The organism is Ureibacillus sp. MALMAid1270, assembly GCF_049202975.1.
Classification (GTDB): Bacteria; Bacillota; Bacilli; order Bacillales_A; family Planococcaceae; genus Ureibacillus.
In genome coordinates this window covers 1-115,343 of the sequence record NZ_JBMIRP010000093.1, presented here as the reverse complement: position 1 = coordinate 115,343, position 115,343 = coordinate 1, and the positions used below count along the sequence as shown (strand labels likewise).

The following is a 115,343-nucleotide window of genomic DNA, read 5'->3' as shown; positions in this document are numbered from 1 at the left end:
TAATATGTTGGGTTATCTCGGTTGGCTAATTCCACACAATAAAAAAGAGACAATCCCCTTTGAATAAGATTGTCTCTTTTTGAACTGTCAACGCAGTCCACAATTCATATTAAATTAATTTGAGTTCCACATTTCCTCATTTGAAAACGCACGCGATCTCGTTAAAAATCGTTTACCTAATACTCCTTCTAAGGAAAACATTCCTCCACGACCGTCAACTACATCAATAATGAGTTGTGTATGCTTCCAATACTCAAATTGGTTTTTGTGCATATAAAATTTAGCACCGCCAATTTCTCCAAGCAGAACGTCTTGGTCTCCAATGATTAAATCCCCGTCTGGATAGCACATTGGACTGGAACCATCACAGCAGCCTCCTGATTGATGGAACATGACTGGTCCGTGTTTCTCTTTTAATTGTTCAATTAAAGCAAGTGCCTCTTCCGTTGCTAGTACACGTTCTACCACTTGCTAGCCCCCTCTTTTTATATTAGAAGAATCCTAATTTATTTGGGCTGTAGCTAATTAATAAGTTTTTCGTTTGTTGATAATGCTCAAGCATCATTTTGTGATTTTCACGACCAACACCTGACATTTTGTATCCACCAAATGCAGCGTGAGCAGGGTATGCATGGTAGCAGTTTGTCCATACGCGACCAGCTTGAATACCACGACCGAAATGATATGCTGTGTTAATATCGCGAGTCCAAACACCTGCACCTAAGCCATATAAAGTATCATTTGCAATTTCAAGCGCTTCTTCTTTCGTTTTGAACGTAGTCACAGAAACAACTGGTCCAAAGATCTCTTCTTGGAAAATGCGCATTTTATTGTCGCCTTTAAATACAGTTGGCTTAACGTAGAAACCATCTTTAAGCTCACCTTCTAAAACATTACGTTCTCCACCAGTTAGGCAATCTGCTCCTTCTTGTTTACCGATATCTAAGTAAGATAAAATTTTCTCCAATTGCTCTGAAGATGCTTGGGCACCCATCATTACAGTTGGATCAAGTGGATTTCCTGTTTTAATTGCTTCTACACGTTTAAGAGCACGCTCCATAAACTTCTCATAGATAGACTCTTGGATTAATGCACGTGATGGACATGTACATACTTCCCCTTGGTTTAGAGCAAATAATACAAATCCTTCGATTGCTTTATCTAAGAATTCATCGTCTGCATCCATTACATCTTCAAAGAAGATGTTTGGTGATTTACCACCAAGTTCTAGGGTTACAGGGATGATATTTTGAGATGCATATTGCATAATTAAACGGCCAGTAGTTGTTTCACCAGTAAATGCGATTTTTCCAATACGAGGGTTTGAAGCTAGTGGTTTACCCGCCTCTAAACCAAAACCATTTACAACGTTTAAAACACCTGGTGGTAATAAATCTTCAATTAATTCTACTAATACTAAAATAGATGTTGGTGTTTGCTCAGCTGGTTTTAATACTACACAGTTACCAGCAGCTAATGCAGGTGCTAGTTTCCAAACAGCCATTAATATTGGGAAATTCCATGGAATGATTTGTCCAACTACCCCAATTGGCTCATGGAAATGATATGCAACTGTATCATTATCAATTTGGCTAACTCCGCCTTCTTGTGCACGAATTGCTCCAGCAAAATAGCGGAAGTGGTCGATCGCAAGTGGTAAGTCAGCATTCAACGTTTCACGAATAGCTTTACCATTCTCCCAAGTCTCTGCAACTGCAAGCATTTCAAGATTTTCTTCAATGCGGTCAGCAATTTTGTTTAAAATTATTGCTCTTTCAGCTGGAGTTGTTTTACCCCAAGCTTCTTTAGCTGCATGTGCTGCATCTAATGCTAATTCAATATCTTCAGCAGTCGAGCGAGCTACTTTTGTATAAACCTTACCTGTAACAGGTGTTACATTATCGAAGTACTCTCCATTGATAGGAGGTGTCCACTGTCCACCAATATAGTTATCATACTTTTCTTTGAAGTTAATTAATGCGCCTTCTGTGTTTGGAAATGCATAAGCCATAGTTAATACAGACATCCTCTAACTCTCCCCTTATTCTTTTATTCTTCCAACACCTTTTAGCACTTACTACCCCAAGCTATGAAAGGTATTTATTAATATATATTTGTAAAGATTGCGGAATATAACTAAAAAATATTTTTTTCATAGAAAACTTTTCGACAAAAAGAGGAGGAAATTTATAGGATTAATTTGTAAAATAGGTTTATATTCAATGGAAACTTATGAATGGTAGGTTGTTTCCATGTTAACAATAGTAGTGACAAAAGTATGCCATCATATAAACAAGTAAATTCAATAGGAGAATATATGAGAATTAATAAATATTTAAGTGAAACAGGGATCGTCTCAAGAAGAGGCGCTGATAAGTTAATTGAAGAAGGTAAAGTAACGATTAATGGGCAACTTGCAACAGTTGGCAGCCAAGTTGAAGAAGGGGATACCGTTTGTGTTGATGGTAAACCCGTAAAGAAAGAAGAACAACTTGTTTACATTGCTCTAAACAAACCCGTCGGCATTACAAGCACAACTGAAAGACACATTAAAGGGAATGTAGTGGACTTTGTTGGTCACGAGAAGCGAATTTTTCATATCGGTCGACTCGATAAAGATTCAGAAGGGCTTTTATTACTTACAAATGATGGGGATATCGTAAATGAAATTTTACGTGCTGAGAATCATCATGAAAAAGAATATGTTGTTCAAGTAGATAAACCGATCACGGATTCATTTATTAAAAGAATGTCTTCTGGGGTTAACATTCTAGATACGACAACATTACCATGTAAGGTAGAAAAAATTTCATCCCACGTATTTAAAATTATTTTAGAGCAAGGGCTAAATCGTCAAATTCGTCGTATGTGCTCTGCATTAGGTTATTCAGTGAAAAGACTCCAAAGAATTCGAATTATGAATATTCACCTGGGTAATCTGAAAGTTGGTCAGTGGCGAGATTTAACAGAGAAAGAACGTACTGAGTTGTTTAGGTTGTTGAATTATCAACCGAAGAGTGGGTTGTAGGGATAAGGGTTTTTTAGGTTCTTAGGAAAGATATCTTGTAAACGTGGTTTACTGGACAGAATTCTGGGTTTCTCCGATAAAGTGTCCAGTAAACTCAATTTACTAGACAAAATATACTAATTCTCAGAAAAACTGTCTAGTAAAAACCACTTATAGGGATCCCACTTAATACCGTTTTCCAAAAGTTCATCCCACACAAAAAGAGCGATTCTTAAATCAACGCAGATTTAAGAATCGCCATCCCTATTTTATACTCCTCCAAGATAAGCCTCTTTTACTTTATCACTTTCTTGAAGTTCTTTTGCAGTACCGCTAAGTACGATTTTTCCAGTTTCAATTACATAGGCACGATTTGCAATCGATAATGCCATGTTTGCATTTTGCTCAACAAGTAAGACAGTTGTCCCTTGAGAGTTTACCATTTTAATAATCTCAAAGATCTGTTTTACGATTAAAGGTGCCAACCCCATGGAAGGTTCATCTAGCAAAAGTAGTTTTGGTTTTGCCATTAGAGCTCTTCCCATAGCTAACATTTGTTGTTCCCCACCTGAAAGGGTACCTGATAGTTGTTTACGGCGTTCATTTAAACGTGGAAATAGTTCAAATACATTCGCCATATCCTTCTTAATGCCGTCGCGGTCTTTTCTTAAAAACGCACCTAACTCCAAATTTTCCTCAACAGTCATGTTGGCAAATACACGGCGTCCTTCAGGAACGTGGGATATCCCGTTTTTTACAATGAGCTGTGCCGGCTTTCCAGCAATTTGGTCAGAACCATACGAAATCGTTCCTTTTTTAGGTTTTAATAACCCTGACAATGTTTTTAAAAGTGTAGACTTCCCAGCACCATTTGCACCGATTAATGTAACAATTTCTCCTTCATTTACCTCTAAGGAGACGTCTTTTAAGGCATGGATATTGCCATAAAATACATCGATGTTATTAACTTTTAACATCTTCAACAACCTCCTCACCAAGGTACGCTTCGATTACTTTTGGATTGTTTCTTATTTCCTCAGGTGTTCCATCTGCAATTAACTGACCATGGTCAAGTACATAGATCCTTTCACAGATTCCCATTACTAAATGCATGTCATGTTCGATTAATAAAATCGTTAAATCGAATTCTTTTCGAATAAATGCAATTAGCTCCATTAAATCATGTGTTTCTTGAGGATTCATCCCTGCAGCAGGCTCGTCTAGTAATAATAGTTTTGGTTTTGCTGCAAGAGCCCTTGCAATTTCAAGACGACGTTGCATCCCATAAGGAAGATTTTTAGCTAATTCATCTTTATATTTATCTAAGCCAAAAATACTTAAAAATTCGATTGATTGTTTCTCCATCTCCGCTTCACCTTTAAAATGGCTTGGTAAACGAAGAATCGAAGAAATAATTGAATGTTTTGCTACTTGATGATTTGCTACTTTTACATTATCTAATACCGTCATATCTCTAAATAGACGGATATTTTGGAAAGTACGGCTAATTCCAAGCTTCGTTACTTTGTAAGGTTGTAATCCTTTTAAATCCTTACCATCGAAAGTAATGGACCCCTCAGTCGGTTGATAAACTCCCGTTAACATATTGAAAGTTGTTGTTTTACCTGCACCGTTTGGGCCAATTAAACCTACTAATTCACCCTTATTTAAATACAAATTGAAATTCTGTACAGCTTTTAGTCCACCAAATTGGATTCCGACGCTGTCTGCTTTAATTAGAAGTTCAGTCATGCTCTTGAACCTCCTTTATTTCCAAACTTTAATAATTGCGTTACCTCTTTTGTACCCAATAAACCTGTTGGACGATAAAGCATGATAATAATCAACACAGCTGAATATATAATCATACGAGTTTCAGGGAAATTCTGCAGATAGAATGATACGACTGTCAATAGAATTGCAGCAATTACCGAACCAGAAAGACTTCCTAATCCCCCTAAAACAACAAAAATTAAAATATCAAATGATTTTAAGAAGTTGAAAGCTGTTGGTTGAATAAAGAAAAATTGATGTGAGTAAATTGCGCCAGCAACCCCTGCAAATGCTGATCCTATAACAAACGCTACTACTTTATAATAAGTTGTATTAATACCCATTGAATCTGCTGCTATTTCATCCTCACGAATTGAAATACAGCCTCTTCCATGACGTGAATTTGTGAAGTTAGAAATAACTAGAATTGTAATGACAACGCCGAAGAATGCATAGGTCCAGTTTGTCATCTGGTTAATAACCATTCCTGCTGCACCGCCAACATAATCTAAGTTAATGAATACAATTCTAATAATTTCTGCAAATCCTAACGTTGCAATTGCTAAATAGTCTCCTTTAAGTCGAAGTGTTGGAATACCTACTAGTAATCCAGCTAAGCCAGCTACGATTGCACCTAAAAGAATTGCTACCGGAAATGGTAATCCTAAATTCATTGTTGCGATTGCACTAATATATGCACCTACTGCCATAAATCCTGCATGACCAATTGAGAACTGACCTGTGATCCCGATTACAAGATGTAAACTTACAGCAAGCATAATATGAATACACATTGTAACTAAAATGTTTTCGAAGTACGCGTCAAGCATTCCTGTAGAAATGAAAATTTGTACTACTGCATAGATTACTAGCGCTAGAATACTATAGCCAAAGAAAGCTTTAGATTTTTTCATTTCCGCCTCACCTACACTTTCTCACGGGCATTTTTACCGAATATTCCCGCTGGTTTCAAAATTAAAATTAAGATTAAGATGACAAATGCTGCTGCATCTCGCCATAACGAGAAACCAATAGCACTTACAATCGTTTCAACGACTCCAAGTACATATCCACCAACTGCAGCTCCAGGTATGCTTCCAATACCACCAAGTACCGCGGCGATAAATGCTTTTAACCCTGGTAATACCCCCATTAATGGATCAATTCTTGTATAGTAAACACCAAAGATTACACCAGCAGCACCTGCTAATGCTGATCCAATAGCGAATGTTGCTGAAATTGTATTATCTACATTGATTCCCATTAATTTTGCAGCATCTGCGTCATGGGATACCGCACGCATGGCTTTCCCCGTTTTCGTTTTATGAACGATAAATTGAAGAATTAGCATTAAAACAATTGTTACAGCAATAATTAACACGGACTTAGAGCTTATACTTGCTCCAAAAAAATCAATATAACTTTCAGTTAATAGATTTGGATATGCTTCTGGAGTAGCACCACGGAAGAATATCATTGTATATTCGATTAACAAAGAAACACCAATAGCGGTAATTAGAGCTGCAATACGAGTTGAACTACGTAATCGTTTATAAGCTACACGTTCTATAATCACTCCGATAATTGCACAGATAATCATTGAGATAATTAACGCTGGGATAAACCCTATATCCAAACGGACAGCCGCATAGAAACCAATAAACGCACCTAACATAAATACGTCACCATGGGCAAAGTTGATTAATTTAATAATTCCGTAAACCATTGTATAACCCAAGGCGATTAATGCATAAATACTCCCAAGTGAAACCCCATTCACTAGTTGTTGTAGCCATTCCATAATTTTCTCACTCCTTTTGACTTTAATATTTGAGATAGACTCATAGATTTATAGGTTTTGTAAAAGGAAAAAAGGAGGCTCGGCACGCCCCCCTTTTGGTTAAAAATTAAGGATTAACTTTAGAGTTGAATACTTGTTCGCCGTCCACATATTCGATGATTGTTGCTGATTTAATTGGGTTGTGTTTTTCGTCAACAGAGAAAGTACCAGTTACTACTTTGAAATCTTTAGTTGAAGCTAAAGCATTTTTAATTGCTTCGCCATCTGTAGAGCCAGCTCTTTCAATTGCGTCTGCGATAAATTTAACTGTGTCATAACCAAGTGCATTGAATCCGTTTGGTTTTTCACCATGTTTAGCTTCATATGCTTTGATAAAGTTTTGAATCATTTCATCTGGATCTTGAAGTGAGAATGCGTCAGTATAATACGTGTTGTTTAATGGCTCAGCACCAGCTAATTCTAATAATGTTGGAGCTCCCCAACCATCTGCACCCATAAGTGGAACATCAATTCCTAATTCACGAGCTTGTTTTACGATTAACCCAACTTCTTCGTAATATCCTGGAATATAGATGAAATCAGGATTTTTAGATTTAATATTTGTTAAAGTTGATTTGAAGTCTACGTCTTTAGCAACATATGCTTCTTCAGAAACAATTGTTGCACCGTTTTTCTCTACTTGTTCTTTAAATGATTTTGCTAAACCTTTTGCATAGTCAGATGAATTATCCGCATAAATTGCGATATTTTTAGCTCCTAATTCATTTACAGCAAAGTTTGCAGCAGAAACCCCTTGGAATGGGTCAATAAAGCATGTACGGAAAATGTACTCGTTAATAGAGCCGTCTTCATTTACTGTTAAGTTTTCAGCAGTACCTGAACCTGTTACAACAGGAACTTTATATTTGTTAGCAGTTTGAACTGTTGCAAGCATGTTACCTGAAGTTGCAGGTCCCACCATTGCCACTACTTTATCTTGTGTGATTAATTTAATAGCAGATGAAGCTGCTTCAGCATTATCTGATTTGTTATCTGCTTTGATTAATTCAATTTTCTTACCATCAATTCCACCATTTGCATTAATCTCTTCAACTGCAAGTTCAGCTCCTGCTAAAATCGATGAACCATAAGAAGCTACTTGACCAGTAAGCTCTAGGTTTGCACCAATTTTAATAACATCAGAATCAGAGTTTGAAGATCCTTCAGAACCAGAACTACATCCTGCTAATGCACCAACTACTAAAGATGTTGCTAAGAAAATCGAAGCAAATCTTTTTAGTCTGTTTTTTTTCATGAAACGTTCCCCTTTACTTTCTTTTGAAGATAAAAATAGTAATCTATTTTTGAACTGAACATCCATCTAATTGATGCAATTAATTAAATATTCAGAAAATACATTACGAATTATTATCTTCTTTCTTTAATTATTTGGCTTCCCCAATTTTAGTACACAAACAATATTTAGTAAAGTCCGATTTTTCTGTATATTTAGAGAATTAAAGTATTAAAGACATTTAAAATAGTATACTTTTGATATTATTCTCTTGTTGGTCATAGAAAAAATCAATTAATTTTTAAAAAAAAATACTTTTTCATTATTTATGAGTAAGATAAACGTCTATAGGCACATGCCTCTAACACGATAGTTCATTCGCATACATTAAAAAGAAAAACGGAGGCTTATGGGCTAATGTACATGAATCATGGAAATGGTTATCCATATTATTATGTTCAAAACGTTCCTGGCTACTATCCAGTGAACCAAGTTCCACCGAATTACTATACACAAGTGAATCAAGTTCCGGCGGATTATTATGAGCAACCAAATCAAGTGCCTGTGAATTATTATGCACAACCGAATCAACCAATGTATGTTCAACAAACTAAACCAACTGTTCAACAAGTTTTACAAACGATTCGTTCACAACATAGCGATTTATATACGCAAATGGAACGTGCAGGTGTTAGCAGACAATTAACAGATGCACTTTTCTTCTTTGTCGTTAACTATACAATCAATCAGGCAAATTCAAACCAATCGGCTAGTCAAGTTTATCGATTGTTCCAAAGAGAGACACCTTGGGTTAATACGCTGATTGAATCATTGAATCTTCCATTAGCTACAATTGACCGTATATTAACTAGAGTAATTGAAATCACACTAAATGAAATTCGAAGAGGGCAACCTGGTCCTGGTCCAGATCGCCCGGATAGACCAGGTCGTGGCTGGTCGGAATGGGAAAACCTTGGTGGAGTGTTAACAAGTGCTCCTGCAGTTTCTTCTTGGCAAGCAAATCGTTTAGACGTATTTGCTAGAGGAACAGATAATGCGCTTTATCACAAATGGTGGGATGGTAGTAGATGGAGTGATTGGGAAAACCTTGGTGGTGTATTAACTAGTCCTCCGGGTGCTGTTTCTTGGGGTCCAAATCGTATTGACGTATTTGTAAGAGGGACAGATGATGCGCTTTACCATAAATGGTGGGACGGTAGTCGATGGAGTGATTGGGAAAGCCTTGGTGGTGTATTAACAAGTGGTCCTGCAGCTTCATCACGTCGTTCTAATCATTTAGATGTATTTGTTCGTGGTAACAATAATCGACTTTACCAAAAAACTTGGGACGGTTCCCGTTGGTTAGATTGGGTTGACCTAGGTGGTAACTTAAACTCAGAACCTGCAGCTGTTTCTTGGGGTCCAAATCGTATCGATGTGTTTGCTAGAGGACAAAACAATAACCTCATCCATAAATGGTGGGATGGACGCAATTGGAGCGATTGGGAAAACCTCGGCGGAAACCTAACTAGTGCTCCTGCAGTTTCATCAACTCGAGCAAACCAACTTGATGTATTTATTAGAGGCACTGGAAATCGTTTATACAAAAAAAGTTGGAATGGATCCCGTTGGAGTGATTGGGAAAACCTTGGTGGAAATTTAACAAGTGCACCTGCAGCAGTTTCTTGGGGACCAAATCGTACGGATGTATTTGCTAGAGGGCAAAATAACAACCTATATCATATTTGGCAAGGACGTTAAAAAGAAAAACGTTATGGAGAATTCGTTTCTCTATAACGTTTTTTATAGTTTACAAGTTCATATATTGTAAAATAATTCCACCAACGACTCCTGTTACTACTATTACCCAAGGAGGGCATTTCCAAAATTGAAGCATACTAAAGAGAATAGCAGCCAAAACAAAATCAATCGGCAAGAACACAGATGTTATGAAAATTGGTTGATAAAACGCAGCAATTAAAATTCCAACAACAGCAGCATTTACACCAATAAATGCCCCTTTAATTTTACTGTTTTGTCGTAATTCATTCCAAAAAGGAAGTGCACCAAATACAAGTAAAAATGCTGGTAAGAAAATTGCTAATGTGGCAAGTATTCCACCAATCCATCCATTCATATCTGCCCCTAAGTAAGCAGCAAAAGTAAAGAGTGGTCCGGGTACAGCTTGCGTGACACCATATCCAGCAAGGAAAGCTTCCTCACTCACCCAACCAGTTGGGACAAACTCACTTTCAAGTAAAGGTAGTACAACATGTCCTCCACCGAATACTAATGAACCTGCTCGATATACACTATCGAACACAGCTACCCACTCTAGTTTTGTTACTTCTCTTAAAATAGGTAAAGCAATTAAAAGCACAAAGAACAATGTTAGACAGATAGCACCAAATCTTTTTGAGATTGGGAATTTCGTAGTTGGTTCTTCATTTTCAGTATTGGATCGATAAATGAAGGATCCTAGTACAGCTGCAAATAAAATAATACCGATTTGTGCATAGGCTGTTTCCCACAATAAAGCTACTGCTATTCCAAAAAGAACGATTGCTTTTCTTGTTAAATCCGGAGCAAGGTTTTTGGCCATTCCAAGTATTGCATGTGCCACTACTGCAACAGCAACTAGTTTTAATCCATGAATCCATCCTGCTTCACCTAAATTCAGTCCATCAACAGTAAGCGCAAATAGGATTAATGCAAGTACGGAAGGCATTGTAAATCCTAAAAAGGAAATAATACCACCGATTACTCCTCCACGAACAACACCTATTCCAATCCCCACTTGGCTACTAGAGGGACCAGGTAAGAACTGACATAATGCCACTAATTCCGCATAACTTTTTTCATCAATCCATTTCCTTCTACGTACGTATTCCTCATGAAAATAACCAAGATGTGCAGTTGGTCCACCAAATGATGTTAAACCTAGTCTAGTAGATATAAATAGTATTTCGAATAGAGTTCTTAACGATAATTTCTTAGATTCTTTAATGTTCACACTCATGCTATTCTCCAATTTATATGAATAATATTTCCTTGATAATAGCAGAATGACTGCATATACAATAGACCATTTACGAAAACTTAACAATGATTTAGGGACGCTGGGGACAGGTAAACTGTCCCAACATCCCAACGTCCCATTATCCGATATTTAATTGATCGTTGTTGTTTTTTCCTTTTTCACTTCTTTTGCTTCATTTTCTATCACTACTTTAAGTAAATAGAATCATTCAACTTTCCAAAAAAGGAGAGATATTATACTCCATTAAATGAATGTAAGCGTTTATCTATTCATACATTCGTTTTAAATTTCAAAAATTATTTATGGGATTTTGGTCATATATTTCAGACCACGTTAGGTGGCTTATTAGTTCAAACGAGGAAAGATAGAACATTAGTGTAATATGAGAAATAGTGCTTGAGTGATTAGAACGCTCGAGCACCATTTTTATTTTCTTAGAATATGCACAGACTAAATAGATAAAGATGAAGACATTAATAATTATGAGTTACCATCTACACTTTTTAAAATTTCTTTATTATCAGAATTTTACAATTTATAATCCTAATTCTGAACAAAAAGGACTGAAAAATTCGCTAAATATTCATTGAATTAAAGAAAGTAAAAATATTATTATAATAAATATTTGACCTTTAGCACTTTAAAGTATAAAATCGTTTCGTTATATATTTCAAAAGAATAGGTGTTTTAGTTGAGTAATATATTTAGAAAAAAGGATGTTTCACAATTATTAGGCAATACTAAAAGACTACCACAAACATTAGGTGGGTTTGACTTAGTAATGCTTGGTGTAGGTGCAATTGTTGGTACAGGGATTTTTATTCTCCCTGGTACAGTTGCTGCTACTCATTCAGGACCTGCAATTGTCATTTCATTTGTCATTGCTGCCATTGTTTGTTCTCTTGCAGCAATGTGCTATTCAGAGTTCTCATCTACCATCCCTGTTACTGGTAGTGCTTACACATACGGTTATATTGTTTTTGGAGAAGTCATTGCATGGCTAGTTGGTTGGGCACTAGTTCTCGAATATGGACTAGCATCTGCATCTGTTGCAACGGGTTGGTCAGCGTATTTTACTAATTTACTCGAAGGACTTAACATTCACTTACCTGAAATGTTTACTGGTCCATTTGATCCTGCAAACGGTACTTTCATTAATTTACCTGCCGTAATTATTGTACTTGCCATTGCTTTTTTATTAAGTCGTGGTGTTCAAGAATCCACAAAAATCAATAGAATCATGGTCTTTGTAAAAGTTGGAGTAATCCTTCTATTTGTTTTTGTTGGAATGTTTTATGTAAAACCAGAGAATTGGCAACCTTTTATGCCGTTTGGAATTGAAGGTATTTTAAGTGGAGCAGCCTTAGTGTTCTTTGCTTTTCTTGGCTTTGATGCTGTATCATCCGCCGCTGAAGAAGTAAAAAATCCTCAACGAAATATGCCAATTGGAATTATCGGTTCATTATTTATCTGTACACTACTTTATGTAGCTGTATCACTCGTATTAACAGGCATTGTTTCTTATACACAATTAAACGTAACTGACTCAGTAAGCTTTGCATTACAATTGGTGAACCAAGACTGGATTTCCGGTATCATTTCTGTAGGAGCAGTAACAGGTATGATGACCGTTATCCTAGTTATGATTTTCGGTGGGACAAGACTTCTTTATGCACTTGGTCGAGATGGACTTTTACCTAAAATCATGTCTGAATTAAATCGAAAACATCAGACACCTGTTAAGAATACTTGGATATTTGCTATACTGATCGCTTTCTGTGCAGGGTTCATTCCATTAGGTACATTAGCTGAGCTTGTAAATATGGGAACATTAATTGCATTTATTATCGTATCGATTGGTGTAATTTTCTTAAGAAAAAATAAGAATATGCCTACTGGTGGTTTTAAGGTACCTCTATTTCCTATCATTCCAATTCTTTCGTTTGTGGCATGTGTTTTCTTAATTTTACAATTAGCTATTAGTACATGGATTGCATGTGGAATCTGGTTTGTAATTGGACTTATACTGTACTTTACGTATGGTAAGAACCATAGCACGATGAATAATTAAATTTTGATAAAGCTTCCATAGTTTTTTATACTGTGGGAGCTTTTATATTTTTGAAATTATTTCTCTCACGTAGATTTGATAGTGATACAATACTAATTGCAGAAACATTCAGAATACAAATACAGGAGCGATTTCATTGGAAAAGAAAAATTTAGAACTAGCCATTCAATTACGCCATGAACTGCATGCCCATCCTGAACTTTCTTACCAGGAAGTTTGGACGAAGCAACATTTAATGGATTTTATAAAAGATCATACGACAAATTTAGAAATCATCGATAAGGGTAAATACTTTTATGCTGTATACCGCGCAGGTGATGGAAAACGAAATATTGCCTTCCGCGCAGATTTTGACGCACTTCCAATTCCAGAAACAATTGATTTACCATATGGCTCACAAAATCCCGGTGTTTCCCATAAATGCGGTCATGATGGGCACTCTGCATCTTTAGCTGGGTTTGCATTAGAAGTAGATCAAAAAGGTGCTGAACACAATATTTTCTTCCTATTCCAACATGCAGAGGAAACGGGTCAAGGTGCAATTGAAGCCCAAGAAATGATTGAAAATGAAAAAATTGATGAAATATTTGGCTATCACAACATGTCTGGTTTTCCAGCAGGGATGGTTGGTGTCATTAATGGCACTGCTCATTGTGCTTCAAAAGGGATGTCAATCGAAATGGTAGGTTCACCATCCCACGCAAGTGAACCTGAAAACGGGAAAAACCCTTCTTTTGCAATTGCTAAAATAATTGATGCCATTCCTCAATTTACGTCAACAGAACACAATGAAGGTTTAGTTCTCTGCACAATTATTCAAATTGATGTTGGCTCTGAAAATTACGGAATTCAAGCTCATACTGGTGCCCTTAGAATGACTATTCGCGCTGAAAAAGAAGTGGAGTTAGATCGACTTCAACAAAATATCGAAAAACTTGCTACTAGTCTATGTGAAGAGCAAGGGATTAAGGTCGATTTTAAATACAATGATATATTCCCTGAAACGGCAAATCATAAAGAAAGCTCCGATAAAATTCGTCAAGTTTGCCAAGAAATTGGTCTACCTATTTTTGAATTACCGAAAGCTTACCGCGCATCTGAAGACTATGGATACTATTTAAAGAAAACGAAGGGTTCATTTTGTTTTATTGGCAACGGAGAAGATTATGCACCAATACACACATATGAGTATGACTTCCGTGATGAGAATATTGAAATAGCTGTAGAGTTATTTAAAGGTTTAATTGGAATAAAATGATAAATAAAGATTGATGCTTATATAATAGGAGCATCTTTTTTAATTAGAAAATAAATTTGGTATTATTTAACTGCAACGAAATAGAATCATGTCCGTCTAATTGATTACATAAGACATTGGGGGCTTATTATATTGAAAAAATTATTATTTCTGTTACCAATTCTCGGAGTGATCGTTGCCTGTTTTTATACCTATTCGCAATTTAATTTACCTAATGATAAAAAAGAGGAAAATCAACAATCTGAAGGAAACAATGAGGATGTTGGAAGTACCATAACGCCTGAAGATCTTATATCTGAGATTCTATCATTAGCTTCTGAGGGGAAAATAACAGAAGTGCCTTACCGAGTAGGAATAACTGAACTAAACTTAGTTAACCAAGATTTTGGGGAACCAAAGTCAAACGATGAAACTACTCTTCGTACGTATGCAACTTACTCAAATGGTATTACAATTGGCTATCAAAAATCACTAATTTTTGACTTACGCTCATATGATGAAAATCTTCAACAAATCCATTTATCAGATATAAAACAAGTGCAAGGTGAACCTGATGAAACACGATATTACAAAGATGACAACGTAGATCAAATAATCCTAATTTACAAATTAAACTCAAAATATCAGCTGAAGTGGATTCTTTCTAATCCAACAGAACAGGAACCCGATCCAGTAGTTCATCACATTTCGGTATATACTGAACCACCGATCAGTGCTGATGTACTTATTAAACTAATAAACATGACACTTGACCAAAAAATTGGCCAAATGATTTTCGCAGGTGTAGATGGTACATCCTACAATCAAAATGCTGATAGTTTAATTCATGAATTTCATGTTGGTGGAATCATCTTTAACAAGAAGAACTTCACTTCTCCAATCCAAACAGTACAATATATAAATCAAATAAGAGCTGAAAATGCTAAAAACCAAATCCCTCTATTTCTCGGTGTTGACCAAGAAGGTGGAATTGTGGCGAAATTACCAGGCAATCTTACACCAATACCGACTAATTTAGAGATTGGGAAAAAGAATAACGAACAATTTTCTCATGCAATTGGTCAAATACTTGGAAAAGAAGTAAAAGCTTATGGATTTAATATGAACTTTGCTCCAGTTCTTGATATTAACAGTAATCCTAATAATCCAGTCATCGGAAATCGATCTTTCGGAAACAATGCAGACTTAGTAAGTAGACTAGGTATTTCAACCATGAACGGCTTACAATCTGAAAACGTTATTGCAGTGGTCAAACACTTCCCTGGTCACGGAGATACTGCAACGGATTCTCATCTAGAACTACCTCGTGTAAATAAAACTCTTCCTGAGTTGGAGCAGCTAGAACTATTACCGTTCCAACAAGCAATACATGATGGAGCAGATGTTGTGATGATTGCACATATTTTATTGCCCGAAATTGATGTGAATAATCCTTCATCTATGTCAGAAGCAATTATTACAGACCTTTTACGTGGTCAACTCGGATACGATGGTGTAGTTATTACGGATGATATGACGATGGAAGCTATCACGGATCATTATGATATTAGTGGTGCGGCTGTCCAATCTGTCAAAGCAGGCAGCGATATTATTATGATTGCCCACGATTTTCATAAAGTAACTTCTGCAATTGAGGCGCTACGTAGAGCTGTTGTAAATGGAGAGATTACTGAAGATCGAATTGATGAAAGTGTCATTCGAATCCTTCAGCTAAAAGAAAAATATCAACTAAATAATAACCAAGTTCAAGATGTCGACGTAAACGCAATGAATCAGCAAGTTCAAAATGTATTAAATGATTATTATTATTAATTTACCTTATTTAAGGACATCTTCCCCGTTCTTGTATATAGTAAAGTTAGGTGATAATCATGAATACAAAAATGTATATTAACGACGAAAATCTAGTAGCTGGAATAACGTTAAAAAATGCTTCAGAATTAGAATTAAATAATATGGCACTTCATGTTTGTGAAAACGAAGATGATGTCCTTTCAAATCGAGTCAAGCTAGCAAATTTCCTTCAATGCAATGTTAATGATTTTGTATGTGCAAACCAGACGCATAGTGCAAATGTTCATAAAGTAACCTTAGATGATAAAGGTAGAGGTGCTTCGGAATTATCATCGGCTATTCCGGATACAGATGCACTATATACTTATGAGCCCAACATACTCCTATGTACTTTTACAGCAGACTGTGTTCCGGTTATTTTTCATCATGAAGAAAAAGGTCTAGTAGGTGTAATTCACTCCGGTTGGCAAGGCACAGTTAAAGAAATCACATTAAAAATGTTTAACCAATTAGTTCATGAAGAAGGCTGCGATCCTAAAGGTTTTAAAGTCATTTTAGGACCTGCATTAAGCCAAGATAAATTCGAAGTCGATGACGATGTTTATATTCGATTTAGAAATTTAGGTTATGCAGAGGATTTCATGTATTACAAAGAGGAAACTCATAAGTACCACATTGATAATCAAAAAACAGTAAAAAAACAATTGGAACTAGCAGGGGTTCCTTCTGAAAATATAACGATTGATGCTACTTGCACATTTATAAGTGATGAAGGATTCTCTTATAGACAAGATAGAAAAAGCGGAAGACACTTGAGCTTCATTATGAGAAAATCATAATTAAAATTAAAACACATCCAGGAACGAATCATTAGTCCTAGATGTGTTTTTTCATATCTCTATAACTTTTCAACATTTACACCACTAGTTGAAAGCAAATCTATGTAAAACGGATCTTTCCCAATAGCATACACTCGATCACAAAACGTAGTTATTTCATTCATATCATGGGAGGTATATAAAATCATTTTCCCTTGTTCTCTTGCCAGTTTTACTAAGTACTTGCCGATCTCATTTTTCGATTTTAAATCAATCCCAACAGTCGGTTCGTCCAATAATATTAACATTGGGTCATGAAGCAAACTTACAGCCATGTTTAACTTACGCTTCATTCCACCAGATAATGATTTCACCGGTTCTTTCCATTGTTCCAATTGCATATCTAAACAAAGTTGCCTGCATTCATCTTTTGTTCTTCTTTTCCATGATAGCTTTTCAAAAAATAGCATGTTTTGCTCTACTGTGAACTCTTCCCACAGAGATATTTCCTGGGGAACGAAACCAACCATTTTGCGAATATCTTCTGTCTTCTTTCCATAAACAAACTCACCTAATTGGATTGTACCCTTTGTAGCTCTTGTAATTGTCGCCAATGTATTTAGTAAGGTGGACTTCCCTGCACCATTCTCACCCACTAGTCCAACAACTTCTCCTCTGCTTAGTTGAAAGGAGACTTTGTCCAAAATTTTCCTCTTACCATAACTTTTCTCCAATTCTATTACTCTAAGCATGCAACTTGTCTCCTTTCCAATACCAAATACAGAACAACACCATTAATACAAGTAGCCACCCATATGGTATTTCCTCATGGAGTAAACTTGTAATTGGGCTTAAATTCTCTACCCAGCTCCATTCTTTCAATAATCCGTCGATCGGAATAATTGCTCCACCTAGAAGGGTAAGTGCTAGCGTAACTCCAATTGAACTAACGTAATACATTAACGATTGTTTAAATAAGTTTACAAATAAAAATGCAAATAAATGAATAGCTAATTTATAAAAGAGAATCGATATCCATAGATCAATAGTAAATGGTTGTTGAAGCAGCTTGCTTAATAAATAGACTGTTACTCCGTCTACAATAAACATGATGACTGTATAGAAAACAAAGCTGATACTAGCAAACTTTTTAAAATTGGTAGATGTGAAGAACCATCGAATATGTAATTCGGGTCGATTTTCTTTTATCATCCAATCAAAGATAAAGAAAGTTGAAATTAAACTAAAGAATGCCCAGATTCCCCATGTATTGAAGACTGGAAGTAGTTCATCATCCGTTACTTCGACGGATTGATTTTGGTATGAAAAATTGGTTTGTAATAGCTCTTGAGAACTTTGCATTTCCATACTTGCTTCCACAATTTCTTCCCAGTTCCATTCTTCATTGGTACCATATTCAAAATAGAGATCCCTTACTTCATATGCAGCTCTCATTCGAGAAACGTCACCTTGAACAAAAGATGTTATAAGCTCTTTTACTGCAAAATGCGCATATGATCGATTTGATGAGTACGATTCGACTAACCCATTTCTCTTTCCATCTATAATCATTTCTTCATAACGATTATTAAGAACAAACACACTATCTAATTCATGCTTTTCTAATTCATTCAATGCTTCACGTTCGTTTAATAACTTCACATCAAGATATGAAACACCTTTCAGCGTTTCTATTAACTGATTGGACAACTCGGACTCTTCTTCTACAACAATCCCAATAGGAATTTTTGAATCCTCGCTCCAAATTCCCACTAATATAGTAGTTAAAAATGTTAAAAGAAAAGGTAGTATCAACCAAAGTATGAGACTTTTCCAGTCTTTTTTCACCCTTAACCATCTTGTATATAAGATTCCGCTCATCTCACCCACCTCTCTTTTACAGCAGTTGATAGCCACAGCAAGACAAATCCTATAATCGCCATGATTGTTAACCGGGTATATTCTGCATAGTTTCTACCTTCAAGGGCTATATCTGTCATCCAATTAAAGACTTCATTTGAGAATATTTTGGGTAAATAATCCTGTATGGATAACGGTAAATATATGGATGGGATTATTGAGCCACTCAACAAAATAATAAAGAACAAATAGATAACTTGAACGAAAATAGCGGTTTTCATTGATTTTATCCATACATCAATGATTGAAAGGCCAATCAATATAAGTAACCCATATAAAGCTGTGTAATGGAGCAGTCTTAAATAATCAATTACGTATAGCTCAAGTGTGAAGTAATGTGATAATGCAAAAAATGAAACAGAAGCTAATAACATACTACCAATGAATGCTACCATCATTCTAGATAAAACATTCTGCCACATAGTTACTCCAAAAAGTTTAAGTCGAATACTTAACGAAGGAGTTTCATCTTTTTTTAATACAACATAGAAACCAAATAACCAAATAGTGAATGTTAGGTACCAGCCAGAAAGTGTAAAGAAATGAAGAGGTGATGAAGTTGCAATATTAGTAATGGTTTCTTCTTTCAATATTTGATCTTTCGCTAATGTAAATAGGGTAAATTCAATAAATAGGGCATAACGATAGGATTGAAATTCTGAATCGGACATGTCCGTTTTACTTGCATAGTCGTAAACTGTTAAAATATTTGCCTGTGCAGATTCTATGTATCTCGTAAAACTTTCGACCAACTCTTTCACAATAAAGCTATCAGTCTTTTGTTGTGAATTTCCTACGATAGGAATTGTTAATGATTGTCCAGCGTACATACTTTCAGTAAATTGTTTAGGTAAAACAATATAGGCACTGATTTGATTCTCTTCAATTTGTTCTATAGCTTCATCTTGACTCATCATTTTTAAATTAATCGTTCCGTCTTCGTTAAAGCTAGTTTGAAGAAAGCTACTAATCATTTTTGTTTCACTTGTTTGGTCTTCATCTACTAAAGCGACAGCAATTTTCGAATCTACTGGAGAATCTACTAATGAAACAATCATAAGTGCACTAATTGAAACGATGAAGATTGGAAATACAAAAAGCAGAAGAAGTGATTTCCACTTCTTCTGTAGTTGTTTTACATATTGATGAATAAAGAATGCTATATTTTTTATATTTCTCAAGGTGTGTTCACCCATTCATTAGAAAAGTCCGAGTTGGAAGTATAGTTCCATAAACCAGCTTTGTGCTTCCATAAGGAATTCTTCTTCAAAGTAAGATTGGATTTCATCTGCACTCATTGATCCAATATCGACTACATTATCTTTTGGAATATCCACATTTTTGATAAATTTCCCTACTTCATCCCATGTGATATCGATAGCGAATTCTGATGTTCCAATTCCAATTGTATGAGATGCTTCCATTGAGTCATTGCCGTAAGAAGAATCACCATTCCAGTAAACCTCAAATGCTTCATCTTCTTCTTCGAAGGACAATGAACGATTGAAATTACGTTCTCCACCATTTAGCTCTTCTGAACCTTTATAAATAAACCCTGTATTATCACTAGCTAATAATGTTACTTCGTCTTCGATTTGACCATTATTAGATGATAAATCACCTACAAAGCTTAATTGTTCACCTTCAAAATCAAAAGTATAATCCCATTTTAGTTTATCAGTAGTAAATGAACGAGTTCCTTCTACCTTAAACTCACCAATTACTAGTTCACTTTGAACAACAGTATCAGCATTGATCCAAGCAGTATAATTAATACTTACTGGAATATCAGTGCTTTTTAGTTCCTCAATTGCAGAGTCTAGTCCTTCATTGATATCAAGGTCAAAGTCATCTTCAAATGTACCAGCTGCCCCTGTAGCATTTTTCACTGTTTCTAATATGATATCTTCAAATTTAGGATCGTTTTTAGCTTTTTCAAGTACTTTCACTAAACTATCTCTAATTTGGTCACCGCTAAGCTCCATTGAGATTTTGTTAGCTTGCAATTTTTCCCCAAATACCGTTACTTCTTCATTGGACTCTTTAAATGCTTCTGCTGGTAAAGAGTCATAGAAGTATAGTAAATACTCTTTCACTAAATAATCTTTATTTTCTTCAGAGAACATATTTTTGCCCATCCAATCAGATAGACCAAGTGTTTCTGAACCTTCATAGTAAGGGTCAAGAGTTCTCATAAAGTTGCCGAAGTCTTCATCTTTAATTTGAAGAATATCGTCAGTGAATGGGAAACCAAGCATGAATTCTTTACTTGTAATATAAGCTGAAATTTTATCTATTTGAGTACCATTTATGTCTGCGCCTAAATCAGCTTTCATCAGTTGATTGTTTGGATCTAATTGAACGTCTAAAGAAATTGAAGAGTTATTAATAATTTCTGCAATCATCTCTTCTTCGTAACTATAGAAATCTCCATCTACAGAAGCTTCAATGTCATATGTATATTCTGTTGGTGTAGTTTCTGCTTTTTTTGCCCATTCGAATTCAGGTTTGTAGCGACTTTCAAATGCCTCTCCTACTTTACCCCAGGAATTTGCTTCTGCTAGTAATAATCGATCTTTCGGCGTTTTTTGCATGTTGAATAAGGCAAAAACACCACCACCCACTAATAATAATGCAAATATAGCACTAATAATTGTTACTGCTAGTTTTTTAGATTTTGGCTTTTTCGGTGGATTTTGACCGACATACTGATTTGTGTTTCCAAATTGGTTTTGTTGTGCGTATTGATTTTGTTGGTTACCATATTGGTTTTGGTTGCCGTACTGATTTTGGTTATGATATTGGTTTTGATTTTGGAACTGGTTTTGGTTTTGGTTTTGATTTTGATTATTTTGTTGGTACTGGTTTTGGTATTGATTTTGATTTGGATTCCAATATTTGTCCTGATCTGTAAATTGACCTTGGTTTTGATTTACATATTGATTTGTATTTTGGTACTGGTTCGGGTCAACATATTGATTGGGATTTGGGAATTGGTTTGGGTCAACATATTGATTTGGGTTCACAGACTGATTGGGATTTGGAATTTGATTTGGATTTCCGTATTGATTGTTAGGAAACTGGTTTGCATCGCCAAACTGATTTGGATTGGGTCCTTCATTCGAGTTTCCATTTTGGTTTGGATACTGATTATCCTCGTTCATGTAAATCCTCCTTCATTTTTACTACCTTATTACTCTATTAATCTAAATGCCCTTTCATTATAATGTAAATTACAAAATATTGGAATACGACATGGTTAAACAGAAATTTACATTTCAGTGAAAATTTTAATATATTCAACCTTAAGTTTATATAGGCTTTTTTTAGGATAATAGAAAAGGGTACTTTTTCCCTTCTTTTAATTTTCTCACCACTCATCACATATATTGCAATGTTAAACATACGTTAGAGGAGGTTACGTATTGTTAATTCATGTTGTAAGAAGGGGCGAGACGCTTTGGCAGCTTGCCGCACTCTACAATGTTTCTATTGATGCGATTCAATCTGTCAATCAATTACCTAACCCTAATCGCTTACTTTTAGGTCAATCTCTTGTCATTCCGGTCCCCGGTTCTATTCACACCATTCAACCGGGTGAAACTTTATGGTCAATTGCAAGGCAGTACAATGTAACAGTGAATGCAATTTTGCAAGCAAATCAAATCACAAACCCTAATTTACTCCGACCAGGAAATAAACTTTACATTCCACCTTTACTCCACTACGTTCAACCAGGGCAAAACTTAGCCCAAATTGCCCGGCTTTACGGAACAACTGTTGAAGCAATTTTAAGAGAAAACCAAATTCAAAACTCCAATCTTATTTATGCTGGTAGACAAATAATCATTCCAAGGATTAAACCGCAAATTGAAGTGAACGCATACTCATATCAGAAAGATCAGGATGCTGCCAATTCAGTAAATGCAGTCGGTCATTTACTAACATATTTCAGTCCATTTGCCTATATGATTAAAGAAGATGGGACTTTAGAACCTTTTGATGATGATTTGATGTTAAAAGCAGCAGTTTCAAAAAATGTAGTTCCTATGTTAGCTGTTACAAATCTTTCTGCAACGAGTACTGGAACAAATTTAGCTCATGCAGTTTTATCTAATCCAGAAACGAGAGAGAAGCTGATTACAAATATACTTCAAGTCATGGATGCGAAGGGATATAAAGGAGTTAATATAGATTTCGAATATGTACCACCCGAAGATCGTGAGAATTACAACCAGTTTTTACAACTTACAGTCGACAGACTCCATGAACGGGGTTACTTTGTATCCACTGCAGTAGCACCTAAAACGAGCGGAAGTCAAGAAGGGCTTTTATATACCGCACATGATTATGAAGCTCATGGTCGTATCGCGGATTTTGTTATTTTAATGACTTACGAATGGGGCTGGAGGGGTGCTTCACCACAAGCAATTTCACCATTAAATCAAATGCGAAGAGTTGTTGAATACGCACTCTCCGTTATGCCTGCCAATAAAATATATTTAGGGTTTCAAATTTACGCTAGAGATTGGAAGATTCCTCATGTTGAAGGGGCTACAGCTGAGACGTTTAGTCCGCAAGAAGCAGTTCGTAGGGCTACACAATATAATGCCGTAATCCAATATGATGAAGTTGCTCAATCTCCATTCTTCCGCTACACAGATGGAAATGGTCAAGGTCATGAAGTTTGGTTTGAAGATGCTCGTAGTGCTCAAGCAAAGTTTGATCTAGCCAAAGAATTTAATCTAAGAGGAATTAGCTACTGGGCTTTGGGATATCCGTATCCTCAAAATTGGGCTTTACTTAACGATAACTTTTCTATTAAGAAAATATGAAAGTTCTAAGGGAGGAACGATGTGGACATTTATGTAAGAAGAGGGGACTCCTTTTGGTATTACAGTCAAGTTTTCAACCTACCTCTTCAGCTTATCATTGATTCAAACCGAAACATTAATCCTCAAGCTGTTGTTATTGGCCAAAGGATCCGTATACCGGGATTCGTAGCTGTAAATTATCAAATTCAACCTGGAGATTCTTTGTGGGTCATTTCACGAAAACGTAATATCCCACTTGATTCACTATTTCTTTTAAATCCAACATTAAACCCTAATCGACTACAGGTTGGCCAAACAATTCTTGTACCTCAAAGAGTAACCTGGAGAGTAGTAAACGGGAAGCAAAATTATGAATATGATGTGATGTTAAATGATTTAAGAAATTTAATGACTATTTACCCATTCATACAATCCTCTTCTATTGGAAATTCAGTTCTAGGTCGTAATATTCCAGAAGTGTTACTCGGAAATGGTTCCAAACGCGTTCATTATAATGGGTCATTTCATGCAAATGAATGGATTACAACACCTGTCATCATGACTTTTTTAAATGATTATTTACTATCCTTAACCAATCAAACCCCTATTCGTGGATTAAATACATTCCCACTTTATCAACAATCTATGCTTTCAATTGTACCAATGGTGAACCCTGATGGCGTGAACCTCGTTATTAATGGTCCAACTGAAGCTGAACCATACCGTAGTAGAGTCATTGAATGGAATAACGATAGTATGGATTTCTCAGGTTGGAAAGCAAACATTAATGGTGTTGATTTAAATGATCAGTTCCCTGCAAATTGGGAAGCTGAAAGAGAACGCAATCCAAAAACACCTGGACCAAGGGATTATGGTGGTGAAGCACCGCTAACAGAACCGGAAGCAATTGCGATGGCAGACTTAACAAGAAGAAGAGATTTTGCTTGGATTCTTGCTTTCCACACTCAAGGAAGGGTAATTTATTGGGGTTACGAAAACCTTGAACCACCTGAGTCAGAAATTATGGTTAACGAATTCGCTAAGGTTAGTGGCTTTACTCCAGAACAAACCATCGAAAGTTATGCAGGCTTTAAAGATTGGTTTATTCAAGACTGGAGGCGCCCTGGCTTTACAGTAGAATTGGGTTCAGGAGTAAATCCACTCCCACTTAGTCAATTTGATGAGATTTATGAAGAAACATTGGGGATTTTCCTTGCAGGGTTATATATGTAAATTTGTATAACATTTTTCCACATCTCATTTTTTATGGGATGTTTTTTTATTGCCATTTTACAATATAAGTCATTTTTCGACATACTCCTGAATATTATATTCGTATGTGTTTATCAAAATATCCCGAATAAATCGGGGGAAATGGAGTCATATGAAAAAACTACTTTCCTTTCTTTTAGTTTTCACGTTAGCTAGTGTCCTGTCTGCTTGTAATATCTTGCCTCAATTAAACGGTCCAGCCAATAATGATGGACCGCAAGTAAATAACAATTCAGATAACAACAATACAAATAGTAATAATGACAACAATAATAACAATAACAATCAAAATAATAACAACAACACAAACAATAATAACCAAAATAACAATAACAACAATGCAAACAATAATAACCAAAATAACAATAACAACTTCAACAATAATAACAATCAGAACAACAACACCAATACAAATTCAGGTAATGATGATTTAGCAATTGCCTTCCAAGCTTATATCGATGAAATCAGTGCACTTGCCCCTGAAGAGGGTAGAATCATCGCAGCATATTCGAATGTATCTGGGGTCAATTATGTAGATGATGCTACTATGTATGAAGCTTTATATTATGATGTAGTTCCATCCTATACAGAATTTGTTCGCGCATTATCTGAAATTAGATCAGATAACCAAATTATTAATGATCTACATGCACTTTATGTAGAGGGTGCAACGATTCAATTAGGAGCATTTGCAGTAATGATTGCCGCTTTAGAAGATCAAAGTAGAGAGTTAGTAGAAACTGCAAACCAAGGACTAAATGAGGCTAGTGCTCTAATTAAAGAATGGCAAGCGCAACTTCAAGTTCTATCTGTACAAACTGGAGTAAGTTTTTAATAACTATAAGCAGACGTCGATTAGGCGTCTGCTTATTTTAATTGAACAATCTCTCTTTGGCCGTCTTGATGAATTAATTTTTTCTTACTGTGATAAAAAACGTCGTATTAGCCATATTAAGATTGATTCCAATTGAAAGGAGACTTTTCATGGGCCGAGATGATAGCCAAGGTAAAAGTAATAATACAAACTCATTGCCACAAACACCTAAAAATTTAAAAATTTCACCTAACAAAGTGCATGAAGAATTTGCCCAGGAGTTAGATGAACTTGAGGAATTAGTAAAAAAGGCAAAACAACTCAAAAAAAAGTAAATATGGAGGAAATTTCATGGACTTTAACCGCGCAAAAGAAATTGTTTCATCACCAAAAGAATATGAAGTTAGTTACAATGGTGTATCAGTTTGGATAGATAAACTTCATGATGATGGTAAAACTGCTACTGTCCATTTACGTCGTTCATTAGAAGAACGTTTTGAGGTAGATGTTTCCGAATTAAAAGAAGAATACTTAATCCATTAATTTCTCCCACGGGATTATTCTCGTGGTTTTTTATTTTTACATAATAATCAGGAGTTCAATTTACTTATCATACAATTTTATACTTATTGAATATCCAATAGTATTATTATTTCACATTTATTACCATTAAACAGTTTAACATCGTTTCGTTAGGTACATACTGGTACTATTTCTATTTCCTATTAGGAAAGGATGGTAATATGGGGAATAAAATTTTAATCCTTGCTTTTGGAATACTCATTTCGTTATTAAATTTGTTCGATGCTTTTGCAACAAATTATGGTTACAATTACAATTTAATTGAGGAGCTAAATCCGTTAATGGATTATTTATTAAAGTTAAGTCCTGAACTTTTTCTTTTATTTAAATTCTTCATTTCAATACTAATCGTCACTATTTCCTTCGCTGTTTATTATAGATGTAGTGAACGATTTCAAAAGTCATTTTTGATTTCATTAGTTGGGGTAAGTGTTCTATATACAGGTATTTCTTTCATGCATTTAACCTGGTTATCTTTCGTTTAATAACGTAAGTGGACTAAGGAGGCATAGATATATTCCTTAGTCCTTTTGTTCTCAATGTGGTTTCATCAAACTGCCAAAATCATTTTGACCTCAAAGTAACTATTTTTTATGATTCGTTTTTGGTTTAAATGTTTTACAACAAGTGTCACGTGAACTACTTGCTTCTTCAGTTATCTTATCGAAGTCAAAATCAGAAGCAAACTCTGGCTGACGATTTTTCGAATGGTAATTCATATCTACTTGTATTTTCTCCGCTCCACACAAGTTTCCTTCCTTGTGGAAAAAACAATTTGCAACAGAACAGCGTACTTCTACATTTGGCATTTAGATATCCTCCTCAATGAGATTTAATGAAAAATATAGAAAAACCATTTCCTATATCCCTCACTCACTATTTTGCTCATATTGAGTGGTATTCATGAGGTTTATTTATTTTCATGTAAAAACCCTCCAAAAGTTACTTGGAGGGCTTTTAATGTTTTAAACTATTGTATCGTCATCGATGTCTTCATTACGTCTTCTTCTTCTTTCTGCTTCGGTAAATTCGAACTCTTCACCGGCCTCCATTTGAGGTCTTGGCTCAGCAAAAATTTCTGTATCATCCATACGATCTTCTTCAAATCGTTTCGCAAGAATCGGTAAAGATAGAAGACCTGCTAATCCAACAAGTGCATAAACTACATTGGATGCGAATGTATCTTCGCCAAAAATAGCAGCTACTAGGTTAAAGTCAAATAATCCTATAAGTCCCCAGTTTATGGCACCTATGATCACTAATGTTAGAGCAATTCTATAAATAGTATTCAATTTCCTACACCTCCTTTTTACTCACAAATTAAACTTGTGATATGCTTATTTTTTTCTAAATTGAGGCATTAATACGAAGCAAAATATTCAATTAAATTTCTATATATCCAACACAGGCTTATTTTTATTTCATTAAAATAAATATGGGACTAAAAGAGGATTACTCTTCTAGTCCCAACTCAATGATTTGAAAGGCTGTCAAAATACTCCTAATTCCATGCGGTACGTTCGCTTGGTGTTCTTTCCTTATTAGGTTCGAACTCATTACCAGTAAAAGATGATTGATTATTGCGGCCTTCTGATTGAAAATTCGGATTAAACTCCGACGCAAACTCAACATCATTTTGTTTAGAATTGTTTTGTTCTAACTTACATGAAGCTCCATTATTAGAATTTGTACAATTCACACCAGTATTGTTCATATTTTCTTTTGACATAGCCATCCTCCTCATTGGTTTTCTTGAAAGAAATTGAAATCGAAAAATGATTTCAATTTCTTTCAAGATTAGTTTGTCCAAATGAGGAGATTTTTTTCGTTTATCAAATATACATAATAGAACCTATTAGCGGTAAAACTAGATAGAGACTACTCGTCGTCAATCTCTCCATCGCCGATTTCATCTTCTTCTTCAATTTCCTCTATATCTTCACCTTCTTCCAATTCATTATCTCCACAACCAAATAGTGCAAGTGAGGAAAAAGTTAGAAATAGGATTAACAGAAATTTTTTCATGTACATAACCTCCTTTTGCTATAGTTTTCCCAACCGTTGTCCAATTCAATCCTGATGAGATTTATTATTCCTTTTTATAAAAGTGTTATTATTAAGGATTTATAAAACTGACCACTAAAAATTTCACTATTGTGGTACTTTTTTTAGTATCAGACCTTTGATAATGTTATGACAAATAACATTACATCAGGGGGGAAAATCATATGCAAAAAGTACAAAGCTATTCAAATACTCGAGCAAAAACTTTTGATTTAATTATTTCTGCACTTTTAATAGCACTGGTATTCGTTTCAACAGTATTCATAAATATAAAACTTCCGTTCGGTAATGGTGGTTTAGTACATTTAGGTACAGCAATGCTATTTATTGCTTCCATCCTATTCGGACCTAAGAAAGGTGCAATTGCTGGGGCTGCAGGAATGGGACTGTTTGATATTCTTGGCGGATGGGCAATATGGGCACCAATTACAATTGTTGCTCGTGGTTTGCAAGGTTATGTTGTAGGGAAAATTGCATGGTCAAATAACCGAAACGGTGACAGTATCGGCTTTAATATACTAGCGACAATTGCATCCGTACCATTTATGCTTGGCGTTTATTACATTGGTGAGGTAATCCTTTATGCAAATTGGGTTGCTCCATTATTATCAATACCTGGTGACCTAATTCAAAATGCAATCGGAATTCTAATTGCTATTCCAGTTTGTTTAGTTCTAAAAAAATTACCGATATTTAAATAATTTTTTACAAAGAAAAAGACACAACTCTGATAAAGTCAGGTTGTGTCTATTTTTAATTTATTGTAATGCTTTATAAGCGTTTAAGAAACCATTCCCGAAGTATGCTTTATCTTTCCCTTTTACAGGATCAACTGCATTTTTCAAAGTTAGGTTGGTGACATTTTGCCGTACTTATCAACTAATAAAGCTGCAACAGCTGATACATTTGGAGTTGCCATTGAAGTACAAAAAAGTACAATCCCAGGGAATGATCCTTAGGATTGTACTATTTAAGTAGTATATATTAACTATTTAGTTCACAACTTATTTTACGTCTTCTAATTGTTTTGATCCATCTTGTGATTTATTTAAACCAAGGACTTCAGCTGTTTCTTCATGAAGTTTTTTAAATAAGTCAGGGCGTTCTGCAAGAGAAATACCGTAAGAAGGAATCATTTCTTTAATTTTTGCTTCCCAATTTTTATGTTCTTGAGGGAAACATTTTTTAATAACTTCTAACATAACTTGAACAGCTGTAGATGCACCTGGTGATGCACCAAGTAAAGCTGCAACTGAACCATCTTCAGCAGTGATTACTTCTGTACCAAATTGAAGTGTGCCTTTTCCTGCTTCAGTATCTTTAATTACTTGAACGCGTTGGCCAGCGATTACGATATCCCAATCTTCACTATTCGCATTTGGAATAAATTCACGTAATTCTTCCATACGTTGTTCTTTTGATAACATTAACTGTTGAATTAAGTATTTTGTTAATGGAATTTCTTTTACTCCAGCAGATAATAACGTAAGAATGTTATTTGGTCTAATTGAAGCGAATAAATCCATATATGATCCAGTTTTTAAGAACTTAGGTGAGAAGCCTGCAAATGGACCAAATAGTAATGATTTTTTACCCTCAATATATCGTGTATCAAGGTGTGGTACTGACATTGGTGGAGCACCAACTTTAGCTTTACCATACACTTTTGCATTGTGTTGTTCTACAATCTCAGGATTTTTACAAACCATGAATAATCCACTTACTGGGAAACCACCAATATGTTTAGATTCAGGAATTCCTGTATCTTGTAATAGATGTAAGCTCGCGCCACCTGCACCAATAAACACAAATTTCGCATGGATATAGTGCATTTTACAGCCATCAAGGTCATGTACTTTTACTTCCCAACGGCCATCTTTTGTACGTTTAATACCTTCAACTCTATGTTTGTAGTTAACTTCAACATTTTGATTGTTTAAGTGTCCCATTAACATACGTGTTAATGCACCGAAGTTCACGTCCGTACCTGAATCAATTTTTGTTGCTGCAATTGGTTCATTGAACTTACGATCATTCATCATTAATGGAAGCCATTTTTTTAATGTCTCTGGGTCTTCTGAATATTCCATACCTTCGAACAATGGACTTTTTGATAGCGCTTCAAAACGTTTTTTCAAGAAGTTTACATCTTTTTCACCAAATACATAACTCATATGAGGTAATGGCATGATGAATTCTTCTGGATTTGTAATCAAATTGTTTTTTACAAGATAAGACCAGAACTGTCTTGATACTTGGAATTGTTGATTAATGTTAATTGCTTTTTTAATATCAATAGAACCGTCTTTTTGTTCAGGTGTGTAGTTTAACTCACATAGTGCAGAGTGTCCTGTTCCTGCATTGTTCCACTCATTCGAACTCTCTTCACCCGGTTTATCAAGTGCTTCATAGACTTTAATATCCCATTCAGGTGCTAGTTCTTTTAGAAGTGTTCCTAAAGTTGCACTCATGATTCCAGCACCAATTAAAACAACATCTGTTTTTTCAACTCTGTTACTCATAATAACCTTCCTTATCTCCCCTATATTTGCAAAAAAGATGTAGGTCTCCACTTAGGTGTAACATGCCAGGTACTCCTTTGATCACACCTTTTCTGTATATCATTAAAAACCATATTATAGTATAACACTTTTTGATGAAGAATTAAATCTACTATTATAATATAGTAAAAAGCATTTTTAAAAGTAAGGTTTTGAATTGTATTATAAAAAAGTATTAGAAGTTCTTCATTTTTTCACAAATGACTTCTAATACACATTACAATTCTACATCTTACTGTATTTTTATTATAACACTTAATAATTGCGAAAGAAATCATACAAAATTACACATATAACCAGATTTATGTAAAAGATTTTGTTTTTGGTACATCTATTTTCTTATTTAAGGTTAAAGGAGAAAATTATACATACTAATAAATTTAAGACTGCCCAATGATATTTTCCAAAAATCCAAAGGACAGCCTTAATCTATCATTATTGAACTTTTGGCTCTGGATAATCAAAGCCCTTCGTATCAACCTCTACTTTTTTCATCACTTGATCTTCTAAAGGTTTATCTGACTGATTTCGTTCTACAGAAACGATTTTATCAACTGTTTCCATTCCCTCGATAACTTTACCAAAGGCTGCATATTCTCCATCAAGATGAGGTGCTGCCTCTACCATGATAAAAAATTGAGATCCTGCAGAGTTATAATCTTGTGATCGCGCCATTGATATCACACCACGTTCATGCTTTAAATTATTTTCAAAGCCATTTGAAGTAAACTCTCCTTCGATGGAATAATCAGGTCCACCTGTTCCATTACCAGCTGGATCTCCACCTTGAATCATAAATCCTGGAATCACTCTGTGAAAAGTAAGTCCATCATAAAATCCATCTTCAGCTAAGAAGATGAAGTTCGCAACCGTATTTGGAGCAACCTTAGGCTCTAATTCAATCACTATCTTTTCATCATTATTCATCGTAATTGTCACAATCGGATTTTCAGTTACTTCTGATGGATAATTTTCTGTATTTGATGGTTTTTCCTCATTGTTTTCTGCACCCTGGGTTTGTTTATTATCAGTTGCAGTTCCACAGCCCGATAAAACAAAAATAGCTGCAAAAACACTGATAACCAAATATATTATTTTCTTATTTGTTCCCATTATTTCAACTCCTATTTAGTCAGATGATTCCATAAAAAAATATAGCATAATTCTAAGAGTATGTTGATGAATAAGGGTCTTATTATCTTAGTATTTGAGTTTTAATTTTAACCATATGAAGTATTTTTTTATACACACTAAAATTATCTAGTAAAATACATTACTTCCATTTATTATAAAATAGTGACTTAGTAATCATAATAGGGGCCTTATAACAAGATTAAATTCGCTGGTAATGCCTCATTTATAAGTTTCTAAAATAATGTGTATTTAAGGGGATTAGGAATAGAAATGTTACATCTAAAAACAATAACGAAAGATAATTGGGTTGATGCGATTTCACTTCGTGTGAAAGAAGATCAAGTAAATTTTGTTGCATCGAATGCAGTATCACTAGCTCAGTTAAATTTCCTAGATAACTTCCATGCAAAAGGAATTTATTACGGAGATGAAATGGTCGGTTTTACGCTTTATGGTATTGATGAAGATGACCATGAATTTTGGATTTACCGTATGATGATTGATGCTAAACATCAAGGAAAAGGTTATGGAAAAGAATCAGTAAAACTAGTTATTGATGACATTAAAGCTATTAAAGAAGAGCGCCATCAAACAATCACACTCTCATATGAACCAACAAATGTTCATGCAAAACGCATTTATGAAAAAATGGGGTTCAAGGAAGTCGAAGGACTCATAATTGGCGGCGAGCAAGTGTCTCGCTATACATTCTAAAGCTTTAATCCTGAAATTGTATTTCCGCGCATACTAAAAGAGCATGTGAACTTGTTGTCACATGCTCTTCATATTTTGTATGGATTTAACCATTGATAAGACTTAACTTCCAATCCTCGATCAATTGATCGTTCTGATTTAACCAGTTAGAGGAATTCACACCAGACAATTGTGACTGTGCGTAGATTTTATGCAACAAGTCTTTTATATCTCGATGGTTAATACGTATACCTTTGTTATTCAATTCCTTCACATTTTCGAGCACTTGAACAAACTCTTGAATCGTCATTGGTACGATCTTTTGAGGAGCACCTTCATATTCATACCTTACACTCATCCAGAAAGTATTAATTGTATCTCGGTGCATAATAGGTGCAATGAAAAGACAATAACAATCCTCATTAGCATTCTCTTCTTCGAAGCTTCTTAAATGTCTCATAACCGGTTGGCCTTCGTTCTCCCATTGATCTCTACTCTTTAATAAAGTTACTTCACAAATCATATTAAACGAATCGTAGTAACACTCAATATCCGGAGTATTCCCTGGTGCAGTAAATAATGGCATATGATCATCCCCAACGGAATAGTTCGGGTTAATTTCTTTCGCATCATCTAATGCCATTAATGCCATTGTTACGTAGTATTCTAAATTTAATGGATCCTGACCACTATTACTTCTTTTTCTAGTAGCCAATTTAGTTAATTCTTCTATATATACATCAAGATTGCTGAGATTTCTCTCTTGTATGATTAATAAATCATTCTTTAAAGTTTTAATCACGTCACGTATCTCAGAAATTTTCTTTTGATATTCATGAACGGAATTAAAAGTTTCAATAGTCTCTGCATTTTCAAAATGAAAAGTATGCAATATATGTTGCGGGTGTTCTTTCAGCAGTTTTGTTTGTAGCTCTTTTGCTTGTTCTACAAGATTTCCATACACTTCTTTAAGATCTGATACATTTTCCCAAGGTAATGCCGGTTTATTGATATCCGACATATAGAGTAAGTAATCATCAACGGATTTAAAATCAAGTGCTTGTCCAGAGAATGAATCTAAAATTCTTTGGATTTCAACTGCTCTCGTTGGTGCTAAATCGATGTAACGGCCATCGCCTCGATAGTAAAGTAAACCAGTCATACGGAAATAACGAGTAGCAGAATCTCCGTAATCGAATAGATTATTTACTTTCTTTTGAATTGCTTTTTCATCTTTAGAATCTAGACTATATATCTCAACTACTGTTTGTTTAAATCGTCTGTCCACATATTCATGTGCAGCATTTTTATCTAGACTTCTTTTTTCTTCTCTAAACTGAATAATACTAGATACACATTGATCAATATCTCGATAGTCAATTAACGTCGTAACAAATAAGGAGAATTCTTCTTTCGAAATCCCTACAGGTTTATTTCCCATCTTACTCCACTGATCATTTACCTTTTTCACTACGTGCAATGTAGCAATAAAGGGTACAATGTCAAAATCGTTATAACCTGAATCAGATGGGTTTGGTAACTGCCACTTTAGAAAATATCTAAAAAAGACTACACTTAAGTCCACTTTTTCATTTACAAGTTGTTTACCTAACTCCGTAATTTGAACTGCACCCATTGACTCTTTTGCAATGGCTAAACCCATTTTTGTAACATTACTTACAGCTGTTCTCCCACGTAATGCATAACATAGTTCTTGATCATCATTGTAGGATTTATTTGTGTAATGAACCTGACTTAAAATGTCTTCTAATTCTTCTTGCGTAAACTCCTCTGGTTCTTCATACATCTCTTTGTACTTCTGAGAGATTGTAGTCGGTTGATAATATTTTTTTCTAATCATTTCTTTAAAAAATTCAGATTGAGTCTTCGTATTAAAATTTTTTCCTTCAAAAACTGCTAAAGCATGTAATGCATCTGCAATTCTTTCTGGATTTCTCATCGTTGTACTAATACTCCATGTTCCAGGCAAAACCTTCACCCCTATTAATCTGATTTAGTTAAACTAACATCTTACATTGGATATTATTCATAATTACTTTCATTCTACTAGAACCCACAATTAATACATACTAGTTAAAAAAAGATAAATGCCTATATAAAGGGCATTTATCCTTGATTTATAAAGTTCGTAATTAATACTTCTACTGTTTTTGAATTTTTATCTTTAATTTGATAGTTGGAATTTTGATAATGTTTATTTAAATAGTGTACATGATACTTTTGTGACCAATCGATTAAATAATTGTTGGATTCACCTTTATGTTCAAGTACATTGGACAATGCAAATTTGACACCTTTTGAATGTAACGTATCTAAAAATAGTAATAAAGCTCGATCGTCCTCTGCAGTCCAACCATTGCTCTCGTTATAAGTAGCAGTAGAGATTAGATAAGGGGGATCTGCATATAGAAAATCCCCTTCGACTAATTCAATATCGATTTCTCTAAAATCTTGGCAGATGAATTGAATGTCTTTTTCTTTAATTGCTTCAATGAACCCTTTTAAGTTTGCTCGAATTTTTTCGTTAAAATCTCTTTTACCAACCGGGATATTATAATGTCCTGATTTATTAAATCGGATCTGGTTATTAAAACCAAATACTGTTAAGACGTAAAACAGCAGATTTTTGTAATCACTTTTTTCTGTTATGGCGTTATAGTGTTCTCGCAATTTCAAATAGGGTTCCTTATTATACTCTCCTAAACCTGAACTTGAATCACAATTATATTTGCTATAGCCATATTTAAAAGTGTTACTTAGTTGAAATTGTTCAATAATCTCTTCTATTCGTTGAACGATTTCCTCAAAATCTAGACGTTTTAACGTATTATAAAGATCGATAATATGCTCCTGGTAATCTATACAGATGATATCTTTCTGAGAAGAGGCATTTATAGCGACGTTGCTACCACCACAAAATAGATCTACAAAGCGATTACAGTCATTAGGAAAAAGGGGCATGATTTGTTTAAGTAATTTAAACTTGCCACCAGTATAATTGAAACAAGATTTTAGGTATTCCTTTTTTTCTTCCACTACGATCCCTCTTCTACGGTGCATAAATATAATATTTCTTTATGATCTTCAATGTTTGTTTTACCCGTTGTATAAGCTTGATAGTCCATTTCAAATGTTTGAACAGTACCTCTCGTCTTCAATGTTTCAATAATATCTTCATCAGAAATTTTGGCATTTGAGCGACCTACACCTTTTTCGGCCATATTGTTATAAGAAACTAAAATATATTTACTATCAATGTGCTTAACTAAATCTGCAAATGCTTGAGGAGCTTTCATCGTACAATAATCACTTTTAATATGCCTGCGATTAATCATCTTTTTAGCTACACCCGTTACTTCAGGTTTTTTCCATTCAGCTATATTTTCAAGTAAATGATAGGCATCCCCATACTGACGTGAATTATATGGTGTATCAATATATACTAAGTCCGCTTTAATATCTCTAACTAATAGATTTGCATCCATTCGGAATATTTCATTGTTTTTATTGTTTTCATCATTCACATCTGGTACTAACAATCTTAATGGCTTAACGGAATCTAGTTTTCTTCGATACGCATCATAATGACCGACTGTGTTCGCAACCTTATCCATTGCATATAGCAATGAAGTAATTAGGATTGCCTTTTCACGGAAAGTGAGAGAACCTGATAATTGCTCAATTTCTTCTCTTATAAAACCAATTCTTTTTGCGTTTTCTTTAGTGAAATAAGAATCTCCGAAGTTGATAGAAACATAGTTTTCATCTAACGAATCTATGTCCACTTCATTAAACTGATTAATAATAGTATGTACCTTTTCCCAATCTACTTCTTCATCACTAAACCAAGTAAAATAGGAAATATAATTAGAATATAAAATATCATTTACTATAATTTTTGTTTCACGATTATTAAAACAATCTGCTACTACTCCAGTTCCACCAAAAATGTCTGCAACCGATTTGACTGATTTGCAATTGTCTTCTACAACTTTTTTAATGAACTCTAACAATTTATATTTACTTCCTAAGTAACGTCTGTTATTAATATGGAAAGTTGGATTCTCTTCTTCTAGAAATGATAACTGTTCTGTTTTATTCGTTATGATTTCTTCGATTGCTTTCTTATGTTTTTCCGTCCACACTCTCCATCCCCTCCAATCTCTTATGGGCTCTGATAGTTTCCCTTCTTTGATCCAGTTATATAATGTCTGTCTTGAAATATCATACATGGATAGTAATTCTTTTGTCCGAATCATAGAATATACATTCTCCGTTCTTAAGGCATCAAGGCATCTTACTAGTTTTACTATTATAGCATGATTCATTCTTGAAATCTTTCAAATTATATTCCATATTAATAGACCAAATTGAATAGTCTTTTCCAACCTATTTATTGGCGATTCACACACTTCTATCCACTTTTTATGTTTAAATACAAATTATGGGGATTTTTAAATCCAAATTCTCTTGAGCTCCGTTTTATAGGTAGAGGGGGATGAAAATGAAGTTCGTAGATGCCGTTGAACAATATACAACGTATTTATTGAAAATGAGTTATTTATATGTAAAAGATCGGCAAATTGCTGAAGATACCGTACAAGAAGTTTTTGTGAAGTTATATCAAAAATATGGTGAGGAGTTACCTTTAGAGAATCCTAAAGGCTATCTCGTACAAATGACTGTGAACCGCTGTCGGGACTATTTCCGAAGTTGGCACTATCGAAAAGTGCAGGTAATAGATTTATTCACTACTAACGAAAAAGCACATAATGCTACTTCCGAGTCCTCCGACGTATTAAAACATGTAGTAAACCTGCCGTTAAAATACCGAGAAGTCGTAATTTTACATTACTTTGATGAGCAAGGAACTGCTGAAATTTCTACCATTCTTAATATACCAATCGGCACTGTGAAAACGAGGTTACAAAAAGCACGCCAATTATTAAAGGGCATTTTGCTCGAGGAAGGAGAAACTGGCTATGAAAGACAAGCTTAATAATTCGTTAGGTAGTTGGGAAAAAGAAGCGGCTCAGGTTAAGCATCGAATTTATCAGGAGACGATTTATAAACAACAGAAAAATCCTAAAAGACCTTTCTTTAAACCTTTAATTTCAGTTGCAACATTGTTTCTCTTTATTATTGGGGCAGTATTCTTAACAGCTTTACTTTTGTCTGAAGATTCTAGTGAATTAGCAAAAAAGGCGGACTTTCGAATGTATGATCAGCGAACAGTCGAAATTACTAAATACGAGATGTTTTACCGGAAACAAACTTTTTTTTCGAAAGAAGCTGTAGAGTTTCATGCCTTATATGAAACTCTAGAAAAATTTGCACTATTTCACTATCTTGAACAGCATGATTATCAATGGGATGAAGAGCGAAGAAATACCTTTAGAGAACGCGTTAAAATGGCCCTTGATTACGATATGAAGATTCCTGAATTGAAGTCGTATTACGAGAAGATGTTTACAGAATTACAAATTACAGCAGATGAGTATATTGACTATTATTTATTAGTGAATAAAGAATATGAAATGCTTAAGCAAGATCTGTTTGATAAGAATATTGGCACAGAGGACGGTTCCTACTCTTCTGGAGAGGCATTTAATGAATATTTAAAACTAGTGAACATTACAGAAAAAGATTTAGATGAATTAGCGGAGCGTATACCTGAACGACTTGAACCAATGGACCCTCAACCCGATTTACCATTTAATAATAGAGAGTTTGAGTTCTATGTAACAACGAATGAGAAAGGTGAATATATTTTCGTTCATGTTAGCGATTTTAATTTAATTACTCCTACCTATTATAGTTTAATATTCGAGATTGAACGGGATATTGTTAAGGAACCATTAACTCGCCATTCCTTCAAACGTTATCAAGAAGTTTTCAGAACTTATCAAAGTGATGATGCTGAAAAAGTAAAACTATCAAAAGAATTGGAAGCCATATTAGAAATTCTGGAACGTTCCATTGAGATGGAATATGTGCCCAGTTAACAAATAGAACACGTAAAAAGAGGGGCTACGCTGCTATTACAGCATAGTCCCTTTATTCATACTACAAATGACGAAGTATTTCCTTTAGTCCTCGGTCAATATACGGTATACCTTCCTCATAGCCCTCTAATAAAATGGAGAAGATATATGATTTCCCACTATCTCCAATTGCGTAGCCTGATAAGCAATGAACTTCCCATATATAGCCTGTTTTTGCAAAGATTCGATTGTCATACTCACTTTCTGTAAATCGTTCTCTTAGTGTCCCACCAATCCAACGTTCTGACTGACCTGCTACAGGTAATGAGTCAAAGAACGTTGTAAAGTAAGGTTCGTTTTGTAGTTTGTAAAGCAATTCTGAAATTCCTTCAGAAGTTAAGCGGTCAGAATGGGATAAGCCTGACCCATCAATGAACTGCCAAGTGTCTGCAGGGATTTGAAGCTTTTGTAAATAAGTACGTACACTTTTTAGACCTGACTCATAATCTCCTACACCATGTTCCTCGAGTCCAATCATTTTCACAAAAATATCTGCAATACTATTATTACTAAACTTCATGAATGCTGGGAACATTTCCGCAACAGTTGGTGAATCATGTGTATAGATTAGCTCTGCAGATGAAGGTACTGCACCTTGTTTTATCGAACTCGAAGTTTGAAATTCTATGCCTTGTTGTTCGAAAATATATTTCATAAATTGTAATGTATTAATTGTAGGGTTTTGCAAAGATACCCATGCTTTTGCAACTTCCCCTTGAGGTAAATTACCTGAAATGACTATTTGATTTATCCCAAGAGTCCGGAGAACTTCTAATGTGTTTTCCTCGCCAGCTGCAACCGTAATCGCTTCATTTGTTATTTCATGACCACATAAATGTGGAATCACTTGAAAGCTTGGTTTCTCTCCAACTTCGTTTGGATTTGCTGTTACGATAATCGAACTCGCATCATAATCCCCATCAGGTGACATAGAAATAGCCGAGATTCTTGCACCCCAACAAAAGGTTTCCCCTTCATCATCTACACCTGGTGGTAATGTTTCTCCAGGGAATAGTGTATCGTCTCCTACTAAATCACCTTGGATGGCATTAATCCCGTATGTTTTTAACTGGGAAGCAAACTGTTTAAAAGATTCTTCGTTTAGTGTTGGGTCTCCCCCACCCTTGATATATAAGTCACCATGTAATACACCATTCTCTATATGTCCATCTATATAAATCTCTGTTTTAAACTTATATGATTCTCCTAATATTGAAAGCGCAGCAGCACCGGAAACTAACTTCATATTCGATGCAGGTCGCATTAAATGTTTCCCTCTAAAACTATATAGCTCAGTTCCATTCTCACGATCACGAATCGTCACAGTTACATGATCTTTCCCCAATATTTCATCTACAGCCCACTGTATCCCATTTATGTTTTTCTCACTAAGCACCATATACGTATTTGATACTCCCTCCATGCGACACACACCTCTATTATTAGAATATACTGATAATTTATTGTAACAAAATTCCTCTACCTTTTATAGTTAAATCTAGTAAAGCATTATATCTTCATTTCAGTAAAATTCATAATAATCATCAATTTCTTGATTTTTACAAAAGAGTAAAAGAAAATGAAACATAATGAATGTAAATGATAAGGGAGAATCTAATATGACAATGACAAATGAAGTGTCAAGCGCAAAAGTAGAAATGCTAATTAGAAAACCTGTCGATGAAGTATTCGAGGCATTTGTTGACCCTACTATTACTACAAAATTCTGGTTTACAAAAAGTAGTGGTAGATTAGAAGAAGGAAAACGGATCCGCTGGGACTGGGAAATGTACGGTGCTTCAGCTGAGCTAGAAGTAAAACAATTGAATCAAAACGAACAAATTGTAATCCTATTTGAGGATGACACGACCGTTGAATGGATTTTTACGTCTCGAACAGAAGGAACCCTCGTTTCAATTACGAACAAAGGATTTAAAGGTAGTCCAACCGAAATTGTTAATCAAGTAATCGACGCAACAGGTGGGTATACGATTGTGTTATGCGGGTTAAAGGCACTTCTTGAGCATAATATCATACTAAATCTTGTTTCAGATCGTTTCCCTGATGCGAATGTTAAACATTAAAAATAAAGACTAGTCTCTCCATCTCCGTGAAAGAAACTAGTCTTTATTTTTAATCTATGGGTCATTAGGAACGAGTCCACTATGACTATTTAGAAATTAAGCCCTCACTTATAGCCTTTTCCATAAAGTAGCTTGGATTCCCTACACTATAAAGCTGTAGTTCATGCATTGCTCTTGTACATGCAGTGTAAAAAATTCTACGTAAACTTTCATCTCCATAAACTTCATCCGAGGCATTGTAAATAATAACTGCTTCAAACTCAATACCTTTTGCTAAATATGAAGGGATGACAACAACCCCTTGTTCATATTCAGCTGAACCATTTTTCATAAGCTTAATACCTTCAATATCTTTTAATGCTTCAAATGCGCTTCTACTTTCCTCTGCTGATTTACAGATAATCGCTATACTTTTATAGCCTTGACTTTTCAATCTTGCTGCTTTTGTCGTTATCGAGCGATGCAATTCCGAATGATTGTTCACTTGCTTAAGCATTGGTAGCTCCCCGTCACGTTCAAATGGGATGATTTGATCTCCATTTGGTATGAGACTACGAGTAAATTCAATAATCGGTTTCGTCGAACGGTAACTACGTGTCATCGTAATAACCTCTGTTTCGTTAGCACCGTATAACTCATTCAGAATACGAAAATCGACAACTTCACTTGCATGAGTAAAAATAGCTTGATTAAAATCCCCTAGTACTGTCATTTTTGCAGATGGAAATAAACGCTTCAAAAACTCGAATTGGAATGGCGAATAATCTTGCGCCTCATCAATGAGAATATGCTTAATCGAACGATTCGTTTGAAACCCTTGGATTAATTCCTGCAATAATAAAAATGGGGTTGCATCTTCATAAAATAATTTACCCTGTTCTAGCATTTGACGAGTGGCTTCGCAAATTCCTTCCCATTCTTCAGGTACTTCTCCATCTAACAACTGTTGAATCAACAATGGTTCCTCAAATAGTTGTTTATAGATTCCTTCGATATCAATAAAATTAAACGCTTTTATTTGTTTAAGTAGTGGCTTTAACTTTTGGCGAACGATTACTTGAATAAGTGTACGGTGGTCTATCTCATAATCTGCCTGATTCTCTCTCTTAAAACCTTTTTTCTTAGCCACGTATTTGTGAATTTTATAATAAGCTTCATTGCTCAAAAGCTCTATTTCCTCTTCTACCCAAGACTTGTGACGTTCCTTTTTTTCAATTTCCTTAAGTTCATTCAACAACCAATCCCTTAACTTTTCTAGTCTACTTTGGAAGTTTAATGAAAGGTCGCCACTATAAAATTGCTCTTTAATTTGTTGGGAGGAAACAATAATTTCTCCTCTAAACATCACATCTTTGAAATGCATATATGATTTTTCTAATGTTGCTCTATATTTTTTAATCGCTTCAAAAAAGCGAAGAGATGCTTTAAATTGGATTCCTTTGACTCTCGCTACATAATCCGATGTTTTTTCTGCCGTTAACAAGTATTCCAATTGATCATATGGATTATCTACTTGAAAGTCCTTGCTTAAACGGTGATTCAAATATTCTTGGAATGTCACCTGTTGCATGTTTTCTTCACCGAGCTCCGGTAACACATTAGAAACATAGCTATTAAACATCGCATTAGGTGAAAATAAGATGATTTGATCTGCTTTTATACGATCTCGATATTTGTATAATAAATAGGCTATTCTCTGAAGGGCGGCAGATGTTTTACCACTTCCTGCAGCACCATGGACAATTAGTAAACGTCCTTGATCATGGCGAATAATCCGATTTTGATCCTTCTGAATAGTTGCTACGATACTTTGCATATATTTATCAGTGCCTTTACCTAACACTTGCTGTAAAATATCATCCCCGATTGTAAGACTCGTATCGAACATCGATTGTAATTTCCCGTCACGAATAACATACTGAAATTTTTTCTCTAGCTCTCCGGAAATCATACCTCCAGGAGTAACATACTGTGCAGGGCCTGGCTCGTAATCATAGTAAACACTTGAAATAGGTGCTCTCCAGTCATAAATAAGGAAATCCTCTCCACTTGAATCCATAAGAGATGCAATTCCAATGTAAACTTGTTCCTGATTTGAACTTCCCTCTTCCATAAAATCAATTCGTCCGAAATACGGCACGGACTTCATGCGTCGTAATGTATCTAGTCTTTTTGAGGCGTGTCTATGTGTACTTTGGGTAACAGATAGCGCCTGTGCTTCTTGTCTTAAACTAATGATGGTTTCTAAATAATCATCAAATGTATCGGTATTAACTTTGACTTCATCCCAAAAATGTTTGCGAATATTCACGACATCATTTCGGAGATTCGATGTATCTGATTCGAGCTTCAGTATTTGCTCTGATATAACATCCAAAACACCATTCAATCGTTTTTGTTCTTGCTGGAACGCTGCATTCATACGATTCACTCCTCAAAATATTTTAGAGTTGACAAACGGAAAAATAATAAGTATAATATATAATAGGGATGATGTACTCTAATTATTTAAAATGTGCACATCTATATAAATTTACCACGAGTCTGCATTTTTTTCAATGTATTTTGCAGGTTAATTTTTTTGCCACAAAAAAATTAATTAACGATAATCTCAACAAGATCAATAAACTTTAACACCACCTATCAATAGGTGGTGTTTTTTATTTATATTAGCTTTACTTCGCTTTTAGAGGAAAACTGTTCTTTTCGTTGAATTTAACATATATGAATTATTTTAAAGGAGACTTCTATTATGGAAAACATCACGATTCAAAGTATTGGACAAATTGGTGTACCTGTTAAAGATTTAGATAGAGCAGTAGAATTTTATACAGAAAAGCTTGGCCTTCCACTTTTATTTCAAGCTGGAAATTTAGCGTTTTTTGATTGTAATGGAGTACGACTCTTATTGTCACTTCCTGAGTCAGAGGAATTCGCCAACTCCAGTTCAGTTCTATATTTCAAAGTTAATGAAGTTAAAGCTACTTATGAAGATTTTGTAGGTAAAGGTGTTCATTTTATTGATGAGCCGCATTTAGTTGCAAAGATGGGACAAACCGAAACTTGGATGGCATTCTTTAAGGATACAGAAGATAATATCCATGCGTTGATGAGTGAAGTTCAGGTATAAAATATCAATATCAAAAGGTGTGTCTAGTACAGACACACCTTTGACTTATTAAAAGAACTATTTTTTACTAAATTCATAGATCGTTGTTCTATTTCTACCTTCATGTTTTGATTGATAAGGGGCTGTATCTGCTCTCTTAATAACCTCCTGTGGATTTTGGTCATCTTTAAAAGTAGTAATCCCTAAAGAAATCGTAATCGGTTCACCTGTAGGACTCGGTGTTTCAGCTATTTTTCTTCGCAATCGCTCAGCTAATGTCTAAAATATTTTTAGTATCTTTGTATCAATTGTCACAAAAAATAATACACACGGATCAATATCCATGTGTTCATTCATTTTTTCATCAAGGTGCATTCCACGACCTACTGAGTAATTTTACTGTAATTAATTACACAAACTGACCACTCGAATTTATGGCAACTTGATACTTTTAAACATATCAATCGTTTGCTAATGTTACCTTAAATACACAATTGAAAAGGAAAGATTACAATGAGATTTAAACCAAGCTATGCACCTGGACCAACAGACGTACGTGAAAATGTTCGCTTGGCATTAGCGAAAAAAACAAATAACACGGATTTTGATAAAGAATTTATCCGTTATTACCAGGAAGTTAGCCAAAAGATGGGCCAAGTGATGGGTACAAAAAATGAAGTACTGTTGCTTGCTGGAGAGGGAATTCTCGCTTTAGAAGCTGCCTGTGCGAGCTTAACAGAACCTGGAGACCGTGTCCTTGTACTTGATAATGGTATTTATGGAGAAGGTTTTAAAGATTTCGTCAGAATGTATGGCGGAGAGCCTGTTGTGTTAAGTTTTGATTACCAAAAAGCAATACCAGTAGGAGCAGTGCGTGCCTTTTTAGAAAAAGATCATGATTTCAAATATGCAACATTTGTTCATTGTGATACACCGACATCCATCTTAAACGATGTTAGCCAACTCTCTCCGTTATTAAAAGAATACGGCATTCTAACTGTCGTTGATTCAGTAGCTGGAATGGTTGGAGAACCAATAGATGTAGACGCAAATCGAATCGATATTTGCTGTGGTGGTACTCAAAAGGCGATTTCAGCACCTGTTGGCTTAGCGATTGTTTCCATTAGTGATGATGCTAAAAAAGCGATGGATGAACGTAAAACACCAATTGCTTCTTACTATGCAAACTTACAAATTTTTAAAGGTTATATGGAAAAAGGTACTTTACCTTATACAATGCCTGCTAGCACTATTGAAGCTTTAGATGTTGCATTAGACAATATTTTAAATGAAGGTCAAGCGGCGGTTTATGAGCGACATGCAAAAATAGCAAACGCTGTAAGAAAATCTGTACAACAATATGGTTTATCACTATTCGTTGAATCAGGAAGCTCCAATACAGTAACTGCTGTCGTCATCCCGGCTGAAATTGGCGCATTACGATTACAGCAACATATACAAGAAACATACAATCTTTACATTGCTACATCTTTGGCTCAATATCAAGATGTGATCTTACGTATCGGACATATGGGTGAAAATGCATTCACTGATAAAGTATTATCTGTATTAAATGTAATTGATCACGGTCTACGAGATTTAGGTTTCAAAGGTAATGGGAATCTTGGTCAACTATTCCTAGAAGCTTATAGAGCAGAAAATTAAAAGCCACAAGCAAAATACAATAAAGGGATGTCTCTTCAATTGAGACATCCCTTTTTTATTTTTGGTAACAGAGTTAGAATCTACTTAGAAATTCCATCTAAAGAAAACACCCTATCGAATAGGATTATCAAAGTTCCAGTTAGTCCATATTGCTGCTGCAGTTACTGGATTTGCCGATGTGTCTTCACTATAACCGGCTATTTGATTGCCCACTCTAAATGTAGGCTCGAATAACTGTTCTTCCTTAGGAGGTGCTGTAGGGCCACTTATTCCCATTCTAGTTTCATCTGTGATAACTACTTTCATCCCGTTATCTAACGTAAAGCTTAACCCATCTTCTCCTACTTCTGTTATAACTCCTTCGATATTAACCATTACTCTTGCAGCAGGTGCTGAGTCATCTACAATAATTCTTTCTGTCAAATCTAACTCAGTGTTATTGTTTATATTTAATAAAACAACTAATGCGATGACCGCGCAAGCTACTATAACGCCAACCATTAGGCTAATTTTTTTCATAAAGATCCCCTTTTCTTCTTAATACGATTCAGTACCGTTAATTCGTGCAACAATCATTTTTTTCATTAAATTATTTTTATTAATATAAATCTACTAAATTGCTAACGAAATTTTTTATTTTTTAAAGGTTTAAGAATATTCATACCGAATTCTTAATACTGTATAAAGTTAATTTGATACAGAGGGGTTGCGACAATTTGGAAACACTTCAAACATTCTTAAATGATTTCAATAACAAAATGAAAGAATTATACACGGGCGTTACAGAGGCATCATGGATGGCTCAAACAACGGGGGATCCTGAATGGGCTGGAAAATTAGCGGAAGCTGGTACAAAGATGAGTCTTTTATTTTCCTCCAAAGAAACATTCGAAAAAGCGAAACATTTTCTAACAACAGAAAATGTAACGGAAATTGAAAAACGCCAGCTTCAACTTTTACTAAATAATATGGAAGCTAACCAACTCCCTGAAGACGTAATTGCAGATCTGGCAAAACGCTCTTCTGAACTGAATTTATTATTTAATACTTACTCACCTGAAGTAGATGGGAAAAAGTACTCTGCTAATGACATTCGAGATGTATTGTTAAATAGTGATGATCAGGAATTACGCAAAAAAGTATGGTTTGCTAGTAAGGAAGTAGGAAAAGTCGTAGAAAAAGACCTGCTTGAGCTTGTTAAAAAGCGTAATGAAGCTGCAAAACTACTTGGCTATGATAACCATCATCAAATGGGCTTTGCACTTCAAGAACTAGATCGTGATGAAGTATTTGCTATTTTTAATGACCTAATTGAGCAATCAGATGAAGCTTATCGCACGATGAAATCTGAACTTGATCAGCGTTTAGCAAATAAATTCGGAATTAGTCCAGAGGATATTCGCCCTTGGCATTATGTTGATCCATTCTTCCAAGAAGCACCGCCATCAGATTCAACAAATCTTGATCGTTTTTACAAAGGAAAAGATGTTCTTCAAATTACAACAGATACATTTAATTCTTTAGGTATTAACATAGATGATCTTTATGAAAAAAGCGATTTATTTCCAAGAGAGAAGAAAAATCCAACAGCCTTTTGTATGGATATGAATCGTGAAGGCGACGTACGTGTTCTTTGTAATCTTGTTGAGGATGCGTATTGGATGGAAACAAATCTACACGAATTCGGTCATGCTGCTTATTTTAAATATGCAGATGCTAGTCTTCCATTTGTATTGCGTACCGCAAGTCACACTCAAACAACAGAATCCATTGCGATGTTATTTGGAAAAATGGGTAAAGACCCACGTTGGTTAAAACGCTTCTTACAGGTTGATGAAGCAACTGTAGATGCAATTACTCCTGAATTGGAGAAATTCCAACAATTACAAATGCTTATTCAAGCAAGATGGATTATTACCTTTGTCTTTTTTGAAAAAGAACTGTATGAAAATCCAGATCAGGACTTAAACGCATTATGGTGGAAAACGGTGAATGAAATTCAGCTTGTTACTCCTCCGGATACAACTGATAACCCTGATTGGGCAGCAAAAATTCACTTTACCCTTGCACCAGTATACTACCAAAATTATCTTTTAGGAGAATTAATGGCAGCTCAAGTTCTTCGCCATGTAGAAACAAAGATATCTCCAGAGTTCTTCACAAAAGAAACAGGTGAAATGCTCATCAATGAATTCTTTAAACCAGCTGCTCTTTATAACTGGAATGAAAAAATTAGCCGAATAACAGGTGAACAATTAAACCCTGCTCACTTTGTTGAGGTTTATTGTAAAACACAAGTGAAAAACTAAGAAAAGGATAGCTTGGCCAATATGGTCAATGCTATCCTTTTCCTTATGCTGCAGGTTATTTTTAATTGGTTGCCTCGGTATTTCTTTTGATAAAGGAAATGATATCAATATACAATCTAGTCATTTCTTCAGGAGTTTTATCTAAACCATTTTGAATCCATTGTTCAATTAATCCTAAAAAAGCTGATGTTATAAAAGATAAAAAATACTCCATAGGTACTGTTAAATTAGCAGTGAAGCTTTCATTTTTCTCTAAATTTACACGTACTTTTTCCATAAATGCGGCTCTAAATCGAAGGTGAAAACCTGCTCTACCATGAGCACTAAAAAATATCTTTAATATAGGTGCCTGCATTTCAATAAAGCTGAATAATGTAGCTGCCAGTTGCTCTTGTTCTTTTTCAAATGTTTGAATAGATAAATAATGTGATTGAAGTTCATCAATATGATTTCCTAAATCAGCAAATAACTGCTGTTCAATTTTTTCTAGTAAATCAAATTTATCCACATAGTGTAAGTAAAATGTCCCGCGATTTATTGCTGCATGTTTCGTAATGTCCGAAAGCGCGTCGCATTCGTGAATGATTTATTAAAAAAAAGCATTTGATTTACAGCAGGTTGCAGATCATATTGGTATTAACTACTCTACGTTTACAAAAATTATGCAAGAAGACGATTTCGTTTATATCAAACGTGAAAATCAATACTACAAATTTGTCCGCAACGAGAAGGCTATTCCAACGATTGATAATTCTGCTGACGACTTAACAGCATTTCTCTATGAAAATATAGACGTCCTTAAACAAATTATCGAAAAGCACAAAGCCAACAATGACTTCACAATTGATAAGAAAATATTCGCTTCTAAACTTTCCACTAAGACGTTCCGTATGCCAGAGGAGTTATATCAGCAGTTCGTCCTTACTTGTGAAAGAGAATTCCCGCACTTGAAAATACAGGACATTATTGCGCAATTACTCTTAGACTTTAGTGATAAACACAAATAACCGCCGTTATTCCTTTTGGGATAACCGCGGTTATTTCCGTTGTTAAATATAACTAATTAACCAATCTGGATTCTCTACAACTTCAAATTGTACTTCCTCCATATTTTTAGAGTTTGAACTTAGCCTATATACTTTAATTTGCGATGAATCAAAATGGTTTACTATCACTGAAATCATTAAATTTTTATAGGCTTTTGGGACATAATTGTTTAAACTTTTCAAAGCCCTAAAATCTGTGCTACTTGGGCGTAAATCACTGGAAAGATGGGTATGCCAATCACCTATAAAATATAATTTTTTGTCATAGATTTCATTCAAACTATTGGCGAACTTAGTAGTATGAATATTATCAATTACAATTGAGTATCGTTGCATTTTCGCACGTTTACCTGGATCCGATGCATGGGTTACTAATAATTCTTCACCATATTGACATCCAACTATACAACCGCCCACCTCTTTAAAATCGCCATATCTTCTAATCACATCTCGAATATTCCTCAAAGAATTCTCTGTAAAATAAACCTTTTTAATAGCCATTGCATGCTTCACAATCCCTTGACTTCGGATTTCCTAAATAGTCAATATTATAATGACGGTTTCCTTTTGAATCCCGTTCGCTCCATCTTATATATTGAGTATCTTTTGTATCAATATTTAATAAAGTATCTATGCTTGCTTGAACAATCAGCCCACTTGCGATATTAACGCTCGAAATCCCCCCTATAAAAGTTGGTTGATCACATCCAGGTGCAAATTGAATTTCGGATACTGGTGCGCTGGGTGGAATTTCAGTTCCATAATTTATATTCCAACATCCCCAACAACCTGTATCGCCAGGAATAATTCTTACTACTTCACAACTCCAAGCTCCATTAGTAACAGAACCTATGATTAGAGGAATATTTTCACTTAAACAATACCTATTTAAATAATGAGATACTTTATGAGATCCAGTAGTTTCTATAATTAGATCTGAGCGATTAAGTATTTGATTTAATTTAGTTAATTGTTCGGTACTTCTATGCCCACCAATTCCTATATACTCAACATTGACGTGTGTAGTTGGCATTAATGATAATATTCTTTCCTTAACAACATCTACTTTGGGATAACTAAACATATGTTGTTCCCCCTGATGCCGAATTGAGTTGGCTGGTTCGAAAATATCATAATCAATCAAAGTAATTTTTCTTACACCTTCTTGTGCAATTGATGTTGCAACAAGTGAACCTAATGAGCCCACACCAACCAAAGTAACTTCCTTATGAGCTAAATCCTTGCCGTACGGAGTTCTTATCAAAGAATCATCATCATTTATTATATAACATCTAACCCATTCCGCTTTATCATCGATTATTTTCAAAGCAACCCAACTAATCCGTTTGTTACCTACAAATCCCCAGTCGTCTTCAAAAACAAAAAATAAAAAATGCTTTTTCTTATTTTTTATTTGAATGCGCATATTCGTTAACCACTCAAATATTTTCTCAGTTGTAAATGGAGGTTGTTCTGTAACCTTAAAAATTTGCGCGTTAAAAGTAGGCTTATTATTGAACCATTCATCATAGTTTTTTTCTCTTAAAAAAATTTTTTCATCTACCCATACTTTATCCATGATTCCTCTATGCTTGTCATACCTAACAGTACAATTATTTCTATCATAAAAATTATCTAAAATTAAATCTCCAAAAGGTTTTGGTATTAAAATACCCCCCATTCTGTAGTCATACTGATTAATAAGAGGCTCTGGAACAATATCTTCAACAGTTTCTTCAGCATCATGCGTTTCTGGTGAATATCTTAGTATTAGTTCTTCAATTTCTTCAATTAATTCTATTGCAGAATAAGAAGCTTTCCATCGTTCGCTTGCAAAACCAAACAAACAGAGGCTTTTAGTAAGCTTATTTTGATGTCTTACTAAGATTAAATCTTCACTTACCTCACACTTTACAGTAGGTGGAAATGAAGGGAAGCCGTCAGAATAAATAATCTTTATTGGATATTTAGAATTAACCGAAGAAACACCTTCACACTCCATAGTCCCATCTTTTATATAAATCTCATATCCGTATGACTGTAATATTCTTTTTTCTTTTAAATATAGTTCTCTATTTTTTTCATACCAACGCATATGATTAACCATGCCTTCTTGGAGGTTGCGCTCCCCAATCTGCCGTATCTCTCTTAGACGCGCCACTAAAGCTGAATTTTGACTCATTAGTAGAATCTTCTGTTGTATCATCGTTATATACTTTTTTCCATGCAGATAGCTCTGTTTCATCTCCATTTTCAATACCATCTATATACCCTAAACAGCTTGTTGCCTTTAATCGTAATAGCGTTTTATTGATACTCTTAATAGAATCTGAAACATTATTACTTGAATTAGCAGGATCAATTAATTCAACAGTTTCAACATTTTCTTCAATATATTCTAAAACTTTTTTGGTTTTATCTTTCAAACTCGTTCCTTCAAAACCATCTAAGGCTTTTATTACTAACAACTCCAATGCAAAAGACTTAAACTTTAGGTCGTTTTTATATTTCCAAATTTTCATGAGCCTAATTACTTTGCGACAACCGCTTTCCTTAATATGGTTCTTATGCGTTTCAAGATTAGTTTTTAGTGATGTTCCTGTATCTCTTCTATAAAGCTTTACATCATTATTTGAAGTATCTTCATCTAAGCGTCTGCCAGGAACTACATCGACATTTTCATCCTCTAATCCAATTGAAACATTTTGTTTTCTTGGATTGTCATACTCGCCTTCAAGAAACTCATAGACTGAATCATACATCTTTTCTAACGTATCAAATGCATCCTTTTTAAAATGAACGGCAATGTCGATGTCTTTACTTGAACTAATAGCAGTTTTTTTAGAAATAGAACCCGAATACTTTATTGTTATAATTTTAGATCCATAGTGGTTTTCTAATTTCCCTTTAACTTCATCCCTTTTCGCCTTAATTTCCTCTTTTTCTTCATCGCTTAACTTATAATCCTCTAATAATTGATTCAAATATTCATTAGCAGTCATCTTCATCTTTCCTTTCGTAAGAAATTATATTTGAGAGTGAAATAATACTTGTTGTTAAAGTAGTTTGCATATTAGCAAAAGTAGAATATGGATATTTGTTAGCTAAATTCAAATTATCTCCTTTAAGTTGTTTAAAACCTGTATAAACAATAAGCGGAATTCTTGAATCTTTTTCGATTAATAACTCAAGATATTTTTCAAGAACGTGATTTTCATCTTCATAATTTTCTTCATACATATAAATAATCATGTCCATCTTTTTATCAACAATGAACTCTTGAAATTTATCAAATAAATCCACAGGATGAATTTCAGCTTTTTTTACAATAGCTTTGGCGCGCGTCTGTAATTCTATTGCTAAGTTATCTATCTGATTTTCATTACTAATTATTAATATTTCGCTATTTTTTAATTTGTAATTATTATTAAGCATCCGAGTAAATTCTTTTAATTTGTCTTCATATTCAGTAATTTTCGGATTAATCAATTCTTGAAGCTTTTGTTCAGCATTTACTTTTAAACCTGCTAAAGAATTTTCAATTTCTCGATCAGCATTCTTCCTTACTTCCTCTCTTGACTGTCCAAATAACCAATAAACAACAACAATCGCCCCAGTTACTAATACACCTAAAGCAACAAAGAAGAGATTTACTAAATCAAAAAAGCTCGCTCTATCTTTATCTGCAAACTCAAAATATTTATCATATTGGCTTTCTAAAAAATCTATTGTTTCATCTTTACTATTTGATTGGATACTATTCTTTTCTTCATCAGTAACAACTTTTTCTAACTGAATTACATGCTCATTTAAATTATGTATTTCATTTAAGAGCATTTTTTCCTTTGTCTGGCTCGAGTTACTAATATAGATTAAAAAGAATAAATTGAAAGCTAATAAAGTAATTACCAAATATGGTGCAATTAAACTTACCTTATCAGAGAATCTTTTCGTTCCATCTTTTTTATTATCATTTGACAATCCTTCATTCACCTCTAATTCTATTTTCAATACCATAAAAAAAAGACAGCTCTAATAAACTTAGAAACTGTCTTTCGTACTTATTCTGGATGTCTGTTCATGATGTTATAGTTCGCGCACAATTTCTTCATCTAATATCTTTTTGCGCTTCTCCCAGTCTGGCATTAGCGCAAATAACATATTGTAAAAGCTTTCACTGTGGTTGTTGTATTTAAAGTGTATTAATTCATGCAGTATTACATAATCAATGCAGTATTTTGGTGCTTTGATAAGCTCTGTATTAATAAGAATCGTTTTGTTATCAATATGCGCAGAACCCCAGCGCGCTTTCATAACGCGGATGTCGAGGGCAGGCTTATCAACGCCATACTTTTTCATTACGACAACCATCTTATTTAATGATTCACCGAATACTTTATATGCCTTTTCATTATACCATGCTTCCATCAGCTGTTCCTTTTTACAATAGTCGGTTGGATCTGATACGAGTAAATGAATAAAGCCTCGAAAATACTTGACCTTTTCCTCCGTAGAAGGTTCAACGCGCAGGCGATATTGCTTGCCTAAATATTTGAACGACTCACCGCTAACATATTCGCGTTCGCTTTGCTTAAGCGGAAGTACATCTTCAAACTGCTTTACGTTCTTTAAAATCCATGAACCTTTGCTTTTCACAAAGTCATATATAAAACTTAATGGTACTTTTTCATTTGCTGACACTGCGATGCTCATGTCAGGCTTAATGTTTAAATTGACGTTTTTAACGTCCTTTCGTTCGATCCAAAAATCAATGGGCTGAGTGCCATAATGAATTTGGTGTTTTTCCATATTGCTCACTACCTTAATAGCGCTTAAGAGCTACTACCTTAATTTGTTCAATTATTTTGAGGATTACATCATCCTCTAAAACTACATTTTTTTCTTTAGAAAAATCATATAATAAATCGTCAATATCTTGTTCGATACGATTGTGCACTTGCGCATTATTATGCCAATCTACCTTTTTATGGCGCTTAATAATAGTATCCATTTCTATTGATAGTTTAGCAAAGTCTTCCTCGCCATACGACACTTGTTCATCTTTCATCGTTAAAAGGTCCTTTGTCACGCCATAAAACGCTTGTGCATGACCGTTATCTTTAATGATGGCTGGATAATCTTCTTTTGGCTCACCTTGACGGAATTCGTTTAACAATTCATTCATTGAGTTTAAATAGTCCGCCTCAGAAATGCGCTTCTCTTTATACTGATCGATTACTTCTTGAATACGCTCTGAGAACTTCTTATAGTAAGAAGGATTTTCGTCCCATTTAGCGCTCACACTTTTCGTTAAACGTGTACGAATTGCGTCCGCCTTTGCGCGCTTCGAGCCAAGACGATCAAGCTCCTCCTTGAAACCTTTTTCATCCAAAATATTCACTAACTTTGTGACTTGTAATGCTGGTCCCGCTGAAATATAATTATCCAGTAATTTTTGCATCTTCGCTTCGTATTCTTTATGGTCAATCGAATCAGAATAGCGTAATTTCACAGCTTTACGTAGCTCTTGGAAGAACTTTAAGTCTTTCTTGTACTTAGACAGCTCTTCTTCCTGCAAGGCATTATATATACGCTCTGATTCTAAAGCAATTGCAAGGTTGCGCGCAAATTTGCTCAAGATATTATAAAAGTAGTTGCGCAGTTCTTCATCCTCTAATAGTACCTCATATTTTTCTACGTCCGATTTATTTCGAACTGTTGCAAAAATATCCCATAGTTGTGAATGATACTGACGAAGGTCACCAATAATTGTGATGACGTCATAAATCGCACCTTGAATGTCCTCAGGATCGAAGTTTTCAAGCCCGCCACCAGAATACATTTGTAATGCTTCGTCTAACTTTTCAAGTAATCCACGGTAATCAATAATTAAACCGTAATCTTTCCCCTCATACAGTCGGTTAACACGTGCAATCGCTTGTAAAAGTGTATGCTCCTTCATCGGTTTATCAATATAAAGAATGGATGCTCTCGGTGCGTCAAATCCTGTTAATAGCTTATCTACAACGATTAATAAATCGATGTCATCCCCGTTAATGAATTCATCTTTAATAGCGTCTTCATAAGCTTCTGGAGAGCCATATCGCTCCATCATCTTCTTCCAAAAACGTTGTATTAAATCTTGAGAATCTTCATCAATCGAATCATGCCCTTCACGCTGGTCTGGCGGTGAAATAACGACAGCACAATTTAATTCCTCATATTCTTCAAATGCTTCTAAATACCGTATAGCCTCTAATTTACTATTTGTAGCAAGCATCGCTTTGAATTGAGAACCCTGAACTTTATAGTTTCGTACAAAATGTTCATTAATATCGAGTGCAATCATACATATACGTTGATTAGAGGAAGCAATTCTTTCAAAATGCGCCCACTTTTTCATAACTTCTTCTTTTTGCTTTTCACTTAAATGTCGCGTAATCATTTCTAACCTAAGGTCTATAACCTCTTTATTTACACTTTGATCAATCATTTTTCCTTCATATAATAAAGGTACAATCGCTTTATCATTCACCGCGTCTGCAATTGTATATTTATGAATTAGCTTACCGAATTTAATCATCGTACTCTTTTCTTTTTTCATTAAAGGTGTACCAGTAAAGCCGAGATACGACGCGTTCGGGAATACTTTCTTCATTTTGTTATGAAGCTCCCCATACTGTGTGCGGTGCGATTCATCGACAAGTACGAAAATATCACGCGAATCATTTACTTGTTGCTTCGCCTGCGCTGTGTCAAACTTATGCACTAAAGTTGTGACGATGTCAGTGTTACCGTCATTAAGCAATGCAATTAAATGATTACCTGAATTCGCACGGCTTGCTTTTAAGCGCGTATGATTAAACGTCTTATGAATTTGTTTGTCTAATTCTACACGGTCCGTTACAACGACTACTTTCGGATTTACATTTGATAGCTCTGTTAAAATGTAGCGCGCGAGCATCACCATTGTTAAACTTTTCCCCGAACCTTGCGTGTGCCATATAACACCTGATTGGCGGTTGCCGTTTTCATCACGCTGTTCAATCGTTTGCAATATTTGTTTGATTGCAAAGTATTGCTGGTATCGAGTTACTTTCTTAACATCTTTGTCAAATAGCGTGAAAAATGCCGTTAGTTCTAATAAACGCGCTGGGTGGAATAACGAAATAATGTTTTTATCCTGCGTCGTTGGTAAGCGATCTGTTACAGCGTTTTGTAGCAATTGCTCTAACCAATCCTGCTCTTCTTCTTTCCAAACAGACCAGAATTTCTTCGGCGTACCGCACGTTGCGTACTGCGTTTCATTTTTATTTGTCGCCATGACAATTTGAACAAACTTAAACAACTGCGGGATATATTCTTTCTTTTGGTTACGAATCATTTGGCTAATGCCTTGATTCATAGAGATGGATGCTTTTTTACATTCAATAACTGCCAAAGGAATACCATTTATAAAAAGTACAATGTCAGGACGCACAAGCTTGCCATCCGCGCGCTCAACAGAAAACTCTTCAACGACATGAAAAACATTATTTTCGATATTATCCCAGTCAATAAATTGTAGTGTAAAAGATTGCTTTGAGCCGTCTGGAAGGAACTCCGTATAGCTTCTTCCTAACATAATTGTTTCATAAATCGCTTCATTCGCCTTTACAAGTCCATTCGTTAATGGCTCGTCTAAATCGCGAATTGCTTGCTGAATATTATTTTCGCTGAAGGCGTAATATTCATTTTTGTATTCATAGCGATTGATTTTGCGTAACTGCTCGTCCAGCACATCACGAAGTAATACGTTATAAAGATTCCCGCGCATTTGTTCTGCTTGTTCAGCAGGGATATATGTATATCCAAGACGTTGCAATACTGCCAGCGCAGGCTTTTGGCTTATCGTCATTTCATCATAAAGTTGCTCAGTGGACACATCGCCACCTCCAATCTATAAATGAAGGAAAAGAGCGAGGGCGTTAAACCTTCACTCGGATTTTTCCTGTTAAGAGTTGTTGCATAAGTGCTTGTCTTTGCTGTTTTAATAATTTAAGCTCTTGCTTGAGTAAATTCACTTCATTATCCATTCCACTTAATACTTTTACAATCGCTTTTTGCTCATTTAAATTAGGCATTTTCAATTCAAATTCTTTTAACCAACCAGTATTTAAATTTTTTTGCGATGAACCCGCAACTTGTGATTCAATTTGTTTTTTAAATAAGTTCGATTGCATCCAATACTTTACAAAATAGTTCAGACTACTTTCATTTTTCATTCTTAAAAAACCTAAACTTACAAAAATACAAAACGCCATATCTTCATTTAAGACGATAGGATTACCCAATGTACCTACACGTCCAAACAAAATATCTCCTTTTAAAGGCTTTGCATTACTTGTAGAGCTTTCAAATTCTTCACGACTTATATATTTAGTATTACTAAAATCAAGCTTATCACCATCCAAATCTTTTACAGATAAAAATGGAACTCCTTCTGAAACATATTTTGGCGTATACGTCAAACCTAAGTATATTTCTGCTATATCTTTAACTTTTTTTAATTCCCACTCTTCTTCAAATCCTTTTAATCGCTGTTTACTTGTCAAAAGTCTTTCCATTAACCCTTTTTTCTGCTCTTTTTTATGCTCGATTAACTTTTCTTTTAGTTCAATTGCTTTGTCCCAAGTAGATAATATAGACACTATTCTCTGTTGTTCATCTTTTGAGGGTAGTTTTATTGATAAGTTTGCCAATTCTTTTGAATAAATATGGACTACCGAATGCCCTTGACCTAATTTTGCTCTCTCTATTGCTAACTTCCCATGATTTAGGGTATATGCGAGATACTGATTATTGATACCTTTTGTTCTCAAAATTATAATATCCCCACCTGCATATGCAACTGAATCATCCAAATACGCAACAGATTTCCCTATCTCTTCTTTTGTTTCTCCAGACCCAGCAAACAATATATCATCTTTTTTAATTTCGATACTTTTTTTAGCTGTTTCTTCATCTATAAAAGAATAAAATTGTTTTATATAATTATGATGGCGTGTATAGATTTCCCCATATAAAACACACGGATAACCTGTTTCCTTGGTATCGCCTTTAGAGATACCTTTGCCTTTTAAAAAGGCTCCTAACTCTCCCAGCTTTTTTTCTTCCCAATCATTTGGGTAAACCATACTTGAATTTATTCGATCCATATTACTCGCTTCCTTTTATTTTTCTGTTTTGTTCCAGATACTCTTCAAAATCATCCTTCTTCGGCTCCGCTAATCGATTTTGATGGAAGACTTCATATTGCTCCTTAGCAAATTGTTCCGCCAGCTTTGCACTAATTTTTCCTGCGTTCGTTAAAATATCATGTTCATTAAATTCTAAAAACGCATCCAACTTTTGTGCCCAGTCCTTCATATACATCGGCTTCTTCTTTTTCGCCTGCGACTCAGCATAATCTAAATACATCGTAACAATACGATTTAAATCACTTAGTTCTTCTTGAGTTAAGTAATTTTTCGCAACAGTCACATCATGTTTGCGGACTTTATCGCCTTTCCAGCTTGTTAAACCCATATTAGGTTTCGTTGCGTCCGCGCGCTCTACAATTAATTCAGAAGTTGTATGCCCATGAATGGCAAAATGTAGCTTGTTTTGAACTGTTGCAAAGAAATCTCTTGCAATAGTTGAATTCGGATCATAATCAATTGATGTTGCGTAAATGTCCGTAATTTTTTGATAGAATCGTCTTTCCGAAGCTCGAATATCGCGAATACGTTCAAGTAATTCATCAAAGTAATCTGAACCAATATTACGCATATCTTTTAGGCGTTCATCGTCCATAGTGAAGCCTTTGACCATATATTCATTTAAACGCTCTGTTACCCATTGGCGAAATTGCGTACCGCGGTGTGAGCGAACGCGGTAACCAACTGCTATAATCATTTCAAGATTATAAAAAGTTACTTCTCTCTCTACCTCTCGACTACCTTCAATTTGAACTATTCGGTTTTTCCGAATAGTTGCTTCTTCGGCAAGTTCGCCTTCAGTATAAATATTTTTTATATGTTCATTAATTGTTGGAACACCTTTTTGAAACAGCTCAGCCATTGCTTTTTGCGTCATCCAAACCGTTTCACCTTCTAAGCGCACTTGGATTTTTGTATCACCATTTTCAGTCTGGTACATTAAAAAGCTTGTTTCATTTGACATTAAATCACCTCTATTTATAACGCTGGAGCCATTGAAAACTCGCTCAATCTTTTACTAAAGTTTTTTGTAATTTTTTGCGCATCGACTTTTAGTTCGAGCCCTGTTCCGTATAACAAATAATTCCATGATCCTTTCTCAGATTTAACAGATACTCTACGATTTTCAGTCTTGAAATCTATTCCTATGCATCGGTTAAATTGCTCTCTATTCAAAATAGCTATTTCACTATTTACTAAATCTTCAACTCCGCATATAAACGCAAACATATTAATAGATTCGTCTTGCAAAATATTATTCAGTTCATCTGTATTAAAGGGAAAATGCCACAGCTTGTCTTGACCTTTATTTGCTTGCTTTGATACGTATTTTGTATAAACTTTAAAATCCCCATAATTTGTTGCTAATTTATAAATACGCCTTTTGTCGCTATTTTCAATAATAGCTGGAGCAAATCCGCTATTCACTAATTGTGACAAGAATGCTCCATAATAAAAATCTGCTTTTGCTAACATCCCTAACTCCCCTTTGTGATTATTAGTTATATCGTTACAACCCTAACTCCTTCAAATACTTCTCCATTTCGGCTTCTACTACTGCTAATTCCTTCTTGATGTCCGCGATATTTTGCTTCACTGCTTCCATATCAACTGGCTCTTCCTCTTCGAATGTGTCAACGTAACGAGGAATGTTAAGATTAAAGTCGTTTTCTTTAATTTCCTCAATAGTAGCTACATATGAGTATTTATCAATTGTTTCGCGCTTTTCATAAGTCGCTACAATCTTTTGTAGGTCTTGTTCGCGCAATTTGTTTTGGTTTTTCCCTTTTTCGTAGTTGCCTTCACCTGATGCGTCTATAAATAATACATCTTTGCGCGTGCGACCTTTCTTGAACACAAGAACACATGCTGGAATACTTGTACCGTAGAACAGCCCTTCTGGTAAACCAATTACTGCATCCAATAAATTCATTTCAATGATTTGTTGACGAATTTTCCCTTCACTTGCGCCACGGAATAACACACCATGTGGCAAAATCGTTGCCATTGTTCCATTTTCAGCTAATGAATAAAGCATGTGTTGTACGAAAGCATAATCGCCTTTAGATGTGGGTGGTACGCCCCATTCAAAACGGCGGTGTGGGTCTAAACTTGCTTCCATTTTAAATTTACTATCTGAATTACTTTCACCTGCAAAGCCCATCGCCCATTTGTCTAATGAGAAAGGTGGGTTCGCAACAATCTTTTGGAACTTCATTAGCTTGCCATCTTCTAAGTGAAGCGGATTGGCTAACGTATCGCCCCATTCAATATTTGCATCATCAATTCCGTGAAGATACATGTTCATTAATGCCAATGAATGTGTTGCGCCGTTACGCTCTTGACCATAAATTGCCACTTTATTATTTGGTACTTGCTTTGCAACGCGAATTAATAATGAGCCTGAACCACATGTTGGGTCATAAATACGGTCATTTTCTTCTGGCTTTACTAAACGAGCTAACAACTCAGATGCCATAGTTGGCGTGTAAAATTCACCGCCCTTTTTCCCTGCATCCGAAGCGAATTGCTCAATCATATATTGATAAGCGTTTCCGATAATATCTTCATCACCAATAACAGATGGTTTTAAATTAAGCTTGTTAATGTCTTCTAACAATGTGCGTAGCATCGCATTACGTTCTTTTGCTTTTCCTAAAATCGCTTCACTATTGAAGTCGATATTGCGGAAAACGCCACGAAGCTTACCAGTATTTTCATTTTCAATACGCTCTAAAACTTTATTGATGATTTCACCGATTTCAGAATCATTACGTTTGCTATACAGATAATCAAAAGTTGACTCATTATCTAACACAAAACGCTCACGTGTTAATGCGCGCTGAATACGTTGTTCATCACCGTTATAACGCTCTGTGTATTCTTCTAAATGCTCTTTATATGAATCACTTAAATATTTAATGAACATCATCGTTAAAATGTAGTCCTTATAAATACTTGAATCGATTTTTCCGCGGAATGTATCCGCGGCCTGCCATAATATACTATTGATTTGATCTTGTGAAACTTTTTCTGCCATGTGAATTCCTCCTGTTACATTCCTTGAAGTACTTTATTTGTTTGTGCTTGGAATAGCTTTTCTTTTTCTTCTATTAAGCTTGTTAGCAACTGTTTTTCTTGTAAATGAAGTTTGTACAATTGCACGATATTTCGTTGCTTTTCTATGTCGATTTGTTCAATTGGAATCGCATTTAAAGTTGCCTTATTCGTACTCGGGATTTTCGTTCCTGATTGACCTTTTTCCAGCTCTTTCTTTACAAACCCTGTATTCAAATACCATGCCACATACTCAGGTAAAAAGAGATCGACCTGTACTTTGATTACTGCAAAAGTAGATGGGATTAGTAACTGCTTTTTCGATGCATCAATATACGTCGCCGAATACGGATAGTTTAGCCGAAACAGTATATCGCCTTCTTCTGTAAAGTGTTGCGGACTTAATACATCATTACTTTGAAATTGCTCGAACGGTTCATTTAGTGAATCTACGTTTTTCAAAGTAAACATATCGTAAATTGCTTTAACTTCGTTCTTATTCATCGCTTTTTTGCGCGTAATGACCATACCTGAGCGTATATCCGCAATATCTCCTATTAGCAAAACTCACACCTCCATTTCGTTAAATTAATCATTTAACAATTAAGTTAAATGCATCATATAACGAAATGGTTGTGTTTGTAAAATGTTTTTTGAATTTTTTAAAATCGTTACAAAGGCAACGATTTCAATTGCGGGGAATGAATATATGTCGAGTTCTAATCGAATAGCTATTATAATCACTAATCTAATTTGAAATAGACGCACAAACATATTGCGATTAATAATACAATTGCAATATAACTCGATGTTGAATATACGTCTAATGATAATTACGCTTAGAACTTCAATTATACTCGGCATTTAGTTGCAAATAGATTCGTCAACATAATTCATTCATATTTTTCGTACAGCGCGTTTAATGGGTTTTCTAATTTACTCGGAGTTTTTCGGTATGAGGATTGAATTGATATTCAAATCATTTAGAAGTTGTAATACTTTATTATATTTATATGGGGTTAACTGTTTTTTCAATGTACTTAATCCATACGTTGAACATTCTCCTTCTTTAAACTTCCATGATGAGATGGAAAAACAATTACTCATTGGTGTTGAACTGGAAAAGTACCATGCCCGCCATTTAATGGTGGCTTTTAAAGATGTTCAAGTACTTATACTAAAGTATATTTATTAATGAGGTAATTATTTAAAATTAACTTTATATTTTGTTTGCCATTCACTTGTGGTAAGGTTCACCGGAACTGATGTAAAGGCGGTTTTTTCTCCACAAATAAACTTCTTATTTTACATTTATACGAATAAAATGTATTATATAATTAACATAAATTGAGGTGGAGTGTATTTTATGTCTTTTATTACGCAAGAACAAATACTAAAAGTATTAGTTGGCTTCAATCCATGGTGGAATACAGAAAAAATTCCTGATAATTTAACTCGTCCTGTTAAGAGACTCGCCTTTTATGAAGCTAAAAAGATTTTTTATCATCCTCAAATACGTCGTGAAATCATACTTTCTGGTCCAAGACGAGTTGGCAAAACTACAATTATGTATCAAATGATGGAGGAATTAATTGAAACTGTTTCATCAAAACAGATTCTTTATGTATCTTTTGACCATCCAATGTTAAAATTTTCTAATATCGGAGAAATAATCGATGTTTTTGAAAATAATATTTCATCCAACACGGACGAATTGTATCTATTCTTCGATGAAATTCAATATGCACCCGATTGGGACACCTGGTTAAAAACACTTTATGATCAACATCCGCAATATAAAATCTTAGCTACAGGGTCAGCTAGTCCAATTATTTCATCTAAAATGGCTGAAAGTGGTGTTGGTAGATGGACTCAAATAAAAATACCAACACTCTCCTTTTATGAATATATTGAACTTTTAGATATTAAACGACCAAAACTACCTTTAGGAATTAAACCTACATCTCTTGCTCAATTAACTCCAAAAGAATTAGCTGATTTAATGGTTTCATTAAAGCCTTTACAGAAACATTTTCATAATTATTTACTAATTGGAGGATTTCCTGAAATTGCTCTAACCGATGACATTAGTTTCGCCCAAAAAATTATCAGAGAAGATGTTGTAGATAAAGTCATAAAAAGAGATATCGTTTCCCTATTCAACGTCCGTAATGTTGCTGAATTTGAAAAGATTTTTTTATATTTGTGTATGACAAGTAGTAACATATTGGTACAAGATACAATTGCTAAAGAAGTAGGCGTAACTCGACAAACTATTAGTAACTATATTGAGTTACTTGAACAAGCAAATTTAATCTACTCAAGCCGCCCATTAGATTTAAGTGGGAAGAAAATTTTAAAATCAAAACCTAAGATCTATTTAGCTGACCCTGCAATCAGGAATGCTGTTTTAATGTTGGGAGAAGAAGTATTAACAGATCCTTTAGAAATGGGCATTATAATTGAAACTGCTGTTTATAAACATATTCATACATTCTTTTATAAACAACAATTAGAGATTTGTTACTTTAGAGATGCAAAAACTCAAAAAGAAATTGATGTTATAGTATCATTCCCAATAGGAAGAATTTTAATTGAAGTAAAATACAGACAAAACTCTACAATTTCTGAAAATGAAGCTATCGTTCAATGGGCAAATGACCCTAATACTAAAGGTGCTATTATCGTTACTAAAAATGACGACGATTATGGTATTACTAAACATACCACTACAACCTCTGTTATACGAATTCCTGCATTCGCATTTTTATACTTACTTGGAAATGCCGAAAAGGAGGGGTATGCAAATCAAAATTAAAACTGACCATTTAGAACATTATCATTTCAATGTTCTAAATGGTCTTTCTCATAACCGCACTTACTTATGATACGGTTCACCGTATCAATCTAAAGGCAATGGTTAAGATACAAAGCCAGTCGAAGTTTCACTTTCCCCACAAGCAATTATCGAGTTTGTTTGATAACTGCTTGTGCAACTCCGTAGAAAATGAATGATCCAGTTTTAGAAAGCACCTCTTAATAAAAGATTAATGTATGTGTCTTGATCTAAAAGTCTACTATTACTCAATGTTTCAATTGTAGTATCAACACTATCTCTTACTTGTGCAAAAATCTGCTCCAAACTTGCAGATGAATCTTCTTCTAAGCGATGCATGACAACAGACATAGCATACTCTATATACTCATATAAATGTTTTGAGAATAAATTTGTATTATTGTATTGCATTTGACCAGAGTGTACGATTGAGTTTCTTATTCGATACAACCTATGAACATGTTGCTGAACATTCTTTTTATGCTCTTCAAGAAGGGTTGCACATTTTTTACCATCTTTTAATATATTGCAAAGCTCTCTAAGCCTGTAAGATAGCAAGATATTATGATCTTCAAACTCTGCTGTCATATTATTGAGAAACTCTTCATTCCAAAAAAGAGATAGTGCTTCTTGTGGAGTCAGTTTTCCTATTCTATAGTTTCGTTCTCTATAGATTATTTCCACATCGCAACGATTACAATCTTCAAGAAAATTCTTAATTAGGCTATAAATATAGTTATGAGTTGAAAAGGAGGAAACAAACATTTTTACATTCTCTATACCACCTTCAAATTCTCTTGAATGAACAAAAGATTCAATACCTATCCACAGGTTAATGAATGTAGATTGAGGAGATAAAGATTCATCACTTATTCTTGTAAATTCAAATAAGCTTTTTAACTTTCTATTAACCTCTTTATCCCCAGTCTCAAGTTGATTCAGAACTCTATTCATCATAGAATCTGGAGCCCTGAATTTTCTTTTCTTAGTTGACAAATCTACTTCAACATTTCGCAAGTATTTAGGGGAATCGGGCAACAGTATGATAGGTGACGTATCAAAAACTGGAATAGGAAACCCATAGAAGTTTAATATATCTAATTTTCCGACAATTTTTTGCCAAGCATTATTTACACCAGAATAGGCATCTAAGGAATCATATACTACCCTCACATACTCTTTATTCTTAGAAATATGATTTTCTAATTCATAGTCAGAATAAGTATTCAATACTTCTTGACCAGATAAAATTTCTAATTTCAATTCAACTAATCTTGATTTTGTACCTTTTGCTAAATCCTTTTTTACTGAGAATAAAAATACAAACGGCAGTGGTTCACTACTCAACTTACTAAAAAACTTTTCAAACTTTTTACTAACACTATCCTCAGCTGTCAATAATAATTCGAAGGCAGACAAATATAATTCATCTACGGACCATCCCCTTCCCATCAGTTCACTCGCTAAGGTTTGCATAGCATTTTCTATTTCTGCGAACCGCTCTTCACTATTTGACAGCAAACTGTCTATTTCAGTGATCACCCATGTCAAGTAATGCTTTTCTATATATCGAATAACATATTCAACTTGATAAATAATTGAATAAAGCTTTGTGATGTTTTCTGCTTTTGGGGCTCTCTGAAGAGAGTTTTCTAAAATTCTTGAATATGAAACTGCATTCTTTTTAAGCACTTCATCACCATTAATAACTTTCTTCACTTCTTCAAAAACAATAAAAAGATGATTATCATTCCTTTTTATGTTACCCTCAATCATTTCTTTACAAACATAGTTTAACTCTTTTAGAGCTTGATGAGTATTCAAATATCTTACTGCATATTTACTATGAGTATGTATATTGAGAAGTTCAATCCAACGTTGAATAAAAAATACTTGATTTGAGTTAAAGTCCCCATATTGCAGTATATCTCTATTGTTTAAATGCCTTTCCACTTATTTTACCCCCGTAATTTTTCGTTGACATTTCACCTGGAACATGTATATAATATCTAAAGTATACCAAATAATAATAACGATAGTTAAGGAGCCCCATTGGTCTTGAGGATATTCCCAACCCTTTGGTACGCTCCTTTTATTATACCACAAAGAAGAACATATGTTTTGAAAAAGGAAGAAACTTGTTAGCAAAATACTTACAAGTTCCTTCCTTTTTGGGACGAGGGGACAGGCACCTCGTCCCACTTTTCAATTATTCTGAAGTCAGGACATTGTACCTGTCCCTCTGTCCCTATTCAGTCTGAAATTACAGACTTTCAAAAATCAAAGGAGGAACCAAAAATGATTGATGAGATTCTGAGAAAAATTATAAGAGAAGAATTAGCCACTTTCTCTAATGAAATTAAGAACCTTGCAAAAAAGAATAAAGAAAATTATTACGGTAGAACTGTCCTAACAATTAAGGAAGCAGCAAATCATTTTCGAGCAAGCCCATCTTCCATATATAGTTTAATTAAAGAAAATGGAATGCCTCACTTTAAAATCCATAGCAGGCATTATATTGTTCTTGAAGAGGCAGAAGCATATTTGTGGAGGGAAACTGCAAAATCTTATGCTGATGAAGGTAATATATATTGGCAGCGAATTTTGCAACGGCTCAATTGGGAAGAAAGGGAAAGAGACGCTGCATATGAGAAGGCACTTAAAAGGTTAGAAGAAAGTACATATTAAAGTTTGAAATTATGTTAATAAATTATTCTTAGAAATACAAAGAGCACAGTCTATATTAAGAGTGTGCTCCTTTACTTTTCTAATAACTAGATTTTTTCGATCCACTCTTTATTAATAACAATTTCCACTCTCTGTTTACCACTATTTGTGACGGTTCTCCTACTTGGCATTGGTAATACAAATGTTTTTCTAACTATATTCAATTGACCAATTTCGTTAATTTTCTAAGTTAAAATTATAACGATACACACAAATACTCATTTTATTTGTGTCCTAAATCATTTTCCTGATAATATAATTACACATATCCCCCCTAGGGGGTTATTAGGAGGTAGAAATGTCTGGTCATCATAAGCATAGAAAAAGTATTGTTAACCGTTTAGCAAGAATTGAAGGTCATGTCCGCTCAGTCAAGGAAATGGCTAAAGAAGACCGGGATTGCAGTGATTTACTTATACAAATATCTGCTATACGGTCTGCTTTAGATAATTGTGGAAAACTAATATTAAAAGACCATATTGAGGGATGTGTTACTGATGCAATTAAGAAAGGAGATAACGAGGTTTTAAAAGACTTAAATGATGCTATTGATAAATTTGTAAGATAGGGAGATTACTTAATGTCTGATAATAATCATTACTCCAATAAGAGTATTTTAAAGATGATCATTGTTCTTGCTATTCCCGCAGTAATTGAAAACTTCTTTCAGACTATATTAGGCTTTGTTGACACGTTTTTCGTTGCACAAATTGGGATTAATGAAGTAACTGCTGTAGGTGTATCAAATGCTATACTTGCTATATACTTTGCTGTTTTTATGTCTATTGGGATATCCACAAATGTATTCATAGCAAAATACAATGGTGCTAAAGAATATGAAAAAGCAGAAAAGATGGCTCAACAGTCCATAATACTAAGTATAATCACTGGGTTAATATTTGGCGTTATTACATTAATCTTTGCTGAACTATTACTTAGACTTATGGGAATAGAAGATACAGTGTTAGAGCAAGGTGTCCTTTACTTTAAAATTGTTGCAATCCCATCTGTACTAATTTCTTTAATGTTTGGCTTAAGCAGTATTTTAAGGGGAACTAAAGATACTAAGACACCTATGAAGGTAACTATTCTAATTAATATTATTAATATTATTTTAGATTACGTTCTAATATTTGGTTTTTGGTTTATTCCTTCTTTAGGAATTGCAGGAGCAGCATGGGCTACTGTTATTGCTAGATTAATAGGTGTTATTATTCTTTTCTATCATGTCAAAAAATCATCAGTAGGAAGTAAAATAAATTTTACCAATTGGTCTTGGGATAAAGAACTTCAAAAAGAGTTGATCCAACTTGGTACTCCTGCTATGGCTGAGCGTTTAGCGATGAGGATAGGTCAAGTTTTGTATTTTGGTTTTATTGTTAAACTTGGTACTGAGACCTTTGCTGCTCACCAAATTGCAGGAAATATAGAAATTTTTTCATATATGATTGGTTATGGTTTTGCTACAGCAGCAACAACACTAGTTGGAGAAATGATAGGATCAAAACAATACGAGTTTGCAAAAAAAACAGCCTATTATTCTACCGCTCTTGGTGTTGGCTTCATGTCCATTTTCGGCTTATTTTTATTCTTGTTTGGTGAATGGACTGCTACATTTTTTACAAATGACAACGAGGTAATCCAACAAATTGCAATAGCCTTGAAGATTGATGCATTTATACAACCTATACTAGCAGTTGTATTAATTCTTACTGGAGTGTTTCAAGGAGCAGAAAATTCTAAGTATCCTCTCTATTTGACTACTATAGGAATTTGGCTAATCCGCACAGTTGGTGTATATGTATTAGGAATTTGGCTTGGAATGGGTATAGCGGGTATATGGATTGCAATTGGATTAGATAATCTATTTAGGGCAGTATTATTATTTAGGAAAATCCATAAGAACCAATGGATAAATAAAAACCGTATTAAACTCAGTCTAGAATAAAGATAGGTGCCTAAAAGTTTTTATTTTGGGCACCTTTTATATCTGTTTAATAAGTCTATTTTTTAAAGTTTCAGTTTATCTAAGTAATCTTTGTTTACTAATACTTCCACCCTTTGTTTTACCACTATTTATGATACGGTTCACCTTTAATAATCCTAAAACTTCGATAAATCTGCTCCACCAACACGAGCTTCATTAACTGATGAGGTAGTGTCATTTTCCCAAAGCTAAGCTTTTCATCCGCGCGTTTCATGACATCTTCATGCAAGCCAAGTGATCCACCAATGACAAAGGCTATCTTACTTGTTCCATATGTCATAAGTGACTCTAAATCCCTTGCCATTTCTTCGGAAGATTTCATTTTACCTTCGATTGCTAGGGCGATTACATGCACTCCATCACTGATTTTAGAGAGGATTCGTTCCCCTTCTTTTTTCTTCACGATTTCCATTTCCGCTTCACTTAACTGTTCAGGTGCTTTTTCATCAGGAACTTCTACTATCTCCACTTTTGCATATGCACCTAAACGCTTTACATATTCATCTATCCCCATTTTTAAGTATTTCTCTTTTAACTTTCCTACTGAAACGATTGTGATATTCACAACTTATCCACCTTTACAATTGAGCAAAACTTATTAATCCACATAATAGGATTATACAGGTTTGTATTTCCCAAAATGCTAAACTCAATAAAATATTGATTTTATAATTATTTCCCACTGTGAATTTTTAGCTATACACAGCTTATTCACATTTACAATTTATTTACAAACACTTTATCCCCAGAGTTATCCACATTACCCACAATTAATTTCAATATATTGTGTAAAGTTATTTTCTTGATACTATATATGTTGCCTCTTCTTCACAATAAGAACATTTTGTGGGTAACTCATTTTTCTCGTTGATTTTATCCAGGATTGGAAACTCTCCAGTCTCAGCAACAAACATATCTAAAGCCTGATTTATATGCGTTTCGCAGCTATATTTCTCCAAAACGTAAACCTCTTTTCTTTTGTTAAATTTCCACATAGTTATTCACACTATGCTCTAATTTATCCACAAGCTATTGTATCAAACAAAAAAGGAGTAGGAAAGAAAAGGATATTCTCTCACTACTCCTTGTGCAAAAGTTTATTTTATTTTTAATTGTTATCCACAAATACAAATTTAAATTGTGTAAAATAAATCGTTATGTGCTTATGTGTATAACTCTATTACTGGATTTGGTGCAGAAGTGAACTATTCTTTATACGCTAGTTCCCTCTGTTAGTTTCAATTGCATTTCCATCAATTTACCTTGACGATATACTTTAATTGTTAAAGTATCACCAATCTCCGTTTCATTATAAAGATGTTGTCGTAAATCAATGGCGTTTTCAATCTTTTCACCATCCATTTCAACAATGACATCATATTGTTGAACTCCTGCACGGTCTGCGGCTGAACCTTGAACTACTTCAGATACAACGACACCTGTTGTCACTTCTTCAGGTAATTTTAAAGTTTGTTGTTGATAGAATGCTGGTACATCTGTTAGGTCTAAAAGTCCAATACCCATTGTTGGTCTTTTCACTTCACCATTTTTCTCTAACTCTTGAATAATTGGAATAACTGAATTTATAGGAATTGCAAAACCTAAACCTTCTACTGCTGATTCTGCAATTTTCATGGAGTTAATACCAATTAAATCCCCTGCAATATTAACTAGGGCACCACCACTATTACCTGGATTAATCGCTGCATCGGTTTGTAAAACTTCTGTTTCCCAATCTTCCATACCATCTGAGTTTAAATCAACTGGAACAGCTCGATCTTTACCAGAGATAACTCCTGTTGTAACTGATCCATAAAAATCTAGTCCAAGTGGGTTACCAATAGCAATTACTGTTTCACCTTGTTTTAAAACATCAGAATCTCCGAATTCAGCAACAGTTTTAACATTTTTACTACTAATCGAAACGACTGCTAAGTCTGTCCAAATATCACTACCAACTAGAGTAGCCTCTTCTTTTGTTCCGTCAGCTAATGTAACTTCCAATTGTTTTGCTTTCTCTACAACATGATAGTTCGTAATGACATAGGCTTTATCGTCTTCAATTTTGTAAATTACACCTGAACCACTACCTGCTTCTTGTTCCATAGAACGTTGATTCCAGAAATCTGTAATCTCTTGAATATTTGTGATACCGACAACTGCCTCAGATACCTTTTCAACGGCTTTTGTAATATCTGTTGTAACTTCTGTTGCAGTCTGTTCAACAGGTGTTTCTGTTTCATTATTTGAATTTGCTGATCCACCAGGTAGTTGTCCTACCATAGAAGGCAGTAAAAGCCACATAACTAATGCTCCGACGATGACACCAGATAATGCACTTACAAAATAACCACCTTTATGGCCACCTTTTTTATTTGCTTTTCTTTTGTTTTCCTCTTCCTCTTCACGCTTTAAACGTTCTTGTAAGGGGGAGTATTGAGGATTTGTGAAATGTATATTTTGTTGTTGATTTGGATTGAACTGGTTATTTGGATTCGTCGGATCATTATTAAAATCATTCGAACGTTGATGTTCATTTTCATAATCATTGTAATTACTCATATCGCTCATCCTTCCTTTTCCTTTTGTTATTATGATACAAATCAAACATTAAAATTACATGAAAATGATTTAAAACAAAATTAAAAAAGTGGTTATCTGAAAGTTAAACTTTCGAGACTAACCACTTTTAGATTACCCAAATTGATATTCGATTTTACTTTACTTGATAATCAATTTAATAATTAATATTAATGTAACTATCTCAACTAGCATGTCCAGTTTTAAACAGTAACTAGTAAAGTTGGCTCTTCAGCATCCGTGTCATGAAGGTGTACATACTCACCTGTAATAATTCCACATGATTGAAGTGTTTGTGTCACACTCATTCTTGCTAAGTCTTTCATATTATTATCTTTACTTAAATGTGCTAAATAAATCTGAGTTGGCTTTTCAAATACGACCTCACTCATGGCAATAGCAGCATCCTCATTGGAAACATGTCCTACGTCGCTTAAAATACGACGTTTGACTGACCAAGGATAACGACCCATTTGAAGCATGCCAATATCATGATTACTTTCAAATACATAAGAATCCGCGCCTCGTATGATTCCTTTCATACGATCACTAACATATCCTGTATCTGTTATAACAACGAGTTTACGATCATTTTCATGAAAAGCGTAAAACATTGGATCTGCAGCATCGTGTGAAACAGCAAAAGATTCTATACTTAGAGAACCAAATGATTGAACAGTTTCCATGTTAAATAAGAAACGTTGGTCACATGGTATATTGCCGATATGATCTTCCATAGCGAGCCATGTTTTTTCATTCGCATATATCGGAACTTTATACTTACGAGCAACTACCCCAAGTCCCTTTATATGATCACTATGTTCATGGGTAACAAGTATGCCCGATAGTTTTTTCATATCTCGATCAATTTTAGCAAATAGTTGCTCCATCTTTTTACCGCTTAATCCCACATCTACTAGAAATGCATGATCATCATTTTCTACGTAGATTGCATTTCCAGAACTGCCACTTGCTAAAACACTAAAACGCATAATATTACTCCCTATTCTTCATCTTCTTCTACTTTTGATTGATCGAATTGTACATCAATTACTTTACCTTCTACCGCATTAACAAAATACTCTTCTTGTTGACCGCTGCTATTTATCACGCGGATTTCCCATGTTGGTACAAAAACTTGAGTTTGAGTGAATTGCACAAGGGTTGAATAACCTAGCTTCACTAGTGTAATTTGAGAATCCGGTTTTAATAATCCTCTAGAATAAAGTACTTGGATTACTTGAATAGGCGACCATAGTTCCTCTTTCTCTTCAAACTCAACTAAGTCTAATAGTAAGGTTTGTTCATACTGATAGATTTCATTGTTCGCATTCCAATAGACTTTGACCATGCCATGATTATTATAATAGATTGTACGGTTGTTAATCCGTTGAAAGAATGTTGCGGATTGATTTGTCTTATCGATTTCCCATAATCCATAGGATGTACCATCAATAATATAGGTTTGTAGGAAGTCAACATAACTTGCAGGATCTTCAACATCTGTTATTGGAACAGGTTGATCTAAAGTCACAATGATTTTCGTTTCATTTTCAATCAATACTTCATGATTATTAAAAGCTTGCATTTCTTCATTAGTAAAATGTTTTACACTACCAGATATATATGGCGCTAATTCAATATTCGGCAATGTTGTGTACGTAATATTATCATCCTTTAATCTTGCTTCAATTGTTTTCTCGCCAAGTACTTCAACTTTTTGAGCCTCAGTATGCCGATTTAGATAAAGTGAATATAAGAAAATATCTAAGATAAGGAACACAATGATGAATATCGATTTTGACTTACTCCAATCCATATTCATCACCTCCTAGTATTTCAGATGACAGACTTACCCAGTTGCCATTAATAATTGCAAACCATCTTGGTTCAAGTGTATATCCACTTTCACTTATTTGCGTAAAATAGTAGCCTATATAGAGTTCATCAAGACTTTCTAATTTTATGTTTTTGGAACGCTTAATCGTATCAATCATTTCTATGCCAGATGGAAGATTGACAATGTTTTTCTCTGAAGAAATATTAGAATCTAAAAAGTAATATGGTCTTCGATAACGGAAAATTTGATTGTCTCCCCATGTGGTAGAAATTTTCGTAGAAGTGATACTACTAAAAACCGGTAAACCTTGTAAGTAAAGCTGATATTCAACGATGTGTCTTGAAGCATTCGTAGTTTTTAATCGATAATCTCCTGTAAATCCACCATGTTCATTGATAAATTCAAAACTATCTCGAATAAGTTTTGAAACAGGGATATCTCCAATACTTTCGGAAGCTGGATAGACATAATTTAAAACCCTAGTATTTGTATCTACCGTCATCAAAGCCATCCCATCGATATATTTTTCGGATGTTGCACTATCTAAGCTTCTTTGAACAATACTCGGTTCGATAAATAGAATATCTTTGAATGTACTTGGTGAAACTTCACCAATTGTATAAGTTAAATTTAATAATTCTATTGGATCTGTTGGAACATATAAAGAGAGCGCATTACCACGTGCTATTTCAGCGTAAGCTTGTAAACTAGTCGATGATTGAATAAACGCGTTTAGGAATGATTCAGACTCCATCAACACATCCGCTCTATAATGAGTCCCTACTTCACTATTAATAAAATGCATTTCAATACTATTCTTTGAATTCAATGAACTCCAATCAATTATGAGACGATTAAAAGTGGCTTCTGGTAATTCATCTTGCGTTAGAAATAACATTGAATTCAAAATCTTAAGAGGTACTTCTGTGTCATAGAAAAATGTAATTCGTTTATCGCCGTTCGTTAAATTATTTATCTGTTGTTCAGTTAAATGACTTTGGATAAATGTTACGTTAGATGATTTCCAACCAACTAATTGAGATAAAATACTGTTAATTTCAATGGAGTTAACAGTACCGTGAAAGTTCCCTTCATCTTTAAAAAGAATGCGGTATGGTTTAATGACATCATTTAGTTTTTTTTCTGTTCCTAATATGATCTGATTCATTTTAGTATCATCAATTGTTTGTAAAGTTGGAGTATAATTCCAGATAGAAAAAGTTAAAACAAGGCTCAATAGGACTAAGACTGTTAAAACAATAGATTTTAATAGTTCAACTACCTTCAATCCCATTCACCCGCCTCTTCTAATTCATATGGCAATGTGAAGAAAACAGTTGTACCTACTCCTTCCTCACTTTCTGCCCAAATACTTCCTCCATGAGCTTCGATCATTTCTTTCGCTATAGCTAGTCCTAAACCAGTACCTCCCATAGCACGTGACCTAGCACGGTCAACACGATAAAATCGATCGAAAATTCGTCCGACATTTTCTTTCGGTATACCCATTCCATCATCTGAAATCATAACTTTAAGTAAATTTTCTTGTACTGTTACACCAAATCGAATATTGCCACCATCTGGTGAATATTTAAGTGCATTTGAAATAATGTTATCAATTACTTGAGTTAACTTATCCGTATCGATTTCAACAAAATAAGATTCTTCAGGTAAATATCTTTTAAATTCAACATTTTGTGATTTTGACAGTTCAAAACGATCTATAATGCGGTTAAAGAATTTATTGAACTCAACAAATTCCTTGTTTAGATCGTATTCGCGACTATCCATTTTAGATAGTTGTAATAAATCATTTACTAATCGAATCATGCGCTCTGTTTCTGTTTGTGTAACATTTAAAAAGGCTGGTGCTATATTTTCGTCCCGCCATGCACCATCTGCTAATGCCTCTAAATAACTTCGCATTGTTGTTAAAGGAGTACGTAATTCGTGAGATACATTCGATACAAATTCACGTCTTTCCATTTCGATCTTTTCTTGCTCAGTTATATCGTGTAATACGGTAATGAGACCATTCACAAATCCTGTTTCTTTTTGTATCACTGAGAAGTTCGCACGCAATATAAATCTAGTTTCACTGGTACTAAAATCTAAGTTTATAGATTCTTTCATATTAATTAAGTCTTCAAAGCTATAATCTTTTTCTAATCCAAGAACTGAAGCGATTGGACGATTCAACGTTGCATCTCGTGAAATTTTAAGGAAACTAAGCGCTGGGTCATTGATGAGTATTACTTTTCCTTTTCGATCTGTCGCAATAACCCCGTCTGTCATGTTACTTAATACAGAAGCAAGTTTTCTTCTCTCAGCTTCTGTTGTAGATTGTGCTTCTTGAAGTCGATTTGTTAAGTGGTTAAATGCAATCGCTAACTGTCCAATCTCATCATTACCATAAACACGAACCTTTCTAGAGAAATTTCCTCTAGACATCGCTTGTGCTTGTTTCCTCATATCAGAAATTGGTCCTGTAATTGTTCTTGCAATTAGAATTCCAAGAATAATGGTGATGACAAGTGAGATTGCTGTTCCAACTGCAAAAATACGGTTGATATCGTTTACTTGGTCAAATACATTTTCGATATTCGATTCAATGTAGATTGTTCCTAGAATTTCTCCATTAGGAGCAACACTTTCAAAAATAGGCGTAGCAAGAATCCAAACTCGCTTTTGTGTTTCCGCATCGAACACGATTTTATCGATTGCTGTTTGTGCTGTTATGGATTGGTTAACAATTTCATGATTACCCCGTTGCCCCACTATGGACTGGTTGCTAATATCTGATGTTGCTAATACGCGATTTCGATCATCAATTACGCGAATTTCATTAATATCACCAGTAGCAAATTCCCGAATGATTACACTTAAGCTTTGTCCGATTGATGGGGAATTTTCATCTCGCTCTTTAAGCATTTCTTCACGAATACTATATTGAACTAAATCAATTCGTTGAAAGATAGAATCTTGGAAATTCATTTTTAAGTTTTCTTCTAATTCTTTTGAAAAATAGAGTCCAATAATTTGCAAAGCGATAATGATTAAAAGTACATAAATTAGTACGAGCTTTACATGGATGGAATTAAAAAAACTTACTTTTTGCATTTAATTTACTCCTGTTCAGGATTTCGCAAATAATACCCTACACCTCGACGAGTGACAATCCAGTTTGGATGACTCGGGTTATCTTCTATTTTTTCACGTAGTCGGCGAACCGTAACGTCCACTGTTCTAACATCTCCAAAATAATCATAACCCCAAACTGTTTGAAGTAAATGTTCACGTGTCATGATTTGACCTATGTGTTTCGCTAAATAGTGAATTAGTTCAAACTCACGATGCGTTAGTTCGATAGCTTCTCCGCGCTTTAATACTAAATAAGCATCAGGCTGAATAACTAATGAACCCACTACAATATCATTTGATTCTTCTTTCACGTCTTGTGCAGTCGTGTTCACTTGTAGACGTCGCATATTTGCTTTCACACGTGCGATTAATTCACGAGTACTAAACGGTTTCGTTACATAATCGTCTGCACCCATTTCAAGACCAAGAACTTTATCTATTTCCGAACCTTTTGCTGTTAGCATAATAATTGGAAAGTCGTACTTTTTACGAACTTCACGGCATACTTCCATGCCATCTCTTTTCGGAAGCATAATGTCTAATAACATTAAGTCTGGTTGAGACTCTTCTATTTTTTGTAAAGCTTCATCGCCATCGTATGCGCAAATGACTTGATATCCCTCTTTAATTAAATTGAATTGTAAAATATCCGCAATCGGCTTTTCATCATCAACAACTAATATCGTTTTCGTTGTCATATTCATTCTCCTTTACACATTTTTTAATCTATATATTTCTGTACTTAAATTAACTTTCTATATTTCATGAGATATCTCTTAGTTCAAGAGACTTATGTTTTTGTTTTCAAGCATTCTTCACAAAGGATATTTAAAACTAGAATTCTTTAGATGTTGCCTTAGTTTAATTGTTCGGTGACAATAATTAAAACCCTTCATATTATTATATCAAACAATATGAAAATATTTTCTGGGAAATAATCATTCCATCTATTCAATTTTACCTTAATCCTATATTATCATCACGATTATTAATAAGGGAAATATAATACTTATCATTATGAATTATATAACGATAACGATGAAATGGGGTTCTCTTTACTTTTAATACAGGGGAGAAGTGATTGTTCAACTCTAAAAAAATGAAGGACAGTCCTATCATAACGGACTGCCCTTTTACTTAAAAGTTATTAAAAATATGATAGTGGATTTACTAGAGATCCGTTTTTATGAATTTCAAAATGCAAATGTGTACCAGTTGAGTTACCTGTAGATCCCATTATACCAATTACGGATCCTTTAGGAACAGTTTGACCTACTTTTACATCTATTCTTGATAGATGCGCATATAGTGTTTTATAGCCATTATTATGGTTAATAATGATTCGATAGCCGTATGAACCATCCCAACCAGCAGCTGTTACAACACCATTATCTGCAGCTTTAATATTGTAGTTTGATGGTCCTGCGATATCAAGTCCTCTATGGTAAGATCCCCAACGAGATCCCATACTACTAGAAATATATCCTCCAACAGCTGGCCAAGAAAAATCACCCGTACCTCTTGATGAGATTACTTTTGTTCCAACTTTAACAATGTGATCAATCGGTTTTTGAAGTATTACTTCACTTGTAACAGTCTTTTCTGTAACTTTACCGTTAACTTCTGTAATTACATAAGAAGATTGCTTTTGACCTTGAACACCCTGTTGTTTTGTAACGGTTTCACCCTTATACATTGTAGAGTCTTCTTCTACAATTTTTTGATAGTCTATTTTTTCGTTTAGTAATTTTTCTTGAACAACTTGAACATTAACCAATGGCTTTTCAACAGTCACATTAATTTGTTGACCAATTTGTAAAACCGAATTTTCATTTAAATCGGGATTTAGTTCTAATAGTTCAGCAGTTTTTAAATTATGGTTCATGGCAATTGCTCCAAGAACATCTCCTGCTTGAACAGTATATAATTCTTTTTCTAAAGTACCAGTTTGTAAATATTGAACTGCTTCTTCAGGAGTTAAAATTTTGCTAGGAATTACTTCAGATTCAACGCCAGTTACAGTGTCCATCTTTACATCTATTATTCTCGTTTGACCAACTTGTAAAGCTGGTAGTGGCTCACCTGATGCTTTACTTGCTTCTAATTGCGCTAATTGTTCCTCTGAAACGAATTTAAGCTTAAGTAAACGAATTGTTTTTTCATAATCATTTACATCTTTTAAGTATACGACTGGCTGACCATTTACGTTTAATGCATAAGCTTCTGCTTTTGCAACTAATTGTTCTTTTAAAGCTGTTAGAACTTCTTGGTCATTCGTATTATATGAAAATACTTGCTCAGGGATAATAGAAATGCTGGACTCAGCATCTACTGAGAATTGTTTAAATTGTGTTTTTGCTTCAGTTTCTTTTTCTTTTATAATATCTTCAACAGCATCGGGATTAGATACAGATCCTATGTAGTTTTCTGATAAGTAGATATGATAAACTTTATCTAGAGAACCCTTGTCTTCTGAACCTTTAGCAAAAGCCAAATTGAATGTAACACTAGATAATAAAATAGCAGATACTGCAGCCGTTTTAATCATACCCTTATGATTTTGTAAAAGACTAGTTGTTTGTTCCTTTGTAAAGTCTCTTTTTTTGTTCCACTTCGAACTCATATTAAAGCCCCTTCCAAAGTCCGTTAAAAATTTTCAAACACTCCATATATAAATGAATAATTTATCACTTCTAAACTGTACCATATTCCTAAAATCAACGGTATAGATTAAGCCTTTTGTAATGTAAATGTATTATTTGAGCATTTTTTGTTACAAAACTAGTAATTAGTATTCTAATTAAACCTAATATTGTAAATTATTATTTATTAATATTCATATTTTGAGCTTTTTATACAATATTCTTAAGTATTTAATATAATAGTAAAGATTGTTATAAAAGTAACCTTATTAATATAAGGTTAAATGTTGGATTTTACATAGTTTTCGTATCTATAAATCGAAATTTGTAGTTAAATTGCCAAAATTAAATGTGCGAATTTTCACGCTTTTCTGATTCCCTTTTGTCTTATCTAGTAAAATCCTATAATATAATGGTATAGAGAGATTTTTTGGACTGGGGGTAATTTATGGGGCAGGGTGTTATACATAGTTCAAAGCTAACAGTAGGGCAAATATCCTACAGAATTATTATGGTATTCATAGGAGCCGTAATCTTCGCTTTCGGTTTAGAGTTATTATTGGTTCCAAATAACGTTATGGATGGTGGAATTGTTGGTGTTTCCATTATCTTATCTCACTTTTTAGGTATACCAATTGGGGTTTTTATCTTCTTATTAAACCTTCCTTTTATCTTCATTGGTTATAAACAAATCGGGAAAACATTTGCTTTAACTACCTCATTGGGAATCACAATTCTTTCCGTTGCTACCTTGTTATTACATCATATAGAGCCATTTACGAAAGACCTATTATTAGCTACTATTTTCGGTGGTATTTTACTAGGACTAGGTGTTGGTTTGGTCATTCGATATGGCGGTTGTTTAGATGGAACTGAAGTAATGGCGATTCTATTCAACAAAAAAACACCTTTTTCTGTAGGTGAAATTATTTTATTTATTAACATCGCTATTTTCACAATTGCAGGGTTTGTATTCACTTGGGAGCAAGCAATGTATTCTGCAGTTGCATATTATATCGCTTCTAAAATGATTGATATCGTTGTTCTTGGTATGGAAGAATCGAAATCCGTTTATATCATTAGTGACGTGATTGAGGATATTGGTCAAGCAATCATGGACCGTCTTGGTCGTGGTGTGACTTATTTACATGGAGAAGGTGCTTATACGGGAAATAATAAAAAGGTTATTTTCTGTGTGATCACTCGATTAGAAGAGTCAAAAATGAAAGAGATTGTTCGAAGTATTGATACTCACGCTTTCCTTGCCATTGGTAATATAAGTGAGGTTAGAGGCGGACGATTTAAGAAAAAAGATATTCACTAAAAAGCAAAAAAACTTCTAAGGAAAGATTATTCCTTAGAAGTTTTTATTTTTATTCCCCAATAGCGTTTACTACGTTAGTTTGCAGCTGTCGCCTTGCTTTCGCGCAGAACTAATGTTGTTAAAATAAAAACTCCTTAAGAAAGTTTTCCTAAGGAGTTATATATGCTATTCCCAGATTGCATTTACAACATTAGTTTGCTCACGAGCAGGTCCTACTGAGAATGTTGTTAATTGAATTCCAGTAAGTTCAACGATACGTTCAACGTACTTGCGAGCGTTTTCTGGTAGCTCGTCTAATGTACGAACACCTGTAATATCTTCTGACCACCCTGGTAGTTCTTCGTAAACTGGTTTACATGCTTCTAGTACATGTAAGCTAGCTGGGTATTCAGTAATGATTTCACCATTATATTCATAAGCAGTACAGATTTTCACTGTTTCTAAGCCAGATAATACGTCAATAGAGTTAAGAGCTAAATCTGTAATACCACTTACACGGCGAGAGTGACGAACTACTACAGAGTCAAACCAACCAACACGACGTGGACGGCCGGTTGTAGTACCATACTCGCGACCTACTTCACGAATTTGTTGACCAACTTCATCAAACAATTCTGTTGGGAATGGTCCATCACCTACACGAGATGTATATGCTTTACATACACCAACAACACGTGAGACATGTGAAGGTCCAATACCTGTACCAGTAGTTACACCACCTGCAACTGGGTTTGAAGAAGTTACAAATGGATATGTACCATGGTCAACATCTAACATAACACCTTGTGCACCTTCAAATAAAACACGGCCACCTTCATCTAATACATCATTTAATACTTTTGAAGTATCAGTTACGTATTTAGCAATCTCTTGACCATAACCATAATATTCTTCAAAAATATCTTCGAATTTTAATCCTTCGACTTCATAATATTTTTCAAAAAGACGGTTTTTCTTTTCTAAGTTATCACGTAGCTTTTGTTCAAACACTTCACGATCTAAAAGATCTGCAATTCGAATACCCATACGTGCAATTTTGTCTTGATAACATGGCCCGATTCCTTTAATCGTTGTACCAATTTTTTTATCTCCACGAGATTCCTCATCCACTTTATCTTGATAGATGTGATATGGAAGGATGACTTGTGCTCTGTTTGAAATACGTAAATTCGAAGTATCTACGCCACGATCTTGTAATCCTTTTAATTCATTTACTAATGATTTCGGATTGATAACCATTCCGTTACCCATTACAGACGTTTTTTCTTTATAAAAAATACCTGATGGAATTAAGTGTAATTTATAAGTTTCATCGCCAATTTTGATTGTATGACCAGCGTTATCTCCACCAGAAAAACGTGCAATAACGTCTGCTTTTTTTGATAGGAAGTCAGTAATTTTCCCTTTACCTTCGTCTCCCCATTGTGTACCAACAACTACTACTGATGTCATGTGAGCACCTCCGAAAGTCGCAATTCGCGCCATTTCCAATATTATTATGAGCAAAGAAAGTAATTTCTTACTCGAAAAATCGTTTCTAATTTATCAAACAGAACAATTGTAACAGTGATTCATAATGTAGTCAATGAAGAATATGAAAAAACACGAACATATTAATCTATTAGATTAATCATCGTTCGTGTTCTAATATTCTCGAAACTAAAATAATATTATCCATGTTCTTGGAATTGTGGATGTTGCGACCAATCAATATTGATAAATTTATTGAATTCCTTTTTGAATGCAAGAGTTACTGTACCAGTCGGACCATTACGTTGCTTCGCAATAATGATTTCAATCATATTCTTATTTTCTGTTTCTTTATCATAGTAATCATCACGATATAAGAAGGCAACGATGTCCGCATCCTGCTCAATACTTCCAGATTCACGAATATCACTCATCATCGGTCTTTTATCTTGTCTTTGTTCAACACCACGAGATAATTGTGATAGTGCAATTACAGGAACTTTAAGCTCACGAGCTAATGCTTTTAAGGAACGGGAAATTTCAGAAACCTCTTGTTGACGGTTTTCACCTGGCTTACCGCTTCCTTGGATTAATTGAAGATAGTCAATGAGGATCATCCCAAGTCCATGTTCCTGTGCAAGACGTCTACATTTTGCTCTTAACTCACTAACGCGTACCCCAGGAGTATCATCAATAAAAATACCTGAATTCGATAAACTACCCATGGCCATTGTTAACTTACCCCAGTCTTCTGTACTCAATGCACCTGTACGTAAAGCTTGGGCATCAATATTTCCTTCCGCGCAGAGTAAACGCATAACCAACTGTTCAGCACCCATCTCTAGAGAAAAGATTGCGACATTTTCACGAGCTCTGATGGCTACATTTTGTGCAATATTTAACGCAAAGGCCGTTTTCCCTACAGAAGGTCTGGCAGCAACAATAATTAAATCATTGCGTTGAAACCCAGCCGTCATTCGGTCTAAATCTTTAAACCCTGTTGGAATACCGGTAACGTCACCTTTTCTGTTTTGAAGCTGTTCAATATTATCATACGTATTTACAAGAACATCTTTTATATGTTTGAAGTCACCAGCGTTTTTTCGGCTGGCTACCTCCATGACTCTTTTTTCCGCTTCTGATAAAAGAGCTTCTACCTCATCCTCTCTTGTAAAACCATCTTCGACAATACTTGTTGCAACACGAATTAATCGTCTTAATATTGACTTTTCTTCAACGATTTTTGCATAGTGACCTACGTTTGCTGCAGTCGGTACAGCGTTCGCTAATTCTGTTAGGTAGGATAGACCTCCAACATCCTCAAGCTCTTTTTTACTAGATAATTCTTCTGTTACGGTTACAAGATCAATCGGTTTTCCATGATCACTTAAGAAAAGCATCGTTTTGAAAATCTTTTGATGGCTTATACGGTAAAAATCTTCTGGAATTAGTATTTCAGAAGCAGTGATTAACGCAGTTGGATCTAAAAATATTGCACCTAAAACAGATTGCTCTGCTTCATGATTATGGGGTGGGACACGATCCATTATGGTATCAGTCATACCATTCTCTCCTTACGCTTCTTCAGTTACATGTACTTTTAAAGTTGCTTTTACTTCATTGTGTAATTTTACAGGAATGTTTGTAAAACCTAGACTACGAATTCCTTCGCTCTCCATTTTACGTTTATCGATTTTAATTCCGTGTGCTTTTTGAAGTGCCTCAGCAATTTGCTTTGTTGAAACAGAACCAAATAGTCTGCCGCCTTCGCCCGACTTTGCTTTAATTTCCACTGTTAGTTGCTCTAAACGATCTTTTAATTCTTTTGCTGCTTGTAATTCAGCTGCAGCATGTTTTTCTTCTAATTTCTTTTGACCTTCTAATTGACTTATTGCTTGTTTTGATGCTTCTACAGCATAACCATTTTTAATTAAAAAGTTTTGTGCATAGCCGTCTGCAACGTTTTTAACTTCCCCTTTTTTTCCTTTACCTTTAACATCTTTTAAGAAAACTACTTTCATCATTTATTACTCCCTTCATACGTTTCTATAATAGCTTTTTTCAATAATTGAAGTGCTTCAGAAATAGTTTCTACTTCCATTTGGCAAGCTGCATTTGTTAAATGTCCACCACCGCCAAGCTTCTCCATGATAAGTTGGACATTGATCTCACCAAGTGATCTTGAGCTAATTCCTATTAATCCATCCGGACGATGAGCAATAACAAATGATGCCGAAACATCCTTCATTGATAATAAGATATCTGCTGTTTGTGCGATTAGTACTGTATCATAAAAGCGGTTGTCTTCACCATGTGCAATTGCAATTCCAGGATGAATAAACTCAACTGTTTGGATGATTTTTGAGCGCTCAATATAAGTACTCACATCTTCTTTTAATAATCGTTGAACTAAAATCGTATCTGCTCCATGTGTTCTTAGGTAAGAAGCTGCTTCAAAGGTTCTTGCTCCAGTTCTTAAAGTGAAGCTTTTTGTATCAACGATAATACCTGATAATAGTGCAGTTGCTTCTAAATTAGATAATTTATTCGTCTCTGGTTGATATTCTAAAAGCTCTGTTACAAGCTCACAAGTTGAAGATGCATATGGTTCCATATAAACCAAAGTTGGATTTGAAATGAAATCTTCACCTCTACGATGATGATCGATAATAACCACTTTTTCACATTTAGTTAGTAAATGTTCATCTATAACTAAACTTGGTTTATGAGTATCAACTATGACTAATAAAGACTTTTCAGTTACTTTTCCAAGTGCTTCTTCAGGTGTTATGAAATTCTCATAAATTTCTGGGACCTTTTCAATTTCTTTCATTAAACGATTTACACTACCATTTAACTCATTAAAATTGACGATAATATGGCCTTTCACCTTACTTTTCTCTACCATCTTGCGAACACCCATACTCGCACCAATCGCGTCCATATCAGGGTTTTTGTGCCCCATTATAAAGACCTGATCACTTTCTTGGATTAAATCCTGTAACGCATGGGATATGACACGGGCTCTTACACGAGTTCGCTTTTCAACGGGATTTGTTTTCCCACCATAAAATCGTACTTTACCATTAGGCTGTTTAATGGCTACTTGGTCTCCACCACGACCTAATACAAGATCTAAACTCGACTGTGCAAGCTCACCAAGTTTAATCAGCGAAGAAGACCCTGCACCAACTCCTATACTCAAAGTGAGTGAGAGGCTCTTTTGGGATGTACTTTCACGAATATCATCTAGTATTGCAAATTTGCCTTTTTCAAGTTCACCTAAAATGGATTCATTTAAGATCGCTAAAAATCGATCTGAGGCAATTCGTCTTGAGTAAATTCCGTATTTTGCTGACCATTTGTTTACAATGGACGTAACTAAAGTGTTCGTTAAACTTTTTGTTTGGTCGTCCATCCCTTTTGTTATCTCATCATAGTTATCGATGAACAATATGGCGATCACTGTACGATCTGCATAATACTGCAATTCAATTTCAACTTGTTCTGTCACATCAAAGAAGTACAGTAATCTTTCAGTCTGTTTATAAATAACTTGATACTTTCTTTCTCCAATCGAAACAATGATTTCGTGTTTATCATCAGGTTTCGTTAAAAGACGTAGATCATCTGATAGAGAAAACAATTCTTCACCTATTAGACTATCTACATTCAGGATATTTAACATAAATGGGTTTGCCCACTCGATCATAAACTTATCGTTAATTAGTAAAATCCCAATCGGCATTTCAAGTAATGCTTCTTCCCCCACCTTTTTCATTCGATAGGATAGGGATTCAATATATTTTTCAATTGTTTCGTAAGAAGTTTTCTCTACTTGCCACGCATAGATAAGTCCTGCTACCATTACAACTGCAAGGGATAGTCCAATCCATATATTCCACATAAATACTAGGGTTACGGCAACTAGTCCAATAATGGAAAGATACAAAAGTGGATGTCGTATTGGTCTTTTCCTATAAGTATCCATATTATCAACTCCTTACTTCTGAACCTTATCTTTCACTAGTCCGCGTATGTCGAAACCTAAATCTACAATTCCGATTAAGACTACAAAGGAATAAAGGGGAATTGCCAATAGTATTACCAATACTTTGATCAAATTCGTTAGCTTTACTTTTTTATCTAGGAAATACAAGATAAAGGATAAACCTTGAATCGTTAACAATACCCATAATACCATCGATAGATTTAAACAAATTACATATAGCGTTGTCCCTACTTCAGGTTTAACAAATAAATTAATAGATAATACAATTAAGTAGTACCATAAAATTGAGCGTGGAAGTTTTAAATCCTTTAATGCACTAAATTTAGGTACATTTATTCCTAACCGTTTTAAAATAGGTAAATTAAGCGAAATGATAATAAACGCTAATACGAATGCAGCTATTGTAACTGCTGCAGGAATAGTTGTTTCTAACGTTACGAAGAGTAACTCTAAATCTTCTGTTGTTAATGGAGATTGCCCCGTAATATTTTGCGTTAATGTTAATGATTGTTCATAACTTGTACGCATTAGTTGCATCGTTTCTTTAATAAAGTCAACCTCAAATAATTTCAACGTAATTAAATAATCAATTGCAAAAGTAATTAATACAGTTAAACCTGTAGCCATTAATAAGAAGATTTTACTTTTCTTAAGCTGTAGTGTCATACCCATCACAACACCAATTGAAGCAAATATGAATGAAAACGGTAATATTAATAAACCACCAATAAAGAACGTAATGGCAATTGCAAAAATAGCAACAAAGATTGATTGGTTTCGATCATATTTTGAACTATACCAAGCAAGAGGTAACGGTGCGAATATCGTTGCTACAAAGCTTACGAGAGGTACATATAAAGAAATCGCAATTAGTACTGCAAAAATAGCAATCATCATTGCGCCGTGAGCAAGTCCCTTTGTTTGATTATTCGGCATTTAAAACCTTCCTTTTATCAAGTTCATATATATTCATTCGTATATTGTAACACTTTTTCTAGTATTGGACAAAAGTACGAGACGGTTAACAAAGTTAGTTTCAAATAATTCCTAAATTGTTAATAATTGAAATCATATATTTAAAAATGAATTCTTCAAGAAAATTACAAAGGCTCAAAAAGTCGTTTGAATGACTTATTGGAACCCTTTATAAAAAATTAATTCTACGACCCACTCTTTTAAATTGTATACAATTACTATTAATAATCAGGATTACTAAATATTATTTTCCTAATCAATAGTACGAATTTGATAATGCAATGAGATTCATTTAGATATAAAAAAAACACAACAAAGGTATTAAACCCTTGTTGTGTCTAGTTAAAATCTTATTTATCTTCAGCTACGAATGGAAGAAGTGCCATGATACGAGCACGTTTGATAGCTGTAGTTAATTTACGTTGGTATTTTGCACTTGTACCAGTTACTCGACGAGGAAGGATTTTCCCACGTTCAGAGATGAACTTTTTAAGTAAATCAACATCTTTGTAATCGATATTAGTAATGTTGTTTGAAGTGAAGTAACAAACTTTACGGCGTTTGCGGCCTCCGCGACGTTGTGCCATTTACTTTCTCCTCCTTTAAATATTTTTTGTTAAGCGTATTTTTCGTCCTACGCTAAAAATTAAAATGGTAAGTCATCTTCAGAGACTTCAATCGGACCTTTGCTTGAAGCAAATGGATCCTCATCCATACGTGTATAATTTTGCTGATTTTGAGGTGGTTGATATGATGCGAACGGATCCTGCTGTTGTTGGTTGCCATATTGTGGTTGGCTTGTACCATAAGCAGGCTGACTGCCATATGATGGCTGCGCTCCATACTGCTGTTGAGAAGCACCTCCACTACGTGGTTCTAAGAACTGTACTGAGTCTGCTACTACATCTGTTGTATAGACGCGTTTTCCGTCTTGCCCTTCAAAGCTTCCTGTTTGGATACGGCCTTCAACTCCGATCAAACCTCCTTTTTTCATGAAGTTTGCTAAGTTTTCAGCTTGTTTTCTCCAAGCAATACAGCCTATGAAATCAGCTTCGCGTTCACCTGATTGGCTCGAAAATGTTCGATTTACAGCAATTGTAAAACGAGTCATCGGAATGCCATTCGGTGTGTAGCGTAGCTCCGGATCCTTCGTTAGTCTTCCAACTAAAACGACACGGTTAATCATCTTATACAACCTCCTTTTTTCAGCGTTTTGTTATTATTTTTATATAGATTAAGCTTCTAAACGAACTGCGATGTGACGGATTACGTCTTCGCTAATGTTAGCGATACGAGTGTACTCATCGATCGCTTGTGAACCAGCGTTTACTTTCATGATTTGGTAGTAACCTTCGCGTAAGTCGTTGATTTCGTAAGCTAAGCGGCGTTTACCCCACTCTTTCGCTTCGATGATTTCAGCACCGTTAGAAGTTAAAGCTTCAGTTAAGCGTTCTACAACAGCTTTTTTAGCTTCTTCTTCGATATTCGGGCGAATGATGTACATTAATTCATACTTTCTCATCTTTATCTGCACCTCCTTATGGACTTTGGCTCTCCTAAATTTAGGGAGCAAGGAGTGAATAATTTTATTACTCACATCTTCGGATTATATCATAAAATAAAACATCTTGCAATAAAGAATATCGTCACCCATTTACTAATACACTCTGTTATAATATTAGTTAAGGAAGTGAGAACTTTGGAACTACAATCAAATCCGACTGTAATTGAATTAGATATGAGGAAAATGGCGAAAGCTAATCTTTTGGCAACAATAATATTAACTGTACTATTTATCGCGATTAATAGTCTTATTCACCAAAGATTTTCACTATCAATTACTTTTTGGTCGTTTATTATTTTTTGTATAGGTTATGTACTATTAATTATTTTGCATGAGTTGTTTCATTTAATTGGGTTTGTTATTTTCGGTCGAGTGAAGTTAAAAGAGCTAGACTATGGGTTAAATCTAAAACTAGGTATTGCTTACGCTACGACAACTAAACCATTAAAAAACCATGTAATGAGAAAAGCTTTACTACTGCCTTTTTGGACTACTGGTGCTTTACCTTCAGTAATTGGTTTTGCAATTGATTCAAACTTAGTTGTAATGCTTGGTGCATTTTTAATAGCAGGTGCCATTGGTGATTTATATATGTATAAAGAATTAAAGAAATATCCAAATGATTGTTTAATAAAAGATGATCCAGAGTTGCCTAGACTATATGTATATCATCACAATTAAAAAACTACCCTCTCTTAATGAAGCTTGACTACGAGAGTGAGTAGTTTTTTTATGTTTATGGTGTTAAAAACATATGTTGACTTGCCGTACATAAATTACGCCATGCACGGTTTAGAGGGGAATTTTCCATTATCCCATCCATACCAAAATAACGTATTAGGGAATGGGCTGACATTAATATTTCCGTCGAATGTTCCTTACAAAATGCAGTGAATGTTGCTAAGTCAGTTTCATCTAATTTTTCCCCTGGTTATGTTTCTCCCAGTATGTAGAAACCAAACTAAAAAATCGTTCTTCGATATTTTCTAATTTTGATTTATGCTGACTGCATTGTTCCATGACGTATTGATAGCGTTCTAATCCGAGATGATCTTTTTTTCGCTCTAATATTTCAGCTGCTTCAGATAAAAACTGTTCTGTTAAACCTAAACAAAGTGAGAAAAATGAGGCTTCAGAAAACGTGATGAATGGAAAACTATGCACGGGTAATTCGTATTGATTTTGAAAATGATCGAACTTGAAAGTTTCCTCATCTTTGACAAACACATTACTCAACTTCATAGAATGACTAGAAGTTGCTCTTAATCCCATCGCGTTCCAATCCGGGATGATTTCTACCGTTTCACGTGGAACACTACAAGTTACAATTTCCTCACTATCTGCCAATCTACAATTCATTGTAAAAAGAGTTGCATAGTCTGAGCCGCTACAATATTTCCATGTACCAGAAATAATATATCCCCCATTAACTCGTTCAGCAGTACCAAATTTACCACTTCCAACAATTACAGCTTCTCTATGGCTAAAGCGTTCCTAACATACTCGCTGATCGAACAATGGGATAAACATATTCCCTCCTGAGCCAATTGTGACAGTCCATCCAACATTTCCATCCACCGCTCCTACCCGTTGAAAGATTTTCAATCCATCAACTAGAGATAGAGATAAGCCGTCTAATGCCATTGGTGTAAAAACTTTGAAAAGTTTTTGTTCATAAATTAATTCCAACACTTCAGGAAGAATTCTTTTTTCTCTATCCATTTGTTCAGAAAAACTTTTTATCTTTTTCTTTTCAGCTTCATTAAACATTTCACATCCCCTTTTCAACTTAAGGAATAAATAAAAAACTGCTACCTAAATGGTAACAGTTTATGGTCTTTTATTAAACGTTAAAGCGGAATAACATAATGTCTCCGTCTTGTACTACGTATTCTTTACCTTCTAAACGTACTTTTCCAGCTTCTTTCGCAGCTTGCATTGAGCCCGCTTCTACTAAATCATCATAAGAAACCGTCTCTGCACGAATAAATCCACGCTCAAAATCTGAGTGAATAATTCCTGCACATTGTGGAGCCTTCATCCCTTTACGGAACGTCCATGCGCGAACTTCTTGTACACCTGCTGTAAAGTATGTTGCTAATCCTAATAAATCATAAGAAGCACGAATCAGTTGGTCTAAACCAGATTCTTCGATTCCAAGTTCTTGTAAGAACATTGCTTTTTCATCATTGTCTAGTTCAGAGATTTCTTCTTCGATTTTTGCACAGATTGTAATAACACGTGCACCTTCTGCTTCTGCATATTCTTTCACTTGTTGAACGTATTTATTGTTTTCTGCATCCGCAACTTCGTCTTCAGATACGTTCGCTACATAAAGCATTGGTTTAATAGTTAATAAATGAAGTCCTTTAATAACTTTTAATTCGTCATCAGTTAATTCTACAGAGCGTGCTGGTTTTTCATTTTCTAAAGCTTCTTTAATTTTAAGTAGAATTGGTTCTTCTACCATTGCTTCTTTATCTTTTTGTTTCGCCATTTTACTTACACGTTGAATGCGTTTTTCCACTGATTCCATATCGGCTAAAATAAGCTCTAAGTTAATAACTTCAATATCATCAATTGGATTTACAGAACCAGATACGTGAGTAATATTTTCATCTTCGAAACAACGTACTACTTGGCAAATTGCATCTACTTCACGAATATGAGAAAGGAATTTATTTCCTAAACCTTCACCTTTAGAAGCACCCTTTACAATTCCTGCAATATCAGTAAATTCAAATCCAGTAGGAACTGTTTTCTTTGGTACTACTAATTCTGTAAGTTTATCTAAACGGGCATCTGGAACTTCTACAACACCAACGTTTGGATCAATTGTTGCGAATGGATAGTTTGCTGCAAGAGCACCTGCTTTTGTTATTGCGTTAAATAATGTTGACTTCCCTACGTTGGGTAGCCCTACGATCCCTGCTGTAAGTGACATTAAAATTGACACGACCTTTCTTATTACAAACTGTCTTTATACGTTTTTTACCAGTGTCTATTATATTGATAAGTACTGAAAAAGTCTAATTCGTTTCTATTTATATCTTGTTAGCTATTGTTCTGGATTTGCTTTTACTTTGATTTTCTTCATTTTTTTCTCAAATTCACGACGAGGAATTAGTACACTATGACCGCAACCTTCACATTTGATTCGAATATCTGCACCCATACGAATGATTTTCCAAGCATTTGTCCCACAAGGATGTTGCTTTTTCATTTCGACAATATCATGTAATCCAAATGATTTTGTTTCCATTATTCATTCTCTCCTCCCGAATCTGCATTTCCTCTCCCTCGATCATATAACATCATTTTTGGATATGCCATAGGAATTCCGTTTTTATCTAAAATGTCTTTTACATCACGACGAATTACCCGTGCAATCGCATAATGTTGTAAAGGTTTCGTTTCAGCAACAATTCTTATTGTTACTTCTGTTCCTGTAAAACTTTGAACACCTAGAAACGATGGAACACCCACTAATTCTTCAAATTGATTTGGTAAAGTTTTCAGATAATCAGTTACTAATTTTTCAACAGCTTCAATATCAGCTTCAATTCCAACTTGCATATCAATAATCGCTTTTGAGTTATTAACTGAAAAGTTGATAACGTCTGTTATTTGACCATTCGGGATGATGAATTGTTCACCAGTCGTCCCTAATATTTTTGTTGTTCTTAAACCGATTTCTACAACTGTTCCTTCTGCTACACTCGATGTATTTAATCTAATATAATCTCCTACACCAAATTGATCTTCTAAGATGATGAAAAATCCTGTGATCACATCTTTTACTAAACTTTGAGCTCCAAAACCAATCGCTAAACCTGCAATCCCAGCTCCTGCAAGTAATCCCATCACTTCAATATTTAAAGCTGATAGGATTGCAATGATTGCAGTAAAGTAGACAACATACGAAAGTACACTTTGTAACAATTTTACAATGGTTTTTTGACGTCGTTCACTATAATTAATCGGAGTTTTGACTCTTAGTGAAAAGATTCGTTTTATGATCCGTTTACCTATAAAAATGACTAAATACGAAAGCAGTAAGATTGAAATAATTTTTACGGAAGCATTTGTTATAAAATTCCACAATTCCTCACTCTTTAAATAATTCCAAAAATGTTCTGTCATTCTAGCAATTGCACCAGGGTCAGTAATTATATTTTCTTCTACCATTTTTTCACTCCTTGTATAACTACCTAATTTTTTGAATATACTGCATAACAATAAGTTAAAGCACAAGTTTTAGAGAATCCTTTTTTCATAAAATTTAAGAAAGAGAGATTATTATGCAGAATATAAACGAAACTGTTAGATCTTTTGTTCATCATGAACAATCTGGCGCTGTATGGCGTTTAAGTGACCTATTCCTTAATTATATCCCATTTGGCCATGAGCAAATCATTTTTTGTTGTATTGGAACTGACCGTTCTACAGGTGATTCACTTGGCCCACTTACAGGAAGTTTTCTAGAAAGCTATCACTCTTTTCCTTTTAGAGTAATTGGAACATTAGAAAATCCTTTACATGCCGTCAATTTGCAAGACACAGTGGAAGAACTACAACAGTCAAGTACTACTCCATTTGTCGTGGCCATCGATGCATGCTTAGGGTCAGAAAAAAATATCGGTCAGATTATCGTTCACGAAGGACCCCTTTTACCAGGAAAAGCAGTCAAAAAAGATCTACCAGCAATTGGTGATATTTCGATTAAAGGTATTGTTAATGTTGGTGGATTTATGGAAATGATTGTTTTGCAAAATACTCGTCTTAAAACAACCTATTCGATGAGCGATAAAATAGCTAGAGCATTACTATTAGCTTGGCAACGTTATTCACTGAAAGGGAAAAATAATAGCAACAACTATGCCCACTACGATGATTCCAGGGAGCAAATTGGCTACTCGAATTTTAGTTAAGCCAGCCATATTTAACCCAATAGCTAGTATCATAATACCACCTGTAGCAGTCATTTCTTTTATGTATAAATTGAGGGCTGCTTCTGGTATATACTTACTTATTATGCCTGCTAAAAGCGCAATAGTTCCTTCATAAATAAGAATTGGAACAGCAGATAATAATACACCAAGACCTAATGTTGAAGATAAAATAATCGCAATAAATCCATCAATAATTCCCTTCGTTATCAAAACATCATGATTATTCCTTAAGCCACTATCTAATGCTCCTATTATTCCCATTGATCCTATTACGAATAATAACGTTGCCGTTACAAATCCATCTGAAATGCTTGTGGTAGTATTCTGTTTTTTACTTTTAAACAGCGATTCTACCCATTTACCTAACTTCCCAATTTGTTTATCTAAGTCAATCCATTCACCAATAACTGCTCCAATTACTAAACTAATAATTACAATGACGACATTACTAGTTTCAAAGCCCATTTGAATTCCCAATACCGCTACTGCAAGTCCTATTATTTGGAGAACAGTACTTTTCATCTGTTCGGGTATGCTTTGAAATAATCTACCAATTACCGAACCGATCATAACTAACACGGAGTTAATAATTGCGCCTAATAGAATCATTCTTCGTCTCCTATCTAACTATACACTTGCCTAATAAATATCTGTTGTTCAATACATTAGGTGCTTATTAAACATGTAGTTAACCTTCTTTTATCTATGTTGTATTGGCTACATATCATTGATTTTTACGAATAAAATCGAGCACCAGTCCGATTGGCGCTCGATTACTTTTTATTCCTCTTCTAATTCTAATATTTCTAATATTCGCTCTAAATCTTCTTCTGAGTAAAATTCAATTTCAATTTTACCTTTATTTTTTGTTTTCTTGATTTGAACATTTGTTCCAAAGTACTCTCGTAATTGAGTTTCTTTTGATTGAACGAATATATCTTTTCTAGTTTTTGGTGTTTCACGTGAAACATTTTCATTATATTCTTTAATTAAATTTTCTAGTTGGCGGACATTGAGTTGTTGTTTGATTACTTTATTTGCAACTTCAGGTATTCTTCTTTTGTTTTTCAACCCTAGCAACGTTCTTCCGTGCCCCATTGATAGAGCCCCATCGTTGATCATTTGTCTAACAACCTCTGGTAATTGAAGTAAGCGAATATGATTCGTTATGTGTGGGCGTGATTTCCCTAATCGTTTCGCAAGATCTTCTTGTGTGAAATTTAATTTTTCAATTAAACTTTGATAAGCTTCTGCTTCTTCAATAGGTGTTAAGTCTTCACGTTGAAGGTTCTCTAAAATAGCAACTTCCATCATTTGTTCTTCTGTCATTTCTTTTACAATGGCAGGAACTTCATCTAAGTTTGCTAATTTTGCGGCTCTAAAACGTCTTTCACCTACAACGATTTCATATTTCGTTCCTTTTTTTCGTACGACAATTGGTTGAATAATTCCATGTTCATGTATGGATTGTGCTAATTCCTTAATTGCTTCATCTTCAAAAATTTTACGTGGTTGATAAGGGTTAGCAACTAATTTTTGAATCGATATTTTTTTAACTTCATTCTCATTATCAACGGCTGGTAACAAAGCATCTAAACCTTTACCTAATCCTCTAGCCATTTTTTATCACTTCCCTTGCCAACTCTAAATAGATTTCTGCACCTCTTGATTTTGGATCGTAAATGATAATTGGCTCGCCATGACTCGGAGCTTCACTTAAACGAACATTTCTTGGAATAATTGATTTGTAAACTTTATCTTGGAAATATTTTTTTACTTCTTCAATAACTTGAATTCCCAAATTCGTACGAGCATCGAGCATTGTTAAGACAACACCATCAATATATAATTCTTGATTTAAATGTTTTTGAACAAGTCGAACTGTTGATAATAACTGACTCAATCCTTCTAATGCGTAAAATTCACATTGAACAGGAATGATTACTGCATCAGCAGCTGTTAATGCATTAATTGTAAGTAAGCCTAACGAAGGCGGACAATCAATAATCATGTAATCATATCGATCTTTCACTTCATCTAATGCATGCTTCAATCGAACTTCCCTTGAAATTGTAGAAACTAATTCAACTTCTGCACCAGCAAGGGAAATCGTTGCAGGGACTAAAGATAAATTTTCAACCTTCGTCTCTTTAATTACATTTCTTATATCTTCATCATCAATTAACACATCATAAATACAATGTTGTGTTTCTCCTTTATTGATACCAACACCACTTGTTGCATTGCCTTGTGGATCAATGTCAATAAGTAATACTTTTTTTCCTAGATAAGCTAAACAAGCACTCAAATTTACAGATGTCGTTGTTTTACCAACACCACCCTTTTGATTTGTTATAGCAATAATTCTTCCCAAGACGTTTGCACCTACTTTCATCGTTCAGTTTTCTATTAAAATGGTCAAATAATTAATTGTTTTGTTTAATAACAATAAAAAACTAGTTTATTGTACTTCTACTATTCTAACAAAAAAATAATATTTAGGTTGAAAAAACGAAATAAAAATGGCTCCTTTTTTAATAAGGAACCATTTGAAGTCTATTAATTCTTTTTCTTTGGTATTTTAACAGTAATTGTATAGAAATCTTCCGAATCTTCTTCTTCAGTTTTTACATTTATACCGCTTTTAGTAACCATCGATAGTGATTGTCTAATAGTATTAACTGCAATTCGTATATCTTTACTAATTGCTTTTCTTTTAGTTCTTTCTTTCTTAACTTCATCTTCTTTTGGTGCTAATAGTTGCTGTATATAATCTTCTAACTGGCGTACGTTCCAGTCATATTCTTTAATAAGGTTTACTAATTCACTTTGTGTTTCTTCATCTTTAATCGATATTAAAGCACGTGCATGTCTTTCAGAAATTTCTCTTTTCAGAATCGCTTCCTGAACGTTTTGTGGTAACTTTAATAATCGTATTTTATTAGCAATCGTCGATTGGCCTTTTCCAAGACGTTGAGCAAGTGCTTCTTGTGTTAATGAATGGAGTTCGATTAGTTGCTGATAAGCCATTGCTTCCTCAATTGCAGTTAGCTCTTCTCTTTGTAAATTTTCTATTAAAGCAATTGAAGCTGTCTCTTTATCACTTAAATTACGAACTATAGCAGGAACTTCAGTCCAATTAAGTTTTTTCATTGCCCGATAGCGACGTTCACCAGCAATGATTTCGTACTGGTCTTCATTAAAACGTCTTACAACGATTGGCTGAATAACACCGTGCGTATGAATCGTTCTTGCTAATTCTTCAATTTTTTCTTCATCAAAAACTGTTCTGGGTTGATAACGATTTGGAATAATTTTATCAATTGTTATTTTAACTACTTCTTCAGTAGACTTGCTTTCTATTACTTCCACATCACTCTTAACCTCAGATGCTAGCTTATCCCCGCCTCCGAAAAAACGTGAAAAAGGACTTTTCATCCAATGGCACCACCTTTTTGAAACTTTCTAACTCCTATATTATATTATCAACGAAATATATTAAAATGTACAGTATAATAATATCATAGACTTAACACTATATTTATCCTATATGACAGTCATAAAGACATAGAGATCCCCTATTTTTAGAAACTCTATCTATTAAATTACTAAACTGTACTAACTATAGATTATGTATGAATATAAATGCAAATTTTTTTAAGATTAAATATTTTTCCATTTGGAAATGTTTCACATGAAACAATTTCATATAAAAAACACACGTGAAACAGAAAAAAGAGACAATTTAGATGTTTCACGTGGAACAATCTGTATTTTTCCGTAACAATATTCCATTCAATTCTTATTATTGAATAGGAGTTTTATTTGGAACACCAGGTTTTCTAGGATATTTTTTAGGTGTTTCCTTAATTTTATCAAAGACGTAAAGTGTACGATCACTTTCTTCAACTGGAAGTTTGTAAGCATATTCTTCTTTTATTTTTGCACCCAGTGTAGAAATTGCTTTTTTTGCATCTTTTAATTCCTCTGGTCCAGCTGCTGCTTTTAATGCTACGAAATTGCCTCCCTTTTTTACTAAAGGAATACAAAACTCTGATAAAACAGATAGTCTTGCAACTGCACGTGCGGTAGTAACATCGAATTTTTCACGATATTTTGGATTTTGTCCAAATTCTTCAGCACGAGCATGAACAAACTCTACATGATCTAAATTCAATTGTTCACTTAAATGATTTAAAAATCCAATTCTTTTATTTAATGAATCGACGATTGTTACTTGTAAGTGTGGGAAACAAATTTTAATTGGTAAGCTTGGGAAACCAGCCCCCGCTCCTACATCACAAACAGTTGTCACTTTTGTAAAGTCAAAGTAAAAACTTGCACTAATGGAATCATAAAAATGTTTTAAATATACACCTTCTAGATCAGTAATGGCAGTTAAGTTCATTTTTTCGTTCCATTCAACTAGTAATTCGAAGTATTGTTTAAACTGATTGATTTGTTCATCTGTTAATTGAATACCCTTTTCTTTCAATGCTTCAACAAATTCTTTTTCGTTCATAGTGGGTCTCCTTTAAGTATACGAAATCCTGTCCATCTTAAAAAGCGAGCGTTCGAGTCATTTTTCCCACCCGAACGCTCATTTATCAATTAATTACTGATTCGCGCAATCTTTCCTTGTTCAATATAAACAAGAAGAATTGAAATGTCTGCAGGGTTAACACCTGAAATTCTAGAGGCTTGAGCAATTGTTAACGGACGAACCTCTTTTAGTTTTTCTCTAGCTTCAGTAGCTAAGCTAGAAATCGCATCATAATCAATGTTTTCTGGTATTTTCTTTTCTTCCATTTTGTGAAGTTTCTCAACTTGTGCTAAAGCTTTTTGAATATAACCCTCATATTTCAATTGGATTTCTATTTGCTCTTTCACTTCATCACTAAGTTCAACTTCAGAAGGTGATAATGAAGCCACTAACTCATAATTCATTTCAGTACGCTTCACTAAATCTGCTGCACGTATACCATCTTTCAATTCTGTACCGCCAACAGAACGAATTACTTCTTGCGTTTTTTCGTTTGGTTTGATGATTACTTCTCGTAGTCTAGCGATTTCTGATTCAATTTGTTCTTTCTTTAACAAATATTTAGCATAACGCTCTTCAGGAATCATTCCTAACTTATATCCTATTTCTGTTAGTCGTAAATCTGCGTTATCATGTCTTAGCAATAAACGATATTCCGCGCGAGAAGTTAATAAACGATAAGGTTCATTTGTACCTTTAGTTACTAAATCGTCTATAAGCACGCCAATATAGGCATCTGAACGTTTAAGAATTACTTCATCTTTTCCTAATACTTTACATGCAGCATTAATACCTGCCATAATTCCTTGGCCAGCTGCTTCTTCATAACCACTCGTACCATTTATTTGACCAGCAGTAAATAAGTTTTTAATTCGTTTTGTTTCTAGTGTTGGCCATAATTGAGTTGGAATAACTGCATCGTACTCAATCGCATAACCAGCACGCATCATCTCTGCATTTTCTAATCCGGGAATTGATTTTAGCATTAGATTTTGTATATTTTCAGGTAAACTTGTTGATAAACCTTGAACATATACTTCATCTGTATCTCTTCCTTCTGGCTCTAAGAAAATTTGATGGCGTGGTTTATCATTAAAACGAACTACTTTCGTCTCAATAGATGGGCAGTAACGTGGTCCAGGTCCAGTTACTAATCCTGTAAACATTGGTGCTTTGTCTAAATTATTGTTGATAATCTCATGTGTTTCTAAGCTTGTATAAGTTAACCAACATGGTAATTGATCTAAAATAAATTCAGTTGTTTCAAAGCTAAAAGCACGTGGTTCTTCATCACCAGGCTGAATTTCCGTTTTACTATAATCGATCGTTTTACTGTTAACACGTGGAGGAGTTCCCGTTTTAAAACGTACAATATCGAATCCTAATTCAAGTAAGTTATCAGCAAGTTTTAATGATGGTCGCATATTATTTGGACCACTTGAATATTTCAAGTCACCGATAATAATTTCCCCACGCAAATAAGTACCAGTTGTTATTATTACTGTTTTTGCTCGGTAAATTGCACCAGTTTGAGTAATAACACCTTTTACTTCATCGTCTTCAACGATTAATTCATCAACCATAGCTTGGTAAATCGTTAAATTTTCTTGTTCCTCTAAAATACGTTTCATTTCACGTTGATAAAGGACTTTATCTGCTTGGGCACGTAAAGCACGTACTGCAGGTCCTTTACCTGTGTTTAACATACGCATTTGGATATGGGTTTTATCGATCACTTTCCCCATTAATCCGCCTAATGCATCGATTTCGCGAACTACAATCCCTTTTGCAGGTCCTCCAATGGATGGATTACATGGCATAAAGGCAATCATATCTATATTGATCGTTAACATGAGTGTTTTAGCACCCATTTTACTAGCCGCATATGCTGCTTCTACACCAGCATGACCAGCGCCGATTACAATACAATCAAACGTACCTGCTTCATAAGTAGTCGTTGTCATGCTTATCTTCCTCTCTAATCTTTAACGTTTATGTTAATTTACCCATTTATATCGTTTCAACAAAGTATTTATTTTCCAAGACAAAATTGAGAGAACAATTGATTGATTAAACTTTCTTGTACTGTATCTCCTACTATTTCACCTAAAATTTCCCACGTTCTTGTTACATCAATTTGAACAATATCAACTGGAACACCGCTTTGTGCACCATCAATTGCATCTTTAATAGTATCTAACGCTTGATGTAATAATGCAATATGTCGTGAATTCGAAACATAAGTTAAATCTTCTGACTCAATTTGTCCTTCAAAGAACAGTGCAGCAATAGCTTCTTCTAGTTCAATTACTCCCTCTTCTCTTAGCAATGAAGTTGTAACCACTTTTCTACCATTCGCCAACACTTTTACTTTATCTAGATCTATTTTCTGTGGTAAATCTGTTTTATTAACTACAACGATAAAATCCATATTTTGAATCGTTTCAAAAAGTCTCTCATCTTCAACTGATAATTCTTCAGCTGCATTTAATACAAGTAAAATCAAATCCGCTTCTTTTAAAACTTGTCGGGATCTTTCTACCCCTATTCTTTCAACGATATCTTCTGTTTCACGGATACCTGCTGTATCAACTAGTCGAAGTGGAATTCCTCTTACATTGACATATTCCTCTATAATATCACGAGTTGTTCCTGCAATATCCGTAACAATTGCTTTATTTTCATGGACCAAACTATTTAATAATGATGACTTCCCTACATTTGGTCTTCCTAATATTACAGTAGATAAGCCTTCACGTAAAATCTTCCCTTGTGACGATGTTTGTAGTAATTTTTTTATTTCCTCATGCACCCAAGAACATTTTTCAAGTAATACTGGGACTGTCATTTCTTCTACATCATCATATTCAGGATAATCTATATTTACTTCCACTTGTGCCAAAGTCTCAATTAAGGCTTGTCTTAACTCCCCAATCAATCTTGATAATTTTCCATCCATTTGACCAAGAGCAACGTTCATTGCTCTATCTGTTTTCGCACGAATTAAATCCATTACTGCCTCTGCCTGTGACAGATCAATTCGGCCATTTAAAAAGGCACGCTTTGTAAATTCACCAGGTTCTGCTAATCTTGCTCCGTTTCTTAATACAAGTTGTAAAACTCGATTTACAGAAACAATCCCACCATGGCAATTTATTTCTACTACATCTTCTCTAGTGAAAGTTTTTGGTCCGCGCATTAATGACACCATTACTTCTTCTACTACATCATTTGTAGTTGGATCAATTAAATGACCGTAATGGATTGTATGTGTTTTTTCATCCGCTAATTTTTTGCCACTTGGCGACCTGAATATTTTATCGGAAATTTTTACTGCTTCATCACCACTTAATCGTACGATGGCAATGGCTCCTTCACCCATTGGCGTGGATATCGCAGTAATTGTATCAAATTCCATTTTATTAATTCCTCCTAAATCAGTACATTCAACTTCTAATACTTATTCACATCTATATCAAACGAATACTTTTATTTAACAGTACGTTTATCCACATGAGGATAATAGCATGATCGACAGTTACTAACAATTTAGAGTAACATATTTTTAAAAAATGTGGAAGTAAAGCAGTTTTCCACATGTGGATAACTTAATTTAAGAGTACAAATTGAAAACAAGAAATGTCCAATCTTGCAAACTCCGTATACGACTTATTCAATATTATGTGTGATTGCACATAATTCTAAGTATGTCGGATGTAAACTTTCGGTAGAATGAAGATTAAATCAAACTAAAAAGACCATTTACAAGCAAATGGTCTTTTTTAATATTAGAGTATTATGAAATCGTATCCAGTTTTAATAGGACTAGTATTCACATAAATAAGTTTTCCATTTAACTCAATTTCATAATTTACTCGATTCCCAGCAAATGTTTTTTCGTAACTTTCATATTTTAACTGTGCTAGCTCTTTTGGAAAGACTTCAAACGGCGATTTATTTATTAAAGTTGATGAATTGGCGCCAATTTCGTCCATCATCTTTCCAATAGATATTCTAAATTTCCCACTCTATTGAAAAAATATCACAATCCAAAGGTATTAGTTAGGACAATTTTTTCGTACCATAAATTTTTAAATAAAAGAGGCAAAACTACATAATATAGTTTTGCCTTACTAACTTTTAGTTTTTAAATTACTTTAAAGGTTCAATCACTAAATAACGATTTGGTTCTTTTCCTTCAGAGTAAGTTTCAATATCAATTCGATTTGCTAATGCATTATGAATGATTTTTCTTTCATAGGATGGCATAGGTTCAAAAGCAACCTTTCTTCCAGTCCTAACGGCTTTATCAGCCATTCGATCAGCCAAACCTTCTAATGTAGATTGACGTCTCTCACGATAATTTTCAACATCTATTGTTAAAGAAATATACGTTTTCGCGTAATTATTAATCACAAGCTGAGTTAATTGTTGTAATGAATTTAGTGTTGCTCCATGCTTACCAATTAATAATGCAGCTTTTTCACTTTCAAGCTTAAATAATAAACGTTTCCCTTCAAATTCTGATTGAATTGTTAAATCATGAATATTCATCTCTTTTGCAATATCAATAATATATTGTTTTGCTTTTTCGATTGGATCAACGTCTGTAGATTCTGGTTGATCTACTTCATGACTTTCAGATTCGTTTACATCACTTGTTTGCTCGATTAATTCTTTTTCAATAGGTTGTACTTCTTCTATTTTTGTTTCATTTACTTCACTAATTTTATCTTGAACAGTTGGTAACTCTTCTTTAACAAATTCTTGCTTTTCTTCTATTACCGTAACTCGTATTTCAGCAGGTTTTGCACCAAAACCTAAAAATCCCTTTTTACCTTCTTGTAAAACTTCAACATCTACTTGATCGCGTGTTACCCCAAGTTTCTGTAACGCTAAGTGAAGCGCTTCATTAACGCTCGCGCCTGTTTGCGTAATTTGTTTCACTTTTTTGCTCCTCCCGTTGTAGCAGCTTCTTTGTTTTTATTCCAAGGCTTGTAAATTGCAAGGTTTTGAATTACTGAAACGATATTTCCGACAACCCAATACAATGATAAGGCAGCTGGTAAAACGATACCAAATCCAACGATCATTAATGGCATGATGTACATCATGACTTTCATTTGAGGATTGTCCATTGCAGGTCCTGTCATTAATACAACATATTGGATTAAACCAGCTAGGATTGCAAGTACAATACTTGGTTCACCTAATGGGAAAACTAAAAACGTTCCTAATGGGAATAATTCTGGTGTTGCATTCATACGACTGATTGCATGATAGAAACCAATTAAGATTGGCATTTGGATTAAGATTGGTAAACATCCTGCAAGAGGATTTACACCAGCAGTTTGCATTAGAGCCATCATCTCTTGTTGATACTTTTGTTGAGTAATAGCATCTTTTGAAGCATATTTCTGTTGTAGCTCTTTTAATTTAGGTTGAATTTCTTGCATTTTTTTAGAGCTTTTTACTTGTTTAATCGTCAATGGAAGAATTACTAAACGAATAATAATTGTAACAGCAATAATTCCTAGACCATAAGATCCAAGTAAATCTGCAAAGAGTTTAATGAATGAAACGAGTGGCCAAACGATAAACTCATTCCAGAAGCCCTTACTTTCTGATGAAATTGGTTGATCAAATTCTGTACAACCCGAAAGTAGTAGAACTACGGATACAAGTGACAGAATCACCCAAAGATTTTTCTTCAATCTTCTTCCTCCTAAAGCACTATTCAATTTTTTCTCTATATTTATTAGTGAATTTTCACTATATTTTAGCTATTTTACCATGTGATGAAAAATCACTCTACTATTGTTTCTACTTAAACAGTAAAGTTGACTATTTTTTTATCACCTTTGCGATTTTCAACACATGTTCTAAGCTTTTTTTCGTTTCATGAAAATCTAATGTGGCCGCCGGATTTCTGGCGATAATAACATAATCCATATCTTGTCTTAATTGATCTTTTAATTCTAAAAAGACTTGTCTTATATATCTCTTCACTTGTACACGAGTTACAGCTTTACCTATCTTTTTACTTACAGATAATCCAATCCGAAATTCATCTTGTCCCTCTTTTTGCAAACAATAAACTACAAATTGGCGATTTGCGAAAGATTTCCCGCGCTTAAATACTTTTTGAAAATCCTCATTTTTCTTAACTCGTTGACGTTTTTTCATATGATTAATCACCTAACCTAGCTTCAGATATACAATGGTAACGCTTTCCTTAAAAGTTAAACCACATGAAAGAAAAAAAGACCACTGATGAAGCTCAGTGGACTTATGCTGATAATACTTTTCTTCCTTTACGACGACGAGCAGCTAATACTTTACGACCGTTTTTAGTACTCATACGTGCGCGGAAACCATGTACTTTACTGTGTTTACGTTTTTTTGGTTGGTATGTGCGTTTCATATATATAACACCTCCAGATGAAAGTTTTTAATTCAATTCGCCTTAGCGTAATCATCGTCACTATTTTTCTCACGTATGATCAACACACGTCTCTTAATAGTATGAACACTGCGCCTATGGCTATAAACTCCATTTTGGCAATGAAGTTAAATCTCTATTCAACATACAGACTTAAATATTATATATAAAATTCAGTGCTAGTGTCAATCATTGAATTATGACATGTGCTTTTTCAATTATCCACAAATGTTTAGAAATATATAAACACCCCGTGTGGATAATAATTTGTCCCATTTTTTTATCCACAAGACTTAATCACACTTTTTACACATACCAACCTCTTGTGGAAAACTACAGAGTGCATAAATATACGTTTTGTGGATAAGTTTCTTCAGCTATTGAAATGACTATATTTTTTTGATACGATTATTATGTTTTCCCTTGTGGAATATTTTGAATGGATTTTATTTATCCACAATTGTTAATAACCTGTGGACAAAGTTTTGCACTAGATATGGATAATAGTTATCCACAGTATGTGATTTTGTGTAATACTTGAAAAAATATAATGGAAATTAATTTAATTTAATATTAGTAAAGGAGACGAAGGCTTGGAACATTTAGAAGAATTATGGAACAATGTCCTGGCTCAAGTTGAACAAAAAATTTCAAAACCAAGCTTTGAAACGTGGTTAAAGTCAACAAAATTACTTTCTTATAAAGGGTCGAATGTAATTATTGCTGCCCCAAATTCGTTTGCTCGCGATTGGTTAGAAAACCATTATGTCCATTTAATCGCGGGCATTTTATCTGAATTAACGGGTGAAGACTTGTTGATTAAATTTGTTGTTCAAAAAGATCAGGATGATGATGACTTTGAATTACCAGCTCCAATTATCCAAGCGAAGAATACAGAGCATTATGATAGCTCTGCCGGGATGCTAAATCCTAAATATACGTTTGATACATTTGTAATTGGTGCGGGTAACCGGTTTGCCCACGCTGCATCGCTTGCAGTAGCTGAAGCACCTGCAAAAGCATACAACCCATTCTTTATATATGGAGGGGTTGGTTTAGGAAAAACCCACTTAATGCATGCAATAGGACATTATGTATTAGAGCATAATCCAGACGCTAAGGTAGTTTATCTATCATCTGAAAAGTTTACAAATGAGTTTATTAACTCAATTCGCGACAACAAAGCTGTAGATTTTAGAAATAAATACCGTAATGTAGACGTCTTATTAATAGATGATATTCAATTCCTTGCTGGAAAAGAATCAACTCAAGAAGAATTTTTCCATACATTTAATACATTACACACTGAATCAAAACAAATTGTCATTTCTAGTGACAGACCACCGAAAGAAATCCCTACATTAGAAGATCGCTTACGTTCTCGTTTCGAATGGGGCTTAATTACAGATATTACGCCTCCTGATTTAGAAACTAGGATTGCGATTTTGCGTAAAAAAGCGAAAGCAGATGGCCTAGATATTCCGAATGAAGTAATGCATTACATTGCTAATCAAATTGATACGAATATTCGTGAATTAGAAGGAGCTTTAATACGAGTAGTGGCTTACTCTTCATTAGTAAATCAAGATATTTCAGCAGAATTAGCCCAACAAGCATTAAAGGACATAATCCCTAATTCAAAACCACGTATTATTACTATTCTTGATATTAAGCAAGCTGTAGGGGAGCATTATCACATAAAACTAGAGGACTTTGCGGCAAAACGTAGGACCAAACAAATTGCGTTTCCAAGACAAGTAGCTATGTATTTGTCTCGAGAATTAACAGACTTCTCTTTACCGAAAATTGGGGAGGAGTTTGGAGGCCGTGATCATACAACTGTCATTCATGCTCATGAAAAAATCGCCAAATTATTAAAAGACGATCAACAGATACAACAAGATATGAAACAAATTCGTAGTATGTTAGGAAAATAAGCTTGTGGATAATTAATGTAACTTCACACAATCTTATAAACAAGTTATAAACATGTGGATAGTTTGTATTTCTAAAGGGAAATCAGACTTATCCACAAATCCACAGTGCCTACTACTATATCTATTAAAATCTTTTAAAATAATTAAATTAATAAGTGAGGTATTATGAATGAAATTTGATATTATGCGAGACCGATTGTTGGATGCGTTAAATGATGTCATGAAAGCCGTAAGCTCTAAAACGACGATTCCAATTTTGACAGGGATAAAAATCGATGTAACTAAAGAGGGAATGAGGTTAACTGGTAGTGATGCGGATATAACAATCCAAACATTTATTCCGATTGAAGAAAACGGTGATCAGTTAATTAACATTAGTGAAACAGGCTCCATTGTATTACAAGCAAAAATGTTTAATGAGATTGTTCGTAAGTTACCAACAAATGATGTAGAAATCGAAGTTACAAATGGTTTCCAAACACATATTCGTTCTGGTAAATCAGAATTCCACTTAATTGGTCTAGATCCAACTGAATATCCATTACTTCCTGAAATTACGATGGATCGACAATTTTCAATCCCAGCTGATTTATTAAAATCGATTATTCGTGAAACAGTATTTGCTGTAGCAACTTCTGAAAGTCGCCCAGTATTAACAGGGGTGAATTGGAACATTCAAGGCGAAGAATTAGTTTGTGTCGCAACAGATAGTCACCGTTTAGCTCGTAGAAAAACAAAACTTGAACAATTACCAACTGATGTTACTTCAGTAGTAATCCCAGGTAAAAGCTTAAATGAATTAAATAAAATTCTTGGTGAATCTACAGAACCAGTTCAAATCGTTATTACAAATCAACAAGTATTATTTAAAGCTGAAAATGTTTTATTTTTCTCTCGTTTGCTTGAAGGAAATTATCCTGATACATCTCGTCTTATTCCAGATGATTTCAAAACGAATATTACGATTAATGGTAAATCCTTATTACAAGCGATTGACCGTGCTTCACTATTAGCACGTGAAGATCGAAATAATGTAGTACGATTTGAAACACTCGATGAAAATATTGTCGAAATTTCTTCTAACTCTCCTGAAATCGGTAAAGTAGAAGAGCAAATTCAAGTTGAGTCTCTTGAGGGAGAAAATTTAAAAATTTCATTTAGTGCAAAATACATGATGGAAGCATTAAAAGCGATTGATGGACAAGATGTTGTCATTCAATTTGCAGGTGCTATGAGACCATTTATTATACGTTCTGTTCATGACGATACAATACTTCAATTAATCTTACCTGTTAGAACATATTAAGCTAATAAGTTATTTATGATAGTCGATTAGAAATCGGCTATCTTTTTTTTAATTTTTAATAAATTTTAATGGTTTCTTTTGTCTAATCTTGGCGTAAAGTTAAAAAATTAGGTATCATATAAAGATAGATGTATTGTAAATCGGAGGATGAAACAGCTTGAATGAAATTGTAATTGATACTGAATTTATCACGTTAGGACAAGCATTAAAGCTTACTGATTCAATTAGTTCAGGTGGTATGGCCAAATGGTTTTTACATGAAAATGATGTCTATGTGAACGGCGAAGTTGACGATCGCCGTGGCCGTAAACTATATCATGGAGACGTTATTAACATACCTGGTAATGGCCGTTATGTGATTGTAAACAAGAACGGAGAAATTTAATGATTATTGAACGTTTACAACTTACAAACTATCGAAATTATGAATCACTAAACTTAGAATTTTCCCCAAAAATTAATGTCTTTATCGGTGAAAACGCACAAGGTAAGACAAACGTGATGGAATCAATTTATGTTTTAGCTATGGCAAAGTCACATCGCACAACTAATGACAAAGAATTGATACGTTGGGATACAGACTATGGTAAAATAGAAGGTGATGTACAAAATCGATATGGTAGCTTCCCTATGGAATTATCTATTTCTAAGAAGGGTAAGAAAGGGAAAGTCAATCACCTTGAACAACCAAAGTTAAGTAATTATATAGGGCAAATGAACGTCGTAATGTTTGCTCCTGAAGACTTGAATGTCGTAAAAGGAAGTCCCCAAGTTAGAAGACGTTTTATAGATATGGAGATTGGTCAAATATCACCTGTTTATTTACATGACCTTTTAACTTTCCAAAAAATACTAAAACAAAGAAATCATCTCCTTAAAACAAATCAAGGCAAGTTAAATAATAACGACATGCTTTTTGATATTTATACTGAGCAATATATTCAATCGGCTGTCCAAATTATTCGTAAAAGATTTAAATTTGTTGAACTTTTACAAGAATGGGCTGAAAAAATACACTCAGGAATTTCACGAGGACTTGAAAAATTAATAATTAAATATTGCCCGGTTACAGGTTTAGATCCTAATTGGATTTCCGATGAGATGGCAGAATTTTTGAAAAAAAAGCTATCTGAAGTAAAACAAAAAGAAATAGAACGCGGCGTTACATTAATAGGTCCTCATCGTGATGATTTGCAATTTTTTGTAAATGATTACAACGTTCAAACATTCGGTTCACAAGGACAACAACGAACAACTGCGTTATCTTTAAAACTTGCAGAAATTGAATTAATAAAGCAGGAAACAAAAGAGACGCCAATATTATTATTGGACGATGTGTTGTCTGAGCTGGATGATTATAGACAATCACATTTACTAAATACAATTCAAGGTGAAGTTCAGACATTTGTAACAACGACTAGTACAGACGGAATTCATCATGAAACGATTCAACATGCAAAAATGTTTCATGTGAAACAAGGTACAATTGAATTTTAAGATAAATAGTGGATGTATTCTCGACGATGAGTTGATATTTGACCATCGCAAATGGTTATGGGAGAAATTTTCCAAGTTAGAATCATGGATAGATTTATTGTTTGAAAAGTGGAAAATAGAAAGTTTTAGTTATATTGATAAAGCTTTGTAAATTTTACACATACTAAGTTTGAAAGAGTAGGTGAATATGGTGGCTTTAGAAGATGGAAAAGTTCAACAATCTTATGATGCTGATCAGATACAAGTATTAGAAGGGTTAGAAGCAGTTCGTAAGCGCCCAGGGATGTATATTGGATCAACAAGCTCTAAAGGTTTACACCATTTAGTTTGGGAAATCGTTGATAATAGTATAGATGAGGCTTTAGCTGGTTATTGTTCTGAAATTGTCGTTGCTATTGAAAAGGATAACTGGATTCGAGTTGAAGACAATGGACGTGGTATTCCAGTAAGTATACAAGAAAAGATGGGAATGCCTGCCGTCGAAGTTATCATGACTGTATTACATGCAGGTGGTAAATTCGGCGGTGGAGGTTATAAAGTTTCTGGAGGACTACACGGTGTAGGTGCCTCAGTAGTTAATGCTCTATCTGAAATAACTGAAGTTTATGTAAAACGTGATGGACATATTCACTCTATAAAATTTGAACGTGGTAAAACAATTCAGCCATTAAAAGTAATTGGTGACTCTGATGAAACTGGAACAACTACACGCTTTAAACCAGATGCTGAGATTTTTAGAGAAACAACAGTATTTGAATATGAAATCTTAGCTACTCGTATTAGAGAGCTTGCTTATTTAAATCGAGGTATTCGCATTACAATTTCTGATGAGCGCGGAGAAGAAGTACGATCTGATTCGTACTATTTCGAAGGCGGTATACGTGAATATGTTGAGCATTTAAACGAGGGTAAAGAGCCAACTCATGAACCAATTGATGTCATGGGTGAAAAAGATGGCATAACAGTAGAAATTGCCATGCAATATAACGAAGGTTACTCTTCAAATATTTACTCGTTTGCCAATAACATTAATACGTATGAAGGTGGAACACACGAGTCCGGTTTTAAAACGGCATTAACTCGTGTGATTAATGACTATGCTCGAAAATCAGGATTATTAAAAGATTCAGATTCAAACTTAACTGGTGAAGATGTTCGTGAAGGATTAACTGCAGTTATTTCCGTTAAACATCCAGATCCACAATTTGAAGGTCAAACTAAAACGAAATTAGGAAATTCCGAAGTAAGCCAAATTACGAATTCTTTATTTTCTGAAGGATTTGAACGATTCCTATTAGAAAATCCATCCCTAGCTCGTAAAATCGTTGAAAAAGGGATGATGGCTTCACGTGCACGTTTAGCTGCAAAGAAGGCTCGTGAATTTACTCGTCGTAAATCAGCCTTAGAAATATCAAGTTTGCCTGGTAAATTAGCAGACTGTACTTCAACAAATCCAGAGGAATCTGAAATTTATATTGTAGAGGGTGACTCTGCTGGTGGTTCAGCAAAATCTGGTCGTGATCGTTACTTCCAAGCTATCTTGCCACTGCGCGGTAAAATCCTTAACGTAGAAAAAGCAAACTTAAATCGAATCTTATCAAATGCAGAAATCCGTGCAATGATTACGGCATTTGGTACAGGTATTGGTGAAGAATTCGATTTGGAAAAAGCACGTTATCATAAGATTGTTATTATGACTGATGCCGACGTTGACGGAGCACATATTCGTATATTATTACTTACATTCTTCTTCCGTTTCATGCGTCCGTTAATTGAAGCAGGTTATGTATATGCTGCTCAACCACCTCTTTATCAAGTAAAACAAGGTAAGCACGTGGAATATTGTTACTCAGATGATGAGCTGCAAGAGATTTTAGGACGTTTACCTCAAAATCCAAAACCGATCGTACAACGTTACAAAGGTTTAGGTGAAATGAACGCTGAGCAACTTTGGGAAACAACTATGGATCCTGAACATCGTACTTTACTTCAAGTAGAGTTAGATGATGCGATGAAGGCAGATCGAATCTTCCAAGACTTAATGGGGGATGAGGTAGAACCGCGTAAACACTTTATCGAAGAAAATGCAGTTTATGTTCAAAATCTAGATATTTAAACTTTTTTGAAGGGAGGTTATCCTAATGGCGGAAAATGAACATTCTGGAGTAAAAGGGATAAAAATTAGTGAAGAAGTACAAACATCATTTTTAAATTATGCAATGAGTGTTATTGTTTCTCGAGCATTACCCGATGTACGAGATGGTTTAAAACCAGTACACCGACGTATTTTATACGGAATGCATGAACTTGGAAACTATTCAGATAAACCATATAAAAAGAGTGCACGTATCGTAGGTGACGTAATGGGGAAATATCACCCTCATGGTGACTCCTCCATTTACGATGCCATGGTACGTATGGCACAAGATTTTAGTTATCGATATATGTTAGTTGATGGACATGGGAACTTTGGTTCTGTCGATGGTGATGGCGCAGCTGCTATGCGTTATACAGAATCACGTATTTCAAAAATTACGATGGAAATGTTACGTGATATCAATAAAGATACAATTGATTATCAAGATAACTATGATGGTAATGAAAAAGAACCTGTTGTATTACCAGCCCGAATTCCGAACTTATTATTAAACGGAGCATCTGGTATTGCAGTTGGGATGGCAACGAATATTCCCCCACACCAATTAGGTGAAACAATTGACGCAGTAATAGCATTATCCAAAAATCCGGATATTACTACTGAAGAGTTAATGGAAATTATTCCTGGACCTGATTTCCCTACTGGTGGGGTTATCATGGGACGTAGTGGAATTCGTCGTGCGTATGAAACAGGGCGTGGTACGATTACGGTACGTGCTAAGGTTGAAATTGAAGTACAACCAAACGGGAAAGAAATGATTATCGTTAACGAAATTCCTTACCAAGTGAACAAAGCAAGATTAATTGAGAAAATTGCTGAATTAGTTCGTGATAAGAGAATTGACGGTATTACAGCATTACGAGATGAATCTGACCGACGTGGTATGCGTATCGTAATGGAAGTTCGAAGAGATGCCAATGCCAATGTAATTCTGAATAATTTATATAAACATACAGCTATGCAATCTAACTTTGGTGTCAATATGCTAGCTTTAGTAAATGGCCAACCAAAAGTTTTAAGCTTAAAAGAAGTTTTATATCATTATTTAGAACACCAAAAGATTGTTATCACTCGTAGAACTCAATTTGATTTACGAAAAGCTGAAGATCGTGCCCACATTTTAGAAGGGTTACGAATTGCTTTAGATCATATTGATGAAATTATTAACATTATTCGTTCTTCTAGATCTGGTGATGAAGCAAAACCAGTGTTAATGGAACGCTTTAATTTAAGTGAACGACAAGCACAAGCAATTTTAGATATGCGTCTTGTTCGTTTAAGCGGATTGGAACGCGAAAAAATTGAAAATGAATATAATGAACTTCAAGTATTGATTCGCGAGTTAAAAGAGATTTTAGCCGATGAAGAAAAACTAGTTCAAATTATTCGCGATGAAATAAGCGAGATTAAAGAAAAATATAATGATTTACGTCGTACACAAATCACTGCTGGCGGTATGGAAATGCTTGAAGATGAGGATTTGATTCCTCGTGAAGATTCGGTTGTAACTTTAACTCATAATGGTTACATAAAGAGACTTGCTTCCAATACTTATCGAAGTCAAAAACGTGGTGGCCGTGGAGTTCAAGGAATGGGAACAAATGAAGATGACTTTGTTGAACATTTACTATTCACTTCAACACATGATGCCATTCTATTCTTTACTTCTAAAGGAAAAGTCTTTCTTACAAAGGGATATGAAATCCCTGAATATAGCCGTACTGCAAAAGGTTTACCAATCGTAAATCTATTGAATTTAGAAAAGCATGAAAAAGTAACTGCGATGATTCGTTCTGAATCTTATCAAGAGGATGCTTATTTTATCTTCACAACCAAAATGGGTATTACAAAACGAACTCCACTTTCTCAATTTGCTAACATCCGTAAAAATGGATTGATCGCTGTAGGGTTGCATGATGATGATGAATTAATCTCTGTTCGTTTAACAGATGGTACGAAGGATGTCATCATTGGTACAAGAGATGGGATGTTAATTCGCTTTAAAGAAGAAGATATCCGAACAATGGGACGTACTGCAGCCGGCGTGCGCGGTATTAAATTGCGTAAAGGCGATTATGTAGTAGGAATGGAAATCGTTGAACCTGGTCAAGAAATATTAGTTGTAACCGAAAACGGATATGGTAAACGAACACCAGAATCTGAATATCGTTTACAAAACCGTGGCGGTGTAGGATTAAAAACAATTCAAATAACAGAGAAAAATGGTCCAATGTGTGCTGTGAAAACAGTAGATGGTACGGAAGATATTATGTTGATTACAATCAACGGTATTATCATTCGTATGGACGTAAATGATATCTCGGTAATTGGACGTTCTACACAAGGTGTTCGACTAATCCGTCTAGGAGAAGATGAACTTGTAGCAACTGTTGCTAGAGTGAAAAAAGATGATTCAGAAGAAACTGATGAAGAAACAGTAGAATCAGCAGAAAATGAACAAGGTTTAGATGATTCTAGTGTAGAAGAAGAGTAAAAATATTCCAAAAGGACTATAGAAAATTGAATTTCACTTCAATTTCTATAGTCTTTTTTTGTAAAATGCTAACTTAGTAATATTTTTTAATAAAATTCAAAAGAGTATAATATTAAATAGATTTAACCATTAATTCCATAATCAAGGAGGTAGAGAACCTTTGGAAGCTACTTACGTAAACATTGATGAAAGTTATATAGGGAAAACAGTAGCACAAGATATTTTTGCTAATACACAACACCCAATCATCGCAAAAAATACAATTATTACTCCAGAAATACTACATGTACTTAAAGTTTTTGAAATTTCAAAGGTGCTTGTATTTAAAGATGGGATTATTGATAAGGATAAGTCAGACAAAGAAATAGGAAGTAAAACTGTTGTAGAGACAATTGTAGTAGAAGATTCATTTAAAACTTATTATCAAGAAGCTGTATTGCAGTTTAAAAAAGAATTTATAAATTGGCAGTCTTCCGCAAAAATAGACATTGTTAAAATTCGTGGAATCATATTACCTTTAATAGAGGAAATATTAAAAAATCGTACTATATTTTTTGAATTAAATAATTTTTCGAATCTAAAAGATTACATATATCATCATTGTATTGCTACAGGATTAATTAGTGCAGTAATGGCTCATAAGCTGGGCTATGATAAGGGCACAGTTTATCAATTGGCGATTGCTGGTTCCCTAGCTGATAGTGGTATGTCTAAAGTTCCTTTAAATATTCGTGAAAAAAAAGGAGCTCTAAATCAACAAGAGTACATAGAGATTCGGAAACATCCAATTTATAGCTATCAAATGGTTAAAGATTACCCTGCTTTGAAAGATAATATGAAGCAGGCAATTATTGAACACCATGAACGATTAGATGGTAGCGGTTATCCAAGATGTTTGAAGCACGATCAAATATCAACATTCTCACAAATTATTGCAGTGGCTGATACTTTCCATGCGATGACTAGTGAAAGGATTTATCGCACGAAAGAATCACCATTCAAAGTGGTTGAAATGATTAAGGAAAGTGAATTTGGTAAATTTGATATTAAAGTAGTACAAGCCTTAATGAGCATTGTTGTAGATTTACCAATAGGTATGAAAGTTGAATTATCGAATATGGAACGTGGGGAAATCTTATTTATCAATAAATTCTCTCCAACGCGACCAATGATTAAAACTCTTAAAACTGGCGAAATCATTGATCTATCTATCAATCGTAATTTATATATCCTAAGAATTTTAACGAATTAATAGATTGTGTTGACATATTAATAGAGATGTAATAATATTAAAAACCCAACCGCAAAAAGTTGGGTTTTATATTTAAATAGTAACGTATGTTTTCTATACTAGAAAAATAAATTTATAATATTTTATAAAAAAGTGTTGACTCTTTTATATGAAATTGATATGATAATTAAGTCGCCAAGAGGTGACACGAAATATTGAACCTTGAAAACTGAACAACAAAACGTTAATGAATAAATAGTTTCTATAATAGAAACACAATTTTGGACATCATAAAGATGCCAGCAAAAATTTGAGCTTTATCAAATTTTCTTTTATGGAGAGTTTGATCCTGGCTCAGGACGAACGCTGGCGGCGTGCCTAATACATGCAAGTCGAGCGGACCTTTTAAAGCTTGCTTTGAA

General features: G+C 34.4%; 110 protein-coding genes and 1 rRNA gene. 37 read left to right on the top strand and 74 right to left on the bottom strand.

The features are described from left to right. Positions 1-114 precede the first annotated feature (114 nt). Positions 115-468 (bottom strand): DUF779 domain-containing protein, encoded by a 354-nt coding sequence (locus ACOQFO_RS13155; protein WP_421690127.1) that lies wholly within the window; start codon positions 466-468, stop codon positions 115-117. Between the two features lie 22 nt (positions 469-490). Then, positions 491-2,011 carry an aldehyde dehydrogenase gene (gene adh, locus ACOQFO_RS13150; RefSeq protein WP_421690204.1) on the bottom strand — a complete coding sequence of 507 codons (1,521 nt, stop codon included), beginning with the start codon at positions 2,009-2,011 and terminating at the stop codon, positions 491-493. A gap of 306 nt (positions 2,012-2,317) precedes the next feature. On the opposite strand from adh, the gene rluF reads away from it, so the two are divergent. After that, positions 2,318-3,028: a 23S rRNA pseudouridine(2604) synthase RluF gene (rluF, locus tag ACOQFO_RS13145; RefSeq protein WP_421690126.1), complete on the top strand. Its 711-nt coding sequence runs from the start codon at positions 2,318-2,320 to the stop codon at positions 3,026-3,028. Between the two features lie 248 nt (positions 3,029-3,276). Here the strand turns inward: rluF and ACOQFO_RS13140 are convergent, their stop codons facing one another. From ACOQFO_RS13140 to ACOQFO_RS13120, 5 genes are all read right to left on the bottom strand, one after another. Continuing rightward, positions 3,277-3,984 carry an ABC transporter ATP-binding protein gene (locus tag ACOQFO_RS13140; protein WP_421690125.1) on the bottom strand — a complete coding sequence of 236 codons (708 nt, stop codon included), beginning with the start codon at positions 3,982-3,984 and terminating at the stop codon, positions 3,277-3,279. Beyond that, positions 3,971-4,759, bottom strand: coding sequence for an ABC transporter ATP-binding protein (locus ACOQFO_RS13135; protein ID WP_421690124.1), 789 nt, complete (start codon positions 4,757-4,759; stop codon positions 3,971-3,973). Before ACOQFO_RS13135 ends, ACOQFO_RS13140 begins: the two co-directional genes overlap by 14 nt. Then, positions 4,756-5,694, bottom strand: a complete 939-nt coding sequence (locus tag ACOQFO_RS13130; protein WP_421690123.1) for a branched-chain amino acid ABC transporter permease — start codon at positions 5,692-5,694, stop codon at positions 4,756-4,758. The genes ACOQFO_RS13135 and ACOQFO_RS13130 overlap by 4 nt, the downstream gene beginning before the upstream one ends. Before the next feature lie 11 nt (positions 5,695-5,705). Continuing rightward, on the bottom strand, positions 5,706-6,581 hold the full coding sequence (locus tag ACOQFO_RS13125; protein ID WP_421690122.1) for a branched-chain amino acid ABC transporter permease: 876 nt from the start codon (positions 6,579-6,581) through the stop codon (positions 5,706-5,708). 106 nt (positions 6,582-6,687) lie between these two features. Beyond that, positions 6,688-7,875, bottom strand: a complete 1,188-nt coding sequence (locus tag ACOQFO_RS13120; RefSeq protein ID WP_421690121.1) for an ABC transporter substrate-binding protein — start codon at positions 7,873-7,875, stop codon at positions 6,688-6,690. A 396-nt stretch (positions 7,876-8,271) separates the two neighbouring features. Between ACOQFO_RS13120 and ACOQFO_RS13115 the strand changes: the two genes are divergently transcribed. Then, positions 8,272-9,615, top strand: a complete 1,344-nt coding sequence (locus ACOQFO_RS13115) for a sialidase (protein WP_421690120.1) — start codon at positions 8,272-8,274, stop codon at positions 9,613-9,615. 49 nt (positions 9,616-9,664) lie between these two features. On the opposite strand, the gene chrA is transcribed toward ACOQFO_RS13115, so the two are convergent. Continuing rightward, positions 9,665-10,873, bottom strand: coding sequence for a chromate efflux transporter (gene chrA / locus ACOQFO_RS13110; RefSeq protein WP_421690119.1), 1,209 nt, complete (start codon positions 10,871-10,873; stop codon positions 9,665-9,667). A gap of 712 nt (positions 10,874-11,585) precedes the next feature. Here chrA and ACOQFO_RS13105 point away from each other — a divergent pair. From ACOQFO_RS13105 to pgeF, 4 genes are all read left to right on the top strand, one after another. Then, positions 11,586-12,965 carry an amino acid permease gene (locus tag ACOQFO_RS13105; protein ID WP_421690118.1) on the top strand — a complete coding sequence of 460 codons (1,380 nt, stop codon included), beginning with the start codon at positions 11,586-11,588 and terminating at the stop codon, positions 12,963-12,965. Between the two features lie 136 nt (positions 12,966-13,101). Then, positions 13,102-14,223, top strand: coding sequence for a M20 metallopeptidase family protein (locus tag ACOQFO_RS13100; RefSeq protein ID WP_421690117.1), 1,122 nt, complete (start codon positions 13,102-13,104; stop codon positions 14,221-14,223). 132 nt (positions 14,224-14,355) lie between these two features. Beyond that, on the top strand, positions 14,356-16,035 hold the full coding sequence (nagZ, locus tag ACOQFO_RS13095; protein WP_421690116.1) for a beta-N-acetylhexosaminidase: 1,680 nt from the start codon (positions 14,356-14,358) through the stop codon (positions 16,033-16,035). A 59-nt stretch (positions 16,036-16,094) separates the two neighbouring features. After that, positions 16,095-16,856: a peptidoglycan editing factor PgeF gene (pgeF, locus tag ACOQFO_RS13090; protein WP_421690115.1), complete on the top strand. Its 762-nt coding sequence runs from the start codon at positions 16,095-16,097 to the stop codon at positions 16,854-16,856. A 59-nt stretch (positions 16,857-16,915) separates the two neighbouring features. On the opposite strand, the gene ACOQFO_RS13085 is transcribed toward pgeF, so the two are convergent. Genes ACOQFO_RS13085 through ACOQFO_RS13070 form a run of 4 tightly spaced genes read right to left on the bottom strand, consistent with a single transcriptional unit; the run spans position 16,916 to position 21,919 of the window. Then, positions 16,916-17,587: an ABC transporter ATP-binding protein gene (locus ACOQFO_RS13085; RefSeq protein ID WP_421690114.1), complete on the bottom strand. Its 672-nt coding sequence runs from the start codon at positions 17,585-17,587 to the stop codon at positions 16,916-16,918. Beyond that, positions 17,580-18,716, bottom strand: a complete 1,137-nt coding sequence (locus ACOQFO_RS13080; RefSeq protein WP_421690113.1) for an ABC transporter permease — start codon at positions 18,714-18,716, stop codon at positions 17,580-17,582. The genes ACOQFO_RS13085 and ACOQFO_RS13080 overlap by 8 nt, the downstream gene beginning before the upstream one ends. Further along, on the bottom strand, positions 18,713-19,936 hold the full coding sequence (locus ACOQFO_RS13075; protein ID WP_421690112.1) for an ABC transporter permease: 1,224 nt from the start codon (positions 19,934-19,936) through the stop codon (positions 18,713-18,715). The genes ACOQFO_RS13080 and ACOQFO_RS13075 overlap by 4 nt, the downstream gene beginning before the upstream one ends. Positions 19,937-19,954: 18 nt before the next feature. After that, positions 19,955-21,919 carry a hypothetical protein gene (locus tag ACOQFO_RS13070; protein WP_421690111.1) on the bottom strand — a complete coding sequence of 655 codons (1,965 nt, stop codon included), beginning with the start codon at positions 21,917-21,919 and terminating at the stop codon, positions 19,955-19,957. A 261-nt stretch (positions 21,920-22,180) separates the two neighbouring features. Here ACOQFO_RS13070 and ACOQFO_RS13065 point away from each other — a divergent pair, with 261 nt between their 5' ends. The 6 genes from ACOQFO_RS13065 to ACOQFO_RS13040 all read left to right on the top strand — a co-directional run bounded on the left by ACOQFO_RS13065 (position 22,181) and on the right by ACOQFO_RS13040 (position 26,722). Beyond that, a complete protein-coding gene (locus ACOQFO_RS13065; protein ID WP_421690110.1) occupies positions 22,181-23,590 on the top strand; it encodes a LysM peptidoglycan-binding domain-containing protein in 1,410 nt (469 codons plus the stop codon). 21 nt (positions 23,591-23,611) lie between these two features. Further along, positions 23,612-24,802: a M14 family metallopeptidase gene (locus tag ACOQFO_RS13060; RefSeq protein WP_421690109.1), complete on the top strand. Its 1,191-nt coding sequence runs from the start codon at positions 23,612-23,614 to the stop codon at positions 24,800-24,802. Positions 24,803-24,953: 151 nt separating this feature from the next. Further along, on the top strand, positions 24,954-25,676 hold the full coding sequence (locus ACOQFO_RS13055; RefSeq protein WP_421690108.1) for a hypothetical protein: 723 nt from the start codon (positions 24,954-24,956) through the stop codon (positions 25,674-25,676). 149 nt (positions 25,677-25,825) lie between these two features. Next, complete coding sequence (locus ACOQFO_RS13050) at positions 25,826-25,990, top strand: YfhD family protein (protein ID WP_421690107.1); 165 nt, start codon at positions 25,826-25,828, stop codon at positions 25,988-25,990. 16 nt (positions 25,991-26,006) lie between these two features. Beyond that, positions 26,007-26,198 (top strand): H-type small acid-soluble spore protein, encoded by a 192-nt coding sequence (locus tag ACOQFO_RS13045; protein ID WP_421690106.1) that lies wholly within the window; start codon positions 26,007-26,009, stop codon positions 26,196-26,198. 200 nt (positions 26,199-26,398) lie between these two features. Next, entirely contained in the window at positions 26,399-26,722 is a 324-nt protein-coding gene (locus ACOQFO_RS13040; protein WP_421690105.1) for a DUF5658 family protein, read from the top strand. A 99-nt stretch (positions 26,723-26,821) separates the two neighbouring features. On the opposite strand, the gene ACOQFO_RS13035 is transcribed toward ACOQFO_RS13040, so the two are convergent. From ACOQFO_RS13035 to ACOQFO_RS13020, 4 genes are all read right to left on the bottom strand, one after another. Next, complete coding sequence (locus ACOQFO_RS13035; protein WP_421690104.1) at positions 26,822-27,046, bottom strand: DUF1540 domain-containing protein; 225 nt, start codon at positions 27,044-27,046, stop codon at positions 26,822-26,824. A 156-nt stretch (positions 27,047-27,202) separates the two neighbouring features. Continuing rightward, on the bottom strand, positions 27,203-27,529 hold the full coding sequence (locus ACOQFO_RS13030) for a DUF378 domain-containing protein (RefSeq protein WP_421690103.1): 327 nt from the start codon (positions 27,527-27,529) through the stop codon (positions 27,203-27,205). Positions 27,530-27,738: 209 nt separating this feature from the next. Then, a complete protein-coding gene (locus ACOQFO_RS13025) occupies positions 27,739-27,966 on the bottom strand; it encodes a hypothetical protein (protein ID WP_421690102.1) in 228 nt (75 codons plus the stop codon). Positions 27,967-28,115: 149 nt separating this feature from the next. Next, positions 28,116-28,262 carry a hypothetical protein gene (locus ACOQFO_RS13020; RefSeq protein WP_421690101.1) on the bottom strand — a complete coding sequence of 49 codons (147 nt, stop codon included), beginning with the start codon at positions 28,260-28,262 and terminating at the stop codon, positions 28,116-28,118. A gap of 203 nt (positions 28,263-28,465) precedes the next feature. On the opposite strand from ACOQFO_RS13020, the gene ACOQFO_RS13015 reads away from it, so the two are divergent. Next, positions 28,466-29,002: an ECF transporter S component gene (locus ACOQFO_RS13015; protein WP_421690100.1), complete on the top strand. Its 537-nt coding sequence runs from the start codon at positions 28,466-28,468 to the stop codon at positions 29,000-29,002. Between the two features lie 146 nt (positions 29,003-29,148). Here the strand turns inward: ACOQFO_RS13015 and ACOQFO_RS13010 are convergent, their stop codons facing one another. The 3 genes from ACOQFO_RS13010 to ACOQFO_RS13000 all read right to left on the bottom strand — a co-directional run bounded on the left by ACOQFO_RS13010 (position 29,149) and on the right by ACOQFO_RS13000 (position 31,975). Next, positions 29,149-29,220, bottom strand: a complete 72-nt coding sequence (locus ACOQFO_RS13010; RefSeq protein WP_421690203.1) for a hypothetical protein — start codon at positions 29,218-29,220, stop codon at positions 29,149-29,151. An 85-nt stretch (positions 29,221-29,305) separates the two neighbouring features. Then, positions 29,306-30,823, bottom strand: a complete 1,518-nt coding sequence (locus ACOQFO_RS13005; protein ID WP_421690099.1) for a malate:quinone oxidoreductase — start codon at positions 30,821-30,823, stop codon at positions 29,306-29,308. A 474-nt stretch (positions 30,824-31,297) separates the two neighbouring features. Next, positions 31,298-31,975 carry a peptidylprolyl isomerase gene (locus tag ACOQFO_RS13000; protein ID WP_421690098.1) on the bottom strand — a complete coding sequence of 226 codons (678 nt, stop codon included), beginning with the start codon at positions 31,973-31,975 and terminating at the stop codon, positions 31,298-31,300. 291 nt (positions 31,976-32,266) lie between these two features. Here ACOQFO_RS13000 and ACOQFO_RS12995 point away from each other — a divergent pair, with 291 nt between their 5' ends. Next, positions 32,267-32,710, top strand: coding sequence for a GNAT family N-acetyltransferase (locus tag ACOQFO_RS12995; RefSeq protein WP_421690097.1), 444 nt, complete (start codon positions 32,267-32,269; stop codon positions 32,708-32,710). An 85-nt stretch (positions 32,711-32,795) separates the two neighbouring features. Here ACOQFO_RS12995 and ACOQFO_RS12990 read toward each other — a convergent pair whose 3' ends face one another. The 3 genes from ACOQFO_RS12990 to ACOQFO_RS12980 form a co-directional block, all read right to left on the bottom strand. Next, positions 32,796-34,679, bottom strand: coding sequence for an AlwI family type II restriction endonuclease (locus ACOQFO_RS12990; RefSeq protein WP_421690096.1), 1,884 nt, complete (start codon positions 34,677-34,679; stop codon positions 32,796-32,798). 137 nt (positions 34,680-34,816) lie between these two features. Then, entirely contained in the window at positions 34,817-35,746 is a 930-nt protein-coding gene (locus ACOQFO_RS12985; protein ID WP_421690095.1) for a Dam family site-specific DNA-(adenine-N6)-methyltransferase, read from the bottom strand. Next, positions 35,746-36,969: a DNA adenine methylase gene (locus tag ACOQFO_RS12980; protein WP_421690094.1), complete on the bottom strand. Its 1,224-nt coding sequence runs from the start codon at positions 36,967-36,969 to the stop codon at positions 35,746-35,748. The genes ACOQFO_RS12985 and ACOQFO_RS12980 overlap by 1 nt, the downstream gene beginning before the upstream one ends. Positions 36,970-37,214: 245 nt before the next feature. Here ACOQFO_RS12980 and ACOQFO_RS12975 point away from each other — a divergent pair, with 245 nt between their 5' ends. Together ACOQFO_RS12975 and ACOQFO_RS12970 are read left to right on the top strand one after the other, a co-directional pair. After that, entirely contained in the window at positions 37,215-37,709 is a 495-nt protein-coding gene (locus tag ACOQFO_RS12975) for a sigma-70 family RNA polymerase sigma factor (protein ID WP_421690093.1), read from the top strand. Further along, on the top strand, positions 37,693-38,715 hold the full coding sequence (locus ACOQFO_RS12970; protein ID WP_421690092.1) for a hypothetical protein: 1,023 nt from the start codon (positions 37,693-37,695) through the stop codon (positions 38,713-38,715). The genes ACOQFO_RS12975 and ACOQFO_RS12970 overlap by 17 nt, the downstream gene beginning before the upstream one ends. Before the next feature lie 61 nt (positions 38,716-38,776). On the opposite strand, the gene dacB is transcribed toward ACOQFO_RS12970, so the two are convergent. Continuing rightward, positions 38,777-40,177: a D-alanyl-D-alanine carboxypeptidase/D-alanyl-D-alanine endopeptidase gene (dacB, locus tag ACOQFO_RS12965; RefSeq protein ID WP_421690091.1), complete on the bottom strand. Its 1,401-nt coding sequence runs from the start codon at positions 40,175-40,177 to the stop codon at positions 38,777-38,779. 196 nt (positions 40,178-40,373) lie between these two features. Here dacB and ACOQFO_RS12960 point away from each other — a divergent pair, with 196 nt between their 5' ends. Continuing rightward, the gene (locus ACOQFO_RS12960; protein ID WP_421690090.1) at positions 40,374-40,838 is read left to right on the top strand and encodes an SRPBCC family protein; all 465 of its coding nucleotides are present in this window, start codon (positions 40,374-40,376) and stop codon (positions 40,836-40,838) included. An 85-nt stretch (positions 40,839-40,923) separates the two neighbouring features. Here ACOQFO_RS12960 and helD read toward each other — a convergent pair whose 3' ends face one another. After that, a complete protein-coding gene (gene helD, locus ACOQFO_RS12955) occupies positions 40,924-43,260 on the bottom strand; it encodes an RNA polymerase recycling motor HelD (protein ID WP_421690089.1) in 2,337 nt (778 codons plus the stop codon). A gap of 330 nt (positions 43,261-43,590) precedes the next feature. Between helD and ACOQFO_RS12950 the strand changes: the two genes are divergently transcribed. Then, positions 43,591-43,968, top strand: coding sequence for a VOC family protein (locus tag ACOQFO_RS12950; RefSeq protein ID WP_421690088.1), 378 nt, complete (start codon positions 43,591-43,593; stop codon positions 43,966-43,968). 57 nt (positions 43,969-44,025) lie between these two features. Here ACOQFO_RS12950 and ACOQFO_RS12945 read toward each other — a convergent pair whose 3' ends face one another. Beyond that, a complete protein-coding gene (locus ACOQFO_RS12945) occupies positions 44,026-44,211 on the bottom strand; it encodes a GGDEF domain-containing protein (RefSeq protein ID WP_421690087.1) in 186 nt (61 codons plus the stop codon). 249 nt (positions 44,212-44,460) lie between these two features. On the opposite strand from ACOQFO_RS12945, the gene ACOQFO_RS12940 reads away from it, so the two are divergent. Continuing rightward, positions 44,461-45,612: a pyridoxal-phosphate-dependent aminotransferase family protein gene (locus tag ACOQFO_RS12940; RefSeq protein ID WP_421690086.1), complete on the top strand. Its 1,152-nt coding sequence runs from the start codon at positions 44,461-44,463 to the stop codon at positions 45,610-45,612. 111 nt (positions 45,613-45,723) lie between these two features. On the opposite strand, the gene ACOQFO_RS12935 is transcribed toward ACOQFO_RS12940, so the two are convergent. Continuing rightward, positions 45,724-46,131: a hypothetical protein gene (locus tag ACOQFO_RS12935; protein ID WP_421690085.1), complete on the bottom strand. Its 408-nt coding sequence runs from the start codon at positions 46,129-46,131 to the stop codon at positions 45,724-45,726. Positions 46,132-46,328: 197 nt separating this feature from the next. On the opposite strand from ACOQFO_RS12935, the gene ACOQFO_RS12930 reads away from it, so the two are divergent. Next, positions 46,329-47,921 carry a M2 family metallopeptidase gene (locus tag ACOQFO_RS12930; protein WP_421690084.1) on the top strand — a complete coding sequence of 531 codons (1,593 nt, stop codon included), beginning with the start codon at positions 46,329-46,331 and terminating at the stop codon, positions 47,919-47,921. Positions 47,922-47,982: 61 nt separating this feature from the next. Here ACOQFO_RS12930 and ACOQFO_RS12925 read toward each other — a convergent pair whose 3' ends face one another. After that, on the bottom strand, positions 47,983-48,429 hold the full coding sequence (locus tag ACOQFO_RS12925; protein ID WP_421690083.1) for a TetR-like C-terminal domain-containing protein: 447 nt from the start codon (positions 48,427-48,429) through the stop codon (positions 47,983-47,985). A 154-nt stretch (positions 48,430-48,583) separates the two neighbouring features. Here ACOQFO_RS12925 and ACOQFO_RS12920 point away from each other — a divergent pair, with 154 nt between their 5' ends. After that, complete coding sequence (locus ACOQFO_RS12920; RefSeq protein WP_421690082.1) at positions 48,584-48,928, top strand: hypothetical protein; 345 nt, start codon at positions 48,584-48,586, stop codon at positions 48,926-48,928. Between the two features lie 42 nt (positions 48,929-48,970). Here the strand turns inward: ACOQFO_RS12920 and ACOQFO_RS12915 are convergent, their stop codons facing one another. The 11 genes from ACOQFO_RS12915 to ACOQFO_RS12865 all read right to left on the bottom strand — a co-directional run bounded on the left by ACOQFO_RS12915 (position 48,971) and on the right by ACOQFO_RS12865 (position 61,827). Further along, positions 48,971-49,468, bottom strand: a complete 498-nt coding sequence (locus tag ACOQFO_RS12915) for a hypothetical protein (RefSeq protein WP_421690081.1) — start codon at positions 49,466-49,468, stop codon at positions 48,971-48,973. Then, positions 49,458-51,149 carry a ThiF family adenylyltransferase gene (locus ACOQFO_RS12910; protein WP_421690080.1) on the bottom strand — a complete coding sequence of 564 codons (1,692 nt, stop codon included), beginning with the start codon at positions 51,147-51,149 and terminating at the stop codon, positions 49,458-49,460. Before ACOQFO_RS12910 ends, ACOQFO_RS12915 begins: the two co-directional genes overlap by 11 nt. Next, positions 51,067-51,969 carry an SMODS domain-containing nucleotidyltransferase gene (locus tag ACOQFO_RS12905; RefSeq protein ID WP_421690079.1) on the bottom strand — a complete coding sequence of 301 codons (903 nt, stop codon included), beginning with the start codon at positions 51,967-51,969 and terminating at the stop codon, positions 51,067-51,069. The genes ACOQFO_RS12910 and ACOQFO_RS12905 overlap by 83 nt, the downstream gene beginning before the upstream one ends. Continuing rightward, entirely contained in the window at positions 51,959-52,948 is a 990-nt protein-coding gene (locus tag ACOQFO_RS12900; RefSeq protein WP_421690078.1) for a hypothetical protein, read from the bottom strand. The genes ACOQFO_RS12905 and ACOQFO_RS12900 overlap by 11 nt, the downstream gene beginning before the upstream one ends. Before the next feature lie 105 nt (positions 52,949-53,053). After that, a complete protein-coding gene (locus ACOQFO_RS12895; protein WP_421690077.1) occupies positions 53,054-53,776 on the bottom strand; it encodes a M48 family metallopeptidase in 723 nt (240 codons plus the stop codon). A 13-nt stretch (positions 53,777-53,789) separates the two neighbouring features. Beyond that, positions 53,790-56,891: a type I restriction endonuclease subunit R gene (locus ACOQFO_RS12890; protein WP_421690076.1), complete on the bottom strand. Its 3,102-nt coding sequence runs from the start codon at positions 56,889-56,891 to the stop codon at positions 53,790-53,792. 43 nt (positions 56,892-56,934) lie between these two features. After that, positions 56,935-58,164, bottom strand: a complete 1,230-nt coding sequence (locus ACOQFO_RS12885; RefSeq protein ID WP_421690075.1) for a restriction endonuclease subunit S — start codon at positions 58,162-58,164, stop codon at positions 56,935-56,937. 1 nt (position 58,165) lies between these two features. Continuing rightward, the gene (locus ACOQFO_RS12880; RefSeq protein WP_421690074.1) at positions 58,166-59,170 is read right to left on the bottom strand and encodes a virulence RhuM family protein; all 1,005 of its coding nucleotides are present in this window, start codon (positions 59,168-59,170) and stop codon (positions 58,166-58,168) included. Between the two features lie 14 nt (positions 59,171-59,184). After that, on the bottom strand, positions 59,185-59,682 hold the full coding sequence (locus ACOQFO_RS12875) for a hypothetical protein (RefSeq protein WP_421690073.1): 498 nt from the start codon (positions 59,680-59,682) through the stop codon (positions 59,185-59,187). Positions 59,683-59,716: 34 nt separating this feature from the next. Beyond that, entirely contained in the window at positions 59,717-61,246 is a 1,530-nt protein-coding gene (locus tag ACOQFO_RS12870; protein ID WP_421690072.1) for a type I restriction-modification system subunit M, read from the bottom strand. 14 nt (positions 61,247-61,260) lie between these two features. Then, positions 61,261-61,827 (bottom strand): restriction endonuclease subunit S, encoded by a 567-nt coding sequence (locus tag ACOQFO_RS12865; RefSeq protein ID WP_421690071.1) that lies wholly within the window; start codon positions 61,825-61,827, stop codon positions 61,261-61,263. Positions 61,828-62,218: 391 nt separating this feature from the next. Here ACOQFO_RS12865 and ACOQFO_RS12860 point away from each other — a divergent pair, with 391 nt between their 5' ends. Then, positions 62,219-62,458 carry a hypothetical protein gene (locus tag ACOQFO_RS12860; protein WP_421690070.1) on the top strand — a complete coding sequence of 80 codons (240 nt, stop codon included), beginning with the start codon at positions 62,219-62,221 and terminating at the stop codon, positions 62,456-62,458. 171 nt (positions 62,459-62,629) lie between these two features. After that, positions 62,630-64,081: an ATP-binding protein gene (locus ACOQFO_RS12855; RefSeq protein WP_421690069.1), complete on the top strand. Its 1,452-nt coding sequence runs from the start codon at positions 62,630-62,632 to the stop codon at positions 64,079-64,081. A 204-nt stretch (positions 64,082-64,285) separates the two neighbouring features. Here ACOQFO_RS12855 and ACOQFO_RS12850 read toward each other — a convergent pair whose 3' ends face one another. After that, complete coding sequence (locus ACOQFO_RS12850; RefSeq protein ID WP_421690068.1) at positions 64,286-66,052, bottom strand: hypothetical protein; 1,767 nt, start codon at positions 66,050-66,052, stop codon at positions 64,286-64,288. 345 nt (positions 66,053-66,397) lie between these two features. Between ACOQFO_RS12850 and ACOQFO_RS12845 the strand changes: the two genes are divergently transcribed. From ACOQFO_RS12845 to ACOQFO_RS12835, 3 genes are all read left to right on the top strand, one after another. Further along, positions 66,398-66,787, top strand: coding sequence for a helix-turn-helix domain-containing protein (locus ACOQFO_RS12845; protein ID WP_421690067.1), 390 nt, complete (start codon positions 66,398-66,400; stop codon positions 66,785-66,787). Between the two features lie 337 nt (positions 66,788-67,124). Then, complete coding sequence (locus tag ACOQFO_RS12840) at positions 67,125-67,394, top strand: metal-sensing transcriptional repressor (protein WP_421690066.1); 270 nt, start codon at positions 67,125-67,127, stop codon at positions 67,392-67,394. Between the two features lie 12 nt (positions 67,395-67,406). Beyond that, a complete protein-coding gene (locus ACOQFO_RS12835) occupies positions 67,407-68,774 on the top strand; it encodes an MATE family efflux transporter (RefSeq protein ID WP_421690065.1) in 1,368 nt (455 codons plus the stop codon). Between the two features lie 124 nt (positions 68,775-68,898). On the opposite strand, the gene rlmH is transcribed toward ACOQFO_RS12835, so the two are convergent. The 9 genes from rlmH to ACOQFO_RS12790 all read right to left on the bottom strand — a co-directional run bounded on the left by rlmH (position 68,899) and on the right by ACOQFO_RS12790 (position 78,997). Beyond that, positions 68,899-69,378 (bottom strand): 23S rRNA (pseudouridine(1915)-N(3))-methyltransferase RlmH, encoded by a 480-nt coding sequence (gene rlmH, locus ACOQFO_RS12830; protein ID WP_421690064.1) that lies wholly within the window; start codon positions 69,376-69,378, stop codon positions 68,899-68,901. A gap of 229 nt (positions 69,379-69,607) precedes the next feature. Further along, positions 69,608-69,772 carry a CxxH/CxxC protein gene (locus ACOQFO_RS12825; protein ID WP_421690063.1) on the bottom strand — a complete coding sequence of 55 codons (165 nt, stop codon included), beginning with the start codon at positions 69,770-69,772 and terminating at the stop codon, positions 69,608-69,610. 253 nt (positions 69,773-70,025) lie between these two features. Then, a complete protein-coding gene (locus ACOQFO_RS12820; protein WP_421690062.1) occupies positions 70,026-71,375 on the bottom strand; it encodes a S1C family serine protease in 1,350 nt (449 codons plus the stop codon). A 221-nt stretch (positions 71,376-71,596) separates the two neighbouring features. Then, positions 71,597-72,385 carry an MBL fold metallo-hydrolase gene (locus tag ACOQFO_RS12815; RefSeq protein WP_421690061.1) on the bottom strand — a complete coding sequence of 263 codons (789 nt, stop codon included), beginning with the start codon at positions 72,383-72,385 and terminating at the stop codon, positions 71,597-71,599. An 11-nt stretch (positions 72,386-72,396) separates the two neighbouring features. Further along, the gene (locus ACOQFO_RS12810) at positions 72,397-73,212 is read right to left on the bottom strand and encodes a two-component system regulatory protein YycI (protein WP_421690060.1); all 816 of its coding nucleotides are present in this window, start codon (positions 73,210-73,212) and stop codon (positions 72,397-72,399) included. Further along, a complete protein-coding gene (locus ACOQFO_RS12805) occupies positions 73,199-74,527 on the bottom strand; it encodes a YycH family regulatory protein (RefSeq protein ID WP_421690059.1) in 1,329 nt (442 codons plus the stop codon). Before ACOQFO_RS12805 ends, ACOQFO_RS12810 begins: the two co-directional genes overlap by 14 nt. Then, entirely contained in the window at positions 74,518-76,353 is a 1,836-nt protein-coding gene (gene walK / locus ACOQFO_RS12800; RefSeq protein WP_421690058.1) for a cell wall metabolism sensor histidine kinase WalK, read from the bottom strand. Before walK ends, ACOQFO_RS12805 begins: the two co-directional genes overlap by 10 nt. 5 nt (positions 76,354-76,358) lie before the next feature. Then, a complete protein-coding gene (yycF, locus tag ACOQFO_RS12795; RefSeq protein WP_421690057.1) occupies positions 76,359-77,072 on the bottom strand; it encodes a response regulator YycF in 714 nt (237 codons plus the stop codon). A 449-nt stretch (positions 77,073-77,521) separates the two neighbouring features. After that, entirely contained in the window at positions 77,522-78,997 is a 1,476-nt protein-coding gene (locus ACOQFO_RS12790; RefSeq protein WP_421690056.1) for a peptidoglycan DD-metalloendopeptidase family protein, read from the bottom strand. Between the two features lie 467 nt (positions 78,998-79,464). Between ACOQFO_RS12790 and ACOQFO_RS12785 the strand changes: the two genes are divergently transcribed. Further along, positions 79,465-80,340: a YitT family protein gene (locus ACOQFO_RS12785; RefSeq protein WP_421690055.1), complete on the top strand. Its 876-nt coding sequence runs from the start codon at positions 79,465-79,467 to the stop codon at positions 80,338-80,340. A 165-nt stretch (positions 80,341-80,505) separates the two neighbouring features. Here ACOQFO_RS12785 and ACOQFO_RS12780 read toward each other — a convergent pair whose 3' ends face one another. From ACOQFO_RS12780 to rpsF, 8 genes are all read right to left on the bottom strand, one after another. Next, the gene (locus tag ACOQFO_RS12780) at positions 80,506-81,792 is read right to left on the bottom strand and encodes an adenylosuccinate synthase (protein WP_421690054.1); all 1,287 of its coding nucleotides are present in this window, start codon (positions 81,790-81,792) and stop codon (positions 80,506-80,508) included. A 218-nt stretch (positions 81,793-82,010) separates the two neighbouring features. Next, complete coding sequence (gene dnaB / locus ACOQFO_RS12775; RefSeq protein ID WP_421690053.1) at positions 82,011-83,372, bottom strand: replicative DNA helicase; 1,362 nt, start codon at positions 83,370-83,372, stop codon at positions 82,011-82,013. A gap of 12 nt (positions 83,373-83,384) precedes the next feature. Further along, positions 83,385-83,831: a 50S ribosomal protein L9 gene (rplI, locus tag ACOQFO_RS12770; RefSeq protein ID WP_421690202.1), complete on the bottom strand. Its 447-nt coding sequence runs from the start codon at positions 83,829-83,831 to the stop codon at positions 83,385-83,387. Further along, complete coding sequence (locus ACOQFO_RS12765) at positions 83,831-85,801, bottom strand: DHH family phosphoesterase (protein ID WP_421690052.1); 1,971 nt, start codon at positions 85,799-85,801, stop codon at positions 83,831-83,833. The genes rplI and ACOQFO_RS12765 overlap by 1 nt, the downstream gene beginning before the upstream one ends. A gap of 12 nt (positions 85,802-85,813) precedes the next feature. Then, on the bottom strand, positions 85,814-86,758 hold the full coding sequence (locus ACOQFO_RS12760; protein WP_421690051.1) for a YybS family protein: 945 nt from the start codon (positions 86,756-86,758) through the stop codon (positions 85,814-85,816). Between the two features lie 389 nt (positions 86,759-87,147). Next, a complete protein-coding gene (gene rpsR / locus ACOQFO_RS12755; protein ID WP_421690050.1) occupies positions 87,148-87,384 on the bottom strand; it encodes a 30S ribosomal protein S18 in 237 nt (78 codons plus the stop codon). A 59-nt stretch (positions 87,385-87,443) separates the two neighbouring features. Next, positions 87,444-87,983 (bottom strand): single-stranded DNA-binding protein, encoded by a 540-nt coding sequence (ssb, locus tag ACOQFO_RS12750; protein WP_421690049.1) that lies wholly within the window; start codon positions 87,981-87,983, stop codon positions 87,444-87,446. 48 nt (positions 87,984-88,031) lie between these two features. Continuing rightward, entirely contained in the window at positions 88,032-88,319 is a 288-nt protein-coding gene (rpsF, locus tag ACOQFO_RS12745) for a 30S ribosomal protein S6 (RefSeq protein ID WP_421690048.1), read from the bottom strand. Positions 88,320-88,496: 177 nt separating this feature from the next. On the opposite strand from rpsF, the gene ACOQFO_RS12740 reads away from it, so the two are divergent. Beyond that, complete coding sequence (locus ACOQFO_RS12740; protein WP_421690047.1) at positions 88,497-89,042, top strand: DUF3267 domain-containing protein; 546 nt, start codon at positions 88,497-88,499, stop codon at positions 89,040-89,042. Between the two features lie 55 nt (positions 89,043-89,097). Here ACOQFO_RS12740 and ACOQFO_RS12735 read toward each other — a convergent pair whose 3' ends face one another. The 6 genes from ACOQFO_RS12735 to ACOQFO_RS12710 all read right to left on the bottom strand — a co-directional run bounded on the left by ACOQFO_RS12735 (position 89,098) and on the right by ACOQFO_RS12710 (position 92,549). Beyond that, on the bottom strand, positions 89,098-89,217 hold the full coding sequence (locus tag ACOQFO_RS12735) for a hypothetical protein (RefSeq protein WP_421690046.1): 120 nt from the start codon (positions 89,215-89,217) through the stop codon (positions 89,098-89,100). Between the two features lie 59 nt (positions 89,218-89,276). Next, entirely contained in the window at positions 89,277-89,708 is a 432-nt protein-coding gene (locus ACOQFO_RS12730; RefSeq protein WP_421690044.1) for a hypothetical protein, read from the bottom strand. A 147-nt stretch (positions 89,709-89,855) separates the two neighbouring features. Further along, entirely contained in the window at positions 89,856-90,131 is a 276-nt protein-coding gene (locus ACOQFO_RS12725) for a hypothetical protein (RefSeq protein WP_421690043.1), read from the bottom strand. A 73-nt stretch (positions 90,132-90,204) separates the two neighbouring features. Further along, positions 90,205-91,305 (bottom strand): redox-regulated ATPase YchF, encoded by a 1,101-nt coding sequence (gene ychF, locus ACOQFO_RS12720; RefSeq protein ID WP_421690042.1) that lies wholly within the window; start codon positions 91,303-91,305, stop codon positions 90,205-90,207. Between the two features lie 114 nt (positions 91,306-91,419). After that, on the bottom strand, positions 91,420-91,623 hold the full coding sequence (locus ACOQFO_RS12715; RefSeq protein ID WP_421690041.1) for a DUF951 domain-containing protein: 204 nt from the start codon (positions 91,621-91,623) through the stop codon (positions 91,420-91,422). Beyond that, positions 91,623-92,549, bottom strand: coding sequence for a mechanosensitive ion channel family protein (locus ACOQFO_RS12710; RefSeq protein ID WP_421690040.1), 927 nt, complete (start codon positions 92,547-92,549; stop codon positions 91,623-91,625). Before ACOQFO_RS12710 ends, ACOQFO_RS12715 begins: the two co-directional genes overlap by 1 nt. 113 nt (positions 92,550-92,662) lie before the next feature. Between ACOQFO_RS12710 and yyaC the strand changes: the two genes are divergently transcribed. Then, a complete protein-coding gene (yyaC, locus tag ACOQFO_RS12705) occupies positions 92,663-93,292 on the top strand; it encodes a spore protease YyaC (RefSeq protein WP_421690039.1) in 630 nt (209 codons plus the stop codon). On the opposite strand, the gene ACOQFO_RS12700 is transcribed toward yyaC, so the two are convergent. The 12 genes from ACOQFO_RS12700 to rpmH all read right to left on the bottom strand — a co-directional run bounded on the left by ACOQFO_RS12700 (position 93,209) and on the right by rpmH (position 104,280). Next, entirely contained in the window at positions 93,209-93,922 is a 714-nt protein-coding gene (locus ACOQFO_RS12700; protein ID WP_421690038.1) for a DUF554 domain-containing protein, read from the bottom strand. The genes yyaC and ACOQFO_RS12700 overlap by 84 nt on opposite strands. 171 nt (positions 93,923-94,093) lie before the next feature. Beyond that, the gene (locus ACOQFO_RS12695) at positions 94,094-94,933 is read right to left on the bottom strand and encodes a ParB/RepB/Spo0J family partition protein (RefSeq protein WP_421690037.1); all 840 of its coding nucleotides are present in this window, start codon (positions 94,931-94,933) and stop codon (positions 94,094-94,096) included. Then, positions 94,926-95,687 (bottom strand): ParA family protein, encoded by a 762-nt coding sequence (locus ACOQFO_RS12690; RefSeq protein ID WP_421690036.1) that lies wholly within the window; start codon positions 95,685-95,687, stop codon positions 94,926-94,928. The genes ACOQFO_RS12695 and ACOQFO_RS12690 overlap by 8 nt, the downstream gene beginning before the upstream one ends. 185 nt (positions 95,688-95,872) lie before the next feature. Then, positions 95,873-96,751 (bottom strand): nucleoid occlusion protein, encoded by an 879-nt coding sequence (gene noc, locus ACOQFO_RS12685; protein ID WP_421690035.1) that lies wholly within the window; start codon positions 96,749-96,751, stop codon positions 95,873-95,875. A gap of 367 nt (positions 96,752-97,118) precedes the next feature. Beyond that, on the bottom strand, positions 97,119-97,835 hold the full coding sequence (gene rsmG / locus ACOQFO_RS12680) for a 16S rRNA (guanine(527)-N(7))-methyltransferase RsmG (RefSeq protein WP_421690034.1): 717 nt from the start codon (positions 97,833-97,835) through the stop codon (positions 97,119-97,121). Between the two features lie 89 nt (positions 97,836-97,924). Continuing rightward, entirely contained in the window at positions 97,925-99,820 is a 1,896-nt protein-coding gene (mnmG, locus tag ACOQFO_RS12675) for a tRNA uridine-5-carboxymethylaminomethyl(34) synthesis enzyme MnmG (protein WP_421690033.1), read from the bottom strand. A gap of 68 nt (positions 99,821-99,888) precedes the next feature. Beyond that, a complete protein-coding gene (gene mnmE, locus ACOQFO_RS12670; protein WP_421690032.1) occupies positions 99,889-101,274 on the bottom strand; it encodes a tRNA uridine-5-carboxymethylaminomethyl(34) synthesis GTPase MnmE in 1,386 nt (461 codons plus the stop codon). Between the two features lie 370 nt (positions 101,275-101,644). Continuing rightward, complete coding sequence (locus tag ACOQFO_RS12665) at positions 101,645-101,851, bottom strand: hypothetical protein (protein WP_421690031.1); 207 nt, start codon at positions 101,849-101,851, stop codon at positions 101,645-101,647. A gap of 157 nt (positions 101,852-102,008) precedes the next feature. Next, complete coding sequence (gene jag, locus ACOQFO_RS12660) at positions 102,009-102,803, bottom strand: RNA-binding cell elongation regulator Jag/EloR (protein WP_421690030.1); 795 nt, start codon at positions 102,801-102,803, stop codon at positions 102,009-102,011. Then, on the bottom strand, positions 102,800-103,570 hold the full coding sequence (yidC, locus tag ACOQFO_RS12655; RefSeq protein WP_421690029.1) for a membrane protein insertase YidC: 771 nt from the start codon (positions 103,568-103,570) through the stop codon (positions 102,800-102,802). Before yidC ends, jag begins: the two co-directional genes overlap by 4 nt. Before the next feature lie 130 nt (positions 103,571-103,700). Next, the gene (gene rnpA, locus ACOQFO_RS12650) at positions 103,701-104,042 is read right to left on the bottom strand and encodes a ribonuclease P protein component (RefSeq protein WP_421690028.1); all 342 of its coding nucleotides are present in this window, start codon (positions 104,040-104,042) and stop codon (positions 103,701-103,703) included. Positions 104,043-104,145: 103 nt separating this feature from the next. After that, entirely contained in the window at positions 104,146-104,280 is a 135-nt protein-coding gene (rpmH, locus tag ACOQFO_RS12645; RefSeq protein ID WP_004233310.1) for a 50S ribosomal protein L34, read from the bottom strand. Positions 104,281-104,891: 611 nt separating this feature from the next. Between rpmH and dnaA the strand changes: the two genes are divergently transcribed. From dnaA to ACOQFO_RS12605, 8 genes are all read left to right on the top strand, one after another. Beyond that, on the top strand, positions 104,892-106,235 hold the full coding sequence (dnaA, locus tag ACOQFO_RS12640; protein ID WP_421690027.1) for a chromosomal replication initiator protein DnaA: 1,344 nt from the start codon (positions 104,892-104,894) through the stop codon (positions 106,233-106,235). Positions 106,236-106,404: 169 nt separating this feature from the next. Then, positions 106,405-107,541 carry a DNA polymerase III subunit beta gene (gene dnaN / locus ACOQFO_RS12635; protein ID WP_421690026.1) on the top strand — a complete coding sequence of 379 codons (1,137 nt, stop codon included), beginning with the start codon at positions 106,405-106,407 and terminating at the stop codon, positions 107,539-107,541. Positions 107,542-107,698: 157 nt separating this feature from the next. Next, positions 107,699-107,926 carry a S4 domain-containing protein YaaA gene (gene yaaA / locus ACOQFO_RS12630; protein WP_421690025.1) on the top strand — a complete coding sequence of 76 codons (228 nt, stop codon included), beginning with the start codon at positions 107,699-107,701 and terminating at the stop codon, positions 107,924-107,926. Further along, positions 107,926-109,038 carry a DNA replication/repair protein RecF gene (gene recF, locus ACOQFO_RS12625; protein WP_421690024.1) on the top strand — a complete coding sequence of 371 codons (1,113 nt, stop codon included), beginning with the start codon at positions 107,926-107,928 and terminating at the stop codon, positions 109,036-109,038. Before yaaA ends, recF begins: the two co-directional genes overlap by 1 nt. Positions 109,039-109,225: 187 nt before the next feature. Next, on the top strand, positions 109,226-111,154 hold the full coding sequence (gyrB, locus tag ACOQFO_RS12620; protein ID WP_421690023.1) for a DNA topoisomerase (ATP-hydrolyzing) subunit B: 1,929 nt from the start codon (positions 109,226-109,228) through the stop codon (positions 111,152-111,154). A gap of 25 nt (positions 111,155-111,179) precedes the next feature. Continuing rightward, positions 111,180-113,690, top strand: a complete 2,511-nt coding sequence (gyrA, locus tag ACOQFO_RS12615; protein WP_421690022.1) for a DNA gyrase subunit A — start codon at positions 111,180-111,182, stop codon at positions 113,688-113,690. A gap of 160 nt (positions 113,691-113,850) precedes the next feature. After that, entirely contained in the window at positions 113,851-114,942 is a 1,092-nt protein-coding gene (locus tag ACOQFO_RS12610; RefSeq protein WP_421690021.1) for an HD-GYP domain-containing protein, read from the top strand. A gap of 310 nt (positions 114,943-115,252) precedes the next feature. Beyond that, a 16S ribosomal RNA gene (locus tag ACOQFO_RS12605) occupies positions 115,253-115,343 on the top strand; the annotation flags it as partial.

Coding starts and splice junctions, on each gene's coding strand:
- adh (WP_421690204.1), bottom strand. CDS start 2,011: ATGGCTTATGCATTTCCAAACACAGAAGGCGCATTAATTAACTTCAAA.
- rluF (WP_421690126.1), top strand. CDS start 2,318: ATGAGAATTAATAAATATTTAAGTGAAACAGGGATCGTCTCAAGAAGA.
- ACOQFO_RS13140 (WP_421690125.1), bottom strand. CDS start 3,984: ATGTTAAAAGTTAATAACATCGATGTATTTTATGGCAATATCCATGCC.
- ACOQFO_RS13135 (WP_421690124.1), bottom strand. CDS start 4,759: ATGACTGAACTTCTAATTAAAGCAGACAGCGTCGGAATCCAATTTGGT.
- ACOQFO_RS13130 (WP_421690123.1), bottom strand. CDS start 5,694: ATGAAAAAATCTAAAGCTTTCTTTGGCTATAGTATTCTAGCGCTAGTA.
- ACOQFO_RS13125 (WP_421690122.1), bottom strand. CDS start 6,581: ATGGAATGGCTACAACAACTAGTGAATGGGGTTTCACTTGGGAGTATT.
- ACOQFO_RS13120 (WP_421690121.1), bottom strand. CDS start 7,875: ATGAAAAAAAACAGACTAAAAAGATTTGCTTCGATTTTCTTAGCAACA.
- ACOQFO_RS13115 (WP_421690120.1), top strand. CDS start 8,272: ATGTACATGAATCATGGAAATGGTTATCCATATTATTATGTTCAAAAC.
- chrA (WP_421690119.1), bottom strand. CDS start 10,873: ATGAGTGTGAACATTAAAGAATCTAAGAAATTATCGTTAAGAACTCTA.
- pgeF (WP_421690115.1), top strand. CDS start 16,095: ATGAATACAAAAATGTATATTAACGACGAAAATCTAGTAGCTGGAATA.
- ACOQFO_RS13085 (WP_421690114.1), bottom strand. CDS start 17,587: ATGCTTAGAGTAATAGAATTGGAGAAAAGTTATGGTAAGAGGAAAATT.
- ACOQFO_RS13080 (WP_421690113.1), bottom strand. CDS start 18,716: ATGAGCGGAATCTTATATACAAGATGGTTAAGGGTGAAAAAAGACTGG.
- ACOQFO_RS13070 (WP_421690111.1), bottom strand. CDS start 21,919: ATGAACGAGGATAATCAGTATCCAAACCAAAATGGAAACTCGAATGAA.
- ACOQFO_RS13055 (WP_421690108.1), top strand. CDS start 24,954: ATGAAAAAACTACTTTCCTTTCTTTTAGTTTTCACGTTAGCTAGTGTC.
- ACOQFO_RS13050 (WP_421690107.1), top strand. CDS start 25,826: ATGGGCCGAGATGATAGCCAAGGTAAAAGTAATAATACAAACTCATTG.
- ACOQFO_RS13045 (WP_421690106.1), top strand. CDS start 26,007: ATGGACTTTAACCGCGCAAAAGAAATTGTTTCATCACCAAAAGAATAT.
- ACOQFO_RS13040 (WP_421690105.1), top strand. CDS start 26,399: ATGGGGAATAAAATTTTAATCCTTGCTTTTGGAATACTCATTTCGTTA.
- ACOQFO_RS13035 (WP_421690104.1), bottom strand. CDS start 27,046: ATGCCAAATGTAGAAGTACGCTGTTCTGTTGCAAATTGTTTTTTCCAC.
- ACOQFO_RS13025 (WP_421690102.1), bottom strand. CDS start 27,966: ATGTCAAAAGAAAATATGAACAATACTGGTGTGAATTGTACAAATTCT.
- ACOQFO_RS13020 (WP_421690101.1), bottom strand. CDS start 28,262: ATGAAAAAATTTCTGTTAATCCTATTTCTAACTTTTTCCTCACTTGCA.
- ACOQFO_RS13015 (WP_421690100.1), top strand. CDS start 28,466: ATGCAAAAAGTACAAAGCTATTCAAATACTCGAGCAAAAACTTTTGAT.
- ACOQFO_RS13005 (WP_421690099.1), bottom strand. CDS start 30,823: ATGAGTAACAGAGTTGAAAAAACAGATGTTGTTTTAATTGGTGCTGGA.
- ACOQFO_RS13000 (WP_421690098.1), bottom strand. CDS start 31,975: ATGGGAACAAATAAGAAAATAATATATTTGGTTATCAGTGTTTTTGCA.
- ACOQFO_RS12995 (WP_421690097.1), top strand. CDS start 32,267: ATGTTACATCTAAAAACAATAACGAAAGATAATTGGGTTGATGCGATT.
- ACOQFO_RS12980 (WP_421690094.1), bottom strand. CDS start 36,969: ATGATTCGGACAAAAGAATTACTATCCATGTATGATATTTCAAGACAG.
- ACOQFO_RS12975 (WP_421690093.1), top strand. CDS start 37,215: ATGAAGTTCGTAGATGCCGTTGAACAATATACAACGTATTTATTGAAA.
- ACOQFO_RS12970 (WP_421690092.1), top strand. CDS start 37,693: ATGAAAGACAAGCTTAATAATTCGTTAGGTAGTTGGGAAAAAGAAGCG.
- dacB (WP_421690091.1), bottom strand. CDS start 40,177: ATGGAGGGAGTATCAAATACGTATATGGTGCTTAGTGAGAAAAACATA.
- ACOQFO_RS12960 (WP_421690090.1), top strand. CDS start 40,374: ATGACAATGACAAATGAAGTGTCAAGCGCAAAAGTAGAAATGCTAATT.
- helD (WP_421690089.1), bottom strand. CDS start 43,260: ATGAATGCAGCGTTCCAGCAAGAACAAAAACGATTGAATGGTGTTTTG.
- ACOQFO_RS12950 (WP_421690088.1), top strand. CDS start 43,591: ATGGAAAACATCACGATTCAAAGTATTGGACAAATTGGTGTACCTGTT.
- ACOQFO_RS12940 (WP_421690086.1), top strand. CDS start 44,461: ATGAGATTTAAACCAAGCTATGCACCTGGACCAACAGACGTACGTGAA.
- ACOQFO_RS12935 (WP_421690085.1), bottom strand. CDS start 46,131: ATGAAAAAAATTAGCCTAATGGTTGGCGTTATAGTAGCTTGCGCGGTC.
- ACOQFO_RS12920 (WP_421690082.1), top strand. CDS start 48,584: ATGCAAGAAGACGATTTCGTTTATATCAAACGTGAAAATCAATACTAC.
- ACOQFO_RS12915 (WP_421690081.1), bottom strand. CDS start 49,468: ATGGCTATTAAAAAGGTTTATTTTACAGAGAATTCTTTGAGGAATATT.
- ACOQFO_RS12910 (WP_421690080.1), bottom strand. CDS start 51,149: ATGAGTCAAAATTCAGCTTTAGTGGCGCGTCTAAGAGAGATACGGCAG.
- ACOQFO_RS12905 (WP_421690079.1), bottom strand. CDS start 51,969: ATGACTGCTAATGAATATTTGAATCAATTATTAGAGGATTATAAGTTA.
- ACOQFO_RS12895 (WP_421690077.1), bottom strand. CDS start 53,776: ATGGAAAAACACCAAATTCATTATGGCACTCAGCCCATTGATTTTTGG.
- ACOQFO_RS12885 (WP_421690075.1), bottom strand. CDS start 58,164: ATGGATCGAATAAATTCAAGTATGGTTTACCCAAATGATTGGGAAGAA.
- ACOQFO_RS12880 (WP_421690074.1), bottom strand. CDS start 59,170: ATGTCAAATGAAACAAGCTTTTTAATGTACCAGACTGAAAATGGTGAT.
- ACOQFO_RS12875 (WP_421690073.1), bottom strand. CDS start 59,682: ATGTTAGCAAAAGCAGATTTTTATTATGGAGCATTCTTGTCACAATTA.
- ACOQFO_RS12870 (WP_421690072.1), bottom strand. CDS start 61,246: ATGGCAGAAAAAGTTTCACAAGATCAAATCAATAGTATATTATGGCAG.
- ACOQFO_RS12860 (WP_421690070.1), top strand. CDS start 62,219: ATGAGGATTGAATTGATATTCAAATCATTTAGAAGTTGTAATACTTTA.
- ACOQFO_RS12855 (WP_421690069.1), top strand. CDS start 62,630: ATGTCTTTTATTACGCAAGAACAAATACTAAAAGTATTAGTTGGCTTC.
- ACOQFO_RS12845 (WP_421690067.1), top strand. CDS start 66,398: ATGATTGATGAGATTCTGAGAAAAATTATAAGAGAAGAATTAGCCACT.
- ACOQFO_RS12840 (WP_421690066.1), top strand. CDS start 67,125: ATGTCTGGTCATCATAAGCATAGAAAAAGTATTGTTAACCGTTTAGCA.
- ACOQFO_RS12835 (WP_421690065.1), top strand. CDS start 67,407: ATGTCTGATAATAATCATTACTCCAATAAGAGTATTTTAAAGATGATC.
- ACOQFO_RS12820 (WP_421690062.1), bottom strand. CDS start 71,375: ATGAGTAATTACAATGATTATGAAAATGAACATCAACGTTCGAATGAT.
- ACOQFO_RS12815 (WP_421690061.1), bottom strand. CDS start 72,385: ATGCGTTTTAGTGTTTTAGCAAGTGGCAGTTCTGGAAATGCAATCTAC.
- ACOQFO_RS12810 (WP_421690060.1), bottom strand. CDS start 73,212: ATGGATTGGAGTAAGTCAAAATCGATATTCATCATTGTGTTCCTTATC.
- ACOQFO_RS12805 (WP_421690059.1), bottom strand. CDS start 74,527: ATGGGATTGAAGGTAGTTGAACTATTAAAATCTATTGTTTTAACAGTC.
- walK (WP_421690058.1), bottom strand. CDS start 76,353: ATGCAAAAAGTAAGTTTTTTTAATTCCATCCATGTAAAGCTCGTACTA.
- yycF (WP_421690057.1), bottom strand. CDS start 77,072: ATGACAACGAAAACGATATTAGTTGTTGATGATGAAAAGCCGATTGCG.
- ACOQFO_RS12790 (WP_421690056.1), bottom strand. CDS start 78,997: ATGAGTTCGAAGTGGAACAAAAAAAGAGACTTTACAAAGGAACAAACA.
- ACOQFO_RS12785 (WP_421690055.1), top strand. CDS start 79,465: ATGGGGCAGGGTGTTATACATAGTTCAAAGCTAACAGTAGGGCAAATA.
- ACOQFO_RS12780 (WP_421690054.1), bottom strand. CDS start 81,792: ATGACATCAGTAGTAGTTGTTGGTACACAATGGGGAGACGAAGGTAAA.
- dnaB (WP_421690053.1), bottom strand. CDS start 83,372: ATGACTGATACCATAATGGATCGTGTCCCACCCCATAATCATGAAGCA.
- rplI (WP_421690202.1), bottom strand. CDS start 83,831: ATGAAAGTAGTTTTCTTAAAAGATGTTAAAGGTAAAGGAAAAAAAGGG.
- ACOQFO_RS12765 (WP_421690052.1), bottom strand. CDS start 85,801: ATGGATACTTATAGGAAAAGACCAATACGACATCCACTTTTGTATCTT.
- ACOQFO_RS12760 (WP_421690051.1), bottom strand. CDS start 86,758: ATGCCGAATAATCAAACAAAGGGACTTGCTCACGGCGCAATGATGATT.
- rpsR (WP_421690050.1), bottom strand. CDS start 87,384: ATGGCACAACGTCGCGGAGGCCGCAAACGCCGTAAAGTTTGTTACTTC.
- ssb (WP_421690049.1), bottom strand. CDS start 87,983: ATGATTAACCGTGTCGTTTTAGTTGGAAGACTAACGAAGGATCCGGAG.
- rpsF (WP_421690048.1), bottom strand. CDS start 88,319: ATGAGAAAGTATGAATTAATGTACATCATTCGCCCGAATATCGAAGAA.
- ACOQFO_RS12735 (WP_421690046.1), bottom strand. CDS start 89,217: ATGTCAGCCCATTCCCTAATACGTTATTTTGGTATGGATGGGATAATG.
- ACOQFO_RS12725 (WP_421690043.1), bottom strand. CDS start 90,131: ATGTTTAATGAAGCTGAAAAGAAAAAGATAAAAAGTTTTTCTGAACAA.
- ychF (WP_421690042.1), bottom strand. CDS start 91,305: ATGTCACTTACAGCAGGGATCGTAGGGCTACCCAACGTAGGGAAGTCA.
- ACOQFO_RS12715 (WP_421690041.1), bottom strand. CDS start 91,623: ATGGAAACAAAATCATTTGGATTACATGATATTGTCGAAATGAAAAAG.
- ACOQFO_RS12710 (WP_421690040.1), bottom strand. CDS start 92,549: ATGGTAGAAGAAAATATAATTACTGACCCTGGTGCAATTGCTAGAATG.
- yyaC (WP_421690039.1), top strand. CDS start 92,663: ATGCAGAATATAAACGAAACTGTTAGATCTTTTGTTCATCATGAACAA.
- ACOQFO_RS12700 (WP_421690038.1), bottom strand. CDS start 93,922: ATGATTCTATTAGGCGCAATTATTAACTCCGTGTTAGTTATGATCGGT.
- ACOQFO_RS12695 (WP_421690037.1), bottom strand. CDS start 94,933: ATGGCTAGAGGATTAGGTAAAGGTTTAGATGCTTTGTTACCAGCCGTT.
- noc (WP_421690035.1), bottom strand. CDS start 96,751: ATGAAAAGTCCTTTTTCACGTTTTTTCGGAGGCGGGGATAAGCTAGCA.
- rsmG (WP_421690034.1), bottom strand. CDS start 97,835: ATGAACGAAAAAGAATTTGTTGAAGCATTGAAAGAAAAGGGTATTCAA.
- mnmG (WP_421690033.1), bottom strand. CDS start 99,820: ATGACAACGACTACTTATGAAGCAGGTACGTTTGATTGTATTGTAATC.
- mnmE (WP_421690032.1), bottom strand. CDS start 101,274: ATGGAATTTGATACAATTACTGCGATATCCACGCCAATGGGTGAAGGA.
- ACOQFO_RS12665 (WP_421690031.1), bottom strand. CDS start 101,851: ATGGACGAAATTGGCGCCAATTCATCAACTTTAATAAATAAATCGCCG.
- rnpA (WP_421690028.1), bottom strand. CDS start 104,042: ATGAAAAAACGTCAACGAGTTAAGAAAAATGAGGATTTTCAAAAAGTA.
- rpmH (WP_004233310.1), bottom strand. CDS start 104,280: ATGAAACGCACATACCAACCAAAAAAACGTAAACACAGTAAAGTACAT.
- dnaN (WP_421690026.1), top strand. CDS start 106,405: ATGAAATTTGATATTATGCGAGACCGATTGTTGGATGCGTTAAATGAT.
- recF (WP_421690024.1), top strand. CDS start 107,926: ATGATTATTGAACGTTTACAACTTACAAACTATCGAAATTATGAATCA.
- gyrB (WP_421690023.1), top strand. CDS start 109,226: ATGGTGGCTTTAGAAGATGGAAAAGTTCAACAATCTTATGATGCTGAT.
- gyrA (WP_421690022.1), top strand. CDS start 111,180: ATGGCGGAAAATGAACATTCTGGAGTAAAAGGGATAAAAATTAGTGAA.